The 115,343-nt window shown below is 57.5% G+C and carries 97 protein-coding genes, 8 tRNA genes and 1 pseudogene (2 of these 106 only partly in view); 42 read left to right on the plus strand and 64 right to left on the minus strand.

The window, feature by feature from the left end; genetic code table 11:
• From PXT33_RS09415 to PXT33_RS09440, 6 genes are all read right to left on the minus strand, one after another.
• Positions 1 to 726: the 5' portion of a glucosyltransferase domain-containing protein gene (locus tag PXT33_RS09415; RefSeq protein ID WP_347070302.1), read on the minus strand. 441 nt of this gene lie to the left of the window's left edge; the window shows 726 of its 1,167 coding nt (coding positions 1–726); it begins with the start codon at positions 724 to 726; the stop codon falls past the left edge of the window.
• A gap of 105 nt (positions 727 to 831) precedes the next feature.
• Positions 832 to 2,013: an FprA family A-type flavoprotein gene (locus tag PXT33_RS09420; RefSeq protein WP_298638382.1), complete on the minus strand. Its 1,182-nt coding sequence runs from the start codon at positions 2,011 to 2,013 to the stop codon at positions 832 to 834.
• Positions 2,014 to 2,142: 129 nt separating this feature from the next.
• Entirely contained in the window at positions 2,143 to 3,480 is a 1,338-nt protein-coding gene (locus tag PXT33_RS09425) for a DNA recombination protein RmuC (RefSeq protein ID WP_097775384.1), read from the minus strand.
• Positions 3,481 to 3,542: 62 nt separating this feature from the next.
• Positions 3,543 to 4,613, minus strand: coding sequence for an alpha/beta hydrolase (locus tag PXT33_RS09430; RefSeq protein ID WP_298638384.1), 1,071 nt, complete (start codon positions 4,611 to 4,613; stop codon positions 3,543 to 3,545).
• 15 nt (positions 4,614 to 4,628) lie between these two features.
• Positions 4,629 to 5,705, minus strand: coding sequence for an alpha/beta hydrolase (locus PXT33_RS09435; protein ID WP_223389754.1), 1,077 nt, complete (start codon positions 5,703 to 5,705; stop codon positions 4,629 to 4,631).
• A 21-nt stretch (positions 5,706 to 5,726) separates the two neighbouring features.
• Positions 5,727 to 6,794, minus strand: a complete 1,068-nt coding sequence (locus PXT33_RS09440; RefSeq protein ID WP_242960002.1) for an alpha/beta hydrolase — start codon at positions 6,792 to 6,794, stop codon at positions 5,727 to 5,729.
• 205 nt (positions 6,795 to 6,999) lie between these two features.
• Here PXT33_RS09440 and PXT33_RS09445 point away from each other — a divergent pair.
• Positions 7,000 to 7,499, plus strand: a pseudogene (locus PXT33_RS09445) (GNAT family N-acetyltransferase).
• A gap of 80 nt (positions 7,500 to 7,579) precedes the next feature.
• Here the strand turns inward: PXT33_RS09445 and PXT33_RS09450 are convergent.
• The 3 genes from PXT33_RS09450 to PXT33_RS09460 all read right to left on the minus strand — a co-directional run bounded on the left by PXT33_RS09450 (position 7,580) and on the right by PXT33_RS09460 (position 9,480).
• Entirely contained in the window at positions 7,580 to 8,110 is a 531-nt protein-coding gene (locus tag PXT33_RS09450) for an HD domain-containing protein (RefSeq protein WP_097777640.1), read from the minus strand.
• Positions 8,111 to 8,145: 35 nt separating this feature from the next.
• Positions 8,146 to 8,586: a hypothetical protein gene (locus tag PXT33_RS09455; protein WP_097775383.1), complete on the minus strand. Its 441-nt coding sequence runs from the start codon at positions 8,584 to 8,586 to the stop codon at positions 8,146 to 8,148.
• A gap of 114 nt (positions 8,587 to 8,700) precedes the next feature.
• Positions 8,701 to 9,480 (minus strand): alpha/beta hydrolase, encoded by a 780-nt coding sequence (locus PXT33_RS09460; protein WP_332376415.1) that lies wholly within the window; start codon positions 9,478 to 9,480, stop codon positions 8,701 to 8,703.
• Positions 9,481 to 9,682: 202 nt separating this feature from the next.
• On the opposite strand from PXT33_RS09460, the gene htpG reads away from it, so the two are divergent.
• The 5 genes from htpG to galT all read left to right on the plus strand — a co-directional run bounded on the left by htpG (position 9,683) and on the right by galT (position 15,990).
• Positions 9,683 to 11,611, plus strand: a complete 1,929-nt coding sequence (gene htpG, locus PXT33_RS09465; protein ID WP_097777638.1) for a molecular chaperone HtpG — start codon at positions 9,683 to 9,685, stop codon at positions 11,609 to 11,611.
• Between the two features lie 158 nt (positions 11,612 to 11,769).
• Positions 11,770 to 12,132: a hypothetical protein gene (locus tag PXT33_RS09470; protein ID WP_347070303.1), complete on the plus strand. Its 363-nt coding sequence runs from the start codon at positions 11,770 to 11,772 to the stop codon at positions 12,130 to 12,132.
• Positions 12,111 to 12,872, plus strand: coding sequence for a 5-bromo-4-chloroindolyl phosphate hydrolysis family protein (locus PXT33_RS09475; protein ID WP_347070304.1), 762 nt, complete (start codon positions 12,111 to 12,113; stop codon positions 12,870 to 12,872). The genes PXT33_RS09470 and PXT33_RS09475 overlap by 22 nt, the downstream gene beginning before the upstream one ends.
• 335 nt (positions 12,873 to 13,207) lie before the next feature.
• A complete protein-coding gene (locus PXT33_RS09480; protein WP_120080264.1) occupies positions 13,208 to 14,494 on the plus strand; it encodes a galactokinase family protein in 1,287 nt (428 codons plus the stop codon).
• A complete protein-coding gene (gene galT, locus PXT33_RS09485) occupies positions 14,491 to 15,990 on the plus strand; it encodes a UDP-glucose--hexose-1-phosphate uridylyltransferase (protein WP_332376418.1) in 1,500 nt (499 codons plus the stop codon). The genes PXT33_RS09480 and galT overlap by 4 nt, the downstream gene beginning before the upstream one ends.
• A 191-nt stretch (positions 15,991 to 16,181) precedes the next feature.
• Here galT and PXT33_RS09490 read toward each other — a convergent pair whose 3' ends face one another.
• The 3 genes from PXT33_RS09490 to PXT33_RS09500 form a co-directional block, all read right to left on the minus strand.
• Positions 16,182 to 16,919 (minus strand): YebC/PmpR family DNA-binding transcriptional regulator, encoded by a 738-nt coding sequence (locus tag PXT33_RS09490; protein WP_044954219.1) that lies wholly within the window; start codon positions 16,917 to 16,919, stop codon positions 16,182 to 16,184.
• A 181-nt stretch (positions 16,920 to 17,100) separates the two neighbouring features.
• Positions 17,101 to 17,556 (minus strand): RsmF rRNA methyltransferase first C-terminal domain-containing protein, encoded by a 456-nt coding sequence (locus PXT33_RS09495; protein WP_347070305.1) that lies wholly within the window; start codon positions 17,554 to 17,556, stop codon positions 17,101 to 17,103.
• Positions 17,447 to 18,649 carry an RsmB/NOP family class I SAM-dependent RNA methyltransferase gene (locus PXT33_RS09500; protein ID WP_347070306.1) on the minus strand — a complete coding sequence of 401 codons (1,203 nt, stop codon included), beginning with the start codon at positions 18,647 to 18,649 and terminating at the stop codon, positions 17,447 to 17,449. The genes PXT33_RS09495 and PXT33_RS09500 overlap by 110 nt, the downstream gene beginning before the upstream one ends.
• A gap of 105 nt (positions 18,650 to 18,754) precedes the next feature.
• On the opposite strand from PXT33_RS09500, the gene PXT33_RS09505 reads away from it, so the two are divergent.
• The gene (locus PXT33_RS09505; protein ID WP_207698978.1) at positions 18,755 to 18,937 is read left to right on the plus strand and encodes a hypothetical protein; all 183 of its coding nucleotides are present in this window, start codon (positions 18,755 to 18,757) and stop codon (positions 18,935 to 18,937) included.
• Positions 18,938 to 19,216: 279 nt separating this feature from the next.
• Here PXT33_RS09505 and PXT33_RS09510 read toward each other — a convergent pair whose 3' ends face one another.
• The 13 genes from PXT33_RS09510 to PXT33_RS09570 all read right to left on the minus strand — a co-directional run bounded on the left by PXT33_RS09510 (position 19,217) and on the right by PXT33_RS09570 (position 33,235).
• Entirely contained in the window at positions 19,217 to 19,621 is a 405-nt protein-coding gene (locus PXT33_RS09510; RefSeq protein ID WP_097775375.1) for a Mini-ribonuclease 3, read from the minus strand.
• Positions 19,622 to 19,630: 9 nt separating this feature from the next.
• Positions 19,631 to 20,914: a GTPase ObgE gene (gene obgE, locus PXT33_RS09515; protein WP_223389735.1), complete on the minus strand. Its 1,284-nt coding sequence runs from the start codon at positions 20,912 to 20,914 to the stop codon at positions 19,631 to 19,633.
• Between the two features lie 149 nt (positions 20,915 to 21,063).
• Positions 21,064 to 21,315 (minus strand): 50S ribosomal protein L27, encoded by a 252-nt coding sequence (gene rpmA, locus PXT33_RS09520; protein WP_005945908.1) that lies wholly within the window; start codon positions 21,313 to 21,315, stop codon positions 21,064 to 21,066.
• Positions 21,316 to 21,329: 14 nt separating this feature from the next.
• Entirely contained in the window at positions 21,330 to 21,641 is a 312-nt protein-coding gene (gene rplU / locus PXT33_RS09525; RefSeq protein WP_044954216.1) for a 50S ribosomal protein L21, read from the minus strand.
• A 148-nt stretch (positions 21,642 to 21,789) separates the two neighbouring features.
• Positions 21,790 to 22,842, minus strand: a complete 1,053-nt coding sequence (lgt, locus tag PXT33_RS09530; RefSeq protein ID WP_223389733.1) for a prolipoprotein diacylglyceryl transferase — start codon at positions 22,840 to 22,842, stop codon at positions 21,790 to 21,792.
• Positions 22,839 to 24,149: an EF-P 5-aminopentanol modification-associated protein YfmH gene (gene yfmH, locus PXT33_RS09535; RefSeq protein WP_332376419.1), complete on the minus strand. Its 1,311-nt coding sequence runs from the start codon at positions 24,147 to 24,149 to the stop codon at positions 22,839 to 22,841. The genes lgt and yfmH overlap by 4 nt, the downstream gene beginning before the upstream one ends.
• A complete protein-coding gene (locus tag PXT33_RS09540; protein ID WP_298638394.1) occupies positions 24,136 to 25,431 on the minus strand; it encodes a pitrilysin family protein in 1,296 nt (431 codons plus the stop codon). Before PXT33_RS09540 ends, yfmH begins: the two co-directional genes overlap by 14 nt.
• 39 nt (positions 25,432 to 25,470) lie before the next feature.
• Positions 25,471 to 26,283, minus strand: coding sequence for a M15 family metallopeptidase (locus PXT33_RS09545; RefSeq protein ID WP_332376420.1), 813 nt, complete (start codon positions 26,281 to 26,283; stop codon positions 25,471 to 25,473).
• Positions 26,284 to 26,596: 313 nt separating this feature from the next.
• The gene (locus PXT33_RS09550) at positions 26,597 to 27,796 is read right to left on the minus strand and encodes an aspartate kinase (protein ID WP_005945897.1); all 1,200 of its coding nucleotides are present in this window, start codon (positions 27,794 to 27,796) and stop codon (positions 26,597 to 26,599) included.
• Between the two features lie 93 nt (positions 27,797 to 27,889).
• The gene (thrB, locus tag PXT33_RS09555) at positions 27,890 to 28,795 is read right to left on the minus strand and encodes a homoserine kinase (RefSeq protein ID WP_005945895.1); all 906 of its coding nucleotides are present in this window, start codon (positions 28,793 to 28,795) and stop codon (positions 27,890 to 27,892) included.
• 28 nt (positions 28,796 to 28,823) lie between these two features.
• Positions 28,824 to 30,059 (minus strand): homoserine dehydrogenase, encoded by a 1,236-nt coding sequence (locus PXT33_RS09560; RefSeq protein ID WP_005945893.1) that lies wholly within the window; start codon positions 30,057 to 30,059, stop codon positions 28,824 to 28,826.
• A gap of 89 nt (positions 30,060 to 30,148) precedes the next feature.
• On the minus strand, positions 30,149 to 30,520 hold the full coding sequence (locus tag PXT33_RS09565) for an amino acid-binding protein (protein ID WP_347070307.1): 372 nt from the start codon (positions 30,518 to 30,520) through the stop codon (positions 30,149 to 30,151).
• A 189-nt stretch (positions 30,521 to 30,709) separates the two neighbouring features.
• Complete coding sequence (locus PXT33_RS09570; RefSeq protein WP_332376422.1) at positions 30,710 to 33,235, minus strand: transglycosylase domain-containing protein; 2,526 nt, start codon at positions 33,233 to 33,235, stop codon at positions 30,710 to 30,712.
• Positions 33,236 to 33,504: 269 nt separating this feature from the next.
• On the opposite strand from PXT33_RS09570, the gene PXT33_RS09575 reads away from it, so the two are divergent.
• Both PXT33_RS09575 and PXT33_RS09580 read left to right on the plus strand, forming a co-directional pair.
• Positions 33,505 to 33,879 (plus strand): hypothetical protein, encoded by a 375-nt coding sequence (locus PXT33_RS09575; protein WP_097775368.1) that lies wholly within the window; start codon positions 33,505 to 33,507, stop codon positions 33,877 to 33,879.
• 131 nt (positions 33,880 to 34,010) lie between these two features.
• Complete coding sequence (locus tag PXT33_RS09580; protein WP_154255643.1) at positions 34,011 to 34,181, plus strand: hypothetical protein; 171 nt, start codon at positions 34,011 to 34,013, stop codon at positions 34,179 to 34,181.
• Positions 34,182 to 34,251: 70 nt separating this feature from the next.
• Here the strand turns inward: PXT33_RS09580 and PXT33_RS09585 are convergent, their stop codons facing one another.
• Together PXT33_RS09585 and PXT33_RS09590 are read right to left on the minus strand one after the other, a co-directional pair.
• Complete coding sequence (locus tag PXT33_RS09585) at positions 34,252 to 36,030, minus strand: Na/Pi cotransporter family protein (protein WP_097775367.1); 1,779 nt, start codon at positions 36,028 to 36,030, stop codon at positions 34,252 to 34,254.
• 588 nt (positions 36,031 to 36,618) lie between these two features.
• Positions 36,619 to 37,071 carry a CBS domain-containing protein gene (locus PXT33_RS09590; RefSeq protein WP_097775366.1) on the minus strand — a complete coding sequence of 151 codons (453 nt, stop codon included), beginning with the start codon at positions 37,069 to 37,071 and terminating at the stop codon, positions 36,619 to 36,621.
• A 439-nt stretch (positions 37,072 to 37,510) separates the two neighbouring features.
• Here PXT33_RS09590 and PXT33_RS09595 point away from each other — a divergent pair, with 439 nt between their 5' ends.
• A complete protein-coding gene (locus tag PXT33_RS09595) occupies positions 37,511 to 37,861 on the plus strand; it encodes an Asp23/Gls24 family envelope stress response protein (RefSeq protein WP_005945874.1) in 351 nt (116 codons plus the stop codon).
• A gap of 60 nt (positions 37,862 to 37,921) precedes the next feature.
• Complete coding sequence (locus tag PXT33_RS09600; protein ID WP_207698984.1) at positions 37,922 to 39,616, plus strand: DAK2 domain-containing protein; 1,695 nt, start codon at positions 37,922 to 37,924, stop codon at positions 39,614 to 39,616.
• A gap of 115 nt (positions 39,617 to 39,731) precedes the next feature.
• Here the strand turns inward: PXT33_RS09600 and PXT33_RS09605 are convergent, their stop codons facing one another.
• The 9 genes from PXT33_RS09605 to PXT33_RS09645 all read right to left on the minus strand — a co-directional run bounded on the left by PXT33_RS09605 (position 39,732) and on the right by PXT33_RS09645 (position 51,414).
• Positions 39,732 to 43,985 carry a PolC-type DNA polymerase III gene (locus PXT33_RS09605; RefSeq protein ID WP_120080294.1) on the minus strand — a complete coding sequence of 1,418 codons (4,254 nt, stop codon included), beginning with the start codon at positions 43,983 to 43,985 and terminating at the stop codon, positions 39,732 to 39,734.
• Between the two features lie 112 nt (positions 43,986 to 44,097).
• Positions 44,098 to 45,144 carry a flavodoxin-dependent (E)-4-hydroxy-3-methylbut-2-enyl-diphosphate synthase gene (gene ispG, locus PXT33_RS09610; protein ID WP_097781698.1) on the minus strand — a complete coding sequence of 349 codons (1,047 nt, stop codon included), beginning with the start codon at positions 45,142 to 45,144 and terminating at the stop codon, positions 44,098 to 44,100.
• Positions 45,145 to 45,167: 23 nt separating this feature from the next.
• Positions 45,168 to 46,280 (minus strand): site-2 protease family protein, encoded by a 1,113-nt coding sequence (locus tag PXT33_RS09615; RefSeq protein WP_332376425.1) that lies wholly within the window; start codon positions 46,278 to 46,280, stop codon positions 45,168 to 45,170.
• Positions 46,281 to 46,295: 15 nt separating this feature from the next.
• Positions 46,296 to 47,447, minus strand: a complete 1,152-nt coding sequence (gene dxr, locus PXT33_RS09620) for a 1-deoxy-D-xylulose-5-phosphate reductoisomerase (RefSeq protein ID WP_005945869.1) — start codon at positions 47,445 to 47,447, stop codon at positions 46,296 to 46,298.
• 15 nt (positions 47,448 to 47,462) lie between these two features.
• Entirely contained in the window at positions 47,463 to 48,323 is an 861-nt protein-coding gene (locus PXT33_RS09625) for a phosphatidate cytidylyltransferase (protein WP_005945868.1), read from the minus strand.
• Positions 48,324 to 48,436: 113 nt separating this feature from the next.
• Positions 48,437 to 49,150, minus strand: a complete 714-nt coding sequence (uppS, locus tag PXT33_RS09630; protein ID WP_097775362.1) for a polyprenyl diphosphate synthase — start codon at positions 49,148 to 49,150, stop codon at positions 48,437 to 48,439.
• Positions 49,151 to 49,242: 92 nt separating this feature from the next.
• On the minus strand, positions 49,243 to 49,797 hold the full coding sequence (gene frr / locus PXT33_RS09635) for a ribosome recycling factor (protein WP_005945866.1): 555 nt from the start codon (positions 49,795 to 49,797) through the stop codon (positions 49,243 to 49,245).
• Positions 49,798 to 49,878: 81 nt separating this feature from the next.
• Entirely contained in the window at positions 49,879 to 50,589 is a 711-nt protein-coding gene (gene pyrH, locus PXT33_RS09640; protein ID WP_005945864.1) for a UMP kinase, read from the minus strand.
• 129 nt (positions 50,590 to 50,718) lie between these two features.
• On the minus strand, positions 50,719 to 51,414 hold the full coding sequence (locus PXT33_RS09645; protein WP_332376426.1) for a DNA alkylation repair protein: 696 nt from the start codon (positions 51,412 to 51,414) through the stop codon (positions 50,719 to 50,721).
• 145 nt (positions 51,415 to 51,559) lie between these two features.
• Here PXT33_RS09645 and PXT33_RS09650 point away from each other — a divergent pair.
• Positions 51,560 to 51,634, plus strand: a tRNA-Gly gene (locus PXT33_RS09650).
• Between the two features lie 48 nt (positions 51,635 to 51,682).
• Here PXT33_RS09650 and PXT33_RS09655 read toward each other — a convergent pair.
• Positions 51,683 to 53,290 carry an MBL fold metallo-hydrolase RNA specificity domain-containing protein gene (locus PXT33_RS09655; RefSeq protein WP_097775360.1) on the minus strand — a complete coding sequence of 536 codons (1,608 nt, stop codon included), beginning with the start codon at positions 53,288 to 53,290 and terminating at the stop codon, positions 51,683 to 51,685.
• 216 nt (positions 53,291 to 53,506) lie between these two features.
• Between PXT33_RS09655 and typA the strand changes: the two genes are divergently transcribed.
• The 7 genes from typA to PXT33_RS09690 all read left to right on the plus strand — a co-directional run bounded on the left by typA (position 53,507) and on the right by PXT33_RS09690 (position 61,863).
• Positions 53,507 to 55,330, plus strand: a complete 1,824-nt coding sequence (typA, locus tag PXT33_RS09660) for a translational GTPase TypA (RefSeq protein ID WP_005945857.1) — start codon at positions 53,507 to 53,509, stop codon at positions 55,328 to 55,330.
• A gap of 159 nt (positions 55,331 to 55,489) precedes the next feature.
• Positions 55,490 to 55,566, plus strand: a tRNA-Asn gene (locus tag PXT33_RS09665).
• 459 nt (positions 55,567 to 56,025) lie between these two features.
• Complete coding sequence (locus PXT33_RS09670) at positions 56,026 to 56,622, plus strand: cysteine peptidase family C39 domain-containing protein (protein WP_347070308.1); 597 nt, start codon at positions 56,026 to 56,028, stop codon at positions 56,620 to 56,622.
• 38 nt (positions 56,623 to 56,660) lie between these two features.
• Positions 56,661 to 58,355, plus strand: a complete 1,695-nt coding sequence (locus PXT33_RS09675; protein ID WP_347070309.1) for a peptidase domain-containing ABC transporter — start codon at positions 56,661 to 56,663, stop codon at positions 58,353 to 58,355.
• 365 nt (positions 58,356 to 58,720) lie between these two features.
• Positions 58,721 to 59,170, plus strand: a complete 450-nt coding sequence (locus tag PXT33_RS09680; RefSeq protein ID WP_005945849.1) for a hypothetical protein — start codon at positions 58,721 to 58,723, stop codon at positions 59,168 to 59,170.
• A gap of 2 nt (positions 59,171 to 59,172) precedes the next feature.
• Entirely contained in the window at positions 59,173 to 60,285 is a 1,113-nt protein-coding gene (locus tag PXT33_RS09685) for an HlyD family secretion protein (RefSeq protein WP_005945848.1), read from the plus strand.
• Between the two features lie 57 nt (positions 60,286 to 60,342).
• A complete protein-coding gene (locus tag PXT33_RS09690) occupies positions 60,343 to 61,863 on the plus strand; it encodes an Ig-like domain-containing protein (protein WP_332376429.1) in 1,521 nt (506 codons plus the stop codon).
• A gap of 262 nt (positions 61,864 to 62,125) precedes the next feature.
• Here the strand turns inward: PXT33_RS09690 and PXT33_RS09695 are convergent, their stop codons facing one another.
• Positions 62,126 to 63,559 (minus strand): radical SAM protein, encoded by a 1,434-nt coding sequence (locus PXT33_RS09695; protein ID WP_207698990.1) that lies wholly within the window; start codon positions 63,557 to 63,559, stop codon positions 62,126 to 62,128.
• A gap of 160 nt (positions 63,560 to 63,719) precedes the next feature.
• Complete coding sequence (locus PXT33_RS09700; RefSeq protein ID WP_097777606.1) at positions 63,720 to 64,301, minus strand: TetR-like C-terminal domain-containing protein; 582 nt, start codon at positions 64,299 to 64,301, stop codon at positions 63,720 to 63,722.
• Between the two features lie 338 nt (positions 64,302 to 64,639).
• Between PXT33_RS09700 and proC the strand changes: the two genes are divergently transcribed.
• From proC to PXT33_RS09720, 4 genes are all read left to right on the plus strand, one after another.
• Entirely contained in the window at positions 64,640 to 65,446 is an 807-nt protein-coding gene (proC, locus tag PXT33_RS09705; RefSeq protein WP_005945823.1) for a pyrroline-5-carboxylate reductase, read from the plus strand.
• A gap of 7 nt (positions 65,447 to 65,453) precedes the next feature.
• Positions 65,454 to 66,230: a glutamate 5-kinase gene (gene proB / locus PXT33_RS09710; protein WP_097775355.1), complete on the plus strand. Its 777-nt coding sequence runs from the start codon at positions 65,454 to 65,456 to the stop codon at positions 66,228 to 66,230.
• Between the two features lie 4 nt (positions 66,231 to 66,234).
• A complete protein-coding gene (locus PXT33_RS09715) occupies positions 66,235 to 67,497 on the plus strand; it encodes a glutamate-5-semialdehyde dehydrogenase (protein WP_332376430.1) in 1,263 nt (420 codons plus the stop codon).
• A 437-nt stretch (positions 67,498 to 67,934) separates the two neighbouring features.
• Positions 67,935 to 68,375, plus strand: a complete 441-nt coding sequence (locus tag PXT33_RS09720; protein WP_005945815.1) for a methylglyoxal synthase — start codon at positions 67,935 to 67,937, stop codon at positions 68,373 to 68,375.
• A 78-nt stretch (positions 68,376 to 68,453) separates the two neighbouring features.
• On the opposite strand, the gene PXT33_RS09725 is transcribed toward PXT33_RS09720, so the two are convergent.
• From PXT33_RS09725 to murD, 4 genes are all read right to left on the minus strand, one after another.
• Entirely contained in the window at positions 68,454 to 69,632 is a 1,179-nt protein-coding gene (locus PXT33_RS09725) for a pyridoxal phosphate-dependent aminotransferase (RefSeq protein WP_332376431.1), read from the minus strand.
• Positions 69,633 to 69,646: 14 nt separating this feature from the next.
• On the minus strand, positions 69,647 to 70,909 hold the full coding sequence (locus tag PXT33_RS09730; protein ID WP_005945812.1) for a methionine gamma-lyase family protein: 1,263 nt from the start codon (positions 70,907 to 70,909) through the stop codon (positions 69,647 to 69,649).
• Between the two features lie 194 nt (positions 70,910 to 71,103).
• On the minus strand, positions 71,104 to 71,877 hold the full coding sequence (locus PXT33_RS09735; protein ID WP_332376432.1) for a GNAT family N-acetyltransferase: 774 nt from the start codon (positions 71,875 to 71,877) through the stop codon (positions 71,104 to 71,106).
• On the minus strand, positions 71,874 to 73,277 hold the full coding sequence (gene murD, locus PXT33_RS09740) for a UDP-N-acetylmuramoyl-L-alanine--D-glutamate ligase (protein WP_120080220.1): 1,404 nt from the start codon (positions 73,275 to 73,277) through the stop codon (positions 71,874 to 71,876). Before murD ends, PXT33_RS09735 begins: the two co-directional genes overlap by 4 nt.
• Before the next feature lie 255 nt (positions 73,278 to 73,532).
• Between murD and PXT33_RS09745 the strand changes: the two genes are divergently transcribed.
• From PXT33_RS09745 to PXT33_RS09765, 5 genes are all read left to right on the plus strand, one after another.
• A complete protein-coding gene (locus PXT33_RS09745) occupies positions 73,533 to 75,104 on the plus strand; it encodes a peptide ABC transporter substrate-binding protein (RefSeq protein ID WP_332376434.1) in 1,572 nt (523 codons plus the stop codon).
• A gap of 55 nt (positions 75,105 to 75,159) precedes the next feature.
• Positions 75,160 to 75,235: transfer RNA gene (locus PXT33_RS09750), tRNA-Gly, on the plus strand.
• A gap of 81 nt (positions 75,236 to 75,316) precedes the next feature.
• Positions 75,317 to 75,694, plus strand: coding sequence for a hypothetical protein (locus PXT33_RS09755; RefSeq protein WP_005945802.1), 378 nt, complete (start codon positions 75,317 to 75,319; stop codon positions 75,692 to 75,694).
• 3 nt (positions 75,695 to 75,697) lie between these two features.
• Positions 75,698 to 76,612: a DnaD domain-containing protein gene (locus PXT33_RS09760; RefSeq protein ID WP_154260478.1), complete on the plus strand. Its 915-nt coding sequence runs from the start codon at positions 75,698 to 75,700 to the stop codon at positions 76,610 to 76,612.
• Positions 76,613 to 76,621: 9 nt separating this feature from the next.
• Positions 76,622 to 77,599, plus strand: coding sequence for an ATP-binding protein (locus PXT33_RS09765; protein WP_332376436.1), 978 nt, complete (start codon positions 76,622 to 76,624; stop codon positions 77,597 to 77,599).
• 38 nt (positions 77,600 to 77,637) lie between these two features.
• Here the strand turns inward: PXT33_RS09765 and PXT33_RS09770 are convergent, their stop codons facing one another.
• The 3 genes from PXT33_RS09770 to PXT33_RS09780 all read right to left on the minus strand — a co-directional run bounded on the left by PXT33_RS09770 (position 77,638) and on the right by PXT33_RS09780 (position 82,064).
• Entirely contained in the window at positions 77,638 to 78,426 is a 789-nt protein-coding gene (locus PXT33_RS09770) for an MBL fold metallo-hydrolase (RefSeq protein WP_118526059.1), read from the minus strand.
• A gap of 66 nt (positions 78,427 to 78,492) precedes the next feature.
• On the minus strand, positions 78,493 to 79,776 hold the full coding sequence (locus tag PXT33_RS09775; RefSeq protein ID WP_242702968.1) for a UDP-N-acetylglucosamine 1-carboxyvinyltransferase: 1,284 nt from the start codon (positions 79,774 to 79,776) through the stop codon (positions 78,493 to 78,495).
• 269 nt (positions 79,777 to 80,045) lie between these two features.
• Positions 80,046 to 82,064: a fructose-1,6-bisphosphatase gene (locus tag PXT33_RS09780; protein ID WP_294648189.1), complete on the minus strand. Its 2,019-nt coding sequence runs from the start codon at positions 82,062 to 82,064 to the stop codon at positions 80,046 to 80,048.
• Positions 82,065 to 82,219: 155 nt separating this feature from the next.
• On the opposite strand from PXT33_RS09780, the gene PXT33_RS09785 reads away from it, so the two are divergent.
• Complete coding sequence (locus PXT33_RS09785; protein ID WP_332376437.1) at positions 82,220 to 83,140, plus strand: radical SAM protein; 921 nt, start codon at positions 82,220 to 82,222, stop codon at positions 83,138 to 83,140.
• Positions 83,141 to 83,284: 144 nt separating this feature from the next.
• Entirely contained in the window at positions 83,285 to 84,373 is a 1,089-nt protein-coding gene (locus tag PXT33_RS09790; RefSeq protein ID WP_154260472.1) for a sugar kinase, read from the plus strand.
• 59 nt (positions 84,374 to 84,432) lie between these two features.
• Here PXT33_RS09790 and PXT33_RS09795 read toward each other — a convergent pair whose 3' ends face one another.
• The 3 genes from PXT33_RS09795 to PXT33_RS09805 are packed head-to-tail and all read right to left on the minus strand — an operon-like array spanning position 84,433 to position 88,124.
• Positions 84,433 to 86,913 carry an excinuclease ABC subunit UvrA gene (locus PXT33_RS09795; RefSeq protein ID WP_097775341.1) on the minus strand — a complete coding sequence of 827 codons (2,481 nt, stop codon included), beginning with the start codon at positions 86,911 to 86,913 and terminating at the stop codon, positions 84,433 to 84,435.
• 17 nt (positions 86,914 to 86,930) lie between these two features.
• Positions 86,931 to 87,116, minus strand: coding sequence for a hypothetical protein (locus PXT33_RS09800; protein WP_179860489.1), 186 nt, complete (start codon positions 87,114 to 87,116; stop codon positions 86,931 to 86,933).
• Between the two features lie 18 nt (positions 87,117 to 87,134).
• Entirely contained in the window at positions 87,135 to 88,124 is a 990-nt protein-coding gene (locus PXT33_RS09805) for an AraC family transcriptional regulator (RefSeq protein ID WP_082210877.1), read from the minus strand.
• Between the two features lie 170 nt (positions 88,125 to 88,294).
• Here PXT33_RS09805 and PXT33_RS09810 point away from each other — a divergent pair, with 170 nt between their 5' ends.
• Entirely contained in the window at positions 88,295 to 89,458 is a 1,164-nt protein-coding gene (locus PXT33_RS09810; protein WP_223389634.1) for a sugar MFS transporter, read from the plus strand.
• An 83-nt stretch (positions 89,459 to 89,541) separates the two neighbouring features.
• On the opposite strand, the gene PXT33_RS09815 is transcribed toward PXT33_RS09810, so the two are convergent.
• Entirely contained in the window at positions 89,542 to 89,919 is a 378-nt protein-coding gene (locus PXT33_RS09815) for a PH domain-containing protein (protein ID WP_097775338.1), read from the minus strand.
• A gap of 143 nt (positions 89,920 to 90,062) precedes the next feature.
• Between PXT33_RS09815 and PXT33_RS09820 the strand changes: the two genes are divergently transcribed.
• Entirely contained in the window at positions 90,063 to 91,052 is a 990-nt protein-coding gene (locus PXT33_RS09820) for a nucleoid-associated protein (RefSeq protein WP_294712139.1), read from the plus strand.
• A 192-nt stretch (positions 91,053 to 91,244) separates the two neighbouring features.
• Here PXT33_RS09820 and PXT33_RS09825 read toward each other — a convergent pair.
• The 5 genes from PXT33_RS09825 to PXT33_RS09845 all read right to left on the minus strand — a co-directional run bounded on the left by PXT33_RS09825 (position 91,245) and on the right by PXT33_RS09845 (position 91,830).
• A tRNA-Gly gene (locus tag PXT33_RS09825) sits at positions 91,245 to 91,320 on the minus strand.
• A 30-nt stretch (positions 91,321 to 91,350) separates the two neighbouring features.
• Positions 91,351 to 91,426: transfer RNA gene (locus PXT33_RS09830), tRNA-Phe, on the minus strand.
• Between the two features lie 169 nt (positions 91,427 to 91,595).
• Positions 91,596 to 91,669: transfer RNA gene (locus tag PXT33_RS09835), tRNA-Asp, on the minus strand.
• A 3-nt stretch (positions 91,670 to 91,672) separates the two neighbouring features.
• Positions 91,673 to 91,748 (minus strand) — tRNA-Val (locus PXT33_RS09840).
• Positions 91,749 to 91,754: 6 nt separating this feature from the next.
• Positions 91,755 to 91,830, minus strand: a tRNA-Gly gene (locus PXT33_RS09845).
• 341 nt (positions 91,831 to 92,171) lie between these two features.
• On the opposite strand from PXT33_RS09845, the gene PXT33_RS09850 reads away from it, so the two are divergent.
• The gene (locus PXT33_RS09850; protein ID WP_044954207.1) at positions 92,172 to 93,014 is read left to right on the plus strand and encodes a sulfide/dihydroorotate dehydrogenase-like FAD/NAD-binding protein; all 843 of its coding nucleotides are present in this window, start codon (positions 92,172 to 92,174) and stop codon (positions 93,012 to 93,014) included.
• Between the two features lies 1 nt (position 93,015).
• Positions 93,016 to 94,410 carry an NADPH-dependent glutamate synthase gene (gene gltA / locus PXT33_RS09855; RefSeq protein ID WP_005945766.1) on the plus strand — a complete coding sequence of 465 codons (1,395 nt, stop codon included), beginning with the start codon at positions 93,016 to 93,018 and terminating at the stop codon, positions 94,408 to 94,410.
• Between the two features lie 82 nt (positions 94,411 to 94,492).
• On the opposite strand, the gene PXT33_RS09860 is transcribed toward gltA, so the two are convergent.
• Together PXT33_RS09860 and PXT33_RS09865 are read right to left on the minus strand one after the other, a co-directional pair.
• The gene (locus PXT33_RS09860) at positions 94,493 to 95,149 is read right to left on the minus strand and encodes a sortase (RefSeq protein ID WP_097775336.1); all 657 of its coding nucleotides are present in this window, start codon (positions 95,147 to 95,149) and stop codon (positions 94,493 to 94,495) included.
• Between the two features lie 80 nt (positions 95,150 to 95,229).
• Entirely contained in the window at positions 95,230 to 96,213 is a 984-nt protein-coding gene (locus PXT33_RS09865) for a Na/Pi symporter (protein WP_332376440.1), read from the minus strand.
• A gap of 202 nt (positions 96,214 to 96,415) precedes the next feature.
• On the opposite strand from PXT33_RS09865, the gene PXT33_RS09870 reads away from it, so the two are divergent.
• The 3 genes from PXT33_RS09870 to PXT33_RS09880 are packed head-to-tail and all read left to right on the plus strand — an operon-like array spanning position 96,416 to position 101,038.
• On the plus strand, positions 96,416 to 96,922 hold the full coding sequence (locus PXT33_RS09870; protein ID WP_332376441.1) for a MarR family transcriptional regulator: 507 nt from the start codon (positions 96,416 to 96,418) through the stop codon (positions 96,920 to 96,922).
• Entirely contained in the window at positions 96,919 to 99,225 is a 2,307-nt protein-coding gene (locus tag PXT33_RS09875) for an ABC transporter ATP-binding protein (RefSeq protein ID WP_332376443.1), read from the plus strand. The genes PXT33_RS09870 and PXT33_RS09875 overlap by 4 nt, the downstream gene beginning before the upstream one ends.
• Position 99,226: 1 nt before the next feature.
• Positions 99,227 to 101,038 (plus strand): ABC transporter ATP-binding protein, encoded by a 1,812-nt coding sequence (locus PXT33_RS09880; protein WP_332376444.1) that lies wholly within the window; start codon positions 99,227 to 99,229, stop codon positions 101,036 to 101,038.
• 213 nt (positions 101,039 to 101,251) lie between these two features.
• Here the strand turns inward: PXT33_RS09880 and PXT33_RS09885 are convergent, their stop codons facing one another.
• The gene (locus tag PXT33_RS09885; protein WP_332376445.1) at positions 101,252 to 102,175 is read right to left on the minus strand and encodes a LysR family transcriptional regulator; all 924 of its coding nucleotides are present in this window, start codon (positions 102,173 to 102,175) and stop codon (positions 101,252 to 101,254) included.
• Positions 102,176 to 102,335: 160 nt separating this feature from the next.
• Between PXT33_RS09885 and PXT33_RS09890 the strand changes: the two genes are divergently transcribed.
• From PXT33_RS09890 to PXT33_RS09905, 4 genes are all read left to right on the plus strand, one after another.
• Positions 102,336 to 104,366, plus strand: coding sequence for an FAD-binding protein (locus PXT33_RS09890; RefSeq protein ID WP_332376446.1), 2,031 nt, complete (start codon positions 102,336 to 102,338; stop codon positions 104,364 to 104,366).
• Positions 104,367 to 104,567: 201 nt separating this feature from the next.
• Positions 104,568 to 105,488, plus strand: a complete 921-nt coding sequence (locus PXT33_RS09895) for an AAA family ATPase (protein WP_207699006.1) — start codon at positions 104,568 to 104,570, stop codon at positions 105,486 to 105,488.
• Positions 105,488 to 107,242 (plus strand): hypothetical protein, encoded by a 1,755-nt coding sequence (locus tag PXT33_RS09900; protein ID WP_332376447.1) that lies wholly within the window; start codon positions 105,488 to 105,490, stop codon positions 107,240 to 107,242. The genes PXT33_RS09895 and PXT33_RS09900 overlap by 1 nt, the downstream gene beginning before the upstream one ends.
• Positions 107,243 to 107,550: 308 nt before the next feature.
• Complete coding sequence (locus PXT33_RS09905; protein ID WP_097777578.1) at positions 107,551 to 108,303, plus strand: hypothetical protein; 753 nt, start codon at positions 107,551 to 107,553, stop codon at positions 108,301 to 108,303.
• A 47-nt stretch (positions 108,304 to 108,350) separates the two neighbouring features.
• Here the strand turns inward: PXT33_RS09905 and PXT33_RS09910 are convergent, their stop codons facing one another.
• From PXT33_RS09910 to PXT33_RS09935, 6 genes are all read right to left on the minus strand, one after another.
• Positions 108,351 to 109,634, minus strand: coding sequence for an amidohydrolase family protein (locus PXT33_RS09910; RefSeq protein ID WP_332376448.1), 1,284 nt, complete (start codon positions 109,632 to 109,634; stop codon positions 108,351 to 108,353).
• Positions 109,635 to 109,769: 135 nt separating this feature from the next.
• Positions 109,770 to 110,756 carry a substrate-binding domain-containing protein gene (locus PXT33_RS09915; RefSeq protein ID WP_154260449.1) on the minus strand — a complete coding sequence of 329 codons (987 nt, stop codon included), beginning with the start codon at positions 110,754 to 110,756 and terminating at the stop codon, positions 109,770 to 109,772.
• Between the two features lie 72 nt (positions 110,757 to 110,828).
• Entirely contained in the window at positions 110,829 to 111,578 is a 750-nt protein-coding gene (locus tag PXT33_RS09920; protein WP_005945732.1) for an amino acid ABC transporter ATP-binding protein, read from the minus strand.
• A gap of 6 nt (positions 111,579 to 111,584) precedes the next feature.
• Complete coding sequence (locus PXT33_RS09925; protein ID WP_005945729.1) at positions 111,585 to 112,259, minus strand: amino acid ABC transporter permease; 675 nt, start codon at positions 112,257 to 112,259, stop codon at positions 111,585 to 111,587.
• Positions 112,240 to 112,899, minus strand: a complete 660-nt coding sequence (locus tag PXT33_RS09930; RefSeq protein ID WP_005945726.1) for an amino acid ABC transporter permease — start codon at positions 112,897 to 112,899, stop codon at positions 112,240 to 112,242. Before PXT33_RS09930 ends, PXT33_RS09925 begins: the two co-directional genes overlap by 20 nt.
• Positions 112,900 to 113,510: 611 nt before the next feature.
• Entirely contained in the window at positions 113,511 to 114,170 is a 660-nt protein-coding gene (locus PXT33_RS09935) for a GHKL domain-containing protein (RefSeq protein WP_332376449.1), read from the minus strand.
• 724 nt (positions 114,171 to 114,894) lie between these two features.
• Between PXT33_RS09935 and PXT33_RS09940 the strand changes: the two genes are divergently transcribed.
• A protein-coding gene (locus tag PXT33_RS09940) for a sigma-70 family RNA polymerase sigma factor (protein ID WP_117529633.1) crosses the window boundary here: on the plus strand, positions 114,895 to 115,343 show its 5' portion. 40 nt of this gene lie beyond the right edge of the window; 449 of the gene's 489 nt are visible here — the first part of the coding sequence; its start codon is at positions 114,895 to 114,897; its stop codon lies beyond the right edge, outside the window.

Here is a 115,343-nt window from a genome sequence, read left to right on the forward strand (position 1 = left end):
CGCCGTTCCCGTCGCCCACAGTGTAATCTTTAAGATCAGCAGATACAGCACTGCGCCGGATGCAGCACTTGCCAGGCTTTTGCAAATATATTCCCGAATCTTTTGTTTTTCTCCATTCTGGAAAAGTAGTAGGAGAAAATAGGCCAGCAGCACCAGACAGAAACAGGCAAGGTTCGTCTGGTACAGGCCAAGGCTCAGTGCCAAAAGCACCGCTGCCGGCACAATGCTGCTTACGGCTGATTTTCCCCGGATCACGTGCTCTGTAGCCAGCATTGCAAAGAAAAACGAAAATCCGTACTCCGGTGCAATGAAGTGAAACGAAAGATAGCACCCGACCACAACATTGGAAACATAGCATAAACCTGCGAGCCAGTCAATGCAGGATGTTCTCATCCATGCCGGTTTGAAGAGCATATGAAGCCTGGTGACTCCAAGAGAAACCAGCACCAAGCACACCACCGCATTGATGGGTTCTAGCTGCAGACTGAAACGCAGAAAACTGGTCACCAGCCAGAACCATCGTCCGTTGGAAAGCTCCCATGCTCCCGCCATGTACTCAGCCGTTGTCCACAGACCATCCACTGTGTTCGTCAGCTTCAAGCTGATCAGCGGAAAATAGACCATCACCGCAAAACCCAGCATCACACAGAAATATTTCTTATCCAACTCCCGCAGCCAGTGTCTGATATCTGCTTTTATTTTTACAAACATGATATTCCTCTCCATCCATAAACTTCTGCTTTTCAGTATATCAAACTCTTCCACATGGTTCAATAAAAAATTCCCTGCCGGGCAGTCGGCAGAGGATCTTGCGTATTTTTCCAGAGTGCTTTATTTTGCCACGATTTCTGCAGCCAGAGCATCCATCTGGGCTTCTGCGGCGGCATTGGCGGCAGAACGGATGGTGACCACATTCTCACAGACCGTGATGTTCTTCATGCTTTCCAGCTCGGCGCGCATGAGCTTTGCGGCCATAGGTGCCCATGTGCCATTCTCCATCAGACCCACCGTGCGGTTCTGGAAGCTCTTGGTCTTGAGGTGGGTCAGCAGATTTTCCATCGGCGGGAAGAGGAAGCCGTCGTAGGTGGCGCAGGCCAGCACGATCTTTCCGCAGCGGAAGGCTTCGGTGACAGCATAGGACACATCGGTGCGGGTCAGGTCCACCTCCACGACCTTTGCGCCCTTTGCACGCAGCTTTTCTGCCATGAGGTGGGCTGCTGCACGGGTGTGGCCGTGGATGGAAGCACTTGCCACAAGGATCTTTTCCGGCTCCTCGGGCTTGTAGCTGGACCAGATGTCGTAGTAGTTCAGGTACTTGCCCAGATCTCCGGTCAGCACCGGGCCGTGCAGCGGGCAAATGGTCTGGATGTCCAGAGCCGCGGCCTTTTTCAGCAGCGCCTGCACCTGCGGGCCGTATTTCCCCACGATGTTCAGGTAGTAGCGGCGGGCTTCGCTGGCCCAGTCGGCCTTTTCGTCAAACTTTGCCACAGCGCCAAAGCGACCGAAGCCATCCGCGGAGAACAGCACCTTTTCGGTGGATTCATAGCTGACCATGACCTCCGGCCAGTGCACCATGGGGGCAAACACAAAGGTCAGGGTGTGGGTGCCAAGGCTCAGGCTCTCGCCGTCCTTCACCACCACGCGGCGCTCCTTTGCCACAGCATCAGCACCAAAGAACTGATCCATATACAGGAAAGTCTTGGCGTTGCCCACCACCTGCATCTCAGGATAGAGTGCCGCCAGCTTTGCAATGTTGGCACCGTGGTCCGGCTCCATGTGGGAGACCACCAGATAATCCGGCTTACGGCCTGCCAGAGCTTCGGTCAGGTTTTCCAGCCACGGCTCGGTAGCGCGGGCATCCACCGTGTCCAGAACGGCGGTCTTTTCGTCCAGAATGACATAGGAATTATAGCTCACGCCGGTGGGCACCGGATACTGGCTCTCGAAGAGGTCGATGGTGGTATCATCCACGCCAACGCCCAAAATGGCTTCACTGATCTTGTTTACGCTCATAATGCTCGGTCTCCTTATTTATATTTTTATGCAGTGCCGCGTTTCTGCGGCGGTTGTTTCTGAGAACAGTTCCTATCATACCACATCGTCAGAAAAATCGCAAGGGATAACGTGGGAATATTCTGCACATCAGAGCTCTTCCCCATTCTCCGGCAGACGTGCCGCCACCGGTTTGCCCGGCTCAGCATCCAGTTCCAGCAGAGCGGCAGCAGCGCTTTCGTCCATGGTCTGCACCGCGCGCAGCTTGCGGCTGATGGCACGGCTGCGCACGCCAATGAGATTATCCAGCTCTTCGTCGGTCTGGCGCAGGCGCTGCTGCATCTTGGAAAGTCCCTGCCCGAACTTGTCAAATTCGGTCTTCACCGCACCCAGCAGCTGCCATACCTCACCGGAGCGCTTCTGGATGGCAAGGGTCTTGAAGCCCATCTGCAGGCTGTTGAGCAGCGCTGCCATGGTGCTGGGGCCTGCAATGTTCACCTGATAGTCCCGCTGCAGCACTTCCAGCAGGCCCGCGTTCACCACCTCGGCATACAAACCCTCGAAGGGCAGGAACAGGATGCCGAACGCCGTGGTGTAGGGCGGCTCCACATATTTTTCCCGGATGTCCTTGGCCTCGGCCCGCAGCACCAGCTCCAGTGCGTGGCGGGCGTTCTCCACGGCCTGTGCGTCGCCGGATGCCTGCGCATCCTGTAAATGGGCATAGGTGTCGCCGGGGAACTTGGAGTCGATGGGCAGCCACACCGTGCCGCCGTCCGCGCCGGGCATCCGGATGGCGTACTCCACCCGCTGGGTGCTGCCCGGAATGGTGGCCACGTTGGTGTCGTACTGTTCCGGGGCAAGGATCTCTTCCAGAATGGCTCCCAGCTGGATCTCACCCAGAATACCGCGGGTCTTCACACCGGAAAGCACCTGTTTCAGCCCGCCCACATCAGCGGCAAGGTTCTGCATTTCGCCAAGACCCTTGTACACCTGTTCCAGCTGGTCGTTCACCGCCTTGAAGCTTTCGGTCACCCGCTTCTGCAATGCATCCTGCAGCTGTTCGTCCACCGTATGGCGGATCTCGTCCAGCTTCTGGGCGTTCTGGGCCTGCAGGGCAGTCATGCCCTCGGCAAGGGTGCGGCGCATCTCTTCCAGCTTGCGGGCGTTGGAGGCTTCCAGCCCCTGCAGGCGCTGCTCCATGGTCTGCTGCTGAGTGCCCTGCCCTGCGGCAAGGGCGGTGCTCATGCTCTGCACCGAGGCCTGCAGCGTTTCACTGATGTGGCCCATAGCGGCAAGGTTCTGCTGCGCCATCTCTGCCAGCTTCGCGTCCATCTGGCGGTTCTGCGCTTCCAGCTGCTGACGCAGCCATTCCTTCCGTTCTGCATCGTCCCGGTTTGCGGCAGGCTTTGCCGAGCGGTACAGCAGCAGGGCCATCATCAGGCAGATGGCCACCAGAAGCACCGTGTAAAGAAACGCTAAAAATTCCATAATGTCTCCTATTGCAAAATCCGGGCTGTGCAGCTGCAAAGCCCGGATCTGCGTACTTTATATTATTTTGTCTGTTCTTCCCAGAAGGCAGCGGCTTCGTCCAGCCAGCCATCCGCAGCCGTGCCGCGGCCAAGGCCGATGCCATGGGCTGCGTGGTCATATACCACTTCTTTGTAAGGTACGCCATGCGCGGCCATTGCCTTGCTGAGGGCCGGCCCCTGCAGCGGCCAGCACAGCAGGTTCAAGGTCAGGTCATCCCTGCCATACCAGAAGTACACCGGCGGATAGTCCTCTGTGATCAGGTCGGCAAGGCTGTATTCATAGTAGAACCGGCCGCACACAAAGGGGTCGATGCCCACACGGTAGATCGGTGTGATCTCGGAAAACTGCACGATGGGATACGCCAGGATCACTGCGCCGGGCTTGGGCAGGCCATAGTTTTTATAGCCCAGAGCGTCCGATGCAAACAGGCCCGCCAGATGTCCGCCGGAAGAATAGCCGATCAGGGCGTAGCTTTCCGTCTGCACGCCGAACTGCTGTGCGTGGCCGATGATGTACTTCACCGCCCGTGCAATGTCCTCTATGGGTCCGTTGTTGTCGTTATCCGGGTAGGCGCGGTAGCGCATCACGAACACCGCATAGCCTTTCTGGTGCAGCTGGTAAGCTGTGGAGATGCACTCCTTTAACTCTGCCGTGCGGTTTAGGATGTTGCCGGAGAGCACCAGCGCATACTTTGCATCCGGCGTGCTGGCCGGGTAGTAATAGAACTCCGCATTGTTGCGGGAGCTGTCCTCGGCGATCTCCTGCTCCGAGTAGAGCTTATAGGTGATCTGCACGCCCGCATTGTAATTGCGGATGAGCAGGTTCAGACCATCGGCACAATCCTGTGCCACATGGCTGCTCACATATTTTTCCAGCGTCTGGTCATTGCACCAGTCCTCGGTGCCGGGCAGGTTCTGCTCCTTGGAATAGGTCCAAACGCCTGCGCCAAGGATGCTGGGGTTCGAGCGGATCTCGCCCATGGTGGTCTGCGGCGTGATATCCGGCTCGCCATACTCTGCTGCAAATGCGGGCAGCGCCATCATCAGCAGCAGACAGATACAGGCTGCTGCGGTGCATATCCTGTGTTTCAACTCAACATCTCCTTTTCAGCCGACCTGTTCCTCCCAGAAGGCAACTGCTTCATTCAGCCAGCCCTCCGCATCGGTGCCCTTGCCTGCGGCCACTGCATGGGGAGCATCATCATACACATGGTAGATATGCGTCACATGGTTGCGGGCCAGTGCCTTTTCCAGCACAGGCCCCTGCGCCGACCAGCACATGGTCATAAGGGTCATGTCGTTTTTGCCGTACCAGTGATAGGTAGGCGGGTAATCCGGTGTGATGTAATCAGACAATGTCATTTTATAATACCGCTGCTTGCACACGCCGGGGTCCAGCAGGATATTATAGACCGGTTTGAACTCCAGGAAGGTGTTTACCGGGTAGCCCAGCAGCATGGCACCGGGCTTTGGCAGGCCGTAATTTTTGTAGCCCACCGCGTCGGTGCCGAACAGTCCGGCGATCTGCCCGCCTGAGGAATAACTTACAATGGCATAATCCTCCGCCTGCACGCCAAACTGTCCTGCATGTTCCGTGATGTATTGCACCGCGCGGACCACATCCTGCAGCGGCGCATTGTTGGAAGCCTTCATGCCGATGCGGTAGCGCAGCACGAACACCGGGTAGCCCATTTCGTGCAGGTTCCATGCAGTGGAAATGCCCTCGCGGATCTCCGCACTGACCACGATCGCATTACCGCCGATCACCAGCGCATATTTCTGGTTTGCCTGCGCCCCTTCTGCCGGCAGATAATACAGTTCCACACCGTCCCGGCTGGTATCCTGCGCGATCTCCTCCGCCGTATAAAGCGGGAAGGTCACCCGCTGCCCAGCGTTATAGGTGCGGATCAGATAGTTCAGTCCATCCGCCGCATCCTGTGCCGTCCAGTGATTGGAAAGGCAGCTCAGCGGCTGCGCGTCCCAGTACATCCGGTCCAGCACACGGTCCTGATCCAGCGAGTAGGTGTAGATGCCCGCACCCACAACGCTGGGGTTGGAGCGGATCTCTGCCATTTTGGTGCGCGGTGTGATGTTGGCCTGACCAAGCTCCTCCGCAAACGCCGGCTGTGCCAGCAGGATCATCAGGCCAATACCAAACATCACCGTGCGCAATCGATTTCTCACAGCAATCCCCCGTTTATCTCTTTATTTGCACTGTTTTTCCCAGAATGCCGTTGCCTGCCGGATCCAGCCGTCCGCATCGGTGTGGCGGCCCGGGCCAATGGCGTGGGGTGCGTTCTCGTACACATGGCACTCATAAACAGCCCCGCTCTCCCGGAGCTTGCGCTCCAGCAGCGGCCCCTGCTGGGAGTAGCACATGCGCTGCATATAAAGATCATTTTTGCCGTAGAAGAAATAGGTAGGGGTAAAGTTTTCGTTCACCACATCCGAAATATCGGTCCAGTAGTAACGCCAGCCAAGCACCAGCGGGTCAATGGCCAGCTGATATAGCGGCTTCACCTCAAAGAAATCGTTGATGGGGTAACCCAGCAGCAGCGCTGCAGGCTGTGGGAGGCCAAATGCCTTATAGCCGAACTTTTCGTTGTCTGAGCCGATCAGGCCCACGATGTGTCCGCCGGAAGAAAAGCCCATCAGCGCATAGTTTTCGCGCTGAACGCCAAACTGATCTGCATTTTCGGTCAGGTACTTTACGGCATTGGCAATATCGTACAGTGGCGCATTGTCGGATGCATTCAGGAAAGAGCGGTACCGCAGCACAAAAGCCGCATAGCCCAGCTCGTGCAGCTGGTTGGCAATGGATGCACCCTCGTTCAGCTCTGCGGTGGTGTTGCCGCCGTTGCCGGGCACCACGATGGCGTACTTTGCGTTGGCTGTTTTAGCCGGGAAATAATACAACTGCACCATGCCCAGAGAAGGATTTTCCGCAATTTCTTCCGGGGTATACACCTGCCATGTGATCTGTACGCCCCTGTTGTAGTTTTCGATCACAAGGTTCATGCCTTCGGCGGCATCCTCGGCAGCCGCGTAGCTTACATAGCCCTCAATGGGCGTATCATCGTACTGCGTGCTGCCCTCGATCCATTCGTTGCAGTAGGTGTAGTAGCCGGAGCCTTTGATGCTGGGGTTCTCCCGCAGCTCCTTCATGGTCGTCTTTGTTGTGATGTTCGGCTCGCCGTACTCTGCAGCAAATGCCGAAAGCGATACGCACGCCAGCATTCCCAGCGCGCACACCATCGTTCTGATCCACTTCATTTTGGGACATCCTCCATTCTGCAGCGGCGTATCCTGCCGTGCTTTTCTTTGTTATGATTTATTGTATCACAAACCTTCCGCTTGTCAAAGAAATTTCTGTGCAGTACGGCGCTTGTACCGCACCGCAAATTCTGCTATACTGGAGCCGGATATTTTTGAGAGTTGAGGGTGCGGAAAGCTATGCACTTTCCGTCGGGATCGAAATATGAGCAAAATCGAGATCCGGCCCATGGAGCCGGAAGACTGGAGCGCTGTTTCCAGAATTTATTTGGAGGGCATTGCTACAGAACATGCCACTTTTCAGACCACCTGTCCGCCGTATTCTGCGTGGGATGCTTCCCACGCAAAAGAATGCCGACTGGTACTGCTGGCCGACGGCGTGATCGCCGGGTGGACCCGCGCTGGTGCTACCGCGGCGTTGCCGAGGTGAGTATTTACGTGGGTGAGCAGTTCCGAGGCCATGGCCTTGGCTATCACCTGCTGACCGAGCTGTGCCATCAGGCAGAAAAGGCCGGCTACTGGACACTGCAGTCCACCGTGCTGCAGGACAACGCTGCCAGCCGCGCCCTGCACACAAAATGCGGCTTTCGCTTAGTGGGCCGCCGGGAACGCATTGCCCGCGACTGTCACGGCCGCTGGCTGGACACATTCTTAATGGAATACCGCGCTGCCGCCAATGAACCGGAAGGCTATAAAAAGCTGTAAGATACAAAAAGAACTCCGCGCCCTGTGAGGTGCGGAGTTCTTTTTTGTCCATTGATAAAATGATAAAGGTAAAAACAGGCTTACCACTCTTCGCCGTCGATGTCCACGCTGCCGTCCACCACGGCACCGGCACGGGAACGCTGGAACATGCTTTCCACCACGGCGCAGTACTTATCGGCCAGACAGACGATGACTGCTTCGCGGCAGGTGGGCACATGACGGAAGGTCAGCGGCCACATGTGGCTTGCAATGATGCTCTGTTCCTTTGTGGTAATGCTGAACACCCGCTTTGCATTGACGCAGGCATAGCCCGGATGGGAGAAGCCGTGCATCTCAAACAGGCGGCGCAGGCCGTGAAAGGTACCGGTGGTGTGCCAGTCGTACAGATAAAAATCATGCAGCAGGGCACCCACTGCCAGCGAGGTCTCGTCAGCGTGCAGATGCAGACGGCGGTTGAGCCAGAAGCTCACCAGCGCCACATTCTTGCAATGCTGGTAGGTGGTGACAGAGCCGTGCTGGATGTACTCCCGCATCCGCTGCACATCCGGGTGATGATCGTATTTTTCAACGATGGCATAAAGCTGTTCGCGCTCGATCTCAGAAAGCTGCATGCTGCAAAATTTCCTTTCGCTTTAAGGTGATGTTTTCAGGAGCGGAGCTGGACCGGATTGGAATTGCCGAAGTTCTCTGCACTGGAAGGGTTCTCCCGCTTGAGAGAAAGATCTACCAGATACTGCTTGCCGTCGCCCAGTTCTTCCAGCTGGGCCAGTTTTGCCTTTGCGGCGGCTTCGTCCGGGTACCACTGGATCAGGAAGAAATTTTCTTCCTCTACACCGTAGTACAGCCACTGGCCGTCGGCACGCAGCCAGTCGTCCAGATGATCCACTTCTTCGCCGTCCGGCAGGCCAAGGCCTTCTTCGGCATAAAGGTTTTCCGGTTCCACCTGCAGCATTTCGATCACCTGAATGGAGCTTTGCAGGTATTCGTCCTGCGAAACTGTCTTGTCCGAAAGCTCCCATCCGGTGAGAAAAGCCTGCATCATCAGGTCGCGCACAGAGATGCGCGGCAGGGTCGGGTCCATAACCATAGGTATTTCCTTCTTCCTTTAGTTTGTCCCTGCTGACCAGTATACGTCAAAGGCTTATGCAAGTCAACAGTTTAATTGTGAATTTTTTGTAGGTTCGTTCAAATATATCCAGACTTAACAGACGGAAAAGGCAAAAGTGTCTTTCAGCCATTCCACTGCCAGTTCCACCCAGTGATGCCGGTGGCGGCTGGGCTGGTCCACCTCTGCTGTGCTGATGCTGGTACCGTGCACCCCCTTTTCAAACAGATGCGCCTCGCATGGCACACCCGCCCGGTGCAGAGCGTTCACCAGCATCAGGGTGTTCTCCACCGGAACGGTGGCATCCTCCATGGTGGTCCATACGAACACCGGCGGCGTCTGCGGCGTGATCTTATCCTCCAGCCCGAACACCTGCTGTGCCGCCGGGTCGGCGCTGCCCGCCAGCTGCACAAAGCTGCCGCGGTGGGCATACTGCCCTGCCGTGACCACCGGATAGCCCAGAATGACCGCATTGGGCCGGGGCTGGGCCGCTTCGCCGGGAATGTCCAGCACAGCACCGGAAAGGGCCAGGTGGCCGCCCGCTGAAAAGCCGCACACGGCAATTTTTTCCGGCAGGATATGCCACTGGGCCGCGTGCTGTCGCACAAGGCCGATAGCCTCGGCCAGCTGGCGCAGCGGCATGTAGTCCTTTGCCTTTTCGCAGATGGCGTAGTCCAGCACAGCGGTGTGGTACCCCGCCGCCGCAAACTGCAGCGCCACCGGGTCGCCCTCACGGGCACTCACATGGGTATAGCCGCCGCCGGGCACCACCAGCACCAATGGCCGGTCAATCACATTCGGCATCCGCTCACAGCAATCACGCAGGTAAACGGTCAGTGTCCCACCGCCGGCCAGTTCCAGCTGTTTCAGCTGCATGATATTTCCTCCTTTTACAGCATCCTTTGCGGTTCATTATAGCACAAAACGAACCATTTTTTAAACTTTTTATGAAAGCCCTTGATTTTTGCTTTTTGTCGGTGTATATTAGCACTCGAAAGTTACGAGTGCTAAGTATTCAAAAGCAATATCCTATTCCGAGTGCTTGGTGCCGAATACAGATAAAAAGAGGTTTTGCATTATGGCTAAGAAAGAATTTCAGGCTGAAAGCAAAAAGCTGATGGATATGATGATCAACTCCATCTACACCAATAAGGAAATTTTCCTGCGCGAGCTGATCTCCAACGCATCGGATGCCATCGATAAGCTCTATTATAAGAGCCTGACCGATCCTTCTGTGGGCATGAACAAGGGCGATTTTCGCATCCTCATCACCCGCGATCAGGAGAACCGCATCCTGACCATTGAGGATAACGGCATCGGCATGACCAAAGAGGAACTTGAGCAGAATCTGGGCACCATTGCTCACTCCGGTTCTCTGGATTTCAAGAAGGACAACAAGGACGAGAACATCGATATCATCGGCCAGTTTGGTGTCGGCTTCTACTCTTCCTTCATGGTAGCCGATAAAGTCACCGTCATTTCCAAGGCTTATGGCTCGGATGAAGCATGGCAGTGGGAGTCCTCCGGTGTGGACGGCTACGAAATGACCCCCGCCCAGAAGGACACCGCAGGCACCCAGATCATCCTGCACATCAAGCCGGATACTGAGACGGACCACTATGACAACTTCCTCGATGAGTACGGCATCGTGGCCATCGTGAAGAAATACAGCGACTACGTGCGCTATCCCATCCAGATGGAGCGCCAGCACGAGCGCCAGAAGCCGGAACCCGATCCCAAGCCGGAGGATTATAAGCCCGAATGGGAGACTTACACCGAGCTGGAAACTCTGAACAGCATGGTGCCCATCTGGAAAAAGCAGAAGAGCGAAGTGACCGACGAGGAGTACGCGAACTTCTATAAGGAAAAGTTTGGCGATTATACCGACCCCGCCCGCGTCATCGTCAGCCGCACCGAGGGCACTGCAAATTATAATGCCCTGCTGTTCGTGCCCAGCCACCGTCCCTACGACTTCTACACCAAGGATTATGAAAAGGGTCTGGCCCTGTACGCATCCGGCGTGCTCATTATGGAGAAGTGCGCCGACCTGTTGCCCGATTACTTCAGCTTCGTCAAAGGCATTGTGGACAGTCAGGATCTGAGCCTGAACATCAGCCGCGAGATGCTGCAGAAGGACAACCAGCTCAAGCTGATCCACAACGCTCTGGAAAAAAAGATCAAGAACGAGCTGCACGCCATGCTGGCCAATGACCGCGAGAAGTACGAGGAATTCTGGAAAGAGTTCGGCCGTCAGATCAAGTTCGGTGCTTACTCCGACTACGGCATGCACGCCGAGCTGCTGCGCGACCTGCTGCTGTTCTGGTCTGCCAAGGAGCAGAAGATGGTCACTCTGCAGGAGTATGTGGACAAGATGCCCGCTGAGCAGAAGTATATCTACTTTGCTGCCGGTGATTCTACCGACCGTCTGGCAAAGCTGCCCGCCGCTGAGCTGGTCATGGATAAGGGCTATGACGTCCTGCTGCTGACCGAGGATGTGGATGAGTTCTGCCTGCAGATCCTGCGCACCTATCCCCGCAAGGATGCCGAGGGCAAGGACGGCACCGTGGAGTTCAAGAATGTCAACAGCGGTGATCTGGGCCTTGAGACCGAGGAAGAGAAGAAGGCCGCCGAGGACGCTACCGCTGAGAACAAGAACCTGTTCGATGCCATGAAGGACGCTCTGGACGGCAAGGTGAAAGAGGTCAAGGTCTCTACCCGCCTGAAGGATCACCCTGTGTGCCTGAGTGCTGACGGCCCGCTGTCCATTGAGATGGAAAAAGTGCTGTCCAAGCAGCCCGGCAGCGAAGGCGTAAAGAGCGATAAGGTTCTGGAACTGAATGTCAACCACCCCGTGTTCGCCGTGCTCAAGGCCGCACAGGAGGCCGGTGACACCGACAAGCTCAAGAAGTACAGTGCTCTGCTGTACGCACAGGCTCAGCTGATCGAAGGCCTGCCGGTGGATGATCCCGCCGCCTACGCCGAGGCCGTCTGCAGTCTGATGAAGTAACTTTTTCCGGTAGGCAGCAGACTTACTCCCCTGCCGCTTCCACGCACATCAATATTTCCCCCTTAACAAAAAGGCCGTGCTCCGCTATAATAGAGTGGAACGCGGTCTTTTTCTGTTCTTTTGCCGGACAGTCAGGATAAATTGAGAGGTTTTTGCTCATGCAGCCCAAAAAACATTATTTTGCCCACATTCCCACCATTGCCATCTTTATTGTGTTTGCCATGTCGGCACCGCTGGGCGTGCTGCTGTTCATCTTAAAAAGCATCGATAAAAACGCCGAAAAAGAGGAAAAGGCCGCTGCGCAGGCGCAGGCAGACTATCGTTCCGACCTCGGCCCCGCATCTGCGCAGACGGCCCCCGGCAGGAAAACGAGCCAGCCTACGGCCACGATGTTCCCACCAAAGAGCAGAAGGACGCTAAGGAGCGTCATAAGCTCCTTACCACCCTGTGCACCATCGGCGGTGCTGTCTTTCTGTTCGCGGGCTTCAGCACCCTGTTCATGGATGGTGCTGCCAGCATGATGGAAGCCTTTACCGCCATTGCCCAGATGCTGGGCGGCGGCGCTGCTCTGCTAACCGGCCTGCACATGGATCGTACCCGCAAGCTGGAACGCCTGTTGGACAAGATCGCAGGCGACCGCGACAATATTCCGCTGGACGAGCTGTTTGCTGCCGCGGGCATCGATGCCGCAAAGGGCCGCACCGTGGTGGAAAGTGCTATTTCCCACGGTTACTTCGGTGCAGATGCTTACATTGATAACCGCACCAATACTCTGGTAGTGCGCGGCGCGGCTCCCCAGCCGCCCCGGAAACCGAAGCCTGCGCCCGCCCCAGAACCTGCACCAGCGGACCAATATACCGCAATTCTGCAGCAGCTGCGGCAGGTCAACGATGCCATCCCGGACCCCGTGATGACCATCAAGATCAGCCGTCTGGAAGCGGTCAGTGCCCGCATCTTTGAGCTGGCAAAGCAGGACCCCGGCAAAAAGGCTCAGCTGCAGAAATTCATGGACTACTATCTGCCCACCGCCCTCAAGCTGCTGAACACCTACGCCAGCCTTCCTGCGCAGGATGTGCAGGGGGAAAACATCGCCGATGCCAAAAAGAACATCGAGCGCAGCATGGACCTGCTGGTGACCGCCTTTGAAAATCAGCTGGACAAGCTGTTCCAGTCCGACGCACTGGACGTTTCGGCAGATGTGGCCGCACTGGAAGGGATGCTGAACATGGACGGCCTGACCGGAAACGAGTTTACAAAATAATATTTTGGGAAACAGGGAAAAGGCCCATGAGCTTTTTCCCTGTTTTTTCAAAGCGCAAATCTCCATGTTGTGCAGGCCTCGTCCGTCCCACGCAAAGCCGTGGATTTGCAGGCATTTTTGCCAATGGTTTTTCCGTTTTATATCTAATTTTATTTCAACCGTCAAATTCCACTCTGTGCGCCAATTTCAGTCTTTTTGCAACTTTTCATCCAAATGCAACAATAACACATGGTTTTTTCTGTCCGGATTTTATATGATAAGGACAGAAGTGTGCAGAGCATCCTGTATGCGGCCCTGCACTGCAGTTCCAACCCGCTCAAAAGGAGGATTATCCTATGATGAAATCTGTTTCCGCATGGAAGCAGGAGCTTTCCAGCGGCGCTCACGCTGCCCGGCTGGCAGCACTTTACTGCTGTGCGCCCGACGAAACTCCTGCACAGGCTGCCCGCTACGAAGCTGTTCTGAATGGTCTGGATGCCACCTTTGGCCCCCATGCTGAAGCTGGTCTTTACAGTGCCCCCGGCCGCACCGAGATCGGCGGCAACCACACCGACCACCAGCATGGCCGCGTGCTGGCCGGCAGCGTGAATATTGATATGATCGCTGCCGCCGCGCCCAACACCCTGAACCAGCTGCGCGTGCAGAGCGAAGGCTACGACCTGTGTGTGATCGGCCTTGATGACCTTGCTGCCCGCAAGGAAGAGGAAAACACTACCCTCTCTCTGCTGCGCGGCGAATGCGAAGCCTTCCGTCAGCGCGGCGCAAAGCTGGCCGGTCTGGATGTGTACATTTCCTCCAACGTGCCCAAGGGCAGCGGCGTTTCTTCCTCCGCCGCCTTTGAAGTGCTGATCGGCGTGATCCTGAATGACTGCTTCATGACCGATAAAGTCTCCCCCATCGAGATCGCGCAGATCGGCCAGTGGGCAGAGAACGTCTACTTTGGCAAGCCCTGCGGCCTGATGGATCAGATGGCTTCCAGCGTTGGCAACATTATTACCATTGATTTTGCGGACCCTGCCCACCCGGATGTGGAGCCGGTGGCCGTGGATTTCTCCAAGGCAGGCCTTGCCCTGTGCATTCTGGATTCCTGCGCAGATCATGCCGACCTGACCGACGAATATGCCGCTGTGCCCGCCGAGTGCCGCGCCGTGGCTGCTGTGTGCGGCGGCGAAGTGCTGCGGGATGTGCCGTTCGAGACCTTCCTTGCAAAGCTTCCGGAGTGCCGCAAGCAGTGCGGCGACCGTGCCGTGCTGCGCGCCTTCCATATCTATGCCGATAACGACCGCGTGGCAAAACAGGTAGCTGCCCTGCGCGAGGGCGATTTTGACACTTTCCTGCGTCTGGTCAACGAGTCCGGCCACAGCAGCTGGGAATACCTGCAGAACGTGATCCCCGCCGGTTACAAGGAGCATCAGGAGATGGGCGTGACCATTGCAGCTGCCAAGCATTATCTGAACGGCAAGGGCGCTGTGCGCGTGCACGGCGGCGGCTTTGCCGGTACGGCTCAGGCCTTTGTGCCGGTGGAAATGCTGGCCGACTTCAAGGCCCACATGGAAGCCATCCTTGGTGAGGGCCGCTGCCATGTGCTGAGCATCCGCCCGGAAGGAGGCGCAGTGCTGTGATCTCTACCGCCATTCAGCAGCTCGTGAATTACGGGCTTGACACCGGCCTTATCCTGCCCGATGATGAAATTTACATCCGCAACCAGCTGCTTATGACCATGCAGCTGGACGACTTTACCGCGCCGGAGGGCGAGGTGTGCTATACCGATCTGGAAAGCATCCTCAAAACGCTGGTAGATGATGCCGTTGCCCGCGGTGTGTGCGAGGACAACTCCACCGCCCGCGACCTGTTCGACACAAAGCTCATGGGCGTATTGACCCCGCGGCCCAGCATCGTGCGCGCCAATTTCGAGGAACGCTACGAAAGCGAAGGCCCGCAGGCCGCAACCGACTGGTTCTATAAATTCAGTCAGGACACCGATTATATCCGCCGCTACCGCATCAAACGCGACCTGAAATGGGTCACCAAGACCCCCTACGGCGATCTGGAGATCACCATCAACCTCTCGAAGCCCGAAAAAGACCCCAAGGCCATTGCCGCCGCCAAACTAGCTCCCCAGAGCGCCTACCCCAAGTGCCAGCTTTGCGCCGAGAACGAAGGCTATGCAGGCCGCATGAACCACCCCGCCCGCGAGAATCACCGCATCATCCCTCTCACCATCAACGACAGCGCTTGGAACCTGCAGTACAGCCCCTACGTCTACTACAACGAGCACTGCATCGTGTTCAACAACCAGCACACTCCCATGAAGATCGAGCGTGCTACCTTCCGCAAGCTGCTGGATTTCGTGGGCCTGTTCCCCCACTATTTCGTGGGCAGCAACGCCGACCTGCCCATCGTGGGCGGCAGCATTCTCAGCCACGACCATTTCCAGGGCGGCCACTATGAATTCGCTATGGCAAAGGCTCCCGTCGAGAAGAAGTGGGTCTTCCCCGGTTTTGAGGATGTGGATGCCGGTATCGTGCACTGGCCCATGAGCTGCATCCGCCTGACCAGCGAGGATGATGCCCGTCTTGTGGAGCTGGCCGATAAAATTCTGACCGCATGGCGCGGCTACTCGGACGAAAAATGCTTCATCTTTGCCGAGACCGACGGCGAGCCACATAACACCATCACCCCCATTGCCCGGATGCGGGACGGCAAGTATCAGCTGGATCTGGTGCTGCGCAACAACATCACCACCCCGGAGCATCCGCTGGGCGTGTTCCATCCCCATGCAAAGCTGCATCACATCAAAAAGGAAAACATCGGCCTGATCGAGGTCATGGGCCTTGCCGTGCTGCCCAGCCGCCTGAAAAAGGAGCTGTTTGAGCTGGCCGATGCACTGGTGGCCCGCACCCCGGTGAGCCAGTACCCGGAAGAACTGCAGAAGCACGCCGAGTGGGCCGAGGATATTCTTGCCCGCCACCCGGAACTGAACGGCGACACCGTGCACCTCATCCTGCAGAACGAGGTGGGCCATGTGTTCGCTCAGGTATTGGCCGATGCCGGTGTCTATAAAATGGACGAGGCTGGCCGCGCAGGCTTTGTGCGGTTCCTTGCAAGCGTGCAATAATCTATTAAAAAACGCTCTCCCCCTTTCCCCCGCCGGTATGCCTTGCCGACGGGGGATTTTTATTGTTCAGCGGAGGTCCCAAGACGTTTTCCGTCCCGTAACACAGCACAAAAAAGCCGCCTTTCGTGCCAATTAGCACAAAAAGCGGCTTTTTATCGTCTTATTTCAGGAGCAAAGAGCCTTGCGGAAGGTTATTCCGGCAGATCCTCTTCGTTCTCCAGGCTGTGCCAGACGTTCTGGACATCATCATTGTCTTCCAGCGCATCCAGCAGCTTGCCCATCAGCTTCAGCTGGTCGGGGTCGGTCAGGCGGGTGGTGGTCATGGGCACCATGGCCAGATCGTCGGAGAGGATCTCGTAGCCCTTCTCCTCCATGGCCTTGACCACAGCAGAATAGTTCTCGGGATCGGTGGTGATCTCGGCTGCATCCTCGCTGGCATCGAAGTCCTCGGCACCAGCATCCAGAGCATCCATCATAGCCTCGTCGGCATCCTTATCTTCCAGAGAGATGTCAATGACACCCTTCTGGCTGAACAGGAAGCCCACGCAGCCCATAGCACCCAGATTGCCGCCGTTCTTGTCGAAGTAGTGGCGCAGGTCGGCAGCGGTACGGTTGCGGTTGTCGGTCAGGGTCTCCACCATGACAGCAACGCCGCCGGGGCCGTAGCCTTCGTAGGTGATTGCTTCGTACTCGGTCTTATCGCCGCCCTCAGCCTTCTTGATGATGCGCTGGATGTTATCGTTGGGCACGCTCATGCGCTTTGCCTTGGCAATCAGGTCAGCCAGCTTGCTGTTGGAAGCAGGGTTCGGGCCGCCGGTACGCACGGCAACGCTGATCTCGCGGCCGATCTTGGTAAAGACCTTTGCCTTTGCGCCATCGGTCTTTTCCTTCTTGCGCTTAATATTGTTCCATTTGCTATGTCCAGACATGGGAAAGAGCCTCCTGTATATTCTCAAATCTCCGCCTGCGGGCAGACGGGCTGTGGTCGCCCGCATTGTGGCAGCACACAAAATCTAACTCTATTATTGTAGCACAACCGGGCAGAGCGTTCAAGCCTTATCCGCCCGGTTTTCAGCATTCTGCGCGGAAAAATGCGCTTTTTCTGCCCGTTTACAGCAGCCGCAGCGCCTTGGGATAATGGTTTTTCACCCGCCCGCCGGACACCTTGCCGCCGCCCAGCGGCCAGCCGTCCACCGTCACGCAGCACCAGCCGTCAGCAGCGATGCGGGCTTCCACCTCACGGCCGGAAAGATACTCCACGCAGCGCGGGTCATCAAGGGTGAGTTCTTCGCGGTTTACGCACTGTGCGCCAAATGCCGTGAACAGATGGTGCTCCGGTACAAAGCGGCCTTTCTGCACGCTGCCCACAAATACGCCCGCCCGCAGCACATGCAGGTTCGTCTGCGGGAACGGCACCGGCAGCAGCACACCGCCGCCGTGCACCACAGCCGGGCGGTCAACCAGCGCCGGGAAATACTGCCCGGCAAACGCGTGCCATGCTGCAAGGCTCTGGGCAGGACTTGTCTCCCCTGCCTGTGCTTCGCGGCTGCGCTTTTCGCCCTGCACCGCTTCCCGGCAGGCACGGGCATTCTCGCGGCGGGGCACTGCGGGCATCCGGGGTCTTGGCAGGCTTGCCGCCCTTCCCCTTGGCCTTTTTGCCCGCAGCTTCCGCTGCTGCCAGCCAGAGCTGTTCTTCGGCAGTGTACTCGCCCTCTGCGGGCAGAACGCGCGGAGTGCCAGCTTTGACGAGCCGGGCCATAAAGTGGCCCTCGCCGCCCTGACAGGGCCAGATACGGCGCACCTTGCTCACATCCAGCGGCAGGCCGCCGGTGCGGTTGGCTTCGCCCTCACTGCCAAAGGTGTAGTCCACATTTCCCAAGGCATCCGCAAGGGTGAACTCCGGGTGGCGCTGCAGGAATGCCGCCACCTGTCCCTCGTCCTCCTCGGGTGCAAAGGTGCAGGTGGAATACACCAGCTGCCCGCCCGGGGCCAGCACAGCGGCTGCACAGTCCAGAATTTCTGCACCCAGCTCAGCACACTGCTTCACCAGCGCTTCACAGTGCTGCTGACGGGCCACCGGCTCCTTGCGGAACATTCCCTCGCCGGAACAGGGCGCGTCCACCAGAACGCGGTCAAAAAACTCCGGCAGGGCATCCGCAATGCGGGCGGGCGTCTCATTGAGCACCACCGCATTGGACACGCCCATGCGTTCCAGATTGCTTTTCAGGATATCCGCACGAGCTGCAACGTATTCGTTGCTCACCAGCACACCCCGGCCCTGCAGCGCCGCCGCCAGCTGGCTGCTTTTGCCGCCGGGCGCGGCGCACATGTCCAGCACACGCATCCCGGGCTGCACGCCCAGCAGCGGTGCCGCCGAGGACGCAGACGGCTCCTGCGAGTAGAACACGCCTGCATGGTGGTACGGATGCCGCCCGGGCCGGAATTTCAAATCATCCGGCTGATGCACCACGAATGCCGCCTTGCAAAAGGGCGATGCTTCCAGTGGGAAATCGGCTTTTGCGGCAAACTGCTCCGGTGAGCTGCGCAGGGCCGACACCGTTACGCCGCGCTCCGCCGTTTCCTGCGGGGCTGCATACAGGACATCGAACCGGTCTCCCAGCAGAGCGCGCTCCCGCTGTTCAAAATATTCCATGGGCATTCTGCATTCCTCCTGTGGGATGTATAAAGCCGCCGTCCGCGGCCAAACTAGGTCTTGTGAGGGGCACACCGCCCCGCACGGAAAACCGAAAGGAGATCATTCACTATGGCAACCGAAAACCGCAGCAATAACTGCAAGAATCAGACCTCGAACCGCACGTCCAGCCAGACCACCAACAGCGCCACCAACGAGCACAAGCACCCCAACCAGTACACCAAGGGTGCCGACGATGAGAGCGCCAAGAACTCCACGAGCAGCCGTTCCAGCAACGCCAAAAACAGCCGCTGACGCTGCCCTTCGCGCCTGATGGACCACGGGCGCGAACCTCTGATCTTTCTCAAATCGCAAAGCCCGCTGCCCTCCGGCACTGTTTTCCAGTGCGGAAAGCAGCGGGCTTTCGCGTCAGAAGTTGTTTTTATAGTCAAGGTGCGCCGAATGGGCGCGGCTTTTTTGCCGCCAGACAAGGCGGTTTTCCGCAGCAATCCTGATGGATTGCAAGGAAGAGCAACGCAGTATGGCAGCAAAAAGGCCGTTCAGGCGGTGTGCAATGATTATGAAAGCAACTTCTCAGGTCTCGTTGGGGTCGAACTGCTGCCACAGTGTTTCAAACAGCTCGTGCACACGGCCCAGCTGACCGTTCAGATACAGCCAGCCCAGCAGGCACTCAAAGCCGGTGGAAGCACGGTATTCCTCCGGGGAAGCGTGCTTTGCCACGCTGGCCTTGCTGGCGTTGCGGCCCCGCTTGAACACGGCCAGTTCGTCCTCAGTGAACAGCGGCTCCAGCAGCTGTTCCTCCCGGAACTGTGCCCGGGCCGAGACGTATTTGACCTTTTCTGCGTTGAGCTTTCCGGCAGACAGGCGGTGATGCTCCACCAGACGCTGTCGCACCAGCAGTTCCAGCACGCTGTCGCCCACAAAGGCCAGCGCCAAGGGGCTAAGCTCCCGCGGGTCGATCTTTTCAGGTTCGTTCATAGTGACCTCTTAGAAGATATAATCGAACTGGTAATCGCCAATGAGAATGGTGTCGTTCTCCTGCACGCCCTTTGCCACCAGAGCGTCCAGAATGCCGCTCTCGCCCAGCTGACGCTGGAAGAACTGCAGGCTTTCGTAGTCGTCCACATTGCTGCCGGCCAGAATGTATTCCAGCCACGGGGCTTCCACGCTCCACACATGGGCTTCCATGCGCTTGATCTCAAACGCACGGTCGTTGGCCTTGGGTTCGGGCTTCTTGTACTCGGGAGCAAACACCGGCACCGGCGGGATATCCTTCAGGCGGTTATACACGAGGCCCGGCAGTTCCTTCACGCCCTGCATCGTAGCGGCAGAGATGGGCACAAAGGTCAAGCCCTTGCCCTCCACATACTTGCGGAAAGCTTCGATCTGCTCCTCGGTGGCCAGATCGCACTTGTTGCCAATGACGATCTGCGGGCGCTCAGCCAGCACAGGGCTGAACTTTGCCAGCTCCTCGTTGATCTTTTCAAAATCCTCAATGGGTTCACGGCACTCGCTGCCAGAAACATCCACCACATGCAGCAGCAGGCGGCAGCGCTCCACATGGCGCAGGAAGTCATGTCCCAGACCGATGCCCTCGCTGGCACCCTCGATCAGGCCGGGGATGTCGGCGCAGACAAAGCTTGCGCCCTCCGCCACGGATACAACGCCCAGCGTGGGCACCAGCGTGGTGAAGTGGTAGTTTGCGATCTTAGGCTTGGCTGCGCTGATGGTGGAAACGAGGGTGGACTTACCCACATTGGGGAAGCCGATCAGACCCACATCGGCGATCAGCTTCAGCTCCAGCGTCACCTGAATGTCTTCGCCGGGCATACCGGGCTTTGCAAACTTGGGGATCTGTCGGGTGGGAGTGGCAAAATGCGCATTGCCGTAGCCGCCGCGGCCACCCTTTGCAATGGTGACTGGGGTGTGGTCGGACAGGTCCGCAATGACAAGGCCGCTCTCGGCGTCCTTGATGACGGTGCCCAGCGGCACCTTGATGACAAGGTTCTCCGCGTTTTTGCCGTGGCACAGGCTTGCACCGCCCTTGCCGCCCTCCGGGGCCACATACTTGCGCTTATAGCGGAAATCCATCAGGGTGGTCAGGTGATCGTCCACCACAAAGATGATATCGCCGCCGCGGCCGCCGTCGCCGCCGTCCGGGCCGCCAGCGGCCACGAATTTTTCACGGTGAAAGCTCACCGCACCGTCGCCGCCCTTGCCCGCGTGGAGCCATATCGTGGCGATGTCGATAAAGTTGGTTTGTGCTGCCATACAGCCCCTCCTTAGTTTCTTCCTCTATTCAGCTCGCCCCTTCGGGGGAGCTGGACGCGCCAGAGCGCGGCCTGAGAGGGTTCTTTTCATCAAAAAGAGCCGGGCCACGAGGGTCCGGCTCTCTACGTTTTGCAGTTATCCGAAAGAAGTTACTGCTTGACGCTGCACTTCTTGCCGTCTTTACCCACGCGCTCGAAACGGACGGTACCGTCCACCAGAGCAAACAGGGTGTCATCGCTGCCCTTGCCAACGTTCTCACCCGGCATGATGTGGGTGCCACGCTGACGAACCAGGATGTTGCCGGCCAGAACAAACTGACCGTCTGCACGCTTGGTGCCCAGACGCTGTGCTGCGGAATCGCGGCCGTTCTTGGTGCTGCCTACGCCCTTTTTATGTGCCATTGTAATTTACCTCCTTAGCCGTTGATCGCAGTGATCTCAACCTTGGTGAAGGGCTGACGATGGCCCATACGGCGAGCACTGTGCTTCTTTGCGCGATAGGTGATGATGTTCAGCTTCTTGCCCTTGCCATTCTTGATGACCTTGGCAGTAACGGTAGCACCCTCAACAACGGGAGCGCCAACCTTCACAGAACCCTCCTCGCCAATAGCGAGAACCTGATCAAACTTCACTTCGGAGTCGGCCTCAACGTCCAGCTTTTCGATGTAGACGATGTCGCCCTGCTCCACGCGGTACTGCTTACCGCCGGTAACAATGATTGCGTACATTTTGTTCATTCCTTTTCGTTGTACTCGCTGGTCGTAAAGGCAGGCCCTTACACTGGGCCATTTCAGGCGCCCACACCATGCGGCTAGAATATTATAGCAAAAAAACGATGGAAATGCAAGAGGAATTTTCCTCTTTCCGAAGGATTTTTTATTTTTCCGTCTTCCCGCTTTCCGCGATGGTGCGTTTTACTTCCGCGTTGTAGGCTTCGGTGCGCTCCACGAAGAGCTTGCGCGGGCTGGAAGCCAGTAGTTCCGTATCTGTATCCGTCATCAGACCGATAACAGTTTTTTCTTTGCCCAGCTTATTGACTGCGGCTTTGTTGTCCGCCGTCATTGCCAGCTTTACCATCAGGGGCTTGTCCTTGAACTTGTGGGTGAAGTAAATTTCCGCAGCCACACCGACTACCACAGCGATACCTGCCACCAGCTGGGATACCCGCAGACCAATGGAGGGCACCAACATCAGACTGTCGGTGCGCAGGGCTTCGATCCAGAAGCGGCCCGCGCCGTACCAGATCATATACCGCAGGGCAATGTCACCGTTGAACTTGCGCTTTTTAATGTAACGGAACAGCAGGAGAAAGCCCACGAAGCACCAGATGCTTTCGTACAGGAAGGTGGGATGCACCGGCAGATTCGGGTCAATGGTCACGCCGCTCTGGGCCGTGACTGTGCTGCCCATCAGGTAAGCGCGGGTCGTTTCGCTGAACATGCCCCACGGCAGGGTGGTGTTGCAACCAAAGGCCTCCTGATTGAAGAAGTTGCCCCAGCGGCCGCAGCCCTGTCCCAGCAGAAAACCCATAGCGGTCAGGTCGAACATGGGCAGCACCGGCACGCCCCGCCGTTTGCAGGCCAAGCCACCGAACAGAAAGCCGCCGATGATGCCACCGTAGATGGCAAGGCCGCCATCCCGAATGGCGATCATCTCCCAGATGCTTTCGTATTTAAAGGGTGCCATGGCCACATAGTAAGCGCGGGCGCTGACAATGCCCAGCACGATGCCGATCAAGATCACGTCCACCATGCTGTCCGGGTCCACGCCGAACTCGATGCTGTGGCGGAACGCAAATACCAGCGCCAGACAGATGCCAAAGGCAATGCACACGCCATACCAGTAAATATTGAACCCGCCAATGGAAAGGGCCACGCGGTTGATCTCAAAGCTCAGGCCCAGCCCCGGGAACTGCACCAGATTTGTCATTCTGCTTCCTCCTCGTTCTCGGCCAGCGGCGCAGTGCCATCTGGCAAAATATCCATCACAGCCATGCGGTCGGTGCTGAGGATGTGCTGCAGCGCAGCGTCCGCATCCTCGGCAGTCAGCCCTGCCAGCATGGTGATCTGCTGCGCCACCGTCTGGCCGGAGAGGGCAAAGTCTGCCATCTGGCTGGCCGAGTCCTCCACATTTTCCAGATTTTCGATCAGCTGGCCGTACTTTTCGTTCTTGCACAGGGTAAAGATCTCCCGGTCCACACCCGCGGCACGGATGCGGGCGATCTCGTCCAGAAGCATCTGCTTCACGGCATCGGGGGCATCGCTCTCGCCGGTGAACAGGATGCAGCAGCAGCCGTCCACCCGCAGCACTTCCCCGCCAAAGCCGGGGTTCACAAGGCCTCCGTCGTACAGACGGCGGTACAGCGGCGACATGCCGCCTGTGATGCAGCTCAGGATCAGATCATACAGCGCTTCAGTGCGCAGATCGTTCGGGGGCAACGGCTTCTCCTTGAAGCCCACGCCGAAGCAGGGCTTGGACACCGGCATTTTCAGGGTCTTATGGGCTGCCGCCAGCGTCATGGGTTCCGGCTTCCACAGCCGCTGCACTCTTTCGGTGCTGCGCGGTTTCATCAGGCCGTGGCGCTCACAGGCAGCCAGGATCTGCTCCATGGTAGTGTTGCCGGCAGCCGCCAGCACCATATTGCCCGGTGCATAGAAGGCTTTGCAGCTGTCGTAAAGCATCTCCGGCGTGATCTCAGCAATGCTCTCCACCGTGCCCGCGATATCGCTGCGGATGGGATGCTCGTGGTACAAGCACTCGAACAGACCGGTGATGAGCCGCCAGTCCGGGCTGTCATCGTACATTTTGATCTCCTGTCCGATGATGCCCTGCTCCTTGGCGATGGTCTGCTCGGTAAAGTACGGATGAGTCACCATGCCCAGCAGCACATCCAAGCTTTCGTCCAGCTGCTGGGTCGCAGTGAACAGGTAGCAGGTGCGGTCAAAGCTGGTAAATGCGTTGGCATTGGCACCGGTCTTGGCATACTTTGCAAAGGCATCGCCGTCCTGATCTTCAAACATCTTGTGCTCGAGGAAGTGTGCCACGCCTGCAGGCAGATGCACCTCTTTGCCGTCCAGCCGGAAATCCCGGTCAATGGAGCCAAAGCGGGTAGCAAAAATGACATGGGTACTGGAATAGCCCGGCATGGGCCGCACGATAACGGTCAGTCCGGAGGGCAGGGTCTGCCACTGGTCAGCCACGGTCTTTTCCAGCAGGGTCTGGTTATTCTGCGGCATGAGCGGCCACCTCCTTTGTGAGCAGATAGCTGACCGAGAGGGTCAGTTTGCGCAGGATGGCGCGCACGTCGTCCTTGGTCACGGCCTGCAGAGCGGCGCGGGCTTCGGCGGGTGTCTGCACCTTGGCCGGGTCGCCGCCGCGCAGCACTTCAATGTAATACCATGTCTCGATGCCGCCCAAGGTATCCTCTACCCCCTGCATCCCGCTCAGCAGACCCCGACGGCAGTCCTCAAATTCATCGTCGGTGATGGGGCCATCGCACAGGTCGGCCAGTTCCTTCAAGATGGCCTGCTCTGCCCGGGCTGCGTCGGCGTGCTCCACGCCGCTGTTCACAGCCATGCTTCCGGTAAAGCTCTGGAACGAGGACGAGCAGTAGTAGCACAGGTGGTCACGCTCGCGCACATTCAGGAACAGGCGGCTGGTCACACTGCCGCCGTACAGCGCCATGGCAAGGCGCACAGCAGCCAGCTGTTCGGTGCGCATGGGTTCGCCCAGCGTGAACAGCATACAGAGCTTCGCCTGCACCATATCATAGGTTTCGGTTTTGTGCACCGGCTCCCGGCGGGGCATGGCAATGTTTTCTGCCAGCGGCAGCGGTGCGCGGTCAATTGCCGCAAGCTCTGCCAGCAGTGCATCCTTTACCGCAGCGGTCTGCTCTGCCGTGCAGCCCAACACAAGCAGTTCAATGTTGGCGGTGCGCAGCATCTCGTAATAGGCTGCGGTAAGCTGTTCCGGTGTCAGGCCTTCCACCTCTTCCAGATAGCCCTCCTGCCGCACACCCGCCGGGCTGTCGCCAAAGAATTCCCGGTTGGCCTGATGCAGGCAGTAAAGGCGCTTATCGTTGATCTCATCTTCCAGCGCCTTTTTCAGCATCTGCTTTTCAATGCCCACGGCTTCCGGATCAAAAGTGCCGCCCACAAAATACGGGTGAAAGGCCGCACCCAGTGCAATGGATGCATATTCCCTTGTAAGGGTCTCCCCTTCCAGCGCAAACTGATCCTTGATGCCGGTAACACTAACACACAGGTTGTGGCTGCAGCCCATGGGCCGGGCATCCACTGTGAGGTCTGCACCGTAGAGCTTGGCCAGCTTTTTGGTCAGGCGGGTCATATCCGGGCAGTCGGCATAGCCGCGCTCCAGCACCAGCGGCAGCAGCGCATGTGCTGTGGCCGTTTCCCGCTTTGCCGGAAAGGCAAAGTGGACGCTGATGCGGCAGCGGTTGAATTTTTCCGCCGGGTCACAGGAAAGATGCACACCCGGCGCAATGAGAGTACGTTCCAATTTGTTCCTCCGCCCTGCTTTCACAGGGAGCTTTTATTTTTATGATGCCTTCTGCAAGGCAAGAAATTCTTCCAGACTCAGGCCGCTGGCACGGATGGCAAGGGCATTTTCAACGCCCACATACCGCCAGTGCCACGGCTCAAACACCACGCCGGTAGCAGCCTGCCTGTCCTGCGGGTAGCGCAGGATGAAGCCGTATTCGGCGGCGTAGGCGGTGAGCCACTCGTAGGCGCGGGTCGTATCAAAGCCGGTATCACGGGTCGGGTAGTCCGTACTGAGGATATCCGCCGCATAGCCGGTGCCGTGATCATTGCATTCCGCAGGCGGCTGGATATCTGCCGCAAGGCTGGCGGCTTCTTCCTCGGTTTTGCCCTTTTCCAGATACTGCTGCTTCTGCGTCTCATAGGCCGCGCTGCGGGCATCTGCGTCCTGATAGCCTGCCGTCAGCACCAGTGCAACGCCGTCCTCGGCCGCAGCCGCAGCCATTTTCTGGTAGGCTGCAGCTGCTTCGGCTTCCAGTTGGATACCGCTGGCTTCATCGGCATCGGCAAGGGCCGGAGAGGGTTCCTCGGCAAAAGGCAGATTGGTGTTCACCAGCACAAAACGCTCATCGTCAGCATCAAAGCTGTAGCCGGTGCCATCGTAGCTGGCCGCATCAAAGCTCTGCGGCCCTGCAAGTATGGCGTTCACCTTTGGCAGCAGCCAGAGGATGCCTTTGGTCATAAGCGCCACAATGGCGGCGCAGACGAGAATGAGAACGGCCCAGTTGCGGGCCAGACGCAGCCGCTTGCGGCGCTTCCACTGAGCGCGGGTCAGGCGGGGCTTTGCAGCATTTCTATCAGTCGGTTCCATGGTGCGTTGCAGCTCCTTTTGCAGAATTTGCAGCGCACTGCGCCGCACAGATACAGTGTATATTATACACCCCTTTGCATTTTGTGTAAACGCCGGAAGTGTAAAATAAGTATGACCGAAAAAACTCCTTCCGTCTGCTCGCACGCTCGCATCTACCTTCCTCAATGAGGGAGGCTCTGGCGAAACAGAAAAGTTTCCCGCTCTGCCAAAGGCCCCCTCTCAGAGGGGGCTGTCGCCGCAGGCGACTGGAGGAGTTTTCCACGCAAAAATGCCGCACCACCTAAAAAGCGATGCGGCATTCCTATATTTTTATTTAATCAAACAGCATATCGTGGATCGCAGAAACAGCCTTGTCGGCATCGTCGCGGTTGATGATGCAGGAGATCTTGATCTCGCTGGTGGAGATCATCTTGATGTTGATGTTGTTGTTGGACAGTGCCTCAAACATCTTGGAAGCAACGCCGCTGTGGCTCTGCATACCGGCACCCACAATGGAGACCTTGGCGCAGGTGGTGTCCACGCTCACATCGTTGAAGTGTGCGCTCTCCTTCAGCACGCGCATGGCCAGATCGGCTTCGCCCTCAGAGCAGGTAAAGCTGATATCCTTCTTGCCGTCACGGCCGGTGGACTGCAGGATGATGTCCACGTTGATGTTCTTCTGGGCCAGCAGACCGAAGATCTTGAAGCTCATGCCCGGCTCATCGGGAACGTTCAGAATCGTGATAACAGCAACATCAGTGTCTTTTGCGACACCCTTGATCAGCATACCTTCCATGTCTTTTGTAACCTCCTTGACCACCGTACCGGGCACGGGATTCAGGCTGGAGAGCACCTCCAGCTCCACATTATACTTTTTGGCCAGCTCCACGCTGCGGTTGTTCAGCACCTGTGCACCCAGAGATGCCAGCTCCAGCATCTCGTCAAAGGTGATCTCATCCAGCTTGCGGGTGTTGCGCACCTTGCGCGGGTCGGCCGTGTAAACGCCTTCCACATCGGTAAAGATCTGGCAGCGGTCTGCGTGCAGGGCTGCTGCAATGGCAACAGCGCTGGTGTCGGAGCCGCCGCGGCCCAGAGTGGTGATGTCATCCATCTTGTTCAGGCCCTGGAAGCCCGCCACAACAACCACACGGTTGCGCTCCAGCTCAGAAGAGATGCGCTCTGTCTCCAAGCGGGTGATGCGCGCCTTGGTATAGGCGCGGTCGGTGCGGAAGCCAGCCTGCCAGCCGGTCAGGCTGATGGCATGGCAGCCCAGCTCATTCAGTGCCATGGCCAGCAGCGAAATGCTGATCTGCTCGCCGCTAGCCAGCAGCATATCCATTTCACGGGCCGAAGGGTTGTGGGTGATCTCCCCAGCCTTGGCGATCAGGTCATCGGTGGTATCGCCCTGAGCGGACACCACCACAACTACGTCATTGCCCGCGTTGTGGGTGTTTGCCACAATGCGTGCCACGTTGAAGATACGGTCACGGTCCTTCACCGAAGAACCGCCGAACTTCTGTACGATCAACGCCATATCTTGTCACTCTCCTCTTTTTGTCCCTTTGTCAAAAGGGGGTACACCGGGCGGAAGCGGTCAGCAGCGCCTTGCACTTCCCTTACCCATTTATCATTCCACCGTTGCGCCGGTGTTATCGGCATCCAAACGCAGCAATGTAAATGCTTCACATCCGTCCAGACCTTCCAGCAGCTCCAGACCCTTTTCCAGCTTGGAATAGAACTTTTCGGCCTCCGCCTTTTCCGCTACGGCCATCACGGTGCTGCCCGCACCGGAAACGTAAACAGCCTTTGCACCGCACAGGCGTGCCATATCGAACACTTCCTTAGAGCCGGGCATCAGCGGCATACGGTAGGGCTGGTGCAGCTTATCCTCGGTGGCAATGGCCAGCAGGTCATGTCTGCCCTCGCAGAAGGCGGCGGGCACCAGCGCAGCGCGCGAAAGGTTATATACCGCGTCCTTGTGGGAGACTTCTTTGGGCAGGGCCGCACGAGCGGCTTCCGTCAGCAGCTTGTAGTCCGGCACGATGGCGGCGAAGCACAGCGTTTCATCCACATTGCGCTTGACCGAGTACACCTTGCCATCCTCGAACACGCTGCTGGTCAGGCCGCCCAGAAGAGCCGGGGCCACGTTATCCGGGTGGCCCTCGATGGAGGTAGCCAGCGTGAGCAGCTCCTGCGTGTTGAGCACATCGCCCAGCATCCGGTTTGCACCCAGCAGTCCCGCAATGATGCAGGCCGAGGAAGAACCAAGGCCGCGCGCCATGGGGATGGGATTCGTCTGGGTGATCTTGAGGGGCGGGATCTGCTTGCCCACCTTCTCAAACAGCCCCTTTGCCGAACGGTACACGAGGTTCGATTCACCGCGCGGGATGCGGGTACCGTCCGCAGACGAGATATCCAGCACTTCGCTCTCTTCAAAGGTGACCGTATTATACAGCGTCACCGCCAGACCCAGCGCATCAAAGCCGGAGCCGATGTTTGCACTGGTGGCCGGGACAGAAACCTTGATCTTCATAGCCGCCGCACCTTTCCTTATTCCGTTATCAGTTTTCTTCCGGCAGACGCTTGAGCACCAGCTTCACGCTGCCGCCCACGGCTTCCACCTTGCGGGCTGCTTCGGCCAGTGCCTTTTCGTCGGCGCGCTCCACAAAGTAAGCGCAGCCTTCGTAGCGTTCGTCCACCACCCTGCCATAGCCGTAGATGGCTTCCACCACCGCCGGAGCAATGCCTGCTACACGCACATAATATGCAGCAGGAGCCGGGTCGGTGAGCATTCCCTCCACCGGCTCAGCAGGCTGCCAGAACAGGCTGTCGTGCACCTTGGAGCCATGCTTCAGGGCATCCACAACGTCGGCCACCACGGCGCTGGCGGTGGGCAGCTTGCCTGCGCCCTTGCCGTAGAACACCACGTCGCCCAGCATATCGCCCTTGACCAGCACTGCATTGAACACATCGTCCACGCTGGCCAGCTGGTTTGCCTTGGGCACCAGACACGGCTCCACACCGGCAGCCACGCTGCCGTCCTTGCCGCGCTTCATCCATGCGATCAGCTTGATCACACAGCCCAGCTTTTCCGCCGCTTCCACATCTGCCGTGGTAATGGCACGGATGCCGCGGGTAGGAATGTTCTGGGGGTAGATCTGATGGCCGCACACCAGCGAGGACAGAATGGCGATCTTGCGGCAGGCATCACGGCCGTCCACATCGTCGCTGGGGTCCTTCGTCTCGGCGTAGCCCAGCTCTTGCGCGATCTTCAGCGCATCGTCAAAGCCCAGATTTTCGCGCACCATCTTGGTGAGCATGAAGTTGGTGGTGCCATTCACGATGCCCTCCACCTCGGTGATGACGTTTGCCGCCAGACACTGGTGCATCGGGGTAATGATGGGCGTACCGCCGCCCACAGAAGCCTCGAACAGGAAGGCACAGCCGTGCTCTTTGGCAAGGCCCAGCAGCTCTGCGCCGTAGGTGGCCACCATCTCCTTGTTGGAAGTGCATACGCTGCGGCCGCTCTCAAGGCAGGCCTTTACATACGGATACGCAAAGCGGGTGCCGCCGATGGTCTCCACCACCACCTTGATCTCCGGGTCTTCCAGAATGGTATCGAAGTTCTTTATAAACAGGTGTGCATCCGGATGGTTTGAAAAATCCTTCGGGTCAAGGATGTACTTGACCTCCACCGGCTCACCTGCACGGCGGGAGACACCCGCAGCGTTGCGGCACAGTACCTCGTACACGCCGCTGCCCACCGTGCCAAAGCCCAGAATTGCAATTTTAGCCATTGTTGTTCTCCCTCGTTTTCTGAAGACTGCTTACAGATTGTACCCGCAGTGCACGCCTACCACCATACGCTGACGCGAAAGTTTTTCGGTCAGCTCTTCGGGGTCATCTGCATGGTATCGGTGCGGATGGTGACTGCCACCAGTGCGGCACCGTTTTCCGGTGTGGACTGGTTGATGGTCACAATGCTTGCACCTGCGGCGCTGATGCCGGCCAGCAGGCTCTGCAGTGCACCGGTCTCGTCCCGCAGAGTAGCCATGACGGTGATCACCTCACGGCCATTCTCGGAGTCAAAAATGCAATCCTTATACTTATAAAAAGCGCTGCGCGAAAGATCGACTGCGCGGGTGGCTGCGGAAATGCTGCGTGCCTCCCCGCTGGCCAGAAGTTCCTTGGCACGCACCACCTTGAGAAAAACCTCAGGCAGCACCTGCGCATCTACCAGATAAAAGCGGCGTTCCAACTTGTTCACCTCACAAACACAAGTGTTCTTGCAGTGAATATAATAGCATCCGGCCCCCTGCAATGCAAGAGGTCGGATGCGTTTTTGTCAGATTATCCAGTTTTGCTGCGGCAAGCGCGGTATTTCCTTGCCGGATTCACTCCGCGCCGGTGCCGATAGTACGCCTTTTGTCCTTCATATGGCTACAGATCAGTCTGTATCCTGATTACCTGTATCCGCAGGAATGACAGCCTGCTCCGGTGCCGCAGTCTCCGCAGGTGCAGCCGCTGCAGGAGCTGCTGCATGGGAGTAGTTGCAGGTACCAGGCAGATCATCGGCGCGGTAGTAGCCCACGGCGGTGCTGGGGCAGGAGCCGCCTGCCAGCAGGCCGCTCTGGGTGCAGTAGCGGCGCTCCACCACACCGGCAGAGGTCGGGAATGCCTTATACGGCAGGTTTGCCTGCACCTGTTCCATCAGGGCCTTCCACGCCATAACACAGGTACGGGTCTTGGCCTGCTGCTTACCCAGCGTCTTGGTCATATCATAGGGTGCATCGTAGCCCCACCACACGGCGGTAACGTAGTACGGCGTGCCGCCCACGAACCACAGATCCTTTTCGTCGCTGGCGGTACCGGTCTTGCCAAAGGCTTCCATGCCGTTGGAGTTGGGGTAGCGGCCGCCGGCGGTGCCCACGCTGGAGTACAGAACGTTCTTCAGCAGGCGGTTCATCACATAAGCGGTATCCGGGGTCAGGGCCTGATAGCTGGTGGAGTTGTTCTCCAGATAGATATTGCCGTCACGGTCCAGCACGCGGGTATACAGGTGCGGGGTGGTGTACTGGCCATCGTAGAAGATCTGGAACGCAGCTGCCAGCGCCGTGGGCGTAACGCCATGAGTCTGACTGCCCATAACCATCTGCGCCAGACCCACATCGTTTACCGGGTCCAGCGTGTTCAGCTGCAGGGTGTTGTACACAAAATTGAAGATGTTGCTTGCGCCCACCAGATCACCCACACGCACCGCAATGGTGTTCAGCGAGCGGGCCAGACCGTTCCACAGCGGCACATCACTGTTGTCGCCGTAGTTGCCGCCATAGTTACGGGGCCAGCTGCGCCATGCGTTGGGATAAGCGCGCAGCTGCTTGTCGGAAAGGCCCATCAGGCCGTTCTTGCGGCAGTAATCCTCATCGCGGATCACCATATCCTGCTTCTGATACAAGGGCGAGTTGTTGAGCATGGTGGACCAGTTCACCAGACCATACTCTACACCCAGTGCATACGCACCGATAGGCTTGATGGTAGAACCCGTCTGACGAGTGACACTGTAGGCACGGTTCAGCGAGAGGCTCTTGTTCTTTTCGCCCAGACCACCCACAATGGCGATCACATTGCCGTCATAGTCCAGCGTGACCATGGCTGCCTGAGTACGCACATTGCGGTAATAGTAAACGGTACCGTCGTCGCCGGTGCGGGTCTTGGGCGTACCGTCCTCGTTCATCACCTGTACATCGTCGTCCGAGATGGAGGTCACCTCTTCCTCATGCCAGCCGGCCGGGAAGTAGGCATCATCCGTGTTGAGCATCAGGTTTTCCATGGCGGACTGCGCCTTGGTGTTCACAGTCGACTCAACGGTAAAGCCGCCGGTGTACAGCAGCTTCTGTGCCTCGGATTCCGAAATGTTTTCCTTGTCCATAATGTCCTGCACCAGCTCGGTGAACAGTGCATCGGTAAAGTAAGAGGTAACGGAAGAATTCTTCTTGGTATCCTCTTCCTCGGCCAGTACCAGCGGCTGGGCCGCTGCGTTGCGGTAGTCCTCTTCGCTGATCACGCCCTGCTGCCACATGTTGTACATGAGGAAGTTACGGCGGTTGATCAGGTTTTCGGGGTTGGTGTAGGGGTTATAGTTGGTGGGGTTTTTGGTGATGGACGCAATGGTCGCACACTCCCACAGGGTCAGCTGGCTGACATCCTTATTAAAGTATTCGTTGGCCGCAGTCTGCACGCCCTGAATGGTGCCGGTAAAGCTGATGGTGTTCAGGTACGCTTCCAGAATGGTCTCCTTGGAATAGCTGCGGCTCAGGCAGAGGGCGCGGTAGATCTCGCGCAGCTTGCGCAGTGCGCCTTCAATGCCGCTGGCGCTCTTGTCGTCGGTCAGGTTCTTGATCAGCTGCTGCTCCAGCGTGGATGCACCCTGCTTGGAGCTGTAGATGGGCAGCAGGTATTCGTTGACCATTGCGCCGATGGTGCGCTTGAAGTTGACGCCGGGCTCGTTGTAAAAGTCCTTATCCTCGGTGCAGATGAACGCATACTGCAGGTTCGTGGGGATCTGCTCCAGATCCGCCCACACGCGGTGGCTGTTGGAAGAGCGCAGCGTGGCATACTCCACCTGTGCACCGGTGTCCGGGTCGGTGGCCATCACCACACTGGACTGGCTCAGCTCAATGTTGTCCAGATCCAGCAGGTCGCCGTCGTTGGCGGTAGCCTGCACCACGTAATACACAGCACCCACTGCCACCAGACTGCCTGCCATGATGCCCAGACAAATCAGTGTAGCAATGGTTCGGCCAATGAAGCGCAGAATGGGATGTCTGCCCTTTTCACAGGGTTCCTTTGGTTCTTTGGGTTCCCGGCCGCGTCTGGGTCCCGGCTGGGACTCCCGGCGGCTGTTGCTCACATTTACCTTCCGCCCCGCCGGTGCCGGGGAATGCCCCTCACCGGCACGGTTGATCTTTCTCATATCGGAGATAGAAATCGCCTCCTAACATTCAGGCTGCTTTTTCAGCGCCATGCGCTGGTACTTTTCCATCAAAGCGCACAGAACTGCACGCAATACCATATTATAGCACGTGCACAGAACGCGGGCAAGAACCAATCTTCGGCCCTGATAGGTCTAATCATCTGTAGTATAACACAATCTGCCGGACAAAGCACAGCATTCCCGTGTGAAAATTGACTGTGCCCCCTTGTTTTGGGGCATACTTCAGCCGGAAAGGAGCGTGTTTCTCCATGCGCAAACTGTGCACCTGCCTGTTCTACGGGCTGTGCGTATTCACCATCGTGTTCAGCCTGTTCTGGATGGCCCTGCCCAAGCTCAGCCTTCCGGTGCCCGACCCCGGCAGCGAAGCACCGCCTTCCTCCGCAGCAGACCTTGCCGCACAGGCCATGCCGGAGCTTGCTGCCCAGAGCTACCGCCTGTGCGACAAAGGCGGGCGCGTGGCCGTTTACCGCTGCGGCACCAATGGCCAGCCGGATGTGCTTGTCACCGTCACCGGCATCTACACCAATCTTCTGCCGGAGAACGATGCCGTGCGCATCAAGCGCGGTGTGACCGTGTACAGCGAACGGGAACTGGACCTGCTGCTGGAAGATCTGGGCGGTTGAGTGCAGAATGCTCAATTTTTATCTACTTTTACTGATTATTTTTATTGACATCCCGATGTAAAAATTATATAATGATAATAGAAGTAAAGTTTTTAACCGCCTGCAGCGATCATAAAAGGAAGTGCTTCCTCATGTCAGAACAGATCACCCTCCATTACCAGTGCCGTCTTTGCGGCAAGCAGCTGGACCGCGGTATCCACCTCGGCCCGCCCAGCCCCGGCACCTGCAGCAAAGCCGCCAAGGTGGACGGCTTTCACGGGCCGCACCGCTGGGTCATTGTCTCTTTGCCCAAAAGTGCCTGAGCACTCCATTTCACTGTGATGCAAAAAGGACCTCCGGATGCTTCTCCGGAGGTCCTTTTCTCATTCAGGTTCAGGCTTCCATTTCTTCCAGCGGAACAAGGTAGGCCTTGCGGCACTCCTCGTATTCCAGCATGTAGTCCTTGGTGGGGTTGTGGTGCATGATGCTCTTGAGGGTGTGGGAGTCGTAGTCCTCGCCGGCATCCATGCCGATCAGGCGGGCAGCAACGTTGGAGCAGTGATCCGAGATACGCTCTGCATTGTTCAGCACATCCAGGAACACGACACCCGTATCAATGGAGCACACGCCGTCCTTCAGGCGCAGGATGTGCTGGTCGCGCAGGCGCTCCGCCATCACATCGATCACCTCTTCCAGCGGTTCCACCTGAGCCGCCAGACGCATATCGCTGTTTTCAAAGGCATCGTTGGTCAGGTTCAGGATGCGGTTCAGCGCATTCTCCAGCAGCTGCAGCTCCTTGGTGGCGTTTTCACTGAAGGACGCTTCCTTTTCCTGCAATTCTTCTGCCTTTTCCATAATGTTCACCGCATAGTCGCCGATGCGCTCGAACTCGGTAACAAAATTCAGCAGTTCGGTCACAGTGTGGCTCTCATCGTCGCCCAGCTCCTGATCGGTCATCTTGATCAGATAGTTGGAGATTGCCACCTCCATGCGGTCGATCAGGTTTTCACGCACCCGGATGGCGCTGACGGTATCCTCGTCCATCTTCAGCAGCAGCGGTGCAGCCAGATTCACATTGCGGGCAGCACGGCGGGACATCTTGATCACAGCGCTCTTAGCCTGCTGCAGGGCCACAGCCGGGCTTTTGAACAGGCGCTCGTCCAGCACCGGCATGCTCAGCTCCTGTGCTTCCTCGGCGCTGTCCGGCACAGTGAGCAGTGCCAGCTTGGACAGCACACCGCTGCACGGCAGGAACAGCAGCATGGCGCACACGCTGGAAAGGGTGTGGATGTTTGCAATGGTGCTCTTGTTCATCACGTCGTTCCACATGGGGATGCCAACGGTGAACTGCACCGCATACACCAGTGCCAGCAGGATCACGCTGCCAATGATGTTGAAGTACAGATGGATCAGTGCAGCGCGCTTGCCGTCCTTGGAGGAGCCGCCAATGGTGAGCAGCGGCGTAAAGGCCGTGCCGATGTGTGCGCCCAGAATAATGGGGATGGCAGAGCTGAAGGTGACCAGACCCGTGCTGGACAGTGCCTGCAGGATACCCACCGATGCCGAGGAGGACTGGATGATCACCGTGACCACCACGCCCACCAGAATGCCCAGAACGGGATTCGTCATGGTAACGAACAGATTCTGGAACACGGCGCTCTCACGCAGAGGAGCCACACCGGTGTCCATCAGGCTCATGCCGGTAAACAGGATGCCGAAGCCCAGCATGATCTGGCCGATGTTCTTCCTTTTAGCGCTGCGCAGGAACACATAAAAAATGCAGCCGATAAACGCCACCACGGGCGCAAAGGTCTTGGGCTGGATCAGTGTCAGCCAGAGACTGTCACCGGAGATATCCGCCATGCGGATCAGCTGGCCGGTAACAGTGGTACCAATGTTTGCACCCATAATGACGCCTACCGACTGCGTAAGGGTCATGATGCCGGAGTTTACCAGACCGACACAAATAACGACCGTGCCGGCCGAGGACTGGATGACACCCGTGATGAGGGTGCCAAAAATAACGCCCTTGAGCGTTGAGGAGGTCAGCTTTTGCAGCACGCCCTGCATTTTGCCGCCGGCCAGTTTTTCCAGACCAGCGCCCATAATGGACATGCCGTACAGAAACAGCGCAATTCCACCCAACAGAGAGGTAATGTGTGTGATATCCATAACGATACTCCTAAAAATGATCTTCCTTTTGATCCTTGTACATCTGCCCTGCCCGCACACCGGGCCTGCTTGATCCGGCAGATGCTGCGGCCTGCCGCTCTGCTGCGCAGAACGGCGCACAATGACCGCGCTTGGATCTATTATATCATTTTTTATCCTGTCACAACAAGGTTTATTTTACAAGAAAATCACTTTTTCTACACATTTTTCCGTCTCTTAATGAATTCGTGCTCTTTCCTTTTCAATTATTTTACATCAATTTTACATTTGCACCGAAGTCCCTGTCTGTTTGCGGGCGCTTACTCTGCCAGTTCTTCCATTGCTTCCCGCACCGTATCGGCCGAAAACAGGAACACTCCGCTGCCGGTGTATACTTCCACATGGCTTCCAACATAACGCAGTTCAAAATCTTTCATCCGTGTTCCCTCCTGTATCTCGTTTTTTGCAGCTTTTCAGAACGTTTTTGTTCCATGGCTGTATTATCGCACACAGCAGGTACTATAAATCGGATTTTCAACGCATTTTGCAGACAAAAAGCCGCCCGGCTTCAGATGCGGAACCGGGCGGCTGGCCACCTATTTATATCGTTCAATGCACAGCGGCATATTCCGGGATGCGCTGCTCATGGGCCTGCTGCTCTGTGCGGGCCTTCTCATAGCAGTAACGGATGATCGCCTGCCTGCGCACGATGCCAATGAAGATGCCGCGGTCATCCACAACCGGCACAAAGTTCTGGTTCATGGCCGCTTCGATCAGCTGATCCATGCTGGTGGTCACGGTGACAGCCTTGTAGTCGCGCTTGTGCGGGAAGGCCGAAATGGGGACATCCTCAGCCGCTTCCAGATCCAGACCATGGAACTTTTTCAGCCCCCAGAGAATGTCTCCCTCGGTCAGGGTGCCCACATATTTTCCCTGCCGGTTGAGCACCGGAATGGACGCGTAGCGGTTATTCTCCCACTTTTCCAGCGTCTGCCGAAGGGTGAAATCGTCGTAAACATACATCAGATCCTGCTTGGGTGAAAGGAAAAACAGAATATTCATGACAACAGCTCCTAAACATTGTTCCACGCGCCGTGCGCAAAAAATAACGCAGTTCATCCGCACAAGCGGGACCCTGCGCCGCAGTCCCTATCCTTGTTTCTATTTTAGCACTTTTTAATAGTCGGATAAAGAGTTATCACCCACCTTTTATATTTTTTTAACAGATTGTTTGCTTTCTTTCGTCATACTTTCGGTTTTGATAAAAAGCAACCAGCGTCCGTTATGCTATCACCTTCCCGGTGCGAAGCCGCCCGAACCATGCTGTCAATGCAGAAACCTGCGCAAAAAGTTGATATACCAGCATTTTGCGCTGTACAAGCGCGCCCCAAAGTTGTATAATAATGTGGGTGTTTCTCGGCGCAGTATGTGTATCTGTCCGCCGCTGCGCCCCAGACCTTGAATGTGTTTTATGAAAATAACATAAAGGAGCAGAGCGACTATGATCACTTCCCGTTTCCCTCTGGGGGATGTCAGCTTTACGTCCGGGTATTTTGCTACTCTGGTAGGTGAAGCAGCCAAACAGTGTTACGGTGTTGCCGCAATGGCACCCCGTGATATGACCGATGCCGTCAGAAGCATGGTGCACGGTTCTGATTACCCGGAAAAGGGTGTCCGTGTCACGCAGGAGGATGGTCGTCTGGTGATCGAACTGCACATTGCAGTGAGCTATGGCTTGAACATTTCTACCGCCGCACGCAGCATCTCTCACCGCGTCAAGGACGAGGTGGAGCAGGCTACCGGCCTGAAGGTTGCCCGCGTTGTGGTTTCGGTAGACGATGTGATCGCCTGATTTTTGTTGGTTCATCCGAATGCGCCGGGCTTTTCCGGCAAGTACAAGGAGTAAAAAAGAATGATTTCTGGTAAGATTTTGCGTGACGCCATTATCTCTGGCGCCAACAACATCAACAATCAGCGCTCCCGCGTGGACGAGCTGAACGTTTTCCCTGTTCCTGATGGCGACACTGGCACCAACATGGGCATGACCGTGGGTGCTTCTGTGCGCGAGCTGGAAGCATTGGACGACAGCTGCACCGTGGGTGAGGCTTCCAAGACCGCTGCTTCCGCCATGCTGCGCGGTGCACGCGGCAACTCCGGTGTTATCACCAGCCTGCTGTTCCGCGGCTTCTCCAAGGCGCTGGAAGGCAAGAAGGAAGCCACCGCTGCCGACATTGTCGAGGCTTTGAAGAAGGGTGTCGAGGGCGCTTATAAGGCCGTTATGAAGCCCACCGAGGGCACCATCCTCACGGTTGCACGCATTGCCTCTGAGGAAGCTGCTGCCTGCGGTGCCGAGGATGTGCCCGCTCTGTGGGATGTGGTGATGACCGCCGGCCAGAAGGCTCTGGAGGACACCCCCAACCTGCTGCCTGTTCTGAAGAAGGCCGGCGTTGTGGATGCCGGCGGTCAGGGCATCATGATTATCTTTGAGGGCATGGGCAAGGTGTTCCATGGCGAAGGCATCGTGGCAGGCGGCGAGGCTGCTCCCAATAAGGCAAAGCTCTCCACCGAGAACGCCGGCAAGGGCGTGTTCACCGACGACCTGATGAAGGTGGAGGACATCAAGAACGGCTACTGCACCCAGTTCCTGATCAACAAGTATGAGGGTGCAAGCGCCGCAAAGATGCGTGCCTTTGCAGAATCCAACGGCGACAGTGTGGTGTGCATCGAGGATGACGATGTAATCAACCTGCATGTGCACACCGCTGATCCCGGCAAGATCCTGAGCGAAGCCATCAAGTATGGCTACCTGACCAACTTCAAGATCGAGAACATGCACGAGCAGTTCCTAGCCCGCCAGAAGCAGGGCAAGAGCCTGGAAAAGCAGGCTTCTGCTGAGAAGGCCCCTTCTCAGTCCAGCGAGTTCGTCTACGCTGCTGTGGACCCCAGCCGTGACTATGGCTTTGTTGCCGTTGCCGCCGGTGAAGGCCTGAAGGCCGTGTTCACCGATCTGGCTGCAGACGCAGTGGTCTCCGGTGGTCAGACCATGAACCCAGCCACCGAGGATATCCTCGCCGCCATCCAGAGCGTGCCCGCAAAGACCGTGTTCGTGCTGCCCAACAACAAAAACATCATCATGGCTGCTGAGCAGGCCCAGAAGCTGGCCGACCGTCAGGTGGTCGTTCTGCCCACCCGCACCGTGCCCATGGGCATTACCGCCATGCTGAACTTTGATCCCTCCGTGAACGCCGAGACCAACACCATCAACATGATGGCTGCTGCCGACAAGGTGTCCACCGGTCTGATCACCTATGCTGCCCGCGACAGTGAGTACGACGGCAAGCGCATCAGGAAGGGTGAGATCATGGCTCTGGAGAACGGCAAGATCGTTTCCACCTCCAACGATATCACCAAAGCTACCTACCGTCTGGCACGCGGCATGTGCAAGAAGGATTCCAGCTTCGTCACCATCATTTCCGGCTGCGACGTGAGCGATGAGGATGCCGAGAAAGTGACCGAGATCGTAAAGGCAAAGTGCCCGAACCACGTTGAGGTCAGCCACATCCGCGGCGGCCAGCCCGTTTACTATTATATGATCAGCGTGGAGTAAACACTCCCCCGTTCTGCTGAATTTTTAAGCACCTGCGATTTTTGCCGCGGGTGCTTTTTAAAGCAAAAGTGCCTGCACAGCTAAAGCCGTGCAGGCACTTTTGCTTTAAGGATTCTCAGAAGAAGCTCACCTGACTGCTCTCCGGCAGGTCGCCCAGAGCGCCCACCTGACGCAAACGGTCCAGAATGCTGCTGCCGACACCGGAAGCCTGCTGCAACTCTTCCACCGAGATATATTCTTCGCCGTGGATGGTCACCTTTTCCAGTGCATCGGCGGCAGCACCGCCAAGACCCTTCAGCGAAGAGAAAGGCAGACGTACCTTGCCGTCCTCCACCACATACTTGGAGCCGCGGCTCTTGCCCAGCTCAATGGGCAAAAACTCGTAGCCGCGCACCAGCATCTCGTTGACGAGCTGCAGGCTGACCAGCACATCCTCGTCCTTGGCGTTCTTCTCTTCCTTCAGGCGGCGCTTGACTTCTTCCATGTGGGCGCGGGCCACTGCCGCACCGCCCACAGCGGCTTCGTAGTCGATGTCGTCGCCGCGTACGGTAAAGTATACCGCATAGAACTCCGGCGGACGGTAGATCTTGAACCACATCAGACGAATGGCCGACATCAGGTAGGCCACAGCATGGGCCTTGGGGAACATATACTTGATCTTGCGGCAGCTCTCGATGTACCAGTCCGGCACCTCGTGCTCCCGCATGGCTTCCTCCCAGCCATCCTTGAAGCCGCCCTTGGCCACCTTGCCCTTACGCACGGCCTCCATGATATCAAAGGCCATCTTGGGTTCCAGACCCTTGCGCAGCAGGTACAGCATGATGCTGTCACGGCAGCCAATGACCTCCGCAATGGTGCAGGTGCCGCTGCGGATCAGCTCGTCCGCGTTGCCGGTCCACACATCAGTGCCGTGGGACAGGCCCGAGATCTGGATCAGCTCGGAGAAGTTCTTGGGCCGTGCCTCCACCAGCATACCGCGCACGAAGTTGGTGCCCATTTCCGGGATGCCGAAGGTTCCGGTCTGGCTGTCGATCTGCTCCGGGGTCACGCCCAGCGCTTCGGGGCTGGTCAGCAGGCTGTACACCTTGGGGTCGTTCATGGGGATACTGTCAATGGGGATACCGGTGTACTCCTCAAAATACTTGTAGAAGGTGGGCATATCGTGGCCCAGTTCGTCCAGCTTGAGCAGGGTATCGTGCAGGTACTTGAACTCGAAGTGGGTGGTCAACAGGCCGCCTGCCACATCATCCGCCGGGTGCTGGATGGGACAGAAATCGTAGATCTCGTAGGTGTCCGGCACAACGACCATGCCGCCGGGGTGCTGACCCGTGGTGCGCTTGACGCCGGTGCAGCCCAGAGTCAGGCGGTTCTCCTCCGCATGGTTCACCGTGCGGCCGCGCTCATCCAGATATTTTTTGACATAGCCGTAGGCGGTCTTGTCCTGAATACCGGACACGGTGCCCGCCTTGAACACGTTGGCTTTGCCGAACAGCTCCTCGGTATAGCGGTGCACATTGGACTGATATTCGCCGGAAAAGTTCAGGTCGATATCCGGCTCTTTATCGCCGTAGAAGCCGAGGAAGGTCTCGAAGGGAATATCGTGGCCGTCCACCAGCATCCGGGTGCCGCAGTTGGGGCAGTTTTTATCCGGCAGGTCAAAGCCGTCGTCCACGCTGCCGTCGGTGATGAACTCGCTGTGCTTGCACTTGGGGCAGCGATAGTGGGGCGGCAGGCTGTTCACCTCCGAGATGCCGGAGAAGTGGGCCACGGCCGATGAGCCGACCGAACCACGGCTGCCCACCTGATAGCCGCCCGCGTTGGAATAGGCCACCAGTTTGACCGCAATGACGTACAGCACGGCGTAGCCATGGCCGCAGATGGAGTCCAGCTCCTTCTGCAGCCGCTTTTCCACAATTTCGGGCAGCGGGTCACCGTAATCGCGCTTGGCGTGTTCCCACGTAGCATCGCGCAATTGCTGCTCTGCACCCTCGATGCTGGGCGGGTAGGTGCCGCGCGGGATGGCACGAACATTGTTGTCGATCATCGCCGCGATCCTGCGGGGGTTCTTCACCACTACCTCGTAGGCTTTTTCCTTGGGCAGATAGTAGAACTGCGCCAGCATATCCTGCGTGGTGCGGAAGAACAGCGGCGGCTGGTTGTCGGCATCTTTAAAGCCGTTGCCCGCCTGCAGCACAGCGCGGTAAGCCGCATCCTCCGGCTCGGTAAAGTGCACGTCACCGGTGGCAATGACCGGCTTGTGCAGGTCCTCGCCCAGCTTGATGACCGTGCGGTTGAAGTTTTTGATGTCCTCTTCGCTGTCCACCTTGCCGTCCCGCACCATGTAGGCGTTGTTGCCCAGCGGCTGGATCTCAAGAATATCGTAGTAGGACGCGATCTTTTTCAGTTCTTCATAGCTGGTGCCATCCACGATGGCCCGGTACAGCTCGCCGGCTTCGCAGGCGGAAGTGAGCAGCAGGCCGTCCCGGTATTTGTTCAAAAGGCTCCGGGGCACCCGGGGCTTTTTGAAAAAGTAGTTCACATGGGCTTCGCTGACGATCTTGTACAGATTTTTCAGGCCCATCTGGTTCTTGACCAGAATGATGAGGTGGTAATACTTCTTTTTCAGCACCTCGCGGTTGCCGCCAAGGCCGGTGTTGATCTCACTGACCTTTGCTACCTGCTTTTCTTTCAGGTCGTTCAGCATGACCCCGAAGATGCGGCCCAGCGCGGCAGAATCCTCACAGGCACGGTGGGCCTCGTAGGCAGGCAGCTCCAGATGCTTGTTGATGGTGCCCTGCTTGTAGTTGTGCAGGCCGGGGTACATGGCCTGCGCCATGGTCAGGGTGTCGATATAGGTCGGCTCCAGCTTGATGCCGCTGCGCTTGGCGGCGGCGCGCAGGAAACGCATATCAAAGGCGTGGACGTTGTGGCCCACAAGGATGCGGTCTCCCGCAAATTTGAGGAAGGCTTCCAGTGCTTCCTTTTCGCCGGGAGCATCCGCCACCATTTCGTTGGTGATGCCGGTCAGCTCGGTGATCTTGGGGGTGATGGGCTTGCCGGGCTTGACAAAGGTATCAAATTCCTCCACCACTTCGCCGTTTTTCACGATGACGGCACCGATCTCGGTCATATACTCCACGCCGGGGTCAAGGCCGGTGGTCTCGGTATCAAACACGCAGAACTCCCCGTCCAGCGGCTGATCCTTCACACCGTATACACAGGGGATCATGTCGTCCACAAAGTAGGCTTCACAGCCGTAGATCAGCTTGAAGTCCGGGTCTGATTTATGGATATCGTCCGCTGCCAGCATGGCTTCCGGGTAACCCTGACACACACCGTGGTCAGTGATGGCAACGGCCGGATGTCCCATGCGGTGGGCCAGCTTGACGATGCCGCCGGGGTCACAGAAGCCGTCCATGCTGGAAAGCTTGGTGTGCAGATGCAGCTCTACACGCTTGACCGGTGCGGTATCCTCCCGCTTTTTGCGCTCCACGATGAGCACATCGTAGGGGTAGACGATATAATCGTGTTCGTACTTGTCGTAGGAGCAGTCGCCGCGCACGATGAGGGTGGTGCCTTTGCCAAGGCTCTCCCACTTGGAGCAGTCCTCACCTTCCTGCGCGCGGATCTTCAGGTTGATGGAGCCCTGATAATCGGTGATGGATACGGTATAAATTTTGCGGAAGTTGCCCTTGACCTCCGAGAAGAACACATCGCCCCAGATCGTGCACTTGCCGCCCTCGCCGCCAAGGTCTTTCAGCGGGGTGAGGTTCTTGGGGGTGAACATCTTGCCGTGGAAAATGGTGACGGGCTTATCGGTCAGGTCCAGACCGTCCACCTTGATGGACGGTGCTGTGTTCTTTTTCTCAAACTTGACCACCGGTGGCGCGATCTTGCGCTCCAGCTTTTCTTCCATCTGGTGCTGCTCGGCTTCGCTTACAGCGCTTTGCAGCGTTACCTGCGGCGTTACCCCGGTGTGGGCCGCAATGCGCTCTGCCAGCAGCTTTTCAAAGTGCATCTCCTGCAAAAACTTGGTGCCATGGCATACGCCGATGGTGATCTTCTGTCCGATGATGTTGATCTTGCACCGGTCCAGAAAGCCGTTGATGGGCACGCCGTCCCGCTTCATCTCTTCCATCAGATCGCGCAGGGCCGCTTCGTCCAGCATGGCATAGCCAAACAGGTTCTGGATGCGCAGCTCAAAGCCCTCATAATCCGGCTGCAGGGATGCCAGCAGCCGGGCACAGAGATTTTTGTCCAGCGGCGCACCGCTGCGCAGGGTAAAGATGACCTGCCGCTCCTGCCGCAGCATCTGCGCATGCTCCACAATGACCTGCCCGAAGCAGGCCGCAAATGCCGGGTCCACCATGAACTGCGGCCACAGGTTGGATACGAGTGGTGTCACAAATGGTACTCCTTTTTATACAGCACAAACTGCCGCACCCGTTTTTGCAGGTGTGGCAGCTGTGAAAAAAGCCAAATTACAGTTTATAGATCTCATCCATGAACTGATCCAGGATGTTGTCTCCGGTCAGCTTTTTGATGGGCTTGCCGTGGATGAACAGCACCGCCTCGCCCTTGCCGCCGGCAATGCCGATGTCTGCTTCGCGGGCTTCACCGGGGCCGTTGACCACGCAGCCCATCACGGCCACCTTGATGGATTTTTTGCAGCCCTGCAGCCGCTTTTCCACCTCATTGGCGATCTCGGTGCAGGGATACTGGGTGCGGCCGCAGGTGGGGCAGGTGATGACCTCCGGGCCTGCTACCGGGAAGCCCACGGCGCGCAGGATGTTGTAGCCCGCTTCCACTTCCTTTTCCGGCTCTGCGGCCAGCGAGACGCGGATGGTATCGCCAATGCCTTCCAGCAGCATTCCGCCGATGCCCATGCCGCTTTTCAGCAGACCCATCTGGTAGGTACCCGCCTCGGTAACACCCACATGGAGCGGGTAATCCGTGACAGCGCTGAGCTGGCGGTAGGCCTCCATCATGCGGGGCACATTGGAGTTCTTGATGGAAATGACGATGTTGTTGAAATCGAATTTTTCCAGCAGGCGCACATGGTACAGTGCACTCTCCACCATGGCCTCTGGCGTGGGTGCGCCGTATTTTGCAAGGATGTGCTTTTCCAGACTGCCGCCATTCACGCCGATGCGGATGGGAATGTTCTTGCGCTGACAGGCATCCACCACAGCCTTCACCCGGTCATCGTCGCCGATGTTGCCGGGGTTGATGCGGATCTTATCCACGCCTACATCTGCGCAGGCCAGAGCCGCCTTATAGTCAAAATGGATGTCTGCCACAATGGGGATATTCACCGCATTCTTGACGGCTTCGATGCACTTTGCATCCGCCGGGCTGGGGCAGGTCACGCGCAGGATCTGACAGCCAGCAGCTTCGCACCGCTTTGCCTGCGCCACATTGCCCTCAATATCCTCCACCGGCACGTTGAGCATCGTCTGCACCGCAACAGGATTCTTGCCGCCGATGGTCACATTGCCGATTTTTACTTCCCGTTTTAACTGCCGCATAAAGTTCCCCTTTCTGTTTTTGCTCACATTGCACCGGTCACAAGCCGGATGATATCATTATAGGTTGCAAAGAGCATCAGGCCAAACAGCAGTGCAAAGGCCGCAATGGTCAGTGTACCCTGCAGCTTTTCCGGCACTGCATGGCCGGTAACGCCCTCAATGATCAAAAATACCACCTTGCCGCCATCCAGTGCCGGGAAGGGCAGCAGATTGAACACGCCCAGATTGATGGTGATGAGGGCCAGCAGCTCCAGCAGATCCTGCCAGCCGTAGCTTGCCGCCTGACCGATTGCTGTCACGATACCCACCGGGCCGGACAGATTGTTGATGCTCTCACGTCCGCGCACAAGGTCTGCCAGCGAGATAAACGCGATGCGTCCGTAGTACAGGGTGCTGTTCCATGCTTCTTTTAACACATTGAGCGGTGTTTTTTTGATGCCGTACACCGTAAAGCCAAGGGTCATATGGGTCTGGCCGTTCTCGTCCTGCCAGGTGTCGAACTGCACGTCCGGCAGTTCCACCTTCTGGCCGTCCCGCTTCACGGTGAACCGGGCGCGATAGGCTTCGGTGCGCACCAGCTCATAAAGGATGTCGTTGGCCACAAAGCAGCGCCTGCCGTTCACGGCAACGATCTCGTCCCCCGCCTGCAGGCCGGTCTGGCCGCAGAGGGCATCGTTCTCAATGGAATAGATGGTCTTGCTGGTGATGGCTCCTTCCTGTGCTGCCACAAGAATGACCAGCACCACAAAGCCCAGCACGAAATTCATGAAGGCACCTGCCACCATCACAAGCACACGCTGCCATACCGGTGCCTCGTTCAAAGGGATGCCGGTGCGCTGCTCCGGCGGGACAGGGTTTTCTTCCTCTGCTTCCCGTTCGTCGCGGGCCGCTTCGGCCTGCTGGCTCTCGGGGCTTTCCTCGCCCTCCAGCGCCACATAGCCGCCTACCGGCAATGCACGCAGGCTGTACTGGGTGCCCTTGTAAATTTTCTTCCACAAAGCCGGCCCCATGCCGATGGAAAACTCGTTGACCTGAATGCCGCAGAGCTTTGCCACGGTAAAGTGCCCGAATTCATGAATGGCGATCACAGCGCTGAACACGATCAGTGCGGCGATCAGGGTGATAAAAATTGACATTGCGTCTCCTAAAGATCAAAGATGTGCGCGCACGAACTCTCGTGCCATGCGGTCGCACTCGTACACATCGCTGAGGGTATACTCGCCGCCAAAGCTGTCGCTGTCCACGACTGCTTCCACCAGACGGCCAATATCGAGGAAGCCAATTTTGTCCTCAAGGAAGAGCTTGACAGCTTCCTCATTGGCACCGTTGGCGGCACATGGGCCGAGACCGCCCTTTTTGATGGCCTTTTTGCAGGCGGCAAGGCAGCGGAAGGTCTCGTCGTCTGCCACATCGAAGGTGAGCACCTTGAGTGCGGCAAAGTCCAGCTCTGGCACAACGCCGGGTACGCGCTTTGGGTAGGTGAGCGCATACTGGATGGGAATGCGCATATCCGGCACACCCAGCTGAGCAATGACCGAATTATCGCTGAACTGCACCGCCGAATGCACGATGCTCTGGCGCTGCACCACGATCTGGATCTTCTCCGGCGGCAGGCCGAACAGCCACACTGCCTCGATCAGCTCCAGACCCTTGTTCATCAGGGTGGCAGAGTCAATGGTGATCTTTGCGCCCATGTTCCAGTTGGGGTGCTTGAGGGCATCCGCCTTGGTCTTACCGCGCAGCTCCTCGGTCTTCATCCCGAAGAAGGGGCCGCCGGATGCCGTGAGCAGGATCTTGGTCAGGCTGGGGGCACTCTCCTTATCCTGTAGGCACTGGAAGATGGCCGAATGTTCACTGTCCACCGGCAGCAGCTTTACACCATGCTTTGCCACGGCCTGTGTGACCAGATGGCCGCCGGTGACAAGGCTCTCCTTGTTGGCAAGGGCCAGATCATGCCCGCTTTCGATCGCGCACAGGCTGGCACCAAGGCCTGCAATGCCCACCACGCTGTTCAGCACCACATCGGTGCCGTCCAGTGCGGCCAGCTGCTTGAGCCCTTCCGGCCCTACCAGCAGCCGGGGCGCATCTGCACGACCGGAAAGCTCCGCATCCAGCCTGCGGGCCGCATCCGGGTCGGTCATGCAGACATAGCGCGGATGAAACTCTTCGATCTGCTGCAGGATCTTGTCTACATGGCTGTGGGCAGAAAGGCCGAACACCTCATAGCCCTGTGCACGGATCACATCCAGACTCTGGGTGCCGATGGAACCGGTAGAACCCAGCAGAGTGATTTTTTTCGACATCACACGTTCCCCCTTTTAATAGTAGAACACCGCCGTAATGACCATGGTCACAAAGGGCGCAATGAACATCACACTGTCAAAGCGGTCCAGAATGCCGCCGTGCCCCGGGAAGATGGTGCCGTAATCCTTGATGCCGCACTGGCGCTTGACCACGCTGGCAAACAGATCGCCATAAATGCCCAGCACCGCCGCCACGCAGCCCAGCAGCGCAATGATCACGTACATGGAAACGCCAATGTTGGAGCGGGTGAAGGCTTCCATCCGGTTTGCCGCCACTGAGTACACCAGTGTGATGATCACACCGAACACCATGGTGCCCAGAACACCGCCAATGGCACCTTCCACGGTCTTTTTGGGGCTGACCACCGGGCAGAGCTTGTGCTTGCCAAAAGCACGGCCTGCAAAGTAGGCACAGGTATCGCCGCCCCAGGCAAAGCAGAGGATGAGCAAAATAAAGAACACCGCATCGTAGCCGTACTGCTCCACCGGCAGCAGCTCCTTGAGCCGGATAAAGGAATAGAAGCAGAAGATCACGATACCGGAGAACATCAGCAGGCCGCTGGCCTTCTGATAGCTGATGGTGCCATTGCGCACCACCAGATAGATGGCATAAAAGGTGACCAGCAGAAAGGACATCGGCATCACCAGCCGCCGCATGACCTGATAGTTGCTCGTCATGACCAGCAGTGTATACGGCACCAGAACCGCGTACATCAGCCAGTCCTTCTTTTCAAAGCCGAGGGCACTGTAGATCTCGTGAACGGCGATCAGCGTAATGGCCGCGATGACCAGATTAAAGATCAGAGTGTTGAAGGTGAACATCACGCCGATCAGTACGATGATGCCCACGATCGCAGTAATAACACGTGTTTTCATAGATTGGATCTCCTTTTCACCGGTCGGGTGCCGCGCCCCTCTGGATTAAGTTTGGCTCCGGCAAAGCCGCCGGGCCGTCCGGTCCCTGCACCGTGTGCAGGAGGTCTTGGGTTTTACAGTCCGCCAAACCGGCGGGAACGATGATTGAACTCCTCAATGGCAGCGTCCAGATCGCTGCGGGTGAAATCCGGCCACAGAACGTCCATTTCTACCAGCTCCGAGTAAGCTGCCTGCCAGAGCATGAAGTTGGACAGCCGCTTTTCTCCGCTGGGACGCAGGATAAAATCCGGGTCCTTCTGGCCAGCGGTATACATGGCATCGCTGAGCAGCTGTTCCGTGATCTCTTCGGGCTTTATCTCCCCTGCCGCCGCCTTTGCCGCCAGCTGCTGCGCCGCCCGCACGATCTCCGGACGGCCGCCGTAGTTGATGGCAATGTTCAGGGTCATGCCGGTCTTGACCGAAGAATCTGCTTCCAGCTTGTTCATCAGCTGCTGCAGCTTTTCATCCAGCACCGTGCGGTCGCCCATGAACTTGATGCGGATATTGCGGTTCTTGTAGTCAAAGCCCTTCAGCAGATATTCGCCGAACAGCCGCATGATGGCGTTGACCTCTTCCAGCGGACGCTTCCAGTTCTCGGTGGAAAACGCATAGAAGTACACCGACGAAACGCCCAGCTCATCGCAGTAATCTGCGATATCGCTGAACACCTCTGCGCCTCTTTTGTGCCCGGCAGTGCGGGGCAGGCCGCGGTTCTTTGCCCAGCGGCCGTTGCCGTCCATGATGATGCCAATGGAAAGGCCCTCGGCAAATTCTTTAGGATGCGCCATTGTTTCCTCCCGGCAGCAACGCCGCCTTCAACAAAAGTGCCGCGCACTCTTCTTCAGCGCACGGCACCTCCAGTTTATTGCATCTGCGCAGATCAGACAGACATGATCTCCTTCTGCTTTTCTTCCACCGCAGCATCGATGTTCTTGATATACTTGTCGGTCAGCTTCTGGACATCCTCTTCCATGGTCTTCTGGCTGTCCTCGGTCAGCTCGCCGGCCTTCTTCATGGCCTTGGCCTTATCCATAGCCTCGCGGCGGATGTTGCGCACTGCCACCTTAGCTTCCTCGCCCAGCTTGGAAACTTCCTTTGCCAGCTGCTTGCGGCGCTCCTCGGTGGGAGCCGGGAAGTTCAGGCGGATGGTAGAGCCGTCATCAATGGGAGTGATGCCCACATCGCTGGCCATGATGGCCTTGCTGATGGGGCGCAGCAGAGTACGGTCCCACGGGGTAATGGTCAGGGTGCGTGCTTCGGCCACAGCCACGGATGCCACCTGCTGGATGGGAGTGGGGGCACCATAATAATCCACGCTGACCTTATCCAGCACAGCGGGATTTGCGCGGCCTGCGCGCACAGCGCCCAGTTCGCGGCCCAGATGTTCGACCGAGCTCTTCATCTTGTCTTCGTAAACCTTGGTGTTGCTGCTCATTGCGGTAGTCTCCTGTTCCTTTTTATCTTGGGGCTGCGCTGCAATGCGTCTGCCCTATAATGTATGTCGGCTGCAGGCGTTTCAGCCCTCGTAAACCAGTGTGCCCACATTCTCGCCCTGCACGGCACGGGCAATGTTGTCCGGGTCGGCCAGATCGAACACGAGGATGGGCAGCTTGTTGTCGCGGCACAGAGTGGCAGCAGTGCCATCCATAACAGCCAGCTGGTCTTCCAGCACCTTGGTAAAGGTGAGTGTATCATACTTCTTTGCGTCGGCGTACTTGTGGGGATCCTTATCGTAAACGCCATCCACCATAGTAGCCTTGAACATCACATCGGCGCTCACTTCCACAGCGCGCAGAGCGGTTGCCGTATCCGTGGAGAAGAACGGGTTGCCGGTGCCGCCGCCGAACACGGCGATCTTGCCCTCATCCATGGCGCGCAGAGCATCCTTGCGGGTAAAGGGCTGTGCCACCTGCGGCATGGTGATGGAGGTGAACACCTCGGTGGGCACACCCAGCTGTTCCAGCTTATCGGAAACAGCCAGTGCGTTCATCACGGTTGCCAGCATACCGATCTTATCGGCCAGTGTGCGCTCCATCTTGCCGCTGGAACGGCCGCGCCAGAAGTTGCCGCCGCCAACCACGATACCGATCTGCACGCCGAGGTCGTGTGCTTTCTTCACGCCGCCGCAGATCGCGTCCATGGTGGGCTCGTCAAAACCCATGCCCTTTTCGCCGCCCAGTGCTTCGCCGCTGATCTTCAGAAGGATACGCTGATATTTCAATGCCATAATCCAAACACCACCTGTTTTTATCTTCCGTCAGGGCATAGGCATACCCTGACATTTTTTACTATAGCTTATTTTACAATAAAACATTCATAAAGTAAACAGGAAATCTGCGCGGAAATCCGGAAGCTTTTATGAACGGCTGCGCAGACCGCGCAGCAGCTGCTTCATTCCGGGCGGAATGCGGCGGCTTTCCACCGCTTTCTGGATGGCTTTGTTGTGGGTCCACAGATCCAGCCGCTTTTCTGTGAGCCACGGCAGCGCGGCATCCGGCTGCTTTGCCAGTGCCGTGGCAAAATACCATGCCCGCATCATATTGATATAGTATTCCGTGCTGCGCACATCGGCCACCCATTCCAGATATTCCGGCCGGAATGCATCATCCAGATAATAGCGCATCAGCATCTCCATGCCATAGCGCACGGTGTACACCTCGCCCGAATCCAGCCAGCGGCGAATGGGCACCAGCAGTTCCTTCTTGTGCTTTGCAAACACTTTGGGGCAAAAGCAGTCACAAGTGGCCCAGTTGTTGATGTAGGGCAGGAACGCTTCCGTTTCAGCCAGCGCCCTGTCGTAGTCCCGGATAAGTTCGATCAGGAACGCGTGGAGGTTGTTCTCTTCGTAGTATCCATGCGGCAGGGCCTGTAAAAACACTTCTGCCTGCGCTGTGCCCGCGAGCTGTTTTGCCAGCCTGCGCAGAGCCGGAACGCGCACGCCGATCACCGTTTCCGGCGGCACGGTGGGCATCAACGCACTGTGAAAGATGCGGTATGCTTCATCCCGCAGGGCAAACAGCTGCGTACGAATGATCTCTGCTTCCGGCTCCATCCTCTCTCCCTCCGTTCTTTTCTATTGTAGCAGAGCCGTATGGAAAAGCAAGGCCGTTCCGGCATTCTTTTCCGGTGCTTTAAGGAACATACAAAAATTGGGCTGGACATTTATGCCGGAACATGCTATAATATCGTTCGTAAATGCGGGCATCGTACATCGGCTAGTATATCAGCCTTCCAAGCTGAGGAGGTGGGTTCGATTCCCATTGCCCGCTCCATGCAAAAAAGCGCCGTGGCCTTTTGGGTCACGGCGCTTTTGTTTTGCTTTATCGGTCCCACTTATCGCACAGGGCATTGATCTGGTCGGCAAACTTGGCAAGGTCTTTGTTTGCGCCGCCCTCGTTGTGCTCGATGACCCGCAGCAGGCGCTTGCCGGCGCTGACCAGCCGCTGGAACACACTGGCCGCACGGCTCTGGCCTTCATTAGCCTTGTGCTCAATGCGGACGCGCATGCCCTCCTGCAGGCATACGGCTCCCTCGGCTCCGATGGCCCACTGTGCGCCGTTGTAGGGTGCACAGGCAGTGAAGCCCTGTTCCGTCAAGGTCTGCACAAAGTGGTCCTCGGTCTCATCTTCGCCGTGCATCACGAACACACGCTTTGGTTTCTGCTCAAAGGAGTTCACCCACCGCAGCAGACCTTCTCTGTCCGCATGGCCGGACATGCCGGTGAGCTGGCACAGTTCTGCCTGCACCTCAATAGGTTCACCGAACAGTTTTACCGTCGTGGCACCTTCCAGCAGGGTGCGGCCCAGCGTGCCCACCGCCTGATAGCCCACGAACAGAATGGTGCACTCCGGCCGCCACAGATTGTGCTTGAGGTGGTGGCGGATGCGGCCTGCCTCGCACATACCGCTGGCCGAGAGGATGACCTTTGGCACGCGGTCTGCATTGATCATGCGGGATTCATCACTGGTCACCGTGACGCGTAGCCCTGGGAAGGTGATCGGATCAATGCCTTTTTCCAGCAGAGCGCGGGTGTCCGCATCAAAGCAGTCCGGGTCGGTATCTTTAAAGATGCGGGTCGCCTCGATGGCAAGCGGGCTGTCAATGTACACCGGGAAGTTGCCGTGCCCCTTCACAAGGCCCTTTTCCTTGATCTCACGGATAAAGTAGAGCATCTCCTGCGTGCGGCCCACCGCAAAGCTGGGAATGACCACATTGCCGCCCCGGTCAAAGGTGCGCTGCAGGATCTTCGTCAGTTCGCTCACATAGTCCGGCTTCGGGCCGTGGCTGCGGTCGCCGTAGGTAGATTCCATAAAGGCGTAGTCCGCCTCTTTGATGTAAGCAGGATCCTTGATGATGGGCTGATCCAGATTGCCGATATCACCGGAGAATACCAGCTTGGTCGTGGTCTCACCCTCGGTGATCCAAAGCTCTATGCTGGCCGAGCCAAGCAGATGGCCCACATCCACAAAGCGGGCTTCAATGCCCGGTGCAAGCTGGAAGCGCTGCTCATAGGCCTTGCCCACAAACAGCTTCATGGCTGCTTCAGCATCCTGCACAGTATACATCGGTTCCACCGGTTCTGCGCCAGAGCGCTGGCCCTTGCGGTTTTTCCACTCCGCTTCAAATTCCTGAATATGGGCCGAGTCCCGCAGCATGATGCCGCACAGCTCCACCGTGGGGTTCGTGGCATAGATCTTGCCGCGGAAGCCGTTGCGCACCAGCAGCGGCAGCATACCGGTATGGTCGATGTGTGCATGGGTGGCCAGCACCCAGTCGATCTCGCCGGGTGCCACCGGGATGGGCTGGTTCTCGTATACGTCCTTGCCCTGCTCCATGCCGCAGTCGATCAAAAAGCGCTGCCCAGCCGCTTCGATCAAAGTGCAGCTGCCGGTGACCTCATGGTTCGCGCCCAGAAATGTGATCTTCATAAAAACACCTCCGGCTTTATTTCTTCTGTATCCTTAGTATAGCATATTCTAAAGGTACACGCCGCACAAATCGCATGGCTTTTCTCAGGCATTTTGCCGAAAGGTTGAAAAATTTTTTATACAATCTTGACAAACCACCCCTTCCTGTTATAAACTTAAACTTGTATGACGTTCGTTCGTATTTTATGAGTTTTAATAATAGAGAGGTTGAATTTTATGGTTCGTAACGATTTGCGCAACGTTGCCATTATCGCTCACGTTGACCACGGCAAGACCACCCTGGTGGACGCAATGCTGCGTCAGAGCGGCGCATTCCGCGATAATCAGGTCGTGGCTGAGCGCGTCATGGACAGCGGCGATATCGAGCGTGAGCGTGGCATTACCATTCTGGCCAAGAACTGCTCCTGCACCTACAAGGGTGTCAAGATCAATATTGTCGATACTCCGGGCCATGCCGACTTTGGCGGCGAGGTGGAGCGCGTGCTGAAGATGGTCAACGGCGTTCTGCTGCTGGTGGATGCCGCCGAGGGCTGCATGCCCCAGACCCGTTTTGTGTTGCAGAAGGCTCTGCAGCAGAATCTGAGTCTGGTGGTGGCCATCAACAAGATCGACCGCCCCGATGCCCGCATTAAGGAAGTCATCGACGAAGTTCTGTACCTGCTGATGGATCTGGGCGCTACCGATGAGCAGCTGGACTGCCCCATGCTGTTCTGCTGCGGTCGTGATGGCACCGCAAGCCTGGACCCGGATGTGCCCGGCACCGACCTGATCCCTCTGTTCGATACTCTGCTGAGCACCATCAAGCCGCCTGAGGGCGACCCCGAGGCTCCCTTCCAGATGCTGGTGTCCTCTGTGGACTACAACGACTTCGTGGGCCGCATCGGCATTGGCCGCATCCAGAACGGCGTTGCCAAGGTGGGCGAGGAAGTTGTCGTCTGTGACTGGCACAATCAGGATCTGAAGATGCGCGGTCGTCTGACCAAGCTGTACGACTTTCAGGCCAATGGCCGTCAGCCGTGCGATAACATCACCGCTGGCGATATCGTGGCATTCTCCGGCCTGCCCGACGTGACCATCGGCAATACCCTGTGCAGCCCCTCCAATGTGGAGCCGCTGCCCTTCGTGAAGATCAACGATCCTACCGTTGAAATGACCTTCTCCGTCAACGACAGCCCGCTGGCCGGCCGCGAGGGTAAGTATGTTACCAGCCGTCAGATCCGTGACCGTCTGCAGAAGGAGCTGCTGAAGGACGTTGCTCTGAAGGTGGAGGATTCCGCCACCACCGATTCCTTCCGCGTTATGGGCCGTGGTGAGATGCACCTGTCCATCCTGATCGAGACCATGCGCCGTGAAGGTTATGAGCTGCAGGTCTCTCCCCCGCACGTTCTGACTAAGGTCATCGACGGCAAAACCTATGAGCCTATGGAGCATGTCGTCATCGATGTGCCCACCCAGTATCAGGGTGCTGTCATGACCGGTCTGGGCCAGCGCAAGGCTATCCTGCAGCAGATGGAATCTCTGGGCACCGACCGCGTGCGTCTGGAGTTCCGTATGCCCAGCCGCGGCCTGTTCGGCTACCGCAACCAGTTCCTGACCGATACCCACGGCGAAGGCATCATCAACCAGATCTTCGACGGTTACGATGTCTGGGCTGGCATGATTGCCAACCGCTCCACCGGTTCTCTGGTCAGCTTTGAGACCGGCGAGGCCGTCACCTACGGTCTGTTCAATGCTCAGCAGCGCGGCACCCTTCTGGTGGGCGCTGGTGAAAAGGTCTACGAGGGCATGGTCATTGGCTACACCGCTTCCGGCGAGGACGTGGATGTCAACGTCTGCAAGACCAAGCACCTGACCAACACCCGTGCATCCGGCTCCGATGATGCTCTGCGCCTGATCCCCATTAGCAAGCTCAGCCTGGAAGGCTGCCTGGAATTCCTTGCACAGGACGAGCTGCTGGAGGTCACTCCTGAAAATCTGCGCATCCGCAAGCAGATCCTGAACCACGAGCAGCGCATGAAGGCCAAGAGCAAGCTGAAATAAGCCTTTCCTTCTTTTATAATATGTACTTTACCGTCCTGCAGCGTTTCAAAACGCTGCAGGACAGTTTTATTTTGCCAAAAATGATTCATTTTTTAAAAAAAGGCTTGCAAAAGGCATTCTTATGCGGTATAATATCTCTCGCAGTCACAAATGTGATCTGCCTCTTTAGCTCAGTCGGTTAGAGCACCTGACTGTTAATCAGGGTGTCGCCTGTTCGAGTCAGGCAAGAGGCGCCAGAAGAAAAGGCAATGTTCCACAGAACATTGCCTTTTTTGTTTGTCCCACACTACACCCTTTTTCTGTACAGCCATGCAGTCGTGTTTCTCCTCTGTTTTGGGGCTTCTCTGTCCCAAAAACACAGCATCCATGCGAAAAAAGCATCAAGCATAATGATTTCTTAAAATTTGACTACTTGAAGAAGATGTCACATTGTGGTATACTGCTTATAAGCTTTGGGAATTTGTATCTGTTTTTCCAAAGTCCGGCACACAGATCAAAGGGTAGGTGCTCCCTTCTTTTGATAGCAGCCGACCGGTGTTTTGTCATGGTTCTCCGCAGGACAGGACAAAGCACCGGTCTCTGTGCTGTTGTTTCAGGCTCCGGCTCTTTTCACGTTGTCAGATCTGCGGCAGGCCGCTTTTTCAAAACGCCTGCCGCTGTTTGAATAAATTTGTATATGATCAAAGGAAGCATCTATGCGTTATACCTATGTCCGGCAGCACGACACCACTGACTGTGCGGCTGCCTGCCTCGCAATGGTGTGCCTCCATTACAAAAAGGAAGTTACCATCACCCGCCTGCGCGATATGATGGGTACCGACCTGAAAGGCACGAACCTTGTTGGTTTGCAGAAAGCCGCTAATGAGTTGGGTTTCACCACTGCAGCGGTTCGCGTAGACCGTGAAAATTTCCTCAGCGATTTCTCGCTGCCCTGCATTGCGCAGGTCATCACCGATCAGGGTCTGGCCCACTTTGTGGTCGTCTTCAAAAAGACCACCATCAAAGACGACGGTGAGCGTCGTCGGCACATGCTGAAAGAAGCCGAAGCCGCCAAGGAAGATGAGAAGAACGGCAAAAAACACAAGTGCAAGGATTATGTCGTGATTGGCGACCCCGGCAGCGAGCTGAAAAAGATCTCTCTGGATGAGTTCTACAAGAACTTTACCGGTGTTCTGCTGCTGATGAACCCCACCTCGGAGTTCAAGGGCGGTAAGATCGAAAAGGGCGGCATGTTCAAGCGTTACGTCGACCTGTTGCTGCCCCAGAAAAGCTCTTTGCCTATACGATCCTGAGTTCTCTGATCGTTACGATTCTGGGCATTGCCTCCTCCATGTTCAACAAGATCCTGATGGACGAGGTCTTGCCATATGGCCTAGACAATCTGCTGGTCACGCTGATCCTTGTGTTCAGCATGGTCAGCATCACCAATACGCTGGTGGGCTTTGTCCGGCAGTGGGTTCTGATCCACCTATCCATCAAGATCGATATTCCGCTGATGCTGGGTTACTTCGGGCATATCTTCCGTCTGCCCATGAAGTTCTTTGCCACCCGCAAGACTGGTGATATCACCACCCGTTATTCGGATGCAAACACCATCAAATCCATCTTTACCAGCATTGCGCTGAGCCTGATCATGGATATCTCGATGGCCATTATCACCGGTATCATCCTGTTCCGCATGAATGCGATGCTCTTCTCGATCTCGCTGTTCATGGCTCTGGTCAGCATTCTGCTGGTGCTGATCTACAAGCAGCCTTACAAAAAGATCAACGAAGAGACCATGGTGCAGTCCGCTGCACTGAACAGCCAGATGATCGAAAGCCTGCGCGGCATTGAGACGGTCAAGTGCAACGCCAACGAGGATACCGAAATGGAGAACCTCGAGCGTGAGTACATCAAGAGCCTGAAGATCAGCCTGCGCTCCAGCAAGATCAGCACCACGCAGGGCCTGATTTCCTCCTTCATTTCCACCGGTTTCAGCATGCTGACCACCTATGTGGGTATCAGTCAGGTTCTGAAGGGGGAGATGACACTGGGCGGATTCATGGCCTTCAGCACGCTGTCCTCTTACTTTACTTCCCCGCTGAGCAACCTGATCGGTCTGCAGATGCAGATTCAGGAGGCCAGCATTTCCATGAAGCGTCTGGGCGAGATCATGGATTATCCCTCCGAGACGGTCGGCGACGAAGACCGCACCGATCTGGACAAGGTGGAGGGCGATATCGAGTTCAAGGATGTCACTTTCCGTTATGGCAACCGTGCCCCTGCACTGGATCACATCAGCTTTACCATTCCGGCCGGTAAAAAGGTCGCGCTGGTGGGCAGCAGCGGCAGCGGCAAATCCACGATCACCAAGCTTCTGCTCAAGTATTATGAGCCGGAAGATGGCGAGATCGACTTGAACGGTGTGAATCTGGCTGAATACACCAATGATTCTGTCCGCCGCGCAATTTCTTATGTGCCGCAGAACGTTGAGCTGTTCAGCAAGACCATTTATGATAACATCCGCGTTTCCCGTATGGACGCTACGATGGACGAAGTTAAGGAAGCTGCCAAGAAGGCAGATGCTCACGACTTTATCCGTCATCTGCCCCTGCAGTATAACACCTATCTGGAAGAAGCAGGCAACGGCCTGTCCGGCGGTGAAAAGCAGCGCATTGCGTTGGCACGCGCTTTCCTGAAAGATTCCAACCTCTACATTCTGGATGAATCCACCAGTAATCTGGACTTTGCTACGGAAAATCTGATCTTCAACATGATCTACGATCAGCTCGCAGATCGTTCCATGCTGATCGTAGCTCACCGCCTGTCCACCGTTCGTGACTGTGATCTGATCCTTGTGATGGATCACGGCAAGATCGTGGAACGCGGCACGCACGATGAGCTGCTTGCCAAGGAAGGCAAGTACTACGAGCTGTGGAACATGCAGCAGGGTATCTACCGCAGCAAAAAGGCAGAGCCCAAGCAGTCTGTCATGCAGGCCGTGGTGGAAGAGGATGACGACGGTGAGTCGATCACCTATTGATGTGTTGCAGCCGGGTGCGCACCCGGTTACACATGAAAGGGAGTCATTCATGATGGATAGCTTGATTTGACATAGTTTTGCTGTGTCAGATAAAAAAGAGCTAGAAAGACTTTCTGTTTAGTAGAAGTAGATGGTGTTATCCTGAACAGGCCCCGCCTGCTCAGGTAACTATGCCTCACTATGGTGTGCCCGGAGGCAAAACGCCTCCGGGCACATTTTATTTGCAAGATCCCTATTACTTTTATAAGTAGTAGGCGATCGGGAGCGGAGAGGAAGCTGCTCTCTGCAGCGGTTTTCTCCCCTTTCTCGATTGCCTATTACTGCCTCTTCTGAGGTAAATCTGAAAAGGAACCGAGGTATTCAACATGAAAGAGATCAAAGTAGCCGAGAACAAGACCCTGAAGCTCACCAATGTGCTTTCCCGTGAGATCCATCCGGAAGAGATGGCCAGTCTGCCCGTGGTGCTGACCCAGATGCACAACTTTATCAAGAGCAACAACGCACAGCCCATTGGCCCCATTGTGCAGGCCATGGTGGTTGGTGAGGACCGTCAGATGCACCTGTACATGATGCAGCAGGCTACCCAGTTCATCGGCCAGATGGAGCAGGACTACCATATGGATGCTGTTCTGCGCGTGAAGAACTGCCTGTATGCCCACTACACCGGCCCCATGCCCGAAAGCCAGCTGGCTTCCTACAAGCTGCAGGTCCACGCTTTTGAGAATGAGCAGAAACTGACCGGCACCTCCTATACCATCTATGTCAATCAGGATGAGGATGATGCCGTGGTCGATGTCTTTATGGAGACCAAGTAATTATGACGATTAAAGTTCAGAACCTTTCGGATCTGCAGGACCGCCGCATCATGATGGAAAAAAAGCTGCCGCCTTATGGCTACGCTTTTGTCATTCTGGTGGGCATCTTCATGCTGTTTCTGGTGGTGTGGAGCACCCATACCAACCGCATTTATGTCAGCCAGAACGCAGGCACCGTGCAGGCCAGCAATAAAACCTATATCATGTCCAGTTATTCCGGCTCCATTACCGAGATGTATATTTCGGAGGGCAGCTATGTGAACGAGGGCGACCTCGTGGCCCACATCAAGAGCACGGATATCGACATGCAGCAGGATAACTTGGAAAGCCAGCTCAAGATCTACCAGACCCAGCTGGACCAGTACAACAAGCTGCTGCAGTGCGTGCAGGATGATACCAACTACTTCAGCGAGACAAACCCCGAAGATCAGCCCTACTACTATCAGTACGAGACCTACAAGAGCCAGGTCTCTCAGAAGACCTTTGATGCCACGGCCTATCAGGCTGCCGGTTACTCCGATGCTCAGATCAAGACCATGATGGAGCAGAGCCAGAGCGAAGTAGAAGCTCTGTACTACTCTACCATGCAGTCCATCTCCCAGAGCATTACCAGCGCACAGAGCAACGTGGACAACGTTCAGGCTCAGCTCGATGCCTTGAACACCGGTGCCAACGATTACTACATCTACGCCCCCACCTCCGGTGTGATCCACATGGATACTCCTTACAAAGAGGGCATGGTGCTGAGCGCAGGCTCCCCGCTGGCCACTGTTGCCAGCGAGAACGACGATCTGGAGATCGTTGCCATGGTCACCGTGAATGACCGCCCGCTGCTTCATGTGGGTGACCCGTGCAAGATCGCCATTACCGGCCTTTCGGAGTATTCCTATGGCACCCTGACCGGCACTGTAACGGCCATTGACAGTGACGTGACTGCCAGTTCCAACGCTTCCTACTATAAGATGACCATTAAGCCCGATGCCACTTATGTGGTGAGCCGCAGCGGCGACAAGGTGGATCTTTCCAACGGCATGAGCGTTACTGCCCGCGTGGAGTACGATCAGGTCACCTATTTCGAGTACGCAATGGAAGCCCTGGGCGTTCTGTTCCGCTAAACCGGAGCTGTGCTGACTGCCAGCCGCCGTTATATCACCCAAAGAGGTACACTTACTATGAAATCAACCGCAAAAAAACTGGCCGTCTGTGCGGCAGCGCTCTGCCTGCTGGCCTGCGGCACAGCTGTGTCTGCGGCCGCAGCAAGCCCTGTCTCCGGCCTTGCCCTGAGCGGCGTTGCCATGCCGTGGGATCAGGACGTGCCTGCCGAAAGCATTGAGGCCGGCAGCTATACCGCCAACATGCTGCTGGGTTCCTCTCAGCAGCTGTCTCCTGTGGTGCGTCCGCGCAACTCTACCGACTCGGTTGTCTTTATCTCGGACGATACTTCCATTCTGACCGTGAGCAACTCCGGTGTCGTGCAGGCTGTGGGCGTAGGCACCACCCGCATCACCGCTGCCGCAGGCAACCAGATCTGTGCCTACACCATCGTTGTCTCCATGGATTCTTCCATGATCGTTACTGAGATGGACCTTTCCCTTTCCTCCAACACCATCTATGTTGGCAACTCGGTCTCGGCACAGCTGCAGGTGCGGCCTACTTCGGCTTCCAACTATGCCACCGTCGCCCTGACCTCTTCCAATGAGAAGGTTGCCACGGTGAACAATTTCGGCCGTGTTACCGGCATTTCCCCCGGCACCGCCACCATTACCGCTACCTGCGGTTCGGTGACTGCTACCACCAATGTCACGGTCATGAGTATTCCCAACTCCAGCACCGGCACCGCCAGCACTGGTTCTTCCAACAGCGGTCAGGTCGTCACGGTGAATCCTTCCTACGTTGTGCTCAAGCCCGGTGCCACCCGCACCCTGACCGCCAGTGTCAAGCCTTCTTCCGCTTCCCAGAAGTTCACCTATAAGTCCGCCAACAGCAACATTGCCACGGTCAGCCCCAGCGGCGTGATCACGGCTGTGGGCACCGGCGCTACTTCCATTACCGTTTCCAACGGCACTGCATCCGCCATGGTCACGGTCATCGTCAACCGTTCGGCTGCATCTTCTTCCGATAATTCTTCGGACAGCAGCTCCACCGAACCGGATAACGATGCTCCCATCGAGATCGATCCCGTTGTGCAGGCCATTCAGGACAGTGAGGACAACGAGATCGTTTTCACACAGGCCGAGGTGCCTACCGTGACCGGTGATATCCTCAATGCGCTGCGTACCACCGGCAAGACCCTGTGCGTGGTGGGCGATGGCTACACCATGCAGATTGCAGGCAGCGGTGTCAAGAGCACCACCAGTGAGCTGGACACCATGCTCATCCTGACTGAGTCCGATCAGGGCATCGAGTTTGAGCTGGACAAGGGCAAGGCTCTTCCCTGCTCGGTGCGCATCGATCTGGATGTGAGCACCTATACCCGCCTGTATCTGTACAACACCGTCTCCAACAAGTGGCAGTATCTGAACAGCTACACCGACGGCATCATCACTGCCGATACTGCAGGCCGTTATCTGCTGACCAACCAGAACCTGAAATTTGCCAATATCAACTGGACCTTCTTCATTGCCGGTGGTGTTGTAGTGGTTCTGATCGGCATTGCATATGTTGTGCTGAAAAAGCGCTACTGGTTCTGGTAATTTTCAAAACCACTCTTTCATGAAACAGTAAGACCCTCTCTGAGTGTGATATGCTCCCCCTAGAGTAGACAGAGTAAAACAAAAACTCTGCGTACTCTGGGGGTATTTTTATATCAAGAAAGAACCATCACTTTTGCACAAAAAATTCGCCGTTTCCTTGTGGAAACGGCGAACAAAAACTTATATTATTTCTCTGTCTACTTGACGGAGCGCACTTCAATGGAACGTCTGGGCTTTGTTTGCATTATGATGTCTGCCTTCGTTACTTTTCAATGGGCTGCGAGGGCTTCCAGTCCTTGTAGTTCTCGTAGCGGCTCTCGCGGATCTTGGTGTGGGACCAGATCTCGTCCGCCGTGGGCTGCCAGTTGGCTGCATAGTTCTTGCACTTCTCGCACAGGTGCTCCACGCTCTCCGGCGACTGCAGGTCGGTGCTGTGGGCACCGGTCTCGTGCACCATCTTCTGCAGCAGTTCGGGGTTTTCCAGCATCGGGCAGGGACGCAGATGGTTCTTGTTGAAGGGCTGGCCGTTGTGATAAGCCATGAACAGCGGGCTGTGCAGAATTTCCAGAATGCTCTGGTCGTGGATATTGGCATTGGAGTAGTGGATGAACACGCACGGCTCTGCGTCACCGGCCGAGTTGATGTGGAAGTAGTTGCGTCCGCCGGCAATACAGCCGCCCACGAACTCGCCATCGTTCTGGAAATCCATCGGGTAGAACGGGATATCACACTCTTCCGAGCGCAGATAGCGGATGCGGTCGATCATATATTTGCGCTGCTCCGGGGTAGGCATCAGTTCCGGTGCTGCCTCGTTGCCCACGGGCATGTAGTGGAAGTAGAAGCCGAAGTGTGCACCCTTCTCGCACAGGAAACGCATGAACTCATCGTTGGTGACAGCTTCGATATTATCGCGGGTGTAGCAGATGGACGTGCCGAACACGATGCCGTGCTCCTTGAGCAGATCCATAGCATGCATAACAGCGGCATAGTGCCCCTCACCGCGGCGGGCATCGTTGGTCTCCGGGGTGCCCTCGATGGACAGCATGAAGGCAATGTTGCCCAGACGCACCACCTCTTTGCAGAACGGCTCATCGATGAGGGTGGAGTTGGTGTAGATGGCAAACTGCACATCGTTGTGCTTCTCGGCCAGCTTCAGGATATCAGCCTTACGCACCAGCGGCTCGCCGCCGGTCAGCATGTACAGGTACACGCCCAGCTCCTTGCCCTCGGTAACGATCTTGTCCATATCCTCAAAGCTGAGGTTGTTCTTGTTGCCATACTCGCCAGCCCAGCAGCCCACGCAATGCATGTTGCAGGCGGAAGTGGGGTCGAACAGGATCAGCCAGGGGATGTTGCACTGATACTTCACGCGGTTCTCGCGGATGGTCTTGGTGCCGCGGAAGAAAGCCTCGTAGCCCAGATTCAGCGCCATGGTGCGGGCCACGTTGGGGTCGGTCTGATCCAGCACACAGTTGATGAGCTTGGACCACTTGCTGTCGGGGTCGGTCAGGGTCTGTCTGGCGTGTTCGTAGGCTTCAGCGCTGAACGAACTGCCATAGAACTGCTTTGCAACATCCACCAGCTGTCCCACGGTTTTCTGACGATCTTTATCGGCATGAGAAAGCACCACGTCCACCATTTTACCAACGGCAGCACGCTGCATTTTATGAGTCAGGCTCTCAACAGAAGTATTCATTATCCTTTTCCTCCAAACGGTATTTTTCGGAAATCTCTTTTTCTATTTCTATGCCATTACTCTACCACTCTATCCCACAAGTTGCCATAAACAGAAAAAGCGCCGTGATAGAAAACCCATCACGGCGCAGATTATGATAAAATTTTGTCGTTCTTCCGGTTCAACCGTCCTGTTCCAGATGGATCTTATTGCTGGCAAGGCGGCATAACGCGCGGCGCAGATCGCCCTGCAGCATCCGTCCCATACGTTCTACCATCACAGCGGGCTCGGTCTTCATATCCCGGCGGATCCATTCCAGCACCACGCCCACCAGCGCATATTTGTAAAAATCCACCACAAACTGCTTGTCATCGTCCTGCACGGTGATGTCGCGGCATTCGCGATCCGCAAATTCCTTCAGCATGGAGTCCAGAAGTTTGTACAGATACTGCTCCACCTGTTCACGACCCACAGAGCGGTATACGTTCAGTACCAGTGCTTTGTTATCCCGGATCTGGTGCAGGATGTCCAGAAATGCTTCGGTCCATGTATCAAAGCTCTGGCGGCCTTCCATCGTCTTGGCCGCATCTTCCATCAGGATCCAGTCCACCAGATCGTAAATATCCTTAAAGTGGTAGTAGAAGGTCATGCGGTTCACGCCGCAGTCCTCGGTGATATCGTTGATTGTGATTTTATTGAGGGGCTTTTCCAGCAGCAACTTTTTCAGCGATGCTTCCAGTGCCCGCTTCGTTGTTTGTGACACAAAAACCTTCCTTTCCCGACCGTAGAAATTTTTCCCGCTGCGTACGGTGATTGGCAGCTTCGTACATTATAATACCGCAAAAGCCGTCCCGATTGCAAGCATTGATTCTGTCCATTTTGTAAACAAAGAACGACTTCCTGCGTTTTCACTCCGGCAGTTTCTCGTTTCAAAAGCCGTTTCTCAGCCCTCCCAAACCCCTTCCGGCGGTGCGCAATGCCTGCAAAAGCGGCTTCTTCCGGCAAAAAAGCGGAAAAGGCCCTTGATTTTATATTCCTCTACGCTTAGAATGGGAGCAGACGGCTGTGATTGAAGTGCCGTTTTGAGGGAGGGTACAAACTATGATGGATACCATTGGTTTTCTGGGCTGCGGCAACATGGGTGGAGCCATCGCCCGTGCCGTTTGCAAAGCTGTTGACCCTAAGAAAGTTTTTCTGGCAAACCGCACTGCGGCCAAGGCACAGGCACTGGCCAAAGAACTGGGCTGCAAAACAGCCACCAATGCCGAGGTGGCCGGTGACTGCGACCTGATTTTTCTGGCGGTAAAGCCCCAGATGATGGAAGCTCTGCTCCAGCCGCTCAAGTTCACCTTTGACGAGCGCCCCAGCCGTTTTGTGCTGTGCAGCATGGCAGCGGGCCTTTCGATCGCCCGTATTCAGGAGATGGCCGGTGAGGACTTTCCTGTGATCCGCATCATGCCCAACACCCCGGCTTCGGTGGGCGAGGGTATGATCCAGTACTGTTCCAGCAATGTCACCGCTGAGGAAGAAGAAGCCTTCCTCAGGATCATGGCTCCTGCGGGCCGTCTGGATGCCGTGCCGGAAAGTCTGATCGATGCCGCCAGCTGCGTTTCCGGCTGCGGCCCGGCATGGGTGTACCAGTTTATTGAGGCTCTGGCCGACGGCGGCGTGGCCTGCGGCCTGCCCCGCGCCAAAGCGCAGGAATATGCCGCGCAGATGGTTCTGGGCAGCGCAAAGCTGGTGCTGGAAAGCGGAAAGCATCCCGGCGAACTCAAGGATGCTGTGTGCAGCCCCGGCGGCAGCACCATTCAGGGCGTGCGCGTGCTGGAAGAGCACGGCCTGCGCGGTGCGGTGATGGATGCCGTGATCGCCTCGTACAATAAGACAAAGGAAATGGGAAAGGGTTAAGGATATCATGCGCATCGTTGTAAAAGTAGGCACTTCTACTCTGGCATACGCCACCGGACGGCTGAACATCCGCCACACGGAACAGCTGGTCAAGGTGCTCAGCGACCTGAAAAACGAGGGCCATGAGGTCATTCTGGTGTCCTCCGGTGCCATTGGCATGGGCGTGGGCAAGCTCTCACTGCCAACCCGCCCAAAGGACACCACCACCAAGCAGGCCTGCGCCGCTGTGGGCCAGTGTGAGCTGATGTACACCTACGACCGGCTGTTCAACGCCTACAATCACACCGTGGCGCAGATCCTGCTCACCGGCGTGGACGTGGAGCACACCGAACGCCGCGTGAACTTTCAGAACACCCTGTCCCGCCTGCTGGAGCTGGGTGCCCTGCCCATCATCAACGAAAACGACACCGTTGCCACCGATGAGATCACCTCCATTGGCGACAACGACACGCTGGCGGCCATCGTGGCCTGCTGCGCCAAGGCTGACATGTTGGTGCTGCTGAGTGACATCGACGGCCTGTACACCGCCAATCCCCACACCCACACGGATGCAAAGCTCATCCCGCTGGTGGAGGAGATCACCCCCGAGGTGATGGCTCTGGCCGATGGTGCCGGTTCGGCCCTTGGCACCGGCGGCATGGCCACCAAACTGCGCGCTGCCCGCATGGTAACGGGCAGCGGTGCCGATATGGTCATTGCCAACGGCGCACACCCGGAGCTTTTGTACGACATTGCCGCAGGCAGATCCGCAGGCACCCGCTTTGCGGCCCGCAAGGAGGACTGAACACATGACCACACAGGAAATTCTGGAAGCCGCCCGCAGCGCCAAAAGTGCCCTTGCGCTGGCCGATAACACCGCCCGCAACGCGGCCCTGCTGGGCATGGCGGACGCTTTATGCGATGCGCAGAACCAGTCTGCCATCCTTGCCGCCAACGCCGAGGACATGGCTGCTGCCAAAGGGCACATCAGCGATGTGATGCTGGATCGTCTGGCCCTGACCGTTCCGCGCATCGAAGCCATGGCGCAGGGCATCCGCGAGGTTGCCGCCCTGCCCGACCCGGTGGGCCGGGTGCTGAATCGGGTAGAGCGCCCCAACGGGCTTGTCATTGAAAAGACGGCTGTACCCATGGGTGTGATCGCCATTATCTACGAGAGCCGTCCCAACGTGACCAGCGATACCGCTGCCCTTGCCATCAAAAGCGGCAACGCCTGCATCCTGCGCTGCGGCAAGGAGGCATGGCGCAGTGCTCATGCCATCGTCACAGCCCTGCGGCAGGGCCTGAAAAAGGCCGGTCTGCCCGAGACAGCGGTCTGCCTGATCGAGGACACCACCCACGCTTCTGCCAACGCTCTGATGACCGCTGTAGGCTATGTGGATCTGCTGATCCCGCGCGGCGGTGCCGGGCTGATCCGTGCCTGCGTTCAGAACGCCAAGGTGCCCTGTATCCAGACCGGCACCGGCATCTGCCATATCTATGTAGACGACACTGCCGACCTTTCCAAAGCTCTGGACATCATCGAGAACGCCAAGGCCAGCCGCCCCAGCGTGTGCAACGCCGAGGAAGTGTGCCTTGTGCACTCTTCCATTGCCGGGCAGTTCCTGCCCCGTCTGGCCCAGCGGCTTGGCCCGGACCGTATTGCAAAGGGTCTGCACCCGGTGGATCTGCGGCTGGATAAGCGCGCCGCCGCCATAATCTCCGGCACCCCTGCCGGAGAAAAGGACTTTGACACCGAATTTCTGGACTACATCCTCGCGGTCAAGGTCGTGGACAGCGTAGAGGAGGCCATCGGGCATATTGCTGAGCACTCCACCGGCCACAGCGAGGCCATCCTGACCCAGACACAGGCCCATGCCGACCTGTTCACTGCCGCAGTGGACAGCGCCGCCGTGTATGTGAACTGTTCCACCCGCTTTACGGATGGCGGTGAATTCGGCCTTGGGTGCGAAATGGGCATTTCCACCCAGAAACTCCACGCCCGTGGCCCCATGGGACTGGCCGAGCTGTGCAGCTACAAGTATATCATCCACGGCAATGGTCAGATCCGCTAAAGCCCGCTGAACCTACCTTTCCAGTGCGGAAATCGGGAGTGAGCGTTTTCTCCATAATATTCATAATTTAGAAATGAAACTGAAAAGCTTTTTCCGAAACAGGCTGGTGCGATTTGCGCCAGCCTGTATTTTTGTTTTATTCCCATGAAATGTTCTTTCAGTAAAGACAAAAGCTGAATTATGTTTTCAATCTGCCTTTCCTGTTCGCTCACTGATATAGATGATTGTATCCCAGTTTTCTCCAATTCTTACAAAGTAATAGTCTTACTTTCTCCATTTTGTTTTGTAAAAAGTACAAGGTCCCCCTTGACAACCCCTATTTCGATGCGGTAAAACTATATTGGAAAACTTGATAACGATTTCACTTCATTTCACTTTCCAATGAGAAAGTTGTTCGTCACACACAACACTATACTTGGAACAAAGGAGAGAGCAATATGACGATCGCCATTCTTGCACACGATTCCCGCAAAGAGCTTGCACTGCAGTTCTGCACTGCTTACAGCGCCATTTTGTCCAAAAACACAGTCATTGCTACCGGCACCACCGGACGGATGCTGGCGCAGACTACCGGCCTGCCCGTGCACTGTTATCTCTCCGGGCGCTTGGGCGGTGTGCAGCAGATTACTTCCCGCATTGCGTGCGACGAAGTGGATCTGGTGTTGTTCTTCCGTGACCCGCTGAAAGCGGATGCCGCCAGCATCACCGAGCAGAATCTGCTCCGCCTGTGCGATATGCACAGCGTACCCATTGCCACCAACATTGCCACCGCCGAGGTCTTGCTGCGCGGTATGGATCAGGGCGACCTGGACTACCGCGAGGGGATGCATCCCGCTCTTGTGGAGCCCATGCCCACCGTGCAGCGCCACGCCGTGTGATGAATCGTGTATAGAGTATCGGGAAAGAGACAGCGCCGCAGGAAACTTCCTGCGGCGCTGTTGTTTTTTGTTTTGCTTTTATTTCAGTAAAGCCTGCAGCTTTTCCAGCCGGCGGACGGCTTCGTCCAGCACATCGGTGCCGCGGGCAAAGTGCATCCGGATCAGGTGGTTCACCGGCTCCCGGAAGAAGCTGGAGCCAGGCACAGCGGCCACGCCCACTTCCCGGATCATCCACTCACAGAACTGCAGGTCGGTCCAGCCCTTGAACTGGGGCAGCGCCAGAAAATCGGAAATATCGATCATCACAAAATAGGTGCCCTGCGGAACATTGTGCTTCAGCCCCACACGGTCCAGCCCGGCCAGAAAATGATCGTGCTTTTCGGTGTAAAGGGCCTGCAGCTCTTCGTAATAGCTGGCGGGCATCTCCAAACCGGCCACAGCGGCCTCCTGCAGGGGTGCAGCCGCACCCACAGTGAGAAAGTCGTGCACCTTGCGCGCACCCTCAATGACCTCTGCGGGTCCGATCAGATAGCCCAGACGCCAACCTGTGATGGAGTAAGTCTTGGAGAGCGAGTTGCAGGTGATGGTGTGCTCAAACATGCCGGGCAGGCTTGCCATGCAGATATGCTCTGCGGGCGCATAGATGATATGCTCGTACACCTCATCCGTCACCACAAAGGCATCGTACTGGATGGCCAGCTTTGCAATGGCTTCCAGCTCGTCGCGGCGGAACACCTTGCCGCAGGGATTGGAGGGGTTGCACAGGATCAGCGCCTTAGCACCCTCGGCAAAGCCCTTTTCGATCAGGCTGATGTCAAACTCATAGGTGGGCGGCACCAGCGGGATATAGATGGGTTCCGCGCCCGAAAGAATGGCATCGGCACCGTAGTTCTCGTAGAACGGTGAGAAGATCATCACCTTGTCGCCGGGGTTGCAGATGGTCATCATGGCGGCCATCATGGCCTCAGTGCCGCCGCAGGTCACGCAGATCTCGGTGTTGGGGTCTACTTCGTGGTGCAGGGCAGGGCTGGTCTTTTTTGCCAGCGCCTCGCGGAAGTTTTGCGCGCCAAAGGTCACAGCGTACTGGTGCGGGCCTTTGTAAGCTGTTTCGGCCAGAGCGTCCAGCAACTGCTTCGGCGGGTCAAAATCCGGGAAGCCCTGCGAGAGGTTGATGGAGTCGTACTGATTGTTGATGCGGGTCATGCGGCGGATGACAGAATCCGTGAAGGTACCCACACGGTCACTTAAAGCAGGCATGCGCTCTCCCCTTTTCAGTCCTTAAAATAAGCCTTCTGGATGGCCAGCAGCACGCCTGCACGGCTGGCAGCAAAGTTCAGACCGCCCTGCAGGTAGCAGGTGTACGGCTCACGCAGCGGGCCGTCGCAGGAAAGCTCGATGGTGCTACCCTGTGTAAAGCTGCCGCTTGCCATGACCACCTCATCAGTATAGCCCGGCTCCGGAGAAGGTTCCGGGGCGGCATAGCTGTCCACGGGGCTTGCAGCCTGAATACCCTGACAGAAGCCGATGAGCGCATCCGCAGTGCCTGCATCAAAGCAGGTGACGATGTCGTTGTGGTCGTCGCAGTAGCGCGGCACTGGATTCTTGCCCAGCAGCTCCAGCATACACTGGGCGTAAATGGCGGTCTTGATGGCCTCGCACACCACGCCGGGCGCATAGTAGAAGCCCAGATACATATCACGGGGCGTTTCCAGCGTGCAGCCCAGATCCTTGCCGAGACCGGGCGCATTCAGGCGGTAAGCGCACAGCTCCACAAGGTCTTTGCGGCCCGCAATGTAGCCGCCGGTGGGAGCGATGCCGCCGCCGGGGTTCTTGATCAGGCTGCCCACCACAAGGTCTGCGCCCATCTGACAAGGTTCCTGCGTCTGGGTGAACTCGCCGTAGCAGTTATCCACAAAAATAATGATGTCCGGGTTTGCGGCGCGGGCGGTATCCGCAATTTTTCGGATCGTTTCCAGATCAAAGGCATTGCGCTGCAGATAGCCGCGGCTGCGCTGGATGTGGCACACCTTTGCACCGGGGGCCTTTTGGGCGATCAGGTCATAATCCGGGGTGAAGTCGGCTTTCAGCGGAGCTTCATCGTACCGGATGCCGTAATCCATCAGGGTGCCGGTGCCCCTGCCCTTGCCGTCCAGACCGATCACACCTTCCAGCGTATCGTAGGGACGGCCGGTGGCAGCCAGCAGGGTGTCCCCTGCCCGCAGCAGGCCGAACAGCGCCACAGCCAGCGTGTGGGTGCCGCTCTGGAACTGGCTGCGCACGAGGGCATCCTCTGCGCCCATCACCTCGGCAAAAATCTGCTCCAGCTTTGCGCGGCCGGTATCCCACAGGCCGTAGCCGGTGGTGCCCAGCATATCGGTGGAGGACATCTGGGTATCCGCAAAGGCTTTCAGCATTTTGAGCTGGTTAAAATCGCGGATCTCCTCCATATGGCGGAAGTAGGGCTGGCACAGCTCCATAGCCTTTTCGTCCAGCGCCAGAACTTCGGGTTTGTAATTGAAAAAGTGGTTCAGCATTGACATTATAATGGTTCCTTAATTTTATAGATTTTATAGAGCGCAGGCTTTCTGTCGGAATGACTCCTTCAGCCGCACTTCGTGCGCCAGCTCCCTCAGGGAGGGAGCTCCTGACGAAACCAGAACGTTTCACTTATGCAGAAAGCTTTTCCGTCCTGCCAAAGGCTCCCTCATTGAGGGAGCTGGCAAAACCGTCAGGTTTTGACTGAAGGAGTTTGTTCATATCTTGCATATTCCCCCAGCTTTTCAAAGCCAAGCCGGGTATAAAAGTGCACCCGCTCCGGGCTGCAGAGAAACACCGGGTGCTCCCCCTTGGCGGCAAGCTCGTTCGCCATCTGCACAATGAGCCGCCCGCCGATGCCCTTGCCCCGCAAAGGCTGGGCTGTCTGCCCGCAGGCCATGTAGGCCTGCCTGTTCGCAAGGGTATAGGCCCCTACCGTGCAGATCGTTTCACTTCTCTGCCGCAGCGCCCACACAAGGGCTTTGCCGCGGGTGCGCTTTGTGCAAAGCTCGGAGTAAAAGTCCTCCTGCTTTGCTGTATCCGCCGGGTAGAGCGCCCGTGCCACATCCATGGCAGAGGGTTCTCTGTCAAGGGTCAGTCCGGCCCAGAGCGTCTCGTCTGCAGTGGGCAGCGGCAAAGCCTTGCCGGGTGCAAGGCCGAATACAGTCAGCGTTTCAGCTTTGCACCACCCGGCAGGCGGTGGGTATTCGTTTTCGTCTAAAATGATGCTCTCACACCCGCAGAACGCCAGAAAGCTGGCCAGCTCTTCCGGGTTTGCGTGCCCTGCTGCCCATGCGGTGCTGCCGCTGAGTTCCAGCGCCAGTGTAGGTCCTGCGTAGAATCGCCACGGCTGGCTTTTGCTAAAAAGGGCAAGATCCAGCGGCAGGGTCGCCCCCAGCACCCATTTCCCCCGGCAGGCATTTAAAAAGCGGGCGCGGTGGGCTTTTGTGCTGACCTGCGCGATCACTTCAGCTCGTTGACGATCTTCTTGAACTCGCGGCCGCGCACCTCAAAGTTGGGGTACAGGTCAAACGATGCGCTGGCCGGGGACAGGATGATGATGTCACCGGGCTTTGCGCAGGCACGGGCCAGCTCCACAGCGTGCTGCATGTTGTCGGCATGCTGGATGGGCAGCTCTGCTTCGTTGAAGTTCGGGTCCTCGCGCACAGCCTTTTCGATGCGGGGGCCGGTGGCACCCATCAGCACAAGATTCTTCACGTGGGCCACCACTTCCGGTGCCAGCGGCTCATAGGGAATGTGCTTGTCGTAGCCGCCAGCGATCAGAATGACCTTCTGGTTAAAGCTGCGCAGACCGGCAATGGTGCGCGTCGGGCTGGTGCCGATGGAGTCGTTGTAGTACAGCACGCCGTCCAGCGTGCGCACCGGCTCAATGCGGTGCTCCACACCGGTAAAGGTGCTGCCCACCTTCTGGATGGCTTCCACGGGCACCTCGCCCCACACGGCAGCGGCAGCGGCCAGCAGGTTTTCAATGTTGTGCAGGCCGCGCAGCTTCACGTCCTTCTGGGCCAGGAAGGGGGTCACAACGCCATCCTCGGCCATGCAGAGCATGTTGTCCTCCTTGCGCAGGAAGGCACCGTTGTCGGTATCGTGCAGGCGGGTGAACCACACCTGCTTGCCCTTGCAGTCGGACTGCATGGAACGGCTGATCTCGTTCTCATAGCCCAGCACAGCGCGGCAGGGCTGCTTCTGGTACAGCAGGATGTTGCGCTTGGCATCAATGTACTCCTGCATGTCCTTGTGGTGGTCCAGATGGTTGGGGGTGACATTGGTCACCACGGCAATGTTGGGGCTGGAATGCATGCTGATGAGCTGGAAGCTGGAAAGCTCCACCACAGCCACATCCTCGGGAGCTACCTCGGGCAGCATGGGCAGCAGAGCTGCGCCGATGTTGCCGCCCAGATGCACCTTGCGGCCTGCGGCCTCGTAGAACTTGGAGATCAGGGTGGTGGTGGTGGTCTTGCCGTCGGAGCCGGTCACGGCTACGATCTCGCAGGGGCAGAAGTCGAAGAACAGCTCCACCTCACTGGTGACCATGGTGCCTGCGGCCATGGCATCCTGCAGGGGCTTTTCAAAGTAGCCCACAAAGCCCGGGGTGCGCATGATGATATCCTGACCCTTGAAGCCATCCAGATAGTTTTCGCCCAGACTCAGGTCGATGCCCAGCTCCTTGATGGTTGCAGCGTAATCGCCAAAGTCCTCCACGCTCTTTTTCTGGTCGCACAGGGTCACATGGGCACCCATCTCCACAAACTCCTTGATCAGGGTCTTGTGGCTGACACCGGCACCAATGAAGGCCACTTTTTTGCCTTTGATGAGTTCAATCAGTTTCTGCTGATCCTTCTGCATAAAAACAGTTCCTCCTCCATAATATCGTATTCAGAACGCACCTCAAAACGGGTGCAGAGATGTTTCGCTGTACCATTATAGTCCATTTAGCCGCAATTGGCAACGGAAAAACGCCCTTTTTGCCCCAAAAAGCAAGGTAAATTCACAATTCTGCAATTGTATTTTGCCGCTGTTTCTGCTACACTTGTCGAAGCAGAGTGCTTTTTGTATACAAAAAGCCTTTTTTCGCAAATACCATAGAATGAGGTCATCCCCTTGAAACAGTTCTTCCGTATTACCGCAGCATTGCTTGCTGCTGCGTTCCTGCTTGCGCTCACCGGCTGCGGCAGCAGTTCCAGTGCGCCAAGCTTTACATGGTTCGTGGATACCATTCCCGCAAACCTCGACCCGCAGGTGGCTTCTGCTGCCCCGGACGTGATCGCCTGCGAGAACCTTTACAGCGGGCTTGTCCGCAAAAAAGCGGATGGCGAGATCGTGCCCGATCTGTCCGAGAGCTGGACGGTCTCCTCCGATGGCAAGACCTACACCTTCCAGATCAAGGACGGCCTGACCTACAAGGCCGTTAAGGGCGCTTCCACGGATCACACCATCACTGCCGAGGACTTTGTGTTTGCATTCCGGCGTATATTCCAGCCGCAGACAAATTCCCCTTATGCCGTGGAGTTTGCCGCCCTTGAGAACAGTGCTGCCGTGCTGGCTGGCACAGCCGATGCCAGCACGCTGGGCGTTTCGGCCGCCGGCCCGCTGACGCTGGTGTTCCGCCTGAGTGAAAAGGACGACAACTTCCTTGCCAAGCTCACCCTGCCCGGTGCCATGCCCTGCGATGAAGCATTTTTTGAAAGCACCCGCGGCACCTACGGCCTGACCGCCAAGACCACCCTTTCCAGCGGCAGCTTCTATCTTTACAACTGGACGGCCAGCGGCCTGTTCCTGCACCGGGATGTCTCCTCCCCCATGATCGGCAGCCTGCGTCTGGTGCAGAACACCGGCAGCACCGGCAAGAGCGCCGCCCAGCTCATTGCAGACGAAAAATGCTCCGCCGCGCTGGACGACACCGGCGAGGATACCTCGCTGCAGTCGGTGGATTACTCCGACACCACCTGGGCACTGCTGTTCAACAGCGCCGAAGATTCTGTGTTTGCCGATCAGGAACTGCGGCAGGCGCTTGCCGGCATCGCCCGGGAGAATGTGGATGTGCCCTCTTCCGGTCTGTACACCGCTGCCGAGGGTCTTGTGCCCACCGGCCTTTCCGTGGACGGCATCGATTACCGCAAGTCTGCCAGGAACCCGCTGCCCACCATCACCGACCCCCGTACATTGTACCTGAATGCACGGCAGGGCATGGCCAGCTCGGATTTTTCCGGCGTGACCATCCTGCTGCCGAAGGAAGCCGGCCTGACCGAACTGGCCGAGCAGATCAACGGCGCATGGCAGAAGGACTGCTCCCTTTTCTTCTCGGTGGAAGAGGTTCCGCAGGAGGAGTTCGACAAACGCCTTGCAGCGGGCAGCTACACCATTGCGCTGGCTCCCATCCGCGCCGAAGGCGGCAGCGTATACCAGATGCTGCAGCAGTTCACGGCCGAGGGCGGCGGCCTGACCGGCTGGTCCGACCCCATCTACTCTCAGCGTCTGGCCGAGAGTGCCCAGCAGACCGGCAACGCCCGCTGTGCCCTGCTGGCCGATTGTGAGCGCCAGCTGCTGGAAGGCTGCGCCGTGGTGCCGCTGCTGGGCCAGAACAGGCGTCTGCTGGTGGCGGACGGCATCACCGGCCTTGTGTTCGACCCCTTCACGCCAGTGCTGGACCTGACCGATGCCCAGAAAAACTGACATTCTCCGGCCCTTGACAATCCCGTCCCTCTTTGCTACAATAAATGAGCAACTTGCAGGGTTAGCTCATCCGGTAGAGCGGCTGCTTCCCAAGCAGCAGGCGGCGGGTTCGGGTCCCGTACCCTGCTCCAAAAACAAACGGCAAACCGTGGAATATCGGTTTGCCGTTTTTGCTTACAGCCGCTCCCTGCAAAATACGAAAGGACTCTGCCATGATCTTTGTTCCCCTGCTGCATTACTTCAAATGCAAAAATTCCTACAGCGGCAACGAATACGGTCTGCGATACCGGATGATCCCCGGCAAGCGCACCGTGCCGGACCCGGACGGCGGCGAGGGTGCCACAAAAGAGGAAAGCATCCTCACCGTGGACTACTGGCCGGACCCCTGGACCATTGAAAAGACCGACCCTGCCCTGCGGGTGCAGAAGGTGTTTCCGCTCACCGACGAGGGCCGGGAGGCCACAGCCGCTTTTTTGCAGGACGCGTTCAATGCCGATCCTGACCGCTGGAAAAACTGCCCCAGCATGATGGACAGCGACCCGTGGGAGCCGCCTGCTGCCGAAGCCGAGCCGGACAAGCCGAAGGAATAAAACATGATCTATCGTTTAAAAGAACTCAAGGGCGATACCATTGCAGTGCCGCAGCTGGTGTTTTCCAAACTGGGCATCGCCGAAGAATACAATGTGCGCGTGGCTCTGTATGTGCTGGCGACCGGCATCACCGACCCGGACAAGATCTGTGCCGACCTCAAGCTGCGCAGCCGCATCAGCGCCGAGAGCGCCCTCTCCTTCTGGGCAGGCGCTGGCCTGCTGGAGCGGTACGAAGAGAACGCTGCACCGGGCGAGGAACCCAGCGCCCCCGCACCCATGACCTGGGCCGAGATCGCTGCGGCCAGCCGCACCGACCCCATGATCTCCAGCCTGATCGACTGCGCACAGACCGGCTTTGCCCGTCCGCTGACCCACAGGGAGATGGAAAAGCTGGTCAACCTTTATATGCAGGAGGGCTTTGCGCCGGAGACCGTGATGCTGTGCACCGCCTACGTTGCCAGCACCGGCCGCAGCACCATGGCCGCCGTAGTGCATGAGCTGAAGGTGTGGCGCACCGAGGGCGTGGAGACCGGTGAGCAGGCCGATGCCCACCTCAAACTGCTGGCACTGCGCCAGAGCCGCGAGCAGTATGTCAGCGGCCTTCTGAACATCCCGGAAAGCGAGCTGACCCTTGGCGGGCGCAAGGCCATTGCACGCTGGTACGAGGTTTACGGCTACGACGATGCCATGGTGCAGGAAGCTGCCGTGCAGGCCGGGGCCAAGCGCGACCTGTGGTACTGGAACAGTATCCTCAAAACATGGAACGCCAAGGGCCTGCGCACCGTGCACGATGTGCGCAGCCCGGTGGCTGCTGCAGGCGCAAGCCGGAACCTCCGGGTAGACCGCGAAGCCCCCAGCGGCAACGATTTCCTCAAGAACGCTGCCCGCCGCCGTCCGTTGAAAAAGAAGCCGGAATAAGGAGGAGCCATGCGTACCAAAAACGAACTGTATCAGGAAGCCATGCGCACCGTGGCCGCCCGGCGGCAGATGGCCAGAGCCAGAGCCGAGGATGCCCGCGCCGAAGCCGAAGCCGCCATTCCCGCCCTGCGCCATGCAGAAGAAGAGGTGCGGGTGCGGGGCATCCGCTGCGCACTGGCCGGTGCTGCGGGCAAGGACCGCACCGAAGCTGCCGCCGCCCTTGCCGATGCAAAGCAGAAGCTGACCGCCCTGCTGGCACAAAGCGGACGGCCCGCTGATGCACTGGAGCCGCGCTTTGTCTGCCCCAAATGTCAGGACACCGGCAGCGTGAATGGCCGCACCTGTGAGTGCGTGCACAAGGTGATGCAGCAGCTGCGCCGCAAGGAGATCGAGGCGCTGTCCAGCCTGTCCATTGCAAGCTTTGACACCATGGAGCTGCGCTATTATCCGAACCGTGCCGATGAAAAGGTGGGCGGTGCCATCCGCCCTTACATGGCCGATATGCTGGCAGACCTGCGCAGCTACGCGGAAGAGTTTGACCACCACAGCGAGAGCCTGATGCTGTTTGGCAATGCGGGCCTTGGCAAGACCCACGCGGCCCTTGCCATTGCGGGCATTGTGCTGGAAAAGGGCTACGATGTGATCTATGTTTCCAGCCCGGACTTTTTCTCCAAGCTGGAAGGGCTGCACTTTGGTGCAGACCCGGTAGGCGAGGAGGAAACGCTGATGCAGACCGCTGCCGGGGCCGACCTGCTCATTCTGGATGATCTTGGCTCGGAGTTCAACTCTGCCTTCCTCATCAGCAGTCTGTACAGTCTGCTCAACAACCGGCTGGGTGCAAAGCTGCCCACCATCGTCACCACCAACATCACTGACGGTGCTCTGCTGGAAAAGCTGTATACCGAAAAAATTTCCAGCCGCCTTTCTGCCTTTGTCCCCTGCCTTTTTGCAGGCGATGACATCCGCACACAGAAAGCAGCTGAATAAAACAAACGGCAATGCAAATGCATTGCCGTTTGTTTTATTTAAAACTCTAATACAGGACTCATTTCGTTGCGGCGCTGTGCCTGCACGATGCAGTCCTTCTCCGGCACAACGCCCGCCGCGCCCAGCGTGTTGAACACGGTCTGCAGGGCAAGCGCAGGCGTGTTGTTCTCCTGCGAAAGATGGCACAGCGCAAACTTTTTGCACCCTTCCTGAATGAGTTCCAGCAGCTTTGCCGAGCACTCGTCGTTGGAAAGGTGGCCCCGGGTGCTTTCAATGCGTGCCCGTAAGTAATAGGGGTACGGCCCGCTGCGCAGCATGTGCAGGTCGTAGTTGCTCTCCAGTGCCACAAGGTCGCAGCCGGAAAGCGCCTCGTGCACCGGCGGCGTGAGCACGCCAAGGTCGGTTGCAATGGTCATGGTCTTGCCGTCCGGGGTGTGGATGCGGTAGCCCACACAGGGCACATCGTGGCTGGTGGGAAAGCTCTGCACGCCAAACGCGCCCACGTCCTCTTCCCTGCCTTCCAGCTCGTGCAGCTCACAGCTGGCCGGTACGATGCCGTTGCTGTCCAGAAAATCCAGCGTTGCCGCTGCACCGTACACCGGCAGCGTGTTCTTTTTGAGGAAGGTGGAAAGCCCCTTCACATGGTCGCTGTGCTCGTGGGTGACAAGGATGCCGTCGCAGTCACTGGCGGCAAGGCCCAGCGCCTTGAGCGCCGCCGAGGTAGTGCGCACGCCCTTGCCCATATCCACAATGAGATACCGCTGCCCGCAGCGCACCACACTGCTGTTGCCGGAGGAACCCGAATATAACGAGATGAATTCTGCCATGAAAAACCTCTGATACACTCAAAAACAGCCCGCCGCATATGCAGCAGGCTGTTTGCTTTTTATAAGTTACAGTGCCTGATCCAGTGCAGCGGGCATACGCTCCACCTTGCTGATGTCTGCACCCAGACCGCGCAGCTTTTCCACGATATTCTCGTAGCCGCGCTCGATGTGGCCGATTTCCTCGATCTCACTGGTGCCGTCTGCCATCAGCGCAGCCACCACCATGGCAGCGCCTGCACGCAGATCCAGTGCGCGCAGCGGTGCAGGGGTGAGCTTATCCACGCCCTCAAACACAGCCACCTGACCGTCCACCTGCACGTTGGCACCCATCTTGCGCAGCTCGTCCACATAGCGGAAGCGGTTATCCCACACGCTCTCGGTCACGGTGCTGGTGCCCTTGGCCACGCTCAGCAGCACGCCCATCAAGGGCTGCATGTCGGTGGGAAAGCCGGGATGCGGCATAGTGTTGATCTTCAACGGCAGAATATCACCGGTGCGGCGCACACGCACAGCATCGTCAAATTCTTCCACCTCCACGCCTGCACGGCGCAGCTTTTCGGTAATGGGTTCCAGATGCTTGGGGGTGACGTTCTTCACCAGAACATCGCCGCCGGTGGCAGCAGCAGCCACCATGTAGCTGCCAGCCTCGATCTGATCCGGGATAATGCTGTAGGTGCAGCCGTGCATCTTTTCCACGCCGCGCACCTTGATCACATCGGTGCCTGCGCCGCGGATGTTCGCACCGCACATATTCAGGAAGTTTGCCAGATCCACCACATGGGGTTCCTTGGCACAGTTTTCCAGAATGGTCTGGCCCTTGGCCATTACAGCGGAGAGCATACCGTTCATGGTAGCGCCCACGCTGACCTTATCAAAGAAGATGTGTGCACCGTTCATCTCCTTGGCGCGCACGCTGATCATGCCGTAGTCCACGCTGTCCTCTGCGCCCAGAGCACTGAACACCTTCAGGTGCTGGTCAATGGGGCGGGGGCCGAGGTTGCAGCCGCCGGGCATGGCCACCTGAGCCTTGCCAAAACGGGACAGCAGTGCGCCCAGAAAGTAGTAGCTGGCGCGCATCTGGCGGGACAGGTCGTCCGGGACGTTGGTGCCGGTCAGATGGGTGGTGTCGATCTCGTAGGTGTTGCGGTTGATCATTTTGATCTGTGCGCCCAGAACGCTGAGGATCTTCAGGCTCACCGCCACATCACTGATATCCGGCAGATTCTCGATCACACAGACATCCGCTGCCAGAATGGTTGCAGGCAGGACGCCCACCGCCGCATTTTTGGCACCCGAAATGGTAACTTCGCCGTGCAGGGGCTTGCCGCCCGTAATAACAAATTTCTCCAATTTTATGATCTCCTTGTCGGAGGCCCGCAGCCGCAGGCCTGTTAAGGTTCCTGAAAGCATTTTCCATAAAAGCTGCCTGATGTGCATGGGCCATAAGGCCGTACACGTACAGCTATCTTATTATACACAACTTTCACAAAAAAGCAAAGCCCCGTTTGGTGTTGTTTTATTATTTTCTGTTTTGCCCATTTTCGCGCAGGATATTCCAAAATTTTGATTTCTTTTTCAGGTATTTTACAAAAATCAGATACATTGCTGTTGCGCTTTCTTTACCAGATGTGGTCTTCGCACCGAGTCTCAGTGATCCAGCCCAGCTGGTAGGTAGCCACCAGCTGCTTGAGGTCGTGCACACGCTCCCGCAGCACCTCGCCCTCGTCGGTGTCCTCCACGAGAATGCGATGATTTTCGGTCTCCAGAATGTTTTTCTGGGAAATGATATCCAGATTATCCTTCACCGCTTTCTCAGCACTTTCAAAGGGCTGATGGGTGCGCAGGGACATGGTGCGGCTGGAATACACCAGCGTGTAGCCCGCAATGCCGGTCTTTTCGTGGTAGGCACGGCAGAAACCGCCGTCGATCACCACCAGCCGTCCGCCGCCCTTGATGGGGCTTTCGCCGTTCTTTTCCCGCACCGGCACGTGGCCGTTGACGATGTGACTGGCACCGGGCAGGCCAAACTCGGCCAGAATGCGGCGGCAGACGGCCTCATCGTTATACCATGTATAATAGGGGTCCTTCACCTCGGTGTGGGTGGAAGCGTCCTCTACATAGAGCCGCTCAAATGTGGTCATGGCACTGCGGCCAAACAGCGGCGAAAGCTTGCCGCACCATAGATACCACAAAAAATCCTGTCCGCTCTGGCGGGCAGCGCTGCCTTCCGGTGCATAGTAGCCCCGGCGGGCGCGGGCATCACAGTAGTCCATCAGTGCGCGGCCGGAGTAGTAGCGGCCCTCAAAGCGCTCCATGGCAAAGGTGCCGCGGCTGGTCATGGGCACAGCGCCATGGTAGAGCAGGTTGCCGTTCTCAATGTGGTACACGCTGCCCTTTGCATAGAGAAATTCCACATGCTGCTGCAGTTTTTCGCTCTGGCGGAAGGACTGCACCAGCTTGCGCAGCACCAGCTGTTCATCCGGGTGCAGTGCGGCCGGGTCGGCGGGGTCCACCGTGGGGAACGAGGTATCCCGCAGCGGATACTCCTTTTCGCCGATCTTTACCGTGTGCTTTTCCCAGTCGATGCGGCGCAGATAATCTCGCTCCTGCATCTGGAAGTCCGGGTTGCGGTCGATGACATGGCACTCCAGCTTGAACATCAGAATGCTGATGGCCTTGTGCATCACGGCACAGCGGTGCAGCATTCCCCTGGTGTAGGGGCCGCGGGCTGCATCGGTATGAGGCATCCAGATGGAAAGATCATCATTGCCGTAGAACTGCTCGGCCATGCGCTGCAGATGGCGCAGGTTGATGCCGTAGCAGTCCTCCAGCATTCCGTGGTTATGATAAGCCAGCGTGGTCTTGAGCACCGTGCAGATGCAGATGGGGCTGCCCGCAGCGGCACCCATCCATACTACATCGTGGTTGCCCCACTGGATATCCACATTGTGGTGGCGCATGAGCAGATCGAGGATGATATCCGGGCGTGGGCCGCGGTCGAACAGGTCGCCCACGATGTGCAGCTTGTCCACTGCCAGATGCTTGATCAGCTCGCACAGCCGCACGATAAAGTGGTCGGCGCGGCCATTTTCAATGATGCTGCCCACGATCTGGCCGTAGTACAGATCCTTGTCGTGATCCTCAAAATGGGCGTGGAGCAGCTCGTCCAGAATGTAGCCGCAGCTGGCAGGCAGGCATCTGCGCACATGGTCGCGGGTATGCTTAGAGGACACCAGACGGCAGATATCAATGAGACTCAGCAGCGTTTCGGTGTACCACTGGTCCAGCGCTTCCTCGCTGGTACAGCGTGCCTTGAGCTGGGGCAGCTTTTCGTTGGGGTAATAGATCAGCGTTGCCAGCTCGGCGCGGGTATGCTTCGGCACAGTATCGCCCAGCACCTGATCCACTTTTTCGCGAATGACACCGGAAGCGGAATTCAGAATATGCACAAAAGCTTCATTCTCGCCGTGCAGGTCGCTCATGAAGTGCTCGGTACCCTTGGGCAGCTTGAGCAGTGCCTGCGTGCTGATGATCTCGCTGGCTGCCGCCGCCTGCGAAGGATAATCCCGCGAGAGCAGGGTCAGGTACTTGAGATTATCGCGGATCTCATCGGTTTCGGTGCGCATGGTCTCCTCCATCACAACGTTCTCTCCGCCGCAGTCCGCCACACGGACCTTGCAAAGATGTTGCTTTCCATATGTATTATTTTTTCCTTATCTTATAGTATAGCACGTCCGGGGCGAAAAGTGGTATACTGGGGCTGACAAACTTTCAGCAAAGGACTTTGGATATTATGCCGAAAAGCGATTTCGTCTCCGTTCCCTCTTTCTGCACCCTCTGTCCGCGCCGGTGCGGGGCCGACCGTGCTGCCGGACGCACCGGTTTCTGCGGCGCGGGCGGCACCTTAAAAGCAGCCCGCGCTGCCCTGCACTACTGGGAGGAGCCATGCATCAGCGGCACAAAGGGCAGCGGCACGGTGTTCTTTTCCGGCTGCACCCTCAAATGCTGCTTCTGCCAGAACTATCCCATCAGCGCCGAGGGCCTTGGCAAAGAGATCAGCGTGGAACATCTGGCAGAGATTTTCCTGAATCTGCAGGAGCAGGGTGCCAACAACATCAATCTGGTCACGCCCGGCCAGTGGCGGCCCTGGATCATTGCCGCGCTGGATATTGCCCGGGCTAATGGCCTGCATCTGCCCATCGTATGCAACACCGGCGGCTACGAAACGGTGGAAAGCGTGGAAGCATGGCGCGGATACATCGACATCTGGCTGGCCGACCTGAAATACGTCTCCTCCGCCCTCTCGGCAGAGCTTTCCTCTGCACCGGACTATTTTGCGCAGGCAAAGCCCGCCATTGAAGCCATGATGGCACAGGCCGGGCACCCGGTTTTCAATGCAGAGGGCATCCTGCAAAAGGGGGTCATTCTGCGGCACCTTGCCCTGCCCGGCCATGTTGACGACAGCTTTGCGGTGCTTGACCAGATGGCCGCGTGGAACGATGCAGACCCCGGATGCTTCATCCCCAGCGTCATGAGCCAGTACACACCGTTTTACAAAGCCGCAGAGCACGGCATCGGACGGCGCATTACCACCTATGAATACCGCCGGGTGGTCAACTATGCCATGGACAAGGGACTGGCGCAGGGCTACATGCAGCAGAAGAGCAGCGCGAAGGAAGAGTATACGCCTTCTTTCGATTTGACAGGGGTATGAATTCGTCAAATCTCCCAAAAAAGGCTGATTATTTTCTCTTGCATCCCCGCGGAAGTGCTTGCAATCCCATCCGGGCCGGATTATAATGGATACAACGATGTGTTAACAGAACTCTGATGAGCTGTAAATATCAGGAGGAGCGTTATGGAACATTTCAACCCGATCCTTGGCAACGATACCACCGGCCAGAAATTCATCACCTGTGGTGAGATCATGCTGCGCCTGACCCCGCCGAACTACGAGAAGATCCGTATGGCATCCGGCTTTGAGGCCAGCTACGGCGGCAGCGAGGCCAACATTGCACTGGCACTGGCGAACCTTGGTGTGGACAGCACCTTCTTCAGCGTGGTGCCCAACAACAGTCTGGGCAAGAGCGCCGTGCGCTGGCTGCGTTCCAACGACGTGCACTGCACCCCTATGATCCTGACCGAGCCGAACGAGACTCCTTCCAACCGTCTGGGTACTTATTATCTGGAGACCGGCTACGGCATCCGCCCGTCCAAGGTCATCTATGACCGCAAGCACAGTGCCATTACCGAGTACGATTTCTCGCAGGTGGATCTGGATGCTTTGCTGGACGGCTACGACTGGCTGCACCTGAGCGGCATCACCCCGGCACTGGCACCCAACTGCCGCACCCTCATTCTGGATATGCTCAAGGTCGCCAAAAACAAGGGCCTGACCGTCAGCTTCGACGGCAATTTCCGCTCCACCCTGTGGAGCTGGGAAGAAGCCCGCGATTTCTGCACCGAGTGCCTGCCCTATGTGGATGTGCTGCTTGGCATTGAGCCGTACCACCTGTGGAAGGATGAGAACGACCACTCCAAGGGCGACTGGAAGGACGGCGTGCCTCTGCAGCCCAGCTATGAGCAGCAGGACGAGATTTTCCAGCACTTCATCGAGCGGTATCCCAACCTCAAGTGCATTGCCCGCCATGTGCGTTATGCGCACAGCGGCAGCGAGAACAGCCTGAAGGCCTTCATGTGGTACGATGGCCACACCTTCGAGAGCAAGCTGTTCACCTTTAATATCCTTGACCGCGTGGGCGGCGGCGATGCCTTTGCCAGCGGCCTGATCTACGCCATGCTGCACAACTACAGAGCCATGGATATGATCAACTTTGCGGTGGCAAGCAGTGCCATCAAGCACACCATCCACGGCGATGCCAACATCACCGATGATGTGAGCACTATCCGCAACCTGATGAATATGAACTACGATATTAAGCGGTAAGTTTTATCGCCGTACAGAGAACGCCCGCCGGGGAGACCCGGCGGGCGTTGCTTTTTCTATCAGATATACCGCCCGGTGATGCTCTCCGGGTTCTGTCTTACCTGTTCCGGCGTACCTGCCGCCACGATGCGTCCGCCGGCATCGCCGCCGCCCGGCCCCATATCCACAAGGTAATCCGCATTGCGGATCACATCCAGATCATGCTCAATGACCACCACGGTGGCACCGTTCCCGATCAGCTTCTGGAACACGCCCAGCAGGGTCTGTACATCCAGCGGATGCAGGCCGATGGTGGGTTCATCGAACACGAACACACTGTCTGCCTGCCCCTTGCCCATCTCGCTGGCAAGCTTCAGCCGCTGGGCTTCGCCGCCGGAAAGGCTGGGTGTCTCCTCGCCAAGGGTCAGGTAGCCAAGGCCCAATTCTTTCAGTACCTGCAGGCGCTGGCGCACAAGCTTGCAGTCCGCACAGGCTTCCAATGCAGTGGACACATCCATGTCCATCAGGTCGGCCATGGAGGCTGGTTCGCCGTTCGCCGTGGGCAGCTTCACTGCCGCCGCTTCCCGACTGTAACGCGAACCGCCGCAGTCCGGGCAGGGCACTTCTACATCCGGCAAAAACTGCACATCCAAACTGATGACGCCGGTGCCGTCACAGGTGGGGCACCGCAGCTTACCGGTGTTGTAGGAGAAATCGCCCGCCTTATAGCCGTGGTCTTTGGCATCCTGCGTTTTGGCAAACAGCTTGCGCAGCTCATCGTGCACATTGGCATAGGTGGCCACGGTGGAGCGCACATTGATGCCGATGGGCGTTGCATCGATCAGCTTCACCTGCGCGATTTCCTCGGCCTCCACGCTTTTCACATGCGCTGGCAGGGCTGTGCCGTTCACCTTTGCCTGCAAGGCCGGGACCAGGCTTTCCAAAATCAGGGTGGTCTTGCCGCTGCCGGACACACCCGTAACCACGGTCAGCCGCCCCTTAGGCAGTTCCAGTTCCAGCGGCTTCACAGTATGGATGGCCGAGGTTTCCAGATGGATGCGGCCCTGTGCAAACAGTTCATTTTCCGGCACATGAGGCCGGGCGTTCACCCCCGCCCTGCCTGCAAGAAACGGGCCGATCTGAGAAGCCGCGTTCTGTTCAATTTTCGGAATGCTGCCCTGCGCGATCACATGTCCACCCTTTGCACCGGCTTCCGGCCCCATCTCGATCAGCCAGTCAGCTTCCTTTAAAATTTGGGTATCGTGATCCACCAGCACCACCGAGTTGCCGTCGGCCACAAGGTCGTGCATCACATCGGTCAGGCCTTCAATGTTAGAAGGATGCAGGCCGATAGACGGTTCGTCCAGCACATAGAGCACACCGGTGGTACGGTTGCGCACTGCACGGGCCAGCTGCATCCGCTGGCGCTCACCGGTGGAAAGAGTGGAAGCGGAGCGGTCCAGCGTCAGGTAGCCAAGGCCCAGCGAGAGCAGCCGTGCCGCTGCCGTCTGGAAGGATTCGCAGATATTGCGGGCCATGGGCCGCATCTCTTCTGGCAGACTGTCCGGTACACCCGCCACCCAATCGGTAAGCTGCACAAGAGTCATCTGACAAGCCTTGTCCAGCGTGATGCCCCGCAGCTTTGGGGTACGAGCCGCATTACACAGCCGGGTGCCGCCGCAGTCCGGGCAGATGCCTTGCCGCAGGAACTTTTCCACCCGCTTCATGCCCTTTTCATCCTTGACCTTGGAGAGGGCGTTCTCCACGGTATAGGTGGCATTGAAATAGGTAAAATCCAGCTCCCCGGCCTGATTGGAATTTTTGTTATGATAAAAAATGTGCTTTTTCTCCGCCGGGCCATGGAAAACGATATCCTTTTCCCGGTCGGTCAGGTCGCGGAAGGGCACATCGGTGCGCACGCCCATCTCCCGGCAGATATCCACCATCAGCGACCACATCAGGCTCTTCCACGGGGCCACAGCACCTTCGTCGATCGTAAGAGAATCGTCCGGCACAAGGGTGCTCTCGTCCACGGTCATCACCATGCCGGTACCGCTGCAGGTGCGGCAGGCACCCTGACTGTTGAAGGCAAATTCTTCAGCGGAAAGCGCGCGCACGCTGGCACCGCACTGCGGGCAGAGCAGCGGCTTTTCTGCCGCCACGGCAAGGCTGGGTTCCAGCCAGCGGCCGCACTGCGGGCAGGGATAGCTGGAAAGACGGGAGAACATCAGGCGCAGACTGTTCAGCAGTTCCGTGCCGGTACCAAAGGTGCTGCGGATGCCCGGCACAGCGGGCCGCTGATGCAGTGCCAGTGCAGCCGGAACATACAGCACTTCGTCCACCGATGCCTTTGCCGCCTGCGTCATGCGGCGGCGCGTATAGGTGGAAAGTGCGTCCAGATACCGGCGGGAGCCTTCGGCGTAAAGCACGCCCAGCGCAAGGCTGGACTTGCCCGAACCGGACACACCCGCCACACCCACGATTTTGCCCAACGGCACATCCACATTCACGTTTTTCAGGTTGTGCACCCGCGCGCCGCGGATCCTGATATGGTCGACCATCTTCTCTTCCCCTGCTGTCACTGCTTCTTTTTTAAATAGTATCCAATGCCAATGGCATCTGCCAGCGCCCAGCCGATGGGCACGCTGAGCCAGATGCCGGTAACACCCAGCGGCGTAGCCGAAAGCAGATAGGCCAGCATCAGCGGCAGAGCAAACAGCAAAATGCTGCCGGTGATGGGGCCTTTGGTCAAACTACGCTGCATTGTTTCCGATTCTCCTTTTTATAACGCTGTTTCAGCCGGTGCACTGGCTCTGCCGCCGTCCCGCCTTGAAAGAGACTGCTCTCTTCCTGCAAACTTCTGACGGTACTCTCTGGGCGTGCAGTGCTTGATCTCCCGGAAGGTCTTTGTAAAGTAGCTGGTATCCGAAAAGCCGCAGTCGGCACCGATCTCGCCGATCTTCATGCTGGTGGAAAGCAGCAGCTCGGCGGCCTTTTCAATGCGGTACTGCTTGACATACTGGATGGGTGTGATCCCCAGCAGCTGCCGGAAGCTGCGCAGGCAGGCGCTCTCACTCAGGGCCACGCAGTCGGAAATGCGCTCCACGTTCAGTTCCTCAGCATAATGCTCTTCCACAAAACGCAGCATCTGTTTCATGCGCTGGGCCGCGATCTGCTCCTGCTGAGAGACCTTTGTTTTTCCACCCTCGCACTGCATTCCCAGCAGATGCACCGCCGCCGAAAGATGGTACCGCGCCTGATTCTCATAGTCAAAGACCTCTTGGGCCACTGCGTCCCAGACTTCCCGCAAATGGCAGAGCACGGCCTTCTGCCCGTCGTCTGCCTCGTCCAACAGAAAGAACGCCGGTGCTCCCGGCTGAAGCAGCGGGTGTACGAGCTTTTGCCAGAAGATGGTATCCATGCCGCCGATCAGGCGTGGATGGAATACCCCGGAATGCAGCAGGGCATCCCCGGTCTCAGCCTGCTCCACCGCATGGAACACTCCGGAATTGACAAACACGCCCTGCCCGGTCTGCAAAACCAGCCGGGCTTTGCTCACGTCCACCGCCAGCGGGCCTTTTACGGCAAGGATGTATTCAAACTCTTCATGCCAATGCCATGCTACCGAGTAGCTTTTGAGGTCCTCTTCATAGCAGGCAATAGGAAACAGTGCGCTGCCGTGCTGCACCAGTTCCCTGCCCTCGTCATCCGCCACAACATCCGGCAGGCAGTTGAGCCCGCCCGCTGCTGCACAGCTGGTGTGAAATGCCACGATCAGCCATCTCCTTTCCGTCAAGGTGCACATCCGCATCCGCGCCGGTTTTGTTGTATCAATCGGGCGTTTTTATCCTAATATTCCGCTCCGATGTGTGATATTATTACATCAGCAAAGTACAAGATGCATTGCAAGTATAACACGCTTCCCGGAGGAACTCAAGATTTATGGTACAGCTTCTGCTTCCGATCATTTACATCTCGTTCATCAGTCTGGGCCTGCCGGATTCCCTGCTGGGGTCGGCGTGGCCCTCCATGTATCCGGTGCTCGGTGTGCCGGTGTCCTATGCGGGGCTGATCTCCATGATCATCTCCTTTGGCACCATTGTTTCCAGCCTGAACAGCGACCGGCTCACCCGTGCGCTGGGCACCGGAAAAGTGACCGCCCTCAGTGTGGCCATGACAACTGCCGCGCTGTTCGGCTTTTCGGTCTCCACACAGTTCTGGATGCTGTGCCTGTGGGCCGTGCCCTATGGGCTGGGTGCAGGCAGCGTGGACGCGGCCCTGAACAACTATGTTGCCTTACATTATAAAAGCCGCCACATGAGCTGGCTGCACTGCATGTGGGGCATCGGCACCATGATCAGCCCCATGGTCATGGGCCGGGTGCTGGCAGCCGGCGGGCCGTGGACATCCGGCTACCGGTACATTGCCCTGTTCCAGATCCTGCTGAGCGCAGTGCTCTTTTTCAGTTTGCCGCTATGGCAGAGCCGTACTGCAGGCACCGACACCGAAACTGCTTCGACGCAGGCGTTGAGCCTTGGACAGGTATTCCGTCTGCCAGGTGCCAGAGAGGTGATGCTGTGCTTCTTCTGCTACTGTGCATTGGAGACCACGGCCGGTCTGTGGGCCAGCAGCTACCTCACACTGACGAAAGGCGTTGCCGCCGGCACTGCCGCCAGCTTTGCCAGCCTGTTCTACATCGGCATCACTGCCGGGCGCGCCGCCTGCGGCTTTTTGACCCTGAAATTCAACGATACGCAGATGATCCGCATGGGTCAGTGCATTCTGGCCGCAGGGGTGCTGGCTCTGCTGCTGCCCGGGCCGCAGATCCTTGCCCTGAGCGGTCTTGTTCTGGTAGGGCTGGGCTGTGCGCCCATCTATCCCAGCATCATCCACTCCACGCCGGAACACTTCGGCGCGGACAGATCGCAGGCGGTCATCGGCATCCAGATGGCAAGCGCCTATTTGGGCAATCTGGCCATGCCGCCGCTGTTCGGCCTGCTGGCAAACAACATCACTCCGGCACTGTTCCCTTTTTACCTGCTGGCACTGCTGGTGCTCATGGTATTCATGCACGAACAGCTGGTGCGCAAAACAAGCCGCTGCTAATTCTGCCATTCTCCTATTTCATATACAGCAAAAGGCTCCCTGTCCGGTCTCGGGCGGGGAGCCTGCTGTTTTAAAGGAGTTATTTACAGGATGCACCGGCTGATGGCGTTAGCGACCGCAAACAGTTCCTGCTGGCCGATAAAGCCGAACTTTGCCTCGTGTGCGTCCGCAAAGCAGACGGTCAGCTGCGATGCCTGCACCGGGTCGCCAAAGCCTGCCGTCTGGATCCCGAAGTGCAGCACCTTGCGGTACGGCAGCACAAAGATCTGCTGCCGGGTTCCAGTAACGCCCTGCATATCCACCATGATGATGCGGTGGGTGGTAAAGATCACCTGATCGCGCACCGTCTTGTAGGCACCCACGATGCTCTCACCGTCCAGCAGCAGCGCGCGGGCATTTTTGCAGATGTCCTTTTCCTGAAGGCGGATGAGGTTTTCCATTGGCTTATCACGGAATTCCATGGTTTTTGTCCCCTTTCCTGCGTGGTTTTCTGCCCTTATTGTAGCATTCCTGCAGACGGTTTACAAGATGTGCTCTCGCCTTTTGGGCCGGGCTGTGCTATACTGTATGCCAAAGAGATTCTTATAAAAACGAGGTAACTCCCATGGAGATCATCATTCATCAGGCCATTCTGCACGTGCTGGACACCACCATGGATGCGCCTGTACTCAGCGGAAGCGGCATGGAAATGACCGCCGAAAAGACCGCCTATTTCCAGTACCACATCGAAAAGCTGCTTGCCAGCGACGATATCCGCCAGTGCCGCCCGCTGCCGGATTCCGCCTTTAAAAACGAGCTGGAGCACAACCACGATTTTGTGGACCTCTCCTGCCGCATCGCGGGCGTTCTGTTCGACTACATGCACGCGCACACCACCATTCCGGGGGCAGACCTTGCCGTGGTGGATTTTACCCGCGATGGCGAGCCGTGGCTGGGCATCCTGAAGCTGAACTACAAAAACGGCTACACCCACTACACCGAGAATGTGGAGGGTGCCCCGGTGAACTCCATCATACAGCAGCGGGCCTGCCTGCCCAGCCAGAGCGGCAAGGTGGAGGAAGGTGCCCTTGTCAATCTGACCGACTACTCCATGAAGCTGCTGGAAAAAAAGTTCGACATCGACGGCCACAAGGATTTTTACCTTTCCACGGTAGTGTTCCAGTACACCACCGCCCAGCCGGAAAAGAAAAAGCTGCAGGCCATTCAGGAAGCCGCCGTGCAGGCCGTGCAGGAAAACTACGCAGATCAGCCCCACGTAGAGGCTCAGGTCGCGATGCTGATCGCCAATCAGGCCGCAGACAACGACAATCAGGTATCCATCCAGCAGGTGCGTCAGCAGTTGGAAGAGGAATATCCCCTTGCCGCCGTGCCCTTTGATGATTATGTGGAAAAGAGTGATGTGCTGGAAGCGCCTGAGCAGCCCGTGACCGTGACCCCTGCGCGCATCCGCCGCATGGAGAGCCACAGCATCCACACCGCCAACGGCATTGAGGTGAAGATCCCCACCGAGCTGCTGAACTCGGAAAATGAAGTAGAGTTTCTGCACAGCGACGACGGCAGCATTTCGCTGCTCATTAAAAATGTGATCCTGTAAGAAACGATTTAAAATTGTCTCCGCGCACAGATTGCGCTCCGACAATATCAGCGGAATCATTATTTTCATATTTGCAAAAGCCGAAAAATCTGCGGATTTTCCGGCTTTTCTTTTTTCACAGGAAGGAGCCGTAACGGGAAACAACAAAAAAGCCATCGTTTTTGCATTTCTGCATCAACGATGGCTTCGTATTGGAGCGGCCGACGAGGCTCGAACTCGCTACCTCCACCTTGGCAAGGTGGCGCTCTACCAGATGAGCTACGGCCGCATATTGGAAACCCTGCTGGATTTCCTTAGCTGGTGCCTCCGATCGGAATCGAACCAATGACACGGGGATTTTCAGTCCCCTGCTCTACCGACTGAGCTACAGAGGCATAAGCGGTGCAATTATCCCTGCACCCTCCCGAGCGATTCTCGCGAATTTCGGGGCCCCCGCGAAAGCTTGCGAAGCAAGATTTTGTGGGGAAGAGGAGAAAGTCTGGCGTTCATCACGGCAGTCTTGCTTGCAAGACCGCCCGATGAACTGCAGGACTTTCGACGAAGCGACCCGGATCGGGCTCGAACCGACGACCCCCAGCGTGACAGGCTGGTGCTCTAACCAACTGAGCTACCGGGCCAAATGGTGGAAGTTAACGGGCTCGAACCGCTGACCCTCTGCTTGTAAGGCAGATGCTCTCCCAGCTGAGCTAAACTTCCACAAAATGGAGCGGCCGACGAGGCTCGAACTCGCTACCTCCACCTTGGCAAGGTGGCGCTCTACCAGATGAGCTACGGCCGCACATTCCATGTGTTTGTGCCGGACTGTTTACCGGCGACGCTGATTATTATACCGTACCGCCCGGAAATTGTCAACCACAAATTTGCATTTTCTGCAAAAAAGTTGGAAACCCGCCTGTCTGTATTCAAAAGACTTCACTTTTGCGGGCTTTACCTGTGTCATCATTCAAGTTTGCCATGACATACACGAAGAAAATTGATTTGCTTTCCCTTTTGTAAACTATTATAATGGAAAGTGTCATTTTGTCGCCTGTAAGAGCTGCGTCTGTTATGCCGCTGAGGGCATACAGGCGCGTTTTCGTGCGCAGAAATAGGAAAAGCCAGCATAAAGGAGCAAACACAATGTATAAGATCACTGAAAAAGTCGCGCTGAATCCCACCGTGACGAAGATGGTCATTGAAGCCCCGCTGATCGCCAAAAAGGCAAAGCCGGGCCAGTTTATCATTGTGCGCCCGTTTGAGGACAGCGAGCGCATCCCCCTGACCGTGGCCGGTTACGACCGCGAAAAGGGCACTGTGGATATCATTTTCCAGATCGTGGGCGGTACCACGATGGAGCTGAACAGCCTGCAGGTGGGCCAGAGTGTCCACGACTTTGTAGGCCCGCTGGGCCGCGCCACCGAGGTGGAAGGCCTGAAGAAGGTATGTGTCGTGGGCGGCGGCGTAGGCTGCGCCATCGCTCTGCCCATTGCCCGTGAGCTGCACGAGCAGGGCTGTGTGGTGCACAGCGTGGTGGGCTTCCGCAATAAGGACCTGCTGATCCTTGAGGACGAGTTCAAAGCCTGCAGCGACGAGCTGCGCATTATGACCGACGACGGCAGCTATGGCACCAAGGGTGTTGTTACCGCTGCACTGGACGAGCTGGTGGCCGCCGGCAACCAGTACGATCTGGTCATCACCATTGGCCCGCTGATCATGATGAAGTTCGTGGTCAAGACCTGCCAGAAGCATGGCCTGAAGAGCATCGTTTCCATGAACCCCATCATGATCGACGGCACCGGCATGTGCGGCGGCTGCCGCCTGACCGTTGGCGGCGAGACCAAGTTCGCCTGCGTGGACGGCCCCGACTTTGACGGCGATCTGGTGGATTTTGATGAGGCAATGGCCCGCGGCACCATGTACCGCCCGTTTGAGGCACACGCCCGTGAAGCGGCATGCAATCTGCTCAATCAGGAGGTAAAATAAGATGGCTTTCAATATGGACCCGAAGAAGTGCCCCATGCCTACGCAGGACCCCAATGTGCGCAACAAGAACTTTAAGGAAGTTGCTCTGGGCTACACCGAAGAAATGGCCGTGAACGAAGCAAAGCGCTGCGTGCACTGCAAGAACAAACCCTGCCAGACCGGCTGCCCTGTGGGCATCGATATCCCCGAGTTCATCGGCCATGTGGCCGAGGGCGACTTTGAAGCCGCTTATCAGGTGATCAACCGCTCCTCTTCCCTGCCCGCTGTCTGCGGCCGTGTATGCCCGCAGGAGAGCCAGTGCGAGGGCAAGTGCACCCGCGGCATCAAGAACGAGCCGGTGGGTATCGGCCGCCTGGAGCGCTTTGTTGCCGACTGGCACCGTGAGAATGTGCACACCGCCCCCATCGTGCCCGAATGGAACGGCCACAAGGTGGCCATCATCGGCGCAGGCCCTGCCGGCCTGACCGCCGCAGGCGATCTGGCAAAGCTTGGCTACAAGGTCACCGTTTACGAGGCCCTGCATGTGGCCGGCGGCGTGCTGATGTACGGCATCCCTGAGTTCCGTCTGCCCAAGGCCATCGTGCAGCAGGAGATCGACGGCCTGAAGAAGATGGGCGTTGATTTTGAGTGCAATATGGTCATTGGCAAGGTGCTCACCATCGACGAGCTGATGGACGAGTACGGCTACGAGGCCGTGTTTGTAGGCTCCGGTGCCGGTCTGCCCCGCTTCATGGGCATCCCCGGCGAGAGCCTGAAGGGTGTCTACTCTGCCAACGAGTTCCTGACCCGCTCCAACCTGATGAAGGCTTATCTGCCCACCAGCAAGACCCCCATCCGCACCGGCAAAAAGGTCGCCGTTGTGGGCGGCGGCAACGTGGCTATGGACGCTGCCCGCAGCGCCCTGCGTCTGGGTGCCGAGACCGTGTACATCGTCTACCGCCGCGGCATGGCTGAGCTGCCCGCCCGTAAGGAAGAGGTGGAGCACGCCGAGGAAGAGGGCATCATCTTCAAGACCCTGTGCAACCCTGTGGAGATCCACGCCAACGACGAGGGCTTTGTCAAGTCCATCACCTGCATTGAGATGGAGCTGGGCGAGCCGGATGCTTCCGGCCGCCGCCGCCCCATCGAAAAGAAGGGCAGCGAGTTCGAGCTGGATGTGGACACGGTCATTATGAGTCTGGGCACCAGCCCCAACCCGCTGATCCGCTCCACCACCCCGGGTCTGGAAACCAACAAGCACGGCTGCATCGTTACCGACGGCGACGACGGCAAAACCAGCCGCGATGGTGTGTACGCCGGCGGCGATGCCGTGACCGGCGCAGCCACCGTCATTAAGGCCATGGGCGCAGGCAAAGCTGCTGCAAAGGCCATTGACGAGTACATTCAGAGCAAGTAATCCCCTGTGAAGGTGGGCACCGCCCACTGAATACCGGATATGAAAAATCCCCTGTGCCAGCGCACAGGGGATTTTTTGCATCTTATTCTGCGGTCTCCGTTGTGAGCGCCGGATAGCCCGTCCGCACGCACCGCACAGCGCACCGGGCGCTGCCGCCGGTGGTACAGGTAAAGAGGGTCAGATCCCATTCATCGGACTCCTCCGTCTTTTCGGTCATTTCCTCAATTTGCGTGGGCTGCAGGTTTTCCACATAGGAGACCTCGTAGGTCCAGCGCATACCGTCCATATCCGTAAAATAGACCTGCGCGCCCTCGGTCAGCCACTTGATGGGGCTGAAATGCTTTGCATAGTTGTGGGCGCAGACCACCATGTTATCCGCATAGGTGGAACCGGAGTAACGGCCCGGTGCGATTTTCAGGCCCGCATAGCTCCACTGGCTCATCACCGGCAGTTCCAGCCCGATGGACGGAATGGACAGATAGCCGATGTAATCCCAGCCGTTCAGTTCGGTCACGGTCATTTCCTGCGTGGGGTCCAGCTCCGGCTGCAGCGCCACGGTATCCGATTTTGCCTTTTCCTCAATGGCAGCGTTCAGGGTCTGCTCCAGCTCGCCCAGCACCTCCTGCGAGGCCTTGTCTGCACGGGATGCATCCCACTTGTTATAGGCCAGCAGGGCTGCTGCCGCAAGGATCAGCAGCGCGCCCAGCACCATACACACTCTTCCGATTTTCTGTCGCATAGCAATGTTTCCTTTTTGTTCCGCGGTAGGTTTCATCCCTTTCAGTATATGCGCAATTGGTATGTTTGTCCAGTAAAAACTTACCGCACTGCCCGGTCCGGCACAAGGCGGCACACAAACCGCACCATCAGTGGGGTCAGCGGCAGCCACACCAGCGTGCACACCACATTGAACAAGGTGTGCGCATTGGCGATCTGCCGGGCGATCACGGCAAGCTCCGGCCCTTTGGGCGAAAGTGCAGCCGTCAGCCGCACATACAACGGCAGACCGGCGCAGAACACCGCCGCGCCGGTCAGATTGAACACTGCATGGGCCGCAGCCACCCGCTTTGCGTCCCGGCTTGCGCTCAAGGATGCCAGCACTGCCGTGATGGTGGTGCCGATGTTATCGCCCAGCAGCACCGGCAGCGCACCCGCAAGACCCAACAGACTGCTGCCGTCCAGCCCGGGGCGGGCTGCAAAGTTCTGCAGCAAGGCAATGGTAGCCGAGCTGCTCTGCACTGTCAGGGTCATGCCAAGCCCCGCCAGAAGCCCCAGCCATGGGTGCTGCCGCACCCGACCCAGCCAGTGCACGAACACCGGGTTTTGCGCCAGCGGTTCCATAGCAGTGCCCATATCGGCAATGCCCTCGAACAGCAGGCCAAAGGCGAACACCGCCCGGCCAATAGCCCGGCCCTTCCGCCCTGCACAGGCAAAGCAGAGCAGCAGCCCGGCCAGCAGCACAAGGCCGCGCACGTCTTCCAGCCGGAAGGCCAGCAGCTGTGCGGTAATGGTCGTTCCGATGTTGCAGCCAAAGATCACCGGGACCGCCTGCCGCAGGGTCAGCAGGCCCGCACTTACAAAGCCCAGCACCATCACCGTGACTGCCGAGCTGCTTTGCAACACTGCCGTGACCGCAGCCCCCGCCAGCACGCCCCGCACCGGGCTGCCGGTCACAGCGGCCAGCAGGCTTTTCAGGCGGCTGCCTGCCGCTGTTTCCAGACTGTGGCTGAGCGCATCCATGCCGTATAAAAACAGTGCCAAGCCGCCAAAAAGTGTAAAAATTCTTGTCAGGTTCTGTTCCACTGCCGCCGCCCCTCCCGCAGAAACGTTTCTTATTCTATTTATGCAGCTGCCGGGCGGTTCAGGCTTTCTGCCGCCCTCCCCTTTTTGTGAACTTTTTTAAAATTATCCTAAACTGCCCTTGCATTCTGGGTGCCGGAGGAATACTATTGTCAGGCGTTAATAGTTAACAGCTGTTAAGCATTTTGCAATGAGGAGGGATAGAATGTTGAACGAGACCGAAGCCGCCGCGAGCTTTCACGGTCTGTGCCATTTTTTCGGACGGCTGAGCAAGGCATCCCGGGCCGGCATGAAGGCGGCTCTGCGGGGCTGTCCCAAGTGCCACTTTCCCATGCTGGAGGGTCTGGCTCACACGATCAGTACCCGCGGGCAGAACGGAACGGTGTATGTTTCCGATTTTGCCCGGGAGGCACACCAGCCGCTGCCGGCCATCAGCCGCAGCCTGCGCCAGCTGGAACAGGACGGCCTTGTTCTGCGCGAAGCGGACCCGGCTGACCGGCGCAAAACGCTGGTGCGCATCACGCCGGAGGGCTACGCCGCCTGTGCCCGGTGTGAGGATGCCCTCAGCGATTATTTTGCCTGCGTGATGGCCCGGCTGACACCGGAGCAGGTGCAGCAGATGAATACTTTGCGCGGCGCACTGATGGACGCCATCCTTGCGGAAAACGCTTCCCGTGAAGCAAAAAACAACGAAGGGAGAACCGAACTATGACGAAAATTTTCAAGCAGCTGGCCCGGCACTGGGCCGTCTGTCTTGTGGTGTTCTCGCTGCTGTTCGTGCAGGCGTACTGCGATCTTTCGCTGCCGGACTACACCAGCAGGATCGTGGACACCGGCATCCAGCAGGGCGGCATTGAAAGCCCCCTGCCGGAAACGATACGCCAGAGCACGCTGGATGCCCTCACGCTTTTGATGAGCGAAGAGGACGCCGATGCGCTCCAGAACGCCTACGGGTATTATCTTCAGGACAACGGCGTGCTGAAGCTGCGCACCGACCTGACCGATGACGAGCGCACCGCGCTGGAGGATGCCGTCACCACGCCGGACATCGTGCTGTATATGGCCGCCGCGCAGGCAGCGAACGCCCCCGCCGGGCAGGACACCATGGGCATGACCGGCCTTGCTGACATGCAGGCGGCATCCTCTGAGAGCACCACCACGGATAGCGAGACCGTCACCCCCACTGCCGAAGATCTGGACGCCGTATGCGCCCAGTTTGCCGCTATGAGCCAGATGCCCGGCTTCACCCGCGAAGCTGTCCAGCAGCAGCTGGCCGGTGCTTTTGCCAGTCTGGATGATACCCTGATTGAGAACCTCAAAAGCCAGTCCATGCTGCTGGTGCAGCTGGAATACGAGGCACAGGGCATTGCCCACGATGTGCAGATGCGCTACCTTTACCGCGTAGGCGGCCAGATGCTGGGCCTGACTTTGCTGATGGTGGCTGTGTCCATTGCGGTGGGCTTCCTCGCCTCCCGTGTGTCCGCCGCCATTGGCCGTGACCTGCGCCGTGAGACCTTTGCCAGCGTCATCGGGTTCTCCAATGCAGAGATCGAGAATTTTTCCACCGCATCTCTCATCACCCGCACCACCAACGACATCCAGCAGGTGCAGTTCGTCTGCGTCATGCTGCTGCGCATGGTGGCCTATGCGCCCATTCTGGGCATTGGCGGCGTGCTGCATGTGCTGAACAGCAGCACCGGCCTTTCCTGGATCATCGTGCTGGATGTGGCCGTTCTGCTGTTGCTCATCCTCTTCCTGATGAGTGTGGCCATGCCCAAGTTCAAGATCATGCAGAAGCTGGTGGACCGGTTGAACCTCGTCAGCCGCGAGATTCTGACCGGCATCATGCCGGTGCGTGCCTTCAGCCGTGAAAAGTTTGAGGAGGCGCGCTTCGACAAGGCCAACAAAGACCTGATGAGCACCCAGCTGTTCACCAACCGTGCCATGGTTGCCATGATGCCCTTTATGACCCTCATCATGAACGGCACCAGCCTGCTGATCGTCTGGTTCGGCGGCAAGGCCATGGACAACGGCACCATGCAGGTGGGCGAGATGATCGCATTCATCACCTACACCATGCAGATCGTCATGTCCTTCCTGATGCTGGCCATGGTGGCCGTCATGCTGCCCCGCGCCGGTGTGGCTGCGGAGCGCATCGACGAGGTGATCCGCACCAGGGCCACCATCAACGACCCGGACGAAGCTGCTGCAAAGCCCGCGCAGGAGCACGAAAACTGGCAGGGTGAGGTAGAGTTCCACGATGTGAGCTTCCGCTTCCCGGGTGCGGACAGCGATGCGCTGGAGCACATCAGCTTTACCGCAAAGCCCGGCGAGACCACCGCCATCATCGGCTCCACCGGCTGTGGCAAATCTACCCTGCTCAACCTCATCCCCCGCTTTTATGATGTCACCGGCGGCAGCGTGACCGTGGATGGCATCGATGTGCGCAATATGCCGCAGGCACAGCTGCACGACCTGCTGGGCTATGTGCCCCAGAAGGGCGTGCTGTTCAGCGGCACCATCGACTCGAACCTGAAGTTCGGCGGGGAGCACATCACCGATGCCGATGTGAAAAAGGCTGCTGCCATTGCGCAGGCCACCGAGTTCATCGACGCAAAGCCCGAGGGCTACCAAAGCCCCATTGCACAGGGCGGCTCCAATGTGTCCGGCGGCCAGAAGCAGCGCCTTTCCATTGCACGCGCCATTGCCAAGGACCCCAAAATTTATCTGTTCGACGACAGCTTTTCTGCCCTCGACTTTAAGACCGATGTTGCCCTGCGCCGTGCACTGAAAGCCCAGACCGATAACGCTACCGTTATCATTGTGGCACAGCGCATCTCCACTGTGCTGCACGCAAACCAGATCCTGGTGCTGGACGAAGGCCGCCTGGTGGGCAAGGGCACCCATGCCCAGCTGATGGCTTCCTGCCCGGAGTATCAGGAGATCGCCCGCAGCCAGCTGAGCCAGAAGGAGCTGGACCTCAAATCTCTGAATACCGAAAAGGAGGGTGAGTGATATGCCAAGACCCGGACGCATGACGACCGAACGCGCCAAGGACTTCAAGGGCACCCTGCTGCAGCTTGTGCGCAACCTTGGCCGCTACCGCCTTTCGCTCGTTACCGCCATTGTATTTGCCATTCTTTCTACCATCTTCAATATTGCAGGCCCTAAGGTGCTGGCAAAGGCCACCACGGCTCTTGCCACCGGCTGGATCGCCAAGCTGCGCGGCACCGGCAGCATCGACTTTGTGTATATCGGCCGCATCCTGCTGTTTTTGCTGGGCATGTACCTGCTGAGCAGCGCCTTCAGCTTTATTCAGGGCTGGCTCATGACCGGCCTTTCCCAGAAAGTCTGCTACGACTTCCGCAAGCAGATCAGCGAAAAGATCAACCGCCTGCCCCTTGCCTACTTTGAAAAGCGCACCGTGGGCGAGGTGCTGTCCCGCATCACCAACGATGTGGACACGCTGGGCCAGAGCCTGAACCAGAGCATCACCCAGCTCATCACCAGTGTGACCACCATGATCGGCGTGCTGGTCATGATGCTGTCCATCAGCCCGAAGATGACCCTGATCGCCCTGCTGATCCTGCCGGTCTCGCTGGTGCTGGTGCTCATCGTGGTCAAGTTCAGCCAGAAATACTTCAAGGCCCAGCAGGCCATTCTGGGCGTTGTGAACGGTCAGGTGGAAGAAGTCTACTCCGGCCACAACGTGGTCAAAGCCTTCAACCGCGAGGCCGTGGTGCTGAACGACTTCAACGCCGCCAACAATAAGCTGTACGAATCCGCATGGAAGAGCCAGTTTCTCTCCGGCCTGATGATGCCCATTATGAACTTTGTGGGCAATCTGGGCTACGTGGCAGTGGCCATCGTGGGCAGCATTTTTGCGGCAAACGGCACCATTACCATCGGCGACATTCAGGCCTTCATCCAGTACGTCAAGAACTTCACCCAGCCCATCCAGCAGCTTTCTCAGGTGTCCAACATGCTGCAGAGCATGGCCGCTGCCGCTGAGCGGGTGTTCGAGTTTCTGAACGAGCCGGAAGAGGATCAGCAGGCAGACCCGGCCCGCCGGGCCGACCCTGCCTGCATCAACGGTCAGGTGACATTCAGTCATGTCCGCTTCGGCTACACCCCGGACAAGACCATCATCCACGATTTCAGCTGTGAGGTCAAGCCCGGCCAGAAGGTGGCTATCGTCGGCCCTACCGGCGCGGGCAAAACTACCATGGTCAAGCTGCTCATGCGCTTCTATGATGTGGATTCCGGTTCCATCACCCTGAATGGCCACGATGTGCGTGACTTTGACCGCAGCGCTCTGCGCGAGGGCTTCGGCATGGTGCTGCAGGACACATGGCTGTTCAAGGGCACCATCATGGAGAACATCCGCTATGGCCGTCTGGATGCTACCGACGAAGAAGTGATCGCCGCCGCCAAGGCTGCCAACGCTGACCACTTTATCCGCACCCTGCCCGGCGGCTACCAGATGGAGCTGAACGAGGACGCTTCCAACGTGAGTCAGGGCCAGAAGCAGCTGCTCACCATCGCCCGCACCATTCTGGCAGATAACCGCATCCTGATTTTGGACGAGGCCACCAGCAGTGTGGATACCCGCACCGAGCAGCGCATCCAAACCGCCATGGACCGCCTGATGGAGGGCCGCACCAGCTTTGTGATCGCACACCGTCTTTCCACCATCCGGGATGCCGACCTCATCCTTGTGATGCGAGATGGCGATATTGTGGAGCAGGGCACCCACGACCAGCTGATCGAAGCAGGCGGCTTCTACGCCGACCTGTACAACAGCCAGTTCGAGGACGTGGTGGAGTAAGCTGCCCGTCATCGCAGTATAAGCACAAAAAGAGCACCTGCTGCCTTCGGAAAGGAAGGCAGCAGGTGCTATTTGTTTACCCTCTCAGTCATCGCTACGCGATGCCAGCTCCCCCGAGAGGGGGAGCTTTTCAGCAGTTACCGGTCAGCTGCAATAGAGCTCTCCCTTCGGGAGAGCTGGCGCGAATGCGCCTGAGAGGGTTTTCTTTTTTCTTTATTCCTCCACCGCTTCCAGCTTCAGGCCGAACAGCTTTTCCGAGAGGGACGGCAGCAGCTGCTGCACCGCGCGGACATAGGCCATCACCAACGGGTCCCCGCGCTTTTGTCCCAGCACGATGCCGAACCGGTGTCCCCTGCCCCAGTCCAGCACCCGCGCAAAGCTGAGATCCGGTCTGCGGTAATAGACTGCAGGAACCATCTTGAGCGCAGGATCCCCATAGGATGCGCTGCGGATGCCGCCCACCGGCGTAAAGTTCACTCCGCGCTCCAGCCCCTCCTGCAGCAGGCTGGTCTCGTAGACGGTCTGGTACATCTCTTTGACGGGCAGCCAGCGGTATTGCAGCGCCTGCTCCAGACTCAGCCTGCCCACCGGCATATCGGCGGGCGGGTGGATGGGAATGCACAGCTCCGGCGCATAAAGCAGCGGGATGAAAGTGAACCCCTGCGCGTAAAATTCCGCACTTTCCAACTGGAAAGAAAGGTCCGCGTCCCCTTTTTTCAGACTGCGCCAGACCTCGCTGCGACTGGCGCACTGCATCATAATAGACGTGTATTGCAGACACAGCTCGTTCGTCAGAGAAAACAGGTCGTACCCGAACATCCGCATCGCCTCATGGCTCCATGCAATGACCAGATGCCGTTCCGGCGGATTTTCCTGCTGCTGTACCGCACGGGCATGGCGCACTGCCTCCTGATATAAGGCCGTCAACTGCTTTGCCTTGGGGTAAAAGTCCCGGCCTGCCGGGGTCAGGATCACCCGGCGCGGTACATGCTGGAACAGTTCAAACTGCAGTTGCCCTTCCAGCGTGCGGATCTGCTGCGAAAGCGCCGACTGCGAAAGATACAGTGCCTCTGCTGCTGCCGAAAAACTGTCCATCTCTACGATCTTCACAAATCCTTCCAGTGCACTCTGGTTCATCTGCGCATCCTCGCTTTCTTACATTAGGATTTCCTAAATTATAATATAACATAATTGAATTGTAAAGTGCGTCACTCTACGCTACAATTGTTAAAGATTCAGCAAAGTGGTTTTTACCCTGCTGCACGATAAGAAGAGAAAAGAGAAAGAGAGCGTACCTATGAAAAAGATTTCCCGCAAGGGCTTTCTGAAGATCGCCGCTGCCGCCGCCATGAGCGGTGTCACTGCCGGCGCACTGGCTGCCTGCAATTCCGCCTCCAGCTCCACTGCCTCCGGTGCTGCCGGTCAGTACATCCCCGGCACCTACGAGGGCACCGCCGAGGGCATCTCCTCCACCGTCAAGGTCACCATGACCTTCTCTGACAGCGCTGTCACCGACGTGGTGGTGGACACCTCCGGCGAGACCGCTTCTTTCGGCGCTGCCGCTGCCGATGAGCTGCGTGAGCAGCTGATGGCTGCCGGTTCTGCCGAGATCGACGGCGTTTCCGGCTCTACCATCACCTCCGATGCCGTGATGAAGGCTGCCAAGAGCTGCTACGCACAGGCAAAGGGTGAGGCCGTGGTGTCCAGCGTGCAGCTGCCCACAGGCGACGCAAACGACTGGCTGGGCAAAGAGCCTGATATCGACGAGACTGCCATCACTGAGACCGTGGACACCGACATCCTCATTGTGGGTGCAGGCAACGGCGGTATGTTTGCTGCCGCCTATGCAGCTGCGAACGGCCTGAATTTCCGCGTTATTGAGCAGAACGCCAACGTACAGGACACCCGCCACTGGTACGGCGCTATCGACTCCGCTGCCGCCAAGGAGGCCGGTGAAAAGCCCGCCGACCGCGCCAAGCTGCTGAGCGAGATCTCCCGCTACGCCTCCGGTAAGTGTGACCAGCGCGTCGTCAAGACCTGGATCAATGAGTCTGCCGCTATGCACGACTTCATGCGCAGCATTCTGGAAGATAAGTACGGCTGGGTGTGCGATTTCACCTCCGGCAGCGAGGCTGCATGGCCCACAGAGAATGCTGAGCACAATACCGACTACCTCTTCCCTGTGCAGGAGCATAACTACATGGCCAGCGAAAGCGCATCTGGTCTGGCCCGCAACGAGCTGCTGCTGCAGTACATTCAGGAGCTGGGCTACGATGTGGACTTCAAGACCAGTCTGGCCAAGCTGGAAAAGAACAGCGAGGGCCGCATTACCGGCATCATCGCCCAGAGCACCGAAGATGACCACTTTATCCGCTACAACGCCAACAAGGGCGTGCTGCTGGCCTGCGGCGGTTTCCCCGGCAACCCCTACATGATGGAGCAGCTGGACCCGCTTGGCACCAGCGTGACCACCGCCTGCTCCTACTCCCCCGCCGACAAGGGCTACGGCATCCGCGCTGCTGTATGGGCCGGTGCCAATCTGGACAAGGAAGCCGCTCCCATGCTGTTTGACCGCGGCGTTGTTGCCCCCGGCGTGGATGGCGGCTATGTGGATAGCGACACTGCCTTTGGCGGCAAGGCCTTCCCCGGCAAGATCCGCCAGTACAACCCCGGTACCCAGCCCTTCCTGAAGGTGAACCGCAACGGCGAGCGCTTTGCCAACGAGAGCTGCCCCTACAACGATATCGTCTACGCTGCTGCCCACCAGCCGGGCCGCGTCTACGCACAGATCTGCGATGCCAACATTCTGGAGGACGCAAAGCGTTTCCACACCATCGGCTGCTCTGCCCAGACCCGCAACGGCGGCGAGAAGTACATTCAGGGTAAGATGGACGAGGCTATTGAGGCCGGTGCATTGTTCAAGTGCGATACGCTGGACGAGCTGGCCGACAAGATGGGCTTTACCGGTGCTGCCAAGGACACCTTCCTTGCTACCGTGGAGCGCTACAATGAGCTGTACGACAAGCAGAACGACGAGGATTTCGGCAAGCCCGCTTACCGCCTGAGTGCCATCCGCACTGCGCCCTTCTACGGCTGCTGGCTGGGTGCTTCTCTGCTGACCACCGAGCAGGGCATTGCCATCAACGAAAAGGGTCAGGCGCTGGACAACAACAACCAGCCCATGGAGGGCCTGTATATCACCGGTGATATGTCCGGCAGCTTCTTTGCCAACAACTACCCCTGCCTGATGGCTGGTGTGGCCATGGGCCGCACCCTGACCTTCGCCATGAAGGCCGTCAAGCAGATGGCGGGTCTGGATAACGCCTGATCCAGCGCGGTTTTCCAGCACAACTTAAGCGTTTTTCCATTTCTTCTTTCTTCATGAAGAGAGGCGGTCCCTGTTTGGGGCCGCCTCTCTTTGCCATTTTTTCGCCACGTGCCCCCTACACAAATCCCCACGATTGTGCTATGATAAAGCTGAACAGCCGGTTTGTGCCAGACAACCGGCAAAATCGAGGTGTTTGTACAAATGTCTGATCTCCTTGAAACTCTGCAGCAGGAAGGGGTAGACCCCGCTCTGCTGGAAGCAGTCCAACAGTACCGCGCTGCCCATGCCCTGCCGGACGCACTGCGCCCGCGCATCCCTTCCCCTGCCTTTACCTACTACGGCAAACAGGTGTGGGAGCAGGCGCTGGCGGCGCTGCTCTGCGGCGAAAACCTGCTGCTGGCAGGCGGAAAAGCCACCGGCAAAAACGTGCTGGCCGAAAACCTTGCCGCCGCCTTTGGCCGTCCCGCATGGGACATCTCCTTCCATGTGAACATGGACGCAGCATCCCTCATCGGCATGGATACTTTTGCGGACGGTCAGGTGGTGTTCCGGCCCGGCCCGGTATACCGCTGCGCCCAGTGCGGCGGCTTTGGTGTGCTGGATGAGATCAACATGGCCAAAAACGAAGCGCTGGCCGTGCTGCACGCGGTGCTGGACTTCCGCCGCGCCATCGATGTACCCGGCTACGACCGCATCCCGCTGGCGGAGGAGACCCGCTTTATTGCCACCATGAACTACGGTTATGCCGGCACCCGTGAGCTGAACGAGGCCCTCACCTCCCGTTTCGTGGTCATCCAGATGCCCACCATTACGCAGGACGATCTGGAGAAGCTGCTGCGGACGCAGTTCCCCGATCTTGCTTCCAAGTATGTGCGCCAGTTTGCACTGCTGTTCCTTGACCTGCAGAAAAAGTGCGACAGTGCGGAAATTTCCACCAAGGCGCTGGATCTGCGCGGTATGCTGGATGCCCTGCGGCTGATCCGGCGCGGCATCCCGGCAGGCGCGGCACTGGATATGGGCATCACCAACAAGGCCTTTGACTCCTACGAGCAGGGCCTGATCCGTGATGTGATCGCAGCGCGCATTCCGGCCAAGCTGGATGCCGCCAAGCTCTTTGGCTGATGGACGCCCAGAGTTACACCGCGCAGGAGCGGCGTGCGGCCAATCAGGTCTGGGCTGCTGCAGGAGCCTATGGCTTTGAGCCGCTGTTTCTGGCCCGCTATACCGACGGCACCACCGATTTTTACATGAACACGGTCGTGGGCCTCATCCATAAATATTACGGTGACGCGCTGATCCGCAGCGTCTTTGACGCATGGGACGGTGATCTGCGGCAGACGATGCTGGACGACATGACATGGCTGTATCTGGAAAATGCAGCCTATCGGCTGGAGCTGCCCCGCCGCCCGGTGCTGGAAGCGCTGCGCCATGCCCATGCAGATTACTTTTTTGCGATTCAATACAAGCTCTCCCGTCAGGAGTGGATGGCAAAAAATCAGCTGGTCTACACCATGCAGGCCGCACGCTGGCGGCGTGTGCTGGGCCGTGCCGACCCGGTGATGACCCCTTATGAGTCCGGCCTTGCCGCCGCGCTAGCCCCGGAGCATGTGCCGGAGCCGGAACAGCTGAAAGCCGAAATTTTATCGATCTACGCAAAATTCAACCTGTTCGACGGCACTGTGCACCAGAGAGCAGCTTTGCATCTGCATCTGGACGGCCTGCTGGCAAAGCTTGCCACCAAAGCCATGCCCACCCAGATGATCAAGACCGACCGCGTGACCGTGGAGCACTCAAGCTCCGTGGATGCTGTGGGCGGTGGACTGGCGGTGGACAAGCGCCGGGCCCACATCACCCTGAAGCAGGATGCCGCGCAGGACAGAGCCTACATTGAAAGCTGCTTCGGCCGCTCTCTCTACCCACCGGAACGGCTGCGCAAGGCTGAGCAGGAGCTTTGCGTGGGCGACCACCTGGGATGCCATTTGTGGTTCAGTGCCGGTGTGCCCAGCCCGGAGCAGGCTCCCACACCGGAAGCAAAGCATCTGGCTGAACAGGCTGAGCTGCAGGCCGACCGCAACCGCGCTTATTACGCCAAAAATCGGGAACTGCACCGCAGTGTGGTGCTGCGGCTCACCGAGCAGATCCGCAACTGCATCCTTGTGCACCAGCAGCCCAACGCCCGTGTTGCCCGCAGTGGCAACCTGAACGCTGGGCGCATCTGGCGCGCACCACTTTTGAACGATGACCGGGTGTTTTTGTGTGCCGAGGAAGAGAACCAGCCCTCTTTTACGGTAGACCTTTTATTGGACGCATCCGCTTCCCGCCTGCACTGTCAGGAAGTGATCGCGGCTCAAGGATCCATTTTGGCCCAGAGCCTTGCGGCCTGCGGGATCCCGGTGCGGGTGTCCAGCTTCAGCAGCCTGCGGGGCTACACCGTACTGCGTGTGCTCAAAGGCTTTGCAGACAAAAACCTGCAAAACATCAACCGATATTTTGCTTCCGGCTGGAACCGTGACGGCCTTGCTCTGCGGGCCGCAGGCGACCTTTTGCAGTATGCGCCCGGTCCTGCGCCGCGGCATCTGCTCATCGTGCTGACGGACGCTTCGCCCAACGACAGCCGCCGCATCCCGCCCAGTGCAGAAAACCCGCTGGGCTGCGGTTACGAGGACGCTGCCGGTGTGGCTGACACTGCCGCGCAGGTGCGTGCGCTGCAGCGCATGGGCATCCGGGTGTCGGCTGTGTTCATGGGTGAGGACAGCTCTGCCGGTGCCGCTGCACAGATCTACGGCAAAAACATGGCCCGTATCCGCGGCATGGACCAACTGGCCCGCGCGGCCGGGCGGCTGATCCAGAACGAGATCCGTGAACTGGGCGATTGAACCATATTTTACCAGAACAGCCCACAGATGGGAGGCTTTGGCCTTGCCGTCTGTGGGCTGTTTTTGATACAGAACACAACTGATTCACTCTTGCAACAACCATGTTTCGGGTCACTGTTGCAGGATGCGCGGAAATATTTTGTTTTTCAGCAAACTTATAGTTGTTTTTTGTTGCGAAGTATGCTATACTATGTTCAGTCAATAAAACATTCCTGCGTAAGCCGCCTGCTGTGCACCGGGTCGTTTGGCGCAGTGCCCATCCGTTATACAACGAACTGCTGTGTTATAGTTTCAGGAGGGAACCGATCATGGATGCCAACCGTTATTTTGATGCCATGCACAACGCTATGTCAGCTCAGCACCCCGGTGCGCAGCTGCTTTTAACGGTAAAGCTGCAGGACACCTGCGGCAACGATGCCTGCCTGGAGCTGAAGCAGCTGCCCGGTGAGAGCACCTCCATTCTGTGCTACTCCACCATGGGTCGCCGCTGCCTGAACTTCCAGCTGTTCCGCAAGGGCTGGCAGCTGTGCCACAACGCCGATGGGCAGCTGGTGGGCCGCTTCCCTTCCAGCGCCGACGGCCTGATCGACGAGACCGATTTCCGCGCCTACTGCCGTGAGGACCGGCTGGATATGGCCCGCACCCAGCGCATCACCGCCGAGCTTCGCCAGTGCGCCGGTATCAATTATCAGGGCAGCATCCCGCAGAACGCCCGCACCGGTGCCGTTATTACCGTGGAGAGTTTTGTAGGGGCCGGTGCTCGCTGGACCTACTGGAGTCAGGATGTTCTGCCAAGCCTGCCGCTGGGTGCCATCCTCTACTGGCTGGCGGATCATCTGGCCGGTGCCGAGCGCCGCACCCTGCAGGCCGACCCGCAGGCAGCCCGCCTTGCCGCCCAGTGGCTGGCCGGTGATACAGCCGTATTCTTCCATCCGTCGGTGCCGATGACCGCCATGAATACGGTCTCTTCCGGCTCTGCGCCCGCACGCCGCCGCACCACTGTGCCCGCTGCCCGCAACAAGAGCTGGCAAAGCATCATGGCCGTGATGGCAGGCATGTGAACGAAAAAGCAAGGAAAGACCGATCGTCTCTCCTTGCTTTTTCAGTATTATTCGAGGTACGGGTCCAGCAGGGCATCCACCGTTTTGTTCCGCTTGGGGTTCGGCTTTTTGATCACATGGCCGCGGCAGACCACCAGTTCCAGATGCTGCAGCGCACGCAGGTCTTCCAGTGGGTTGTGCTTTGTCACAATAAAATCTGCGCTCTTGCCCGGCTCAATGGAACCGGTTACGTCTCCTACTCCGGCCAGCTGAGCATTGCGCAGGGTGGCCGTGTACAGGGCGAACTGGTTGCTTACACCGCAGTATTTGTGGAAGTAGCACAGCTCCCGCCAGAAATCGTACTGGGTGATGTACGGGCAGCCTACATCGTTGCCCAAGGCCACCGGGATGCCGTTGGCAAGGGCGGTCTTTGCGCTTTCCACCACACCGTCAAACACGATCTTGCCGTTATACTGGTCCTTTTCCGAAGCGCCGGAAACCGCTGTATCGAACAGCGCATAGGGCAGCGCCGGGGAGATGGTGGTGCACACAAAGGCTCCCCGCTCCTTGTAAAGCCGGATGGTCTCATCGTCCATCTTTGCGCCGTGCTCAATGGAATCCACTCCGTTTTCCAGCGCCACCTTTACGCCTTCTGGCGACTCGGTGTGTGCCGCCACGGTATAGCCCAGCTTGTGGGCCTCGTCGCAGACGGCTTTGACCATTTCCGGCTTCATCTTCAGCTCGCCGGGGGTTCCCTTTTCGGTGGCATCCAGCACGCCGCCGGTGATCATCAGCTTGACAAGATCCACCTTCTGTCCGCTGGCCTTTTTGAGCTGAGCAAGTGCTTCGGCATTGTTATGGGCCGCAACTGCCACCGAGCCTGCCATATGTCCGCCCGGCACCGAAATACCCTCGTTGGCAGCAAGGATGCGCGGTGCCAGCAGTCTGCCTGCAGCGGCATCATCACGGCAGCGGGTGTCAAAATCTGCAATGCCGCCCACGGTGCGGATGGTAGTCACGCCACCCAGCAGTTCCAGCTTCGCGTAGCTGCATACCAGCCTGTAGGCCACCGCACGGGTCAGGCCATTGCTCAGAATTTTGCGCACCAGCGCAGCATTATCCCGCGGCTTTGCGCCGGGCTTGCCGTTACCTGCCAGATGCACATGCAGGTTGATCAGGCCCGGGCACAGATAGCCTCCGTGCAGATCGATCACCTCATAACCGTCCAGATCCACGCCCTCATCGACAATGGCAATGATCTTATCATCCTCGGTCAGCAGGATCTTGTGCGCTTCCGGCTGCATCTGCTCGGTGCCATCCAGCAGGATCCCGTTCGTATAGGCACGTTTCATTGGGAACATCCTCTCTTTTTCAGGTTTTTTCGGACAGAAGTTGTTTTATTTCAGTATAGCACGTTCCGGCAGATGGTGCAATGCAAAAACGGGCAGGAAAGGTTCAGCCCTCTCCTGCCCGCTCGGTGTTTTTATTTACTGTGCGGCTGCGCTGGAAGCTACTTCGGAAGCAGCAGCCTCAGAAGATGCGGCTTCCGAAGAAGCAGCTTCGCTGGATGCGGCATCTGCGCCGCCGGTCACGCCGCCCTCAACGACCAGCTCATCCTCATAGTCAAGGCCGTAGGTATCCACCAGAGTCTCCTCATAGTCCTTGTGGAAGAAGTTCTCCTCGCCCAGAGCCTTGATCTCCTCGTTCAGCCAATCCAGAACGGTGGTGTTGCCCTGGCTCACAGCGGGAGCAATGGTGTCCTGGCTGCCCAGAGAGGGAATGCCGACCGTGTAGCCGGTGTTCTGCTTTGCAAATGCAATGACCTCGGTGTTATCGTTGGCCCATGCCACGCCGTTGCCGTTCTCCAGTGCATTCTTGGCCGTTGCATAGGAATCGTACTTCTGCAGCGGAATGTCGGGGTACTCCTTGGTCAGGTAGGTCTCGGCGGTGGTGCCGGAAATGACGATCATCTGGTCGTCAGCGTTCCAGTTGTCCAGAGTGGTGATAACGTTGCTGTCCGGAGAAATGACACCCAGAGCCACGTTCATGTAAGGCAGAGCAAAGTCCACTTCCTCTGCGCGCTCCGGGGTCACGGTGAAGTTTGCCAGGATCACATCCGCCTTGCCGGTCTGCAGGTACTCGATGCGGTTGGCAGCTTCGGTGGAAACGAAGTTGATCTCTACGCCCAGATCCTCGCCCAGACGGCGTGCAAAGTAGACATCATAGCCCTGATATTCGCCGTTCTCGTCCACATAGCCGAACGGGTTCTTATCGGAGAACACGCCGATGTTGATGGTGCCGGACTCCTTGATCTGATCCAGAGTGCGGTAGACCACGCTGCTGCCGGATGCTGCGCTGCCGGATGCTGCAGTGGAAGCAGAAGAAGAGCCGCCGCATGCGGTCAGAACAGCGGCAGCGGAAACTGCGCCCAGACCCAGCAGGAAGGAACGACGAGAGATCTTAGACTGTTTCATAATGATTACTCCTTTACAAAATCTTTCCCATTTGGCTGCGGAACACCCGCAGCCTTTATCTTGATCTGTGACTCATTTCACAGCATCAAACGTGAAGGTGCGCAGGAAGCGTTGCGCGCGCTCGGTCTTGGGCCGGTCAAAGAACTCGGCCGGTGCAGCTTCTTCCACGATCTTGCCGCCATCCAGAAAGATGACGCGGTTGGCAATGGCGCGGGCAAACTGCATTTCGTGGGTGACGATGATCATGGTCTTGCCCTGCTTGGCAAGGTCCAGCATAACGTCCAGCACCTCGCGCACCATTTCCGGATCAAGGGCAGCGGTCACTTCGTCAAACAGAAGGATCTCCGGGTGCATACACAGTGCGCGCACGATGGCAACGCGCTGCTTCTGTCCGCCGGAAAGCTCCCGCGGGTAGCTGTTTTTCTTGGCAAGCAGGCCCACACGGTCCAGCAGAGCTTCGGCCTCCTGCTGCACTTCCGCTTTGGGGCGCTTCTGCACCTTGGTGGGTGCCAGAAGCACATTGTCCAGCACCGTCATGTGCGGGAACAGCTCGTAGCTCTGGAACACCATGCCGATGCGCTGGCGCAGCTGGGTCAGATTTTTACCGCCGTAGGCAACGGTCTCATTGCCCAGCCGCACCCGGCCGCTCTGGGTGGGCTCCAGACCATTCAGACAGCGCAGCAGGGTGCTTTTGCCGCAGCCCGAAGGGCCGACCACCACGATGACCTCGCCGGGCTTGACAGCAAAGCTGATATCATCCAGCACGGGGGTCTCGCCATAGGCCTTGATCAGATGTTCAACAGTCAAAATAGGTTCTGCCATGTACGGTCACTTCCATTTCTTTTCGAGATAGGATGCCAGCAGACTGATGGGCCAGCATACGAAGAAATATAACACGAAAACCGTGAGATAAATGCCAAACGCTGCGTTGGGGCTGGCGGTGCGGTTGGCCTCGATGATCTGCTGTGCTACCTTGATCACTTCCACCACACCGATCATCAGCACAAGGCTGGTGGTCTTGATCATGCGGGTAATCAGGTTGATGGACAGCGGGATCAGGCGGCGCACCGTCTGCGGAATGATGATGTACCAGTAGGTCTGCGCACGGCTCATGCCAAGGGCCTCGGCGCTCTCATACTGGTGCTTCGGAATGGCGATCAGCGCACCGCGCACAAGGTCGCTCATTTCTGCGGTGCCCCACAGCACAAACACGATGATGGATGCCGTCTCGCCGGAAAGGTTCCACCCAAAGGCACGGGTGGTGCCGAAGTAAACGAGGAACAGCAGCACCATCTGCGGCATGATGCGGACGAACTCCAGATAAAGCCGCAGGACCGCCTTGATAACGGGGTTGCGGGAGGTCATGAGCACGCCCAGCAGGATGCCCAGCGGCAGGCTGATGATCACCGAGACGGCGCTGATCTTGAGTGCAACGCCAAGGCCGCCCAGCAGGCGGGCCATGTTTTTGCCCTTGAACAGGACATCAAGACCCAAATCCAGCATAGCGCAGCCTCCTTTCGATCAGGCTGCCCACAATGGACACCGGCAGCAGAATGATAAGGTAGAACACCACCAGCAGAAACAGACATTCGATGGTTTTGGAGTACATGCCGATCAGGTCCTTTGCCGTGAACATCAGGTCCATCAGGCTGATGGCGCTGAACACGCTGGTCTCCTTGAGCAGGAAGATCACATTTGCCATGAAAGCCGGCATACTGGTGGACATGGCCTGCGGCAGAATGATGTAGCGCATGGTCTGCCAGCGGTTCATGCCAAGGCTGTAGGCACTCTCGGTCTGGATGGGCTCAATGGCTTCCAGACCGCTGCGGAACGCTTCGGCCATGTAGCTGCCGCCCAGAAACGCCAGACCGGCAATGCCGCAGATCTCGGCATTGGTGCGGATGCCCACCTTGGGCAGGCCATAATAAATGAAGAACAGCTGCACCAGCAGCGGTGTGTTGCGGGACAGCTGGATGTAAACACCCACGATCTGCCGCAGAACGGGCACCTTGTCATACTGGATCACTGCGCAGGCAAGGCCAATGATGATGGCAAAAATGATGCCTGCAACGCCCAGCCGCACGGTAAGTACAGCGGCCTTCTGGTAGAGCGGCAAATATTGCTGGATCGCATTCCAGTCCATTGCCGGATTCCTCCCTTGTATCCTGATTTGCGGGTCAAAACAAAACGCCCGGAAGCTCCCTCTTCAAGTAAGCTCCCAGGCGGTCAGCGACAGATCCTTCTGCGTGTTCCCACACAGAATATGCAGATATGCTCACACGGCATACCATACTGCAGGGCGGCCGGTCCGGGAAGCGTTTGCGGTACAACAACACATTGCGCAACAACACATCATAGCCGTTTCCTCCCTGAATGATCTCAATTTTCGGATTTGCTCGACCCGATGCACGTAGTTTACACCCTATTACCCATTATGTCAATATGATTATGGGACTTCTTTCGATTCTTTGCTCATTCAGCCTAAAATCATCTCATTCTATGTGTAAATTTTATTCATTTTTCAACTTGACCGTATGCGTCGTACGGACAGCAAAAAGCCCTCCCGTCGGGGGAGGGCCGGGCCGGACAAAGATTTTTTAGGAAAGTTTAAGAAACAGCCGGTTTTGCTTTCTGCTGCCATATGCTCCCCTTCTGCCTTTTCTTTTATAAATAAGTATCATGATCTCCCGGGAAAAGTGCAATCAAAAGGCACCGGCTTGTGCAAAAAAGCCGGTGCCTTGGGGCAGGAATATTTTACAGGTTCAGCAGCACATTGGCCCGGAAAACGCTGCCGCCCGTTTCCACCGTCAGATTGCCGTGATACCTGTGCACGGCAGTTTCGACGGAAACAAGGCCGATGCCCTGTCCGTCATGCTTGGTGGAGTGCAAAACGCCGCCCTGCTTTTTCAGCACGCCGTCATAGCGGTTCTCCACCATCAGGCCCATCATGGCCGGGCTGAGCATCCGGGCCAGCACCTTGATCTGCCGTTCTTCCGGCGGCAGCTTCTGGCTGGCATGGAGCGCATTTTCCAGCAGGTTGCCAAGAATGGTGCACAGGTCGGCCTCCGGCAGGGGCAGGAGCTTGGGCAGTTCCAGCTTCCATTCGATCTGGATGCCCTGTTTCCGGGCCTCGTAGTCGTAGTGGCCGGCAAGCGCATCCACCGCAGCGTTGACGCACAGGGTGGGTCTGGCATCGCTGAGTTCGCTCTCGTACTGGCTCAGGTAGCTTTTCAGTTCATCCAGCCGCCCGGCCTCGGTCAGGCCGGAGATCACATGCAGGTGCTGGCGGAAATCGTGCCGCAGGTGGCGGGTCTGTTCCAGATAGCTGCGCAGCTCCATATAGCGGCGGGACTCCACGGCCAACAGCTGGTTTTCGCGGTCCAGCTGGGAGCTGCGGGCATACTCCTTTGCCACGCGGTACATCTCGTACGATCTGCTTCATCGGGATGCTGCACTGGCCCTGACCATCGCGCCGGAAAACACAAAAGCCTACTATTGGCTTATTCGCTCGTACCAGAAGCAGCACATGGACGAGATGGCAGCGGGCGAGCTTGCGGCTGCAAAGCAGAAACTGCCCGAAGATGAGTATCAGAAACTGCTCATTTCGCTCGAACGATAAAACAACGTAGTTTCGCTATATGACTTTCATGTGACCTTCATGCGACTTCTGCGTGACCCGATTTTTTCAAAAATCGCCCCATGTGACTTTCATAAGACCGTCATGTGACTTCTGTAAGACCCTCGTGTGCTATGATAGCAAGGCAAAGCCTTGTTGTCTGGCTGCGAGGGCTTTATTTTTTGTCCTTTTTTAGCCGGATAAACCGCTTTTGACCTGTAACGAAGAAAAATATATCGAAAGCCTGAGATGCATTAAAGGCTGAGGATACTCATATTGCTTTCCATCTACGGATGGAAAACAGTGTCTGTACCCTTTTCTTTAATGCGTCTCTTTTTTTGCGCCCAAAGAAAAGCCAGTGCCCTGTCCAGCAGTGAGGTGTCCTCATCCTCCGCATCCAGCGGAAAGGACACTTCATGTTTCTTTTTGCCCTCTTTTCGTGGCTGGAACTGGCCGCAAAGTATCCCTAGAATCTCCAGATTTTCAATTTTTTACGAATTATCGAAAATTTGGAGGTCGACAATGGAATTTAATAACGGCAACGAACGTCGAAAACTGAACAAAAAGTGGGAACGGCTGCGTGTGCAGTACCAACAGGCGGGAATGAGTGAAGATGCAATCCAAGCCATGTATGATTTTGATTTGGGCGTTCTCAATAGTGAGCGTTCCTACGTTGCAAACACACTGGCAATCGTTGACGATGGTGATGACAACACGGGAAGGAAATCTTCTGACTTTAAGCAGTATGAAAAGGCAATTACTGTAACCGATACTTACCACGAGACCCGGACTCGGTTTGCATGGGTAGGCGAAATCAAAGACAAGCGTTTGCAAGAAGGGTTAGAAAAACTCTCCGATGAAGAACTTCGGCTTATCACGCTGTATTTCCGCGACGAATATAGTACCGTAGAATTATCTAAAGTTTATGGCATTGCACAGCAAAATATTAGCAAGCGAATCTTGAAAATTAC

This window comes from Faecalibacterium taiwanense, from assembly GCF_036632915.2.
Taxonomy (GTDB): Bacteria; Bacillota; Clostridia; order Oscillospirales; family Ruminococcaceae; genus Faecalibacterium; species Faecalibacterium taiwanense.

Excerpts from the sequence above, each read along its gene's own strand:
- PXT33_RS09420 (WP_298638382.1), bottom strand. The coding sequence starts at position 2,013 with ATGAGCGTAAACAAGATCAGTGAAGCCATTTTGGGCGTTGGCGTGGAT.
- PXT33_RS09425 (WP_097775384.1), bottom strand. The coding sequence starts at position 3,480 with ATGGAATTTTTAGCGTTTCTTTACACGGTGCTTCTGGTGGCCATCTGC.
- PXT33_RS09440 (WP_242960002.1), bottom strand. The coding sequence starts at position 6,794 with ATGAAGTGGATCAGAACGATGGTGTGCGCGCTGGGAATGCTGGCGTGC.
- PXT33_RS09450 (WP_097777640.1), bottom strand. The coding sequence starts at position 8,110 with ATGCAGCTTTCTGAGATCGAGCGCGAACAGCTTTATGCCATCGTTGAA.
- PXT33_RS09455 (WP_097775383.1), bottom strand. The coding sequence starts at position 8,586 with ATGGTTATGGACCCGACCCTGCCGCGCATCTCTGTGCGCGACCTGATG.
- PXT33_RS09460 (WP_332376415.1), bottom strand. The coding sequence starts at position 9,480 with ATGCAGCTGAAACAGCTGGAACTGGCCGGCGGTGGGACACTGACCGTT.
- htpG (WP_097777638.1), top strand. The coding sequence starts at position 9,683 with ATGGCTAAGAAAGAATTTCAGGCTGAAAGCAAAAAGCTGATGGATATG.
- PXT33_RS09470 (WP_347070303.1), top strand. The coding sequence starts at position 11,770 with ATGCAGCCCAAAAAACATTATTTTGCCCACATTCCCACCATTGCCATC.
- PXT33_RS09475 (WP_347070304.1), top strand. The coding sequence starts at position 12,111 with ATGGATGGTGCTGCCAGCATGATGGAAGCCTTTACCGCCATTGCCCAG.
- PXT33_RS09480 (WP_120080264.1), top strand. The coding sequence starts at position 13,208 with ATGATGAAATCTGTTTCCGCATGGAAGCAGGAGCTTTCCAGCGGCGCT.
- PXT33_RS09490 (WP_044954219.1), bottom strand. The coding sequence starts at position 16,919 with ATGTCTGGACATAGCAAATGGAACAATATTAAGCGCAAGAAGGAAAAG.
- PXT33_RS09500 (WP_347070306.1), bottom strand. The coding sequence starts at position 18,649 with ATGCCCATGGAATATTTTGAACAGCGGGAGCGCGCTCTGCTGGGAGAC.
- PXT33_RS09505 (WP_207698978.1), top strand. The coding sequence starts at position 18,755 with ATGGCAACCGAAAACCGCAGCAATAACTGCAAGAATCAGACCTCGAAC.
- PXT33_RS09510 (WP_097775375.1), bottom strand. The coding sequence starts at position 19,621 with ATGAACGAACCTGAAAAGATCGACCCGCGGGAGCTTAGCCCCTTGGCG.
- obgE (WP_223389735.1), bottom strand. The coding sequence starts at position 20,914 with ATGGCAGCACAAACCAACTTTATCGACATCGCCACGATATGGCTCCAC.
- rpmA (WP_005945908.1), bottom strand. The coding sequence starts at position 21,315 with ATGGCACATAAAAAGGGCGTAGGCAGCACCAAGAACGGCCGCGATTCC.
- rplU (WP_044954216.1), bottom strand. The coding sequence starts at position 21,641 with ATGTACGCAATCATTGTTACCGGCGGTAAGCAGTACCGCGTGGAGCAG.
- lgt (WP_223389733.1), bottom strand. The coding sequence starts at position 22,842 with ATGACAAATCTGGTGCAGTTCCCGGGGCTGGGCCTGAGCTTTGAGATC.
- yfmH (WP_332376419.1), bottom strand. The coding sequence starts at position 24,149 with ATGCCGCAGAATAACCAGACCCTGCTGGAAAAGACCGTGGCTGACCAG.
- PXT33_RS09545 (WP_332376420.1), bottom strand. The coding sequence starts at position 26,283 with ATGGAACCGACTGATAGAAATGCTGCAAAGCCCCGCCTGACCCGCGCT.
- PXT33_RS09550 (WP_005945897.1), bottom strand. The coding sequence starts at position 27,796 with ATGGCGTTGATCGTACAGAAGTTCGGCGGTTCTTCGGTGAAGGACCGT.
- thrB (WP_005945895.1), bottom strand. The coding sequence starts at position 28,795 with ATGAAGATCAAGGTTTCTGTCCCGGCCACCAGTGCAAACATCGGCTCC.
- PXT33_RS09560 (WP_005945893.1), bottom strand. The coding sequence starts at position 30,059 with ATGGCTAAAATTGCAATTCTGGGCTTTGGCACGGTGGGCAGCGGCGTG.
- PXT33_RS09570 (WP_332376422.1), bottom strand. The coding sequence starts at position 33,235 with ATGAGAAAGATCAACCGTGCCGGTGAGGGGCATTCCCCGGCACCGGCG.
- PXT33_RS09575 (WP_097775368.1), top strand. The coding sequence starts at position 33,505 with ATGCGCAAACTGTGCACCTGCCTGTTCTACGGGCTGTGCGTATTCACC.
- PXT33_RS09580 (WP_154255643.1), top strand. The coding sequence starts at position 34,011 with ATGTCAGAACAGATCACCCTCCATTACCAGTGCCGTCTTTGCGGCAAG.
- PXT33_RS09585 (WP_097775367.1), bottom strand. The coding sequence starts at position 36,030 with ATGGATATCACACACATTACCTCTCTGTTGGGTGGAATTGCGCTGTTT.
- PXT33_RS09590 (WP_097775366.1), bottom strand. The coding sequence starts at position 37,071 with ATGAATATTCTGTTTTTCCTTTCACCCAAGCAGGATCTGATGTATGTT.
- PXT33_RS09595 (WP_005945874.1), top strand. The coding sequence starts at position 37,511 with ATGATCACTTCCCGTTTCCCTCTGGGGGATGTCAGCTTTACGTCCGGG.
- PXT33_RS09600 (WP_207698984.1), top strand. The coding sequence starts at position 37,922 with ATGATTTCTGGTAAGATTTTGCGTGACGCCATTATCTCTGGCGCCAAC.
- PXT33_RS09605 (WP_120080294.1), bottom strand. The coding sequence starts at position 43,985 with ATGGTGGACCCGGCATTTGCGGCCTGCTTCGGGCAGGTCATTGTGGAG.
- ispG (WP_097781698.1), bottom strand. The coding sequence starts at position 45,144 with ATGCGGCAGTTAAAACGGGAAGTAAAAATCGGCAATGTGACCATCGGC.
- PXT33_RS09615 (WP_332376425.1), bottom strand. The coding sequence starts at position 46,280 with ATGTCAATTTTTATCACCCTGATCGCCGCACTGATCGTGTTCAGCGCT.
- dxr (WP_005945869.1), bottom strand. The coding sequence starts at position 47,447 with ATGTCGAAAAAAATCACTCTGCTGGGTTCTACCGGTTCCATCGGCACC.
- PXT33_RS09625 (WP_005945868.1), bottom strand. The coding sequence starts at position 48,323 with ATGAAAACACGTGTTATTACTGCGATCGTGGGCATCATCGTACTGATC.
- uppS (WP_097775362.1), bottom strand. The coding sequence starts at position 49,150 with ATGGCGCATCCTAAAGAATTTGCCGAGGGCCTTTCCATTGGCATCATC.
- frr (WP_005945866.1), bottom strand. The coding sequence starts at position 49,797 with ATGAGCAGCAACACCAAGGTTTACGAAGACAAGATGAAGAGCTCGGTC.
- pyrH (WP_005945864.1), bottom strand. The coding sequence starts at position 50,589 with ATGGCATTGAAATATCAGCGTATCCTTCTGAAGATCAGCGGCGAAGCA.
- PXT33_RS09645 (WP_332376426.1), bottom strand. The coding sequence starts at position 51,414 with ATGGAGCCGGAAGCAGAGATCATTCGTACGCAGCTGTTTGCCCTGCGG.
- PXT33_RS09655 (WP_097775360.1), bottom strand. The coding sequence starts at position 53,290 with ATGAAGATCACATTTCTGGGCGCGAACCATGAGGTCACCGGCAGCTGC.
- typA (WP_005945857.1), top strand. The coding sequence starts at position 53,507 with ATGGTTCGTAACGATTTGCGCAACGTTGCCATTATCGCTCACGTTGAC.
- PXT33_RS09670 (WP_347070308.1), top strand. The coding sequence starts at position 56,026 with ATGCGTTATACCTATGTCCGGCAGCACGACACCACTGACTGTGCGGCT.
- PXT33_RS09675 (WP_347070309.1), top strand. The coding sequence starts at position 56,661 with ATGTTCAACAAGATCCTGATGGACGAGGTCTTGCCATATGGCCTAGAC.
- PXT33_RS09680 (WP_005945849.1), top strand. The coding sequence starts at position 58,721 with ATGAAAGAGATCAAAGTAGCCGAGAACAAGACCCTGAAGCTCACCAAT.
- PXT33_RS09685 (WP_005945848.1), top strand. The coding sequence starts at position 59,173 with ATGACGATTAAAGTTCAGAACCTTTCGGATCTGCAGGACCGCCGCATC.
- PXT33_RS09690 (WP_332376429.1), top strand. The coding sequence starts at position 60,343 with ATGAAATCAACCGCAAAAAAACTGGCCGTCTGTGCGGCAGCGCTCTGC.
- PXT33_RS09695 (WP_207698990.1), bottom strand. The coding sequence starts at position 63,559 with ATGAATACTTCTGTTGAGAGCCTGACTCATAAAATGCAGCGTGCTGCC.
- proC (WP_005945823.1), top strand. The coding sequence starts at position 64,640 with ATGATGGATACCATTGGTTTTCTGGGCTGCGGCAACATGGGTGGAGCC.
- proB (WP_097775355.1), top strand. The coding sequence starts at position 65,454 with ATGCGCATCGTTGTAAAAGTAGGCACTTCTACTCTGGCATACGCCACC.
- PXT33_RS09715 (WP_332376430.1), top strand. The coding sequence starts at position 66,235 with ATGACCACACAGGAAATTCTGGAAGCCGCCCGCAGCGCCAAAAGTGCC.
- PXT33_RS09720 (WP_005945815.1), top strand. The coding sequence starts at position 67,935 with ATGACGATCGCCATTCTTGCACACGATTCCCGCAAAGAGCTTGCACTG.
- PXT33_RS09725 (WP_332376431.1), bottom strand. The coding sequence starts at position 69,632 with ATGCCTGCTTTAAGTGACCGTGTGGGTACCTTCACGGATTCTGTCATC.
- PXT33_RS09730 (WP_005945812.1), bottom strand. The coding sequence starts at position 70,909 with ATGCTGAACCACTTTTTCAATTACAAACCCGAAGTTCTGGCGCTGGAC.
- murD (WP_120080220.1), bottom strand. The coding sequence starts at position 73,277 with ATGCAGAAGGATCAGCAGAAACTGATTGAACTCATCAAAGGCAAAAAA.
- PXT33_RS09755 (WP_005945802.1), top strand. The coding sequence starts at position 75,317 with ATGATCTTTGTTCCCCTGCTGCATTACTTCAAATGCAAAAATTCCTAC.
- PXT33_RS09760 (WP_154260478.1), top strand. The coding sequence starts at position 75,698 with ATGATCTATCGTTTAAAAGAACTCAAGGGCGATACCATTGCAGTGCCG.
- PXT33_RS09765 (WP_332376436.1), top strand. The coding sequence starts at position 76,622 with ATGCGTACCAAAAACGAACTGTATCAGGAAGCCATGCGCACCGTGGCC.
- PXT33_RS09770 (WP_118526059.1), bottom strand. The coding sequence starts at position 78,426 with ATGGCAGAATTCATCTCGTTATATTCGGGTTCCTCCGGCAACAGCAGT.
- PXT33_RS09780 (WP_294648189.1), bottom strand. The coding sequence starts at position 82,064 with ATGGAGGAGACCATGCGCACCGAAACCGATGAGATCCGCGATAATCTC.
- PXT33_RS09785 (WP_332376437.1), top strand. The coding sequence starts at position 82,220 with ATGCCGAAAAGCGATTTCGTCTCCGTTCCCTCTTTCTGCACCCTCTGT.
- PXT33_RS09790 (WP_154260472.1), top strand. The coding sequence starts at position 83,285 with ATGGAACATTTCAACCCGATCCTTGGCAACGATACCACCGGCCAGAAA.
- PXT33_RS09795 (WP_097775341.1), bottom strand. The coding sequence starts at position 86,913 with ATGGTCGACCATATCAGGATCCGCGGCGCGCGGGTGCACAACCTGAAA.
- PXT33_RS09800 (WP_179860489.1), bottom strand. The coding sequence starts at position 87,116 with ATGCAGCGTAGTTTGACCAAAGGCCCCATCACCGGCAGCATTTTGCTG.
- PXT33_RS09810 (WP_223389634.1), top strand. The coding sequence starts at position 88,295 with ATGGTACAGCTTCTGCTTCCGATCATTTACATCTCGTTCATCAGTCTG.
- PXT33_RS09815 (WP_097775338.1), bottom strand. The coding sequence starts at position 89,919 with ATGGAATTCCGTGATAAGCCAATGGAAAACCTCATCCGCCTTCAGGAA.
- PXT33_RS09820 (WP_294712139.1), top strand. The coding sequence starts at position 90,063 with ATGGAGATCATCATTCATCAGGCCATTCTGCACGTGCTGGACACCACC.
- PXT33_RS09850 (WP_044954207.1), top strand. The coding sequence starts at position 92,172 with ATGTATAAGATCACTGAAAAAGTCGCGCTGAATCCCACCGTGACGAAG.
- gltA (WP_005945766.1), top strand. The coding sequence starts at position 93,016 with ATGGCTTTCAATATGGACCCGAAGAAGTGCCCCATGCCTACGCAGGAC.
- PXT33_RS09860 (WP_097775336.1), bottom strand. The coding sequence starts at position 95,149 with ATGCGACAGAAAATCGGAAGAGTGTGTATGGTGCTGGGCGCGCTGCTG.
- PXT33_RS09870 (WP_332376441.1), top strand. The coding sequence starts at position 96,416 with ATGTTGAACGAGACCGAAGCCGCCGCGAGCTTTCACGGTCTGTGCCAT.
- PXT33_RS09875 (WP_332376443.1), top strand. The coding sequence starts at position 96,919 with ATGACGAAAATTTTCAAGCAGCTGGCCCGGCACTGGGCCGTCTGTCTT.
- PXT33_RS09880 (WP_332376444.1), top strand. The coding sequence starts at position 99,227 with ATGCCAAGACCCGGACGCATGACGACCGAACGCGCCAAGGACTTCAAG.
- PXT33_RS09885 (WP_332376445.1), bottom strand. The coding sequence starts at position 102,175 with ATGAACCAGAGTGCACTGGAAGGATTTGTGAAGATCGTAGAGATGGAC.
- PXT33_RS09890 (WP_332376446.1), top strand. The coding sequence starts at position 102,336 with ATGAAAAAGATTTCCCGCAAGGGCTTTCTGAAGATCGCCGCTGCCGCC.
- PXT33_RS09895 (WP_207699006.1), top strand. The coding sequence starts at position 104,568 with ATGTCTGATCTCCTTGAAACTCTGCAGCAGGAAGGGGTAGACCCCGCT.
- PXT33_RS09900 (WP_332376447.1), top strand. The coding sequence starts at position 105,488 with ATGGACGCCCAGAGTTACACCGCGCAGGAGCGGCGTGCGGCCAATCAG.
- PXT33_RS09905 (WP_097777578.1), top strand. The coding sequence starts at position 107,551 with ATGGATGCCAACCGTTATTTTGATGCCATGCACAACGCTATGTCAGCT.
- PXT33_RS09910 (WP_332376448.1), bottom strand. The coding sequence starts at position 109,634 with ATGAAACGTGCCTATACGAACGGGATCCTGCTGGATGGCACCGAGCAG.
- PXT33_RS09915 (WP_154260449.1), bottom strand. The coding sequence starts at position 110,756 with ATGAAACAGTCTAAGATCTCTCGTCGTTCCTTCCTGCTGGGTCTGGGC.
- PXT33_RS09920 (WP_005945732.1), bottom strand. The coding sequence starts at position 111,578 with ATGGCAGAACCTATTTTGACTGTTGAACATCTGATCAAGGCCTATGGC.
- PXT33_RS09925 (WP_005945729.1), bottom strand. The coding sequence starts at position 112,259 with ATGCTGGATTTGGGTCTTGATGTCCTGTTCAAGGGCAAAAACATGGCC.
- PXT33_RS09930 (WP_005945726.1), bottom strand. The coding sequence starts at position 112,899 with ATGGACTGGAATGCGATCCAGCAATATTTGCCGCTCTACCAGAAGGCC.